This window comes from Psychrobacter sp. PL15 (assembly GCF_035984995.1).
GTDB lineage: Bacteria > Pseudomonadota > Gammaproteobacteria > Pseudomonadales > Moraxellaceae > Psychrobacter.
Window position 1 is genome coordinate 1 of record NZ_JAXCIB010000011.1, and the last position, 85,677, is coordinate 85,677.

The window sequence follows — 85,677 nt, forward strand, 5'->3', positions numbered from 1 at the left end:
AGCAGACCAAGAAAACGATTGGGATTCAAAACACCAAATCAGGTATTCTATAACATCATTTAGCGTTGCACTTGGTGTGTTAATCTAGGATTTAATTTATTTAGTAACAAGACAGAAATTTTATAGTAAATTTATTTTTAAAGATTTAATAAAAATTGGATAACGATTAATTAATTTAACAATTGTCTATTAATAACTAATTAAAAAACCTTTCAAAAGTTCAGTAAAAATAATCGATGAGATAAAGTCTGAAACAGTTAACAGTCATATTGTCAGTTAAAATGTAGCGACGTAATAATGGCTATTTTCTTTATAAATACTTTGATTGACTTGTAAACAGTGATAAGTAGATAAAAAGCAACATAGATCTCATTTATTGCTAATTATAGTTATGGTGAGTCTAACCTCGAATTTATCTCTGGTGCCAGAAACGCTAAAGTAATGATTATGGTTTTCCGTTTCTTAGTGCTTGGTATGGTATTTATCGGGGCAGTAGCCAGCCTACCGGCTATTTGGAACTTTGCAGACTTATCAATGGGATTGATGGCATTAACTAACTTAGTGGCTATTGTGCTCTTGTCACCCGTGGCGCTTAGAATATTGCGTGATTACGAGCGGCAAATCAAGGAAGGCAAGACGGGTGAGCAAATTAAATTTAACCCCGATGATTTTGTTAAGCTTAAAGATGAAGCTAATCGAGAGGCATGGAAAGATTAAAGTAAACGGCTATAAAACAGTTTAGAGAAACAAAAACCCCATTCATAGTGAATGGGGTTTTTGTTTGTTGCAGGTTAATAGTAGTGAGCAATTGTTTTATAAATGCCTAATAACTGTTTAACCATTACATATTAGGATAGTTAGGACCGCCACCACCTTCAGGTGTGACCCAGGTAATATTCTGTGACGGGTCTTTAATATCACAGGTTTTGCAATGGATACAGTTTTGCGCATTGATCACAAAACGTGCACCTTCAGCATCTTTGACTACTTCATATACCCCAACTGGACAATACAAACGTGCTGGCTCAGCATATAAGGGTAAGTTAATGGAAATAGGCACAGTAGGATCGGTTAATTTTAAATGCTTCGGTTGGTTCTCAGCATGGTTGGTATTAGAGATAAATACCGATGATGGTTTATCAAATGTCAGCTTACCATCAGGCTTCGGATATTCTGGCTGATAGGCATAGTTAGCACGTTCTAACTGATCATAATCACGTAAGTTATCATGAATAGTCAGCGGCATTTTGCCACCCAACAAGTTTTGCTCGATGAAATTAAAGGCGCCTCCCATCCATGCACCCATGCGATGCATGGCCGGAGCAAAGTTACGACCTTCATAGTTATCTTGATATAGCCATGACTCTTCATACATAGTGCTATAGGCAACCACTTCATCGTGCTGGCGCTCAGCTTGCAGTGCTTCAAAAATAGCTTCCGCTGCTAGCATGCCTGACTTCATTGAAGTATGAGTGCCTTTGATCTTAGCAGAGTTCAAGAATCCTGCATCATCCCCTACCAACACACCACCTGGGAAGGTGAACTTTGGTAACGAGTTCAAACCGCCTTTAGTAAGTGAACGCGCGCCATAAGAAACACGCTTACCTCCTTCTAAAATATTACGAATGAGCGGATGTAGTTTTAAGCGCTGCAACTCATCAAACGGCGACATGTAAGGATTAGAGTAGGACAAATCGATGACCATACCGAAGCTAACTTGATTGTTTTCGTCAAAATATAACCACCAGCCACCAGAAGAGCCAGTATCGGTTAATGGCCAGCCTGAGCCGTGCATCACCACACCTTGCTCGTGTTTTTCGGGGTCAATGTCCCACAACTCTTTTAGACCAATGCCATAATGCTGAGGATCGCAATCTTTATCAAGATTAAAGCGGCTGATTAAGCGTTTGCCCAAGTGACCACGGGAGCCTTCGGCAAAGATAGTATATTTAGCTAATAATTCATAGCCAGGCTCAAAGCTAGCTTTGGCATCACCGTTGGCCGCAATACCCATATCACCAGTCAATATACCTCTTACTGAGCCGTCATCGTTGTATAAAATATCGGCAGCAGGAAAGCCTGGGAACATCATAACTTCCAACTCTTCGGCTTGCTCTGCCAACCAGCGGACCACATTGGCCAATGAGACAATATAATTGCCTTCATTATGCAAACTGGCTGGAATAACGGAGTCGATAAGCTTAGTCGTCTTAGTGGCTGACCCTAGCATATACACGCGGTCTTCAATCGCAGGTACATTTAAAGGGGCGCCTTTTTCCTTCCAGTCAGGTATCAGCTCATCTAGAGCACGTGGTTCGATAACGGCACCAGATAAGATATGCGCACCAAATTCAGAGCCTTTTTCGACTACAGCGACCATAAACTCGTCATTGCCTGCTTCTATAGCCAGCTGACGCAGACGGATAGCCGCAGACAAACCGGAAGGACCGCCACCAACGATAATAACGTCGAATTCCATTGACTCGCGTTCAATTTCTGGTTCTGGAGCAACTTCCGGCTCTGGAACAGCTTCTGGCTCTAGGACGATAGTTTCAGGCGTTTCTTCAATAACTGCTTGCTCAGTAGATGGTTCGTCAACGGCTACCTTTTCAACACGCTCTGTATCAAGATCTGCTGCATTGACGTCAGTTCTTTCAATAGCAATATTTTCAGCTGGGACTTCTGTCGTCTGTTCTGCGGTCACTGAGTTTGCTGACTCTACCGTTTCTGTTGCGTCAGTGTTGACAATATCAGCATCAACGACTGGTGTTTTCTTGTCTTGCTCTTGCATACCTACTCCTAAACTTTTAGTGGCTTATCTCAGGGCATTATTAGCATAACAATTAAATAATAAAGCTTGCGACGCTACCTCAGATATATGGCTGCCTGATAAAAACTGTCTTTGCGGCATCAATTGACAACGTTACTATTGAAAATTAGCATATGTGAAAATTAATAAAGGGGATTGTAGAAACACATAACGTAAAGAGGATAACTAAAACAACACCTACGTGGCTATTTCAATAAAAGGTCGTTACTCATTATAAAAGAAAACTACTACAAACACGATACGCATTTGTGGGTATCAGTGTTAAGGTGAAATTAATATAATGGCTGTGCAATTAAGCTACGATTTTATCATACCCCAAACTAAAATTAATAGTAACACTCGATACGCCAAACTTTGACCAATAGCTAGGAGATTGTATGATGACTGATCATACTCATAATGTGGTTAACAGCACCATGAATAAGACGCAAGGCTCACAGGACTTGACGTCCAGCTTAGACAATGCCGATACCCTTAGCCAATATATAAAGTCTGCGGCAGGAGTAAAGCAGGGACGTGCAATACCGCCATTAGAGGATTGGCATCCTGAGCAAGTCGTTGATATGGATTTAGTGATAAAAGCCAATGGCGAATGGTGGCATGAAGGTGGGCATATGACTCGTGAGTCATTAGTCAACCTATTTGCTACTGTCTTATGGAAAGAAGAACAAGATGGTGTTATCGAGTATTTTTTAAAAACCCCAGTGCAAAAGTTACGAATTCAAGTAGAGGATGTGCCGCTACTGATTAATGATGTTGGTATCATTACCGAAGGAGATATGCGTTGGTTAGAGTTTACGACTACCACTGGTGATGTGGTACGTTTAGATGAAAAGCATCCGATTACTCTGGCGACTTACCAGCCTAAGGACAGTCGACTCCAAGATAATAAGCACGAAGAAACACCAGTACGCCCTTATATGCCCATTAGAAACGGACTAACCGCACTTATCGGCCGTAATACTTTTTATCACTTAACCGAGATCGGTGAATTAACGCAGCAAGAAGATGAGACTATATTGACTTTACAAAGTGGTGGACAGTCTTACTTGCTATCAATGCCGGCTAGTTAACGCTACTGACTTAAACCAGATGAATAGTAATTAGCTACCTTAATTAGCTACCTATTGGGTGGCAGTTAGTTGTTACAGTCGATTCAATTTAAAAGAGATACAGCGCTACTGTAACAAACGTTTCGTAGGCTCGAAGCCCGCTCGCGAACAGCCCACAAGAAAAATTTATACCAGTGGCACATTGTGAGTTGAGGTATTTAAGCTAAAATATACGAAATTTAATAAGAAAGGTCCAAATGACGCTATGTTTATGACAGTATGTCTATTACAAAATCGGTAAATTGACTATGAGCATAGCTGAAAACAAAGTAATCAATGATGTAACTATCCAACCAGCTGCGTTTAATACTATCTATACGGCAGCTTTTAGTGAAATTGTTATTAATAGAGACCGCAGCGCCCCGATTGGCTTGTTTGACTCTGGCGTTGGTGGGTTATCAGTTTATTTGCATGTGGCTCAACAACTTCCAGCCGAGCGTTATATCTATTATGCTGATACCTTGCATGTGCCATACGGTGACCGTGATAGCCAAGAGATTGAGGCATTGACCTTGATAGCAGTAGAATGGCTGTCTCAGCAAGGTTGTAAATTGATCGTTATTGCCTGTAATAGTGCTTCAGCCTATGCTTTGGATGCTGCCCGGCGCTGTTATCCGCAATTGCTTATTGTGGGCTTAGTACCCGCCTTAAAGCCTGCGGTATTGGCCAGTAAAAGTGGTCACGTAGCAGTATTAGCCACCAAAGCCACTCTAAATGGTACCTTGCTCAATCAAGTTATTGAGAATATTGCCCAGCCAAACCAAACGACGGTTACTAAGTACTTCGATCCACAGCTGGTACCGTGGGTAGAGGCAGGTATGCCAGAAAATTCTGAAACTGCCCAGCGCTTACGCCAGCAGTTAACAGAGTTTGCTCGCAATGGTGTGGACCAATTGGTGCTAGGCTGCACGCATTATCCGTTCTTTAAGCCGTTTCTGTTGCAAGAGATTAAGGAGCGACAGTTATCTATACAAGTTATCGACTCAGGGCAAGCAATCGCTGAGCGCGTAAAAGAGCTACTGATAAAGAACCAGTTAATGGCCCTACCTGTTAGTAATACGGATAGTGAGAGTTCAGATAGCAAGGGTACAGACCTTCGACCTTCTTTAATCTTTTATGCCAGTAAATACGATGACAGGCTTGGTATGCTGATTCAGCGTCTGCTGGGTAATAAAATACGCTTGCAACAGCATTTTTAGCACAGTCTGTGCAAACTAGGAATGACTCGATATTAGGATGACTCTATATAAAGTATGGTCAATAAAAATAAACAGCGCGCATCCTAATAAGACTATGCTAGGCTAGAACTTTCACAAGCAAGATACTTGTGTGTTATTGCACGTTACTACCTGAGCGTAGAGGTTATTGTGCCCAACCGTCGCTATCATATCCACGTTGTATGTGCTGCCAACGATCAACCGTTGGTTTTAGACAGGTTGGCGATATTTTTTCAAGCACGAGCGTTTTTAACTTACGACGTTTCTAATAAATTACCGCGAGCTGCACTATACGGCCGCCAATGTATTGACGCTTGTGATTACGCATTAATGGTAGTTGGTGACAGTTATGGCACTAGCCAAAGTCTGGGTGTCAGTCAAATGCATCTGAGCTATCTAAGTGCTAAAGCTAAGCTCAAACCTTTGTTGATACTGATTAAAACTCATAATGGTGGTACGGAAGTCAGTCAGCAATTAAAGGACTTTACCCGTATTGTCCAAAAGCATGCCAAGCATATTTATTACTATGATGAGGACACTAATATTGAGCAGCTGCTCAGTTACGCCTGTGATGATATAGCCGTAAATTATCAAGTAAGAGATGGATGGGTAAGGGCGAATAAGAAACTAGCAAAACCTGACTCACAGGCGATCATCGCACAGTATGCTGCTGCTTCATCTACGAGTAGTAGTACGACTATCAAACCAGACAGTCGTTCAGCTGAAAATGGTGTCACTGCGGGCAGTCTGAACAAGCCGATTAAATTAATAGACGCGTTCACTATCCAATATAGTGCTCAAGCTTATGAAGACGGTAATCTGACAGATATCACTAGGTCGCTGACTTTAACGTGGCAACAGGTCCTACAAGCTTTAGTAAAGATACCAGCGACTTTTTCAAGCTATAGTCTTCAAAGCTGTATCAATAATTTGATCGCTGCTAAAGCTGAGCAAGATATTAAACAAGAAATGCCCAATGTGCATGCCGTTTCACGCTATAAAATTGCTCAAAACGATTTAAACAAACTACAGCGTATAATGGTCGCTGCTAACTGGATTCAATTGACTACCTACGGCACTCGAGTATCACAAGAAATGTGGAAAACAACCTTTTATGCCAAAAGTTTATTTGCAAAGAGTCAGCAAACAATGTCTCATTAATAATGAGGTCTCAATTATAAGTAACCTGTGCCCATCACTACGTTTTGTAATACAAAGCCTACGTGCTGGCAGTTGTTAATCTACTGTAAACTGGTAATAATGAAGTCTATTAATAGGCTAGTAGCAGCTTAGTTGTTATGAAGATCTTGATAGAAAAGGCTGGTTGATATTGACCACACATAGCGATATCAAGCTCCGTTAGTGCGAAAAATGCACCATAAATATTGACTGATTGAGGAGAATATAATGAGCAACTCTAAAAATGACGAGTTAAAGAGTGATATAGATAAATTAGAAGAAACCATGCATGACGCCGATCAGTTTCATACGTTGGAAGAACAAATAGCCGATATGAAACGCCGTGGTATTGATCCCAGTAAGGCCTATAATGACTGGGATGATAAAGAAAAAGAGGATTGGGGCGATGACACTTGGAAAGAGAATGGCAAATGGAAACCAAAAACACCTGCAGATCTCGATGACAAAGCACGCGAGAACTGGGATGGCGATAACGGCAAGCCCAATCCACCGCCTATTGTTTAAGTGCCAAATTGCAATCTCAAGCTGACTTACTTTGACCGTTATAAATATCAGAATATTATTTATAAACCAAGAAAAGTAAATAAAAAACCACGTCTACATTGACGTGGTTTTTATTATTTATAGCTTAGGATTAAGCTGTTCAGTACGGGAGTATCTTAAATTCGGCCATAATACTAAAAAATTTCTATTAAGAACCTTCATCAATACGTACTAAGCTCACGGTACCATTAACATCAGTAACGCGGCGATAGCGTACGTTACCGGAGCTTGATGGCTGAACCGTTGCTGGCTGAGCTGACGATTGAGGTGAATAAATGCTAGGAGCGGTGGTTTGCCGCTGAATCAATTGGCCCATGCGATCGGCAGGTGCTGGAATTAAAGGTTGGCTATCAGATGGTTGGCCATATCGGTTGCCATACTGGTTAGTATACTGCGAGCGACTAGAAGCAGAATTACCAACGATTAAGCGATGAAACTTTTGACCCGCACGACCATCGGCTGGAAAGATCCCACGGCTGGATTGATATTGTTGAATAGCTGTGCGGGTATTATCGCCAATGATGCCATCAACGCCACCAATATCATAGCCAGCATCTAATAACGCTTGCTGAATGTCTCTAGCTTGCTGGCGGCTGATCCCTGGGTCATCAGTTGGCCATGCTGTTATAAAGTCAGTTTTGCTACTATCTTCTTTGGTAATTAAATCCGATAAATGAGCGATTGCCAATGCGTAATTTTCTGAGGCATTATAGGAATAAAAAGTGTCGAAGTTCTTACCGACCAAAAATGCAGGGCCACCTTTACCGGCAGGCAATAGCAGTCCGGCGCTACTGAGGTCATAGGGGAGTGGACTGCCATTAGTGAGGGTTAAACCTTGATCGCGCCAATGACTCATTGACTTCTTATCTTTACGATCGGACACTGCCCAATATCCGTTAGGGAGTGTGACCTCATAACCCCACGCCTCACCTGAACGGTAACCGCGCTTCGCCAGGAAGTTTGCGGTAGAGGCCAACGCATCGGGAACGTTATTGACTAAGTCGCGGCGGCCATCGCCATCAAAGTCTACAGCCAAGTCCAAAAAAGTCCCAGGCATAAACTGCGTTTGGCCGAACGCGCCTGCCCAAGAGCCAGTCATATCACTGGGACTAATATCGCCGTTTTGGACAATTTTTAGCGCATTGGCATACTCACCGCGGAAGTAACTTTGGCGACGATCAAAACAAGACAGCGTCGCTAATGACTCAAACAATGGTTTTTTACCTAAGGTCTGACCAAAATTTGACTCCACGCCCCATACACCCAACACGTGCTCAGCTTTTACACCATAGCGTGATTCAATTTCTCGCAGTGTATCTGCCCATTGGCGCTTGGCACGGATACCATCTTCTACCCGTTCCTTATCAACTAACGCTGACAAATAATCCCAAACGTCCTTTTGAAATTCAGGCTGATAATTTAATGATTGAATAACGCTAGGATCAGGTGCACTTGGACGATAACGCTCAAAGGTCGAATCGGATATATCGCTAAATTGACTGCTATTTTTAAGGGTGCTTAAGCATTGTTGTAGCTCAGCATTGGATAAGTTCGGCGCTTCTGGTCTGGCGGCTTGGGCAGTGCTGGCTAGACTTAAGCCAATAGCAGCGCTCAGTAAAGAGAGGGTAGATAAGTGAGTCAAACGCATGAAAATATCCTATAAACATAAGTGGTGGCAAGGCCGAAAATAATATCAAAAGTTCAATATGATGAGACTGGTTTAGAGTAACCAATATCAACAATAAAGAAAAGGTTTAGGAGTACTTAGTTACCATAAGCTGACGCAGGGTCAAGGTAAGGGAGAGAAAGGGTAAAGTATGGCTTAAGGAAATATTTTGCAGCGCTCACAACAACTATGGCGTCTATGTGACTGTAAGTGTTATATGGATTATAAACTTAGATCAATGAATTCGCCGCCATTCTTATATTAAAAAGCGAGCTCAAATATATCATTAACAAGTTGACTTAGTGAGTTATCAAGTTATGAGTAATATTATTATATTTTCTGTTTCCGCGCCAATAACCAAACATGCTCAGTTACCACCAAATCTGGCGCGGCGTTCAAAGTTGACGGCTCGCCCTCAAGCTCAGTAATCTGGTAATGATTGCCATAATATTGCGCAACTTGCTCGCTACTGATCGAAAATGGTGGGCCATTGCGTTCGCTTTGGTCATAATTGAGCGTTAATAGTAATTGTGGCGCATTGCTACTAACGTTGCCTATAACGTTGCTGCTAAGCTGCCGCACTTGTTCGCTATATCTTGGACGCATATCTGCTGGCAAGGCGATTAAGGCTGCTCTATCATAAACCGCATCAACTCGACCGATGTTATCAGGTGTTAGCGCAAAAATATTGCCAACCCATAGTTCTATTATTTGACCGGATAGCGAGCCTTGATAACATTTAATAGCTGGGCTATTAGTATGCTCGATAGCTGTGTTTTGAACAGCTATATTTTCAATGACTGTAGGCGAGATATTATGCTCAGCAAAGAATTCTTGAATGGCTGACTCAACAAGCTCAACCCCAACCACATCGTAGCCTTGGCTCGTTAGCCATACCATGTCGATTGACTTACCGCACAAGGGTACCAAGACTCGACTACCAGCCAACAAGTTTAGAGCGGTAAAGTATTTAAGCAATAATGGATGCACTTCTGGCTGATTAAAACCGATGCGCTTATTTTGCCAGCGTTCTTGCCAGAATTCAGGGTTCATTATCGCAACCTTTATTGGTGATAGTTGTTATTGACAGGCTTTGTAGATATCGATGGCTTCTACAAGTTGGCTTTGCAGATAGTTATAGTCAATGAAAAGTAGTATCGATACATAACCTACTGCTGGTATAAGTTTTTCTTGCTTGCTGTGCCTACGCAGACAGAGGCTGCAAAAAGCTTATACCAGCAGTACCACAGCGTTTTTAAGGTATTTTAACTATATCTATATTTCAAAAAACGGAAGTTATCAGCTTAATACTAACATTATAATAGCCAACAAAAAGCCAAGCATATTGACACTTGGCTTTTTTTTCATATTAAGTCTTTATATAAATACTACTCTGCTAGTACAGTGTCTAGCTCTTCCATTAAAGTATGAATGCGTGCTGCGTTTTTACCTAAATCGCTACCACCAATACGTGATTTACTGCGAATATCGACCAAACGTTCGTTACCTTGATCATTAACACGGACGATTACGTCGTCTTCGAAACCAAACCAGGTTGACGTATGTGTCGCTTCAATAATTCCGTTGCTAGCATCCGCATTTATTAGTTCCCAGCCTAAGTTTTTAGCAGCTTGTTCAACAGCACTCACTAACTCAGCTTTTGGTTGCGAATAGTTGAGGGTTTTAAGCTCCGGATAGGCTTGACGTTGTTGCTCTGCACTTGCTTCACCAGCATACTCTACCGGATTTGGGGCATTAGCGCGCAGTGGTGCAATAGCCACAAATTCAGGCGGGTTTACTAAGTCGGTTGAAATATCATGAATGGGCGGTACACTTTTGGCGGTATTCATCATACTAAGGGGCATTGCGATAGAAAATACAGAAAATACAACCACTATTGCCGAACTGCCAAGCGTCATCGTGTCACGTTTCAATAAAAATTGTAGTAAAAGCAGCACCAGCGCTGCAATACCGGCATATACCCCAAACTTAAACCCTGCAAACGCAGTACCTAAATCGACAATACCAAATTTATAAAGAGGGCCTGGTAATACGACTAGCAATAAGGCGATTAAACTTATTAGAGTAACTAAAACTTTCATCAAACTTCTCTATTATCAGTTAACTATTCGACCCATTACGGCCGAGTATAAAACACGCCTTGATGATCATTATCCGGCAGCAATAGCTATCATATAGCAACTATCACTGAATACCCGGCATCTTTATTTTTAAGAAAATACTATTTTAATCAGTCATATATTTACTAAACTCTTTACGAAGTTTAGCAAGTTTAGGTGGGATAGCAAAGTTACAATAGGCTTGACCAGGGTTTCTATTAAAGAAGTCCTGATGATCGTCTTCAGCCTTATAAAACTCTACAGCAGGATGTACTTCAGTGACGATATCAAGCCCCATGTCGCGCAGCTTATTAATAGTGCGATCAACAGTTGGTTTTTGATCTTCGTCTGTATAGAACACGACGCTGCGATATTGACTGCCGACATCGTTACCTTGACGGTCTTTGGTAGTCGGGTCATGAGTACCAAAGAATACATCAAGTAGCACTTCTAGCGGTAGAATAGACTGATCAAATTCGATTTTAATGACTTCCACGTGCCCGCTATTACCGCCACATACTGTTTGGTAGTTAGCAGTAGCAGCTTCGCCGCCCATGTAACCTGAGACCACCGACTGTACACCCTTGAGTGATAAAAATACTGATTCGGTACACCAGAAACAGCCACCGCCTAATATAATGTTTTGCATAAGATTGTCCTGTTATTATAAATACGAGGGGTTAAAAATTCATTGCTTAATACGATGCATTTAGCTTATCAGCCTACAAGCTGCTTATTAGTAACAAACAGTAATGTTATAATACGGCTTTATTAAGCTTATAGCCCCTAAGGTATACAAATAATTCGCTAAATAAATTTAATCAAAGTATTGCGCCATAAAAAAACGAGCCATTTCATGAGTCAATCTACTTCCTTGCCAGCCGCAGCCATTCAAAGCGATACCGTTAAACACGATACTATTAATAAACACGATACTATTAAAAACGATACTATTAAACACGATACCTTGTTCACCACGCCACTGGATAAAGCCGCACGTTTTTCTTTTGACGAGCAAGTGGTGGCCTGTTTTCCGGATATGATTCGCCGCAGTGTGCCAGGCTACGGTCAAGTGCTCGCCATGCTGCCGATATTTGCGAGGCGGCATGGTAAGTATCGCCAACAAAATGACAGTGGTCAACGGGTCAGCCGTATTTATGATTTGGGCTGTTCTCTTGGGGCGGCAAGTATGGCGCTTACTGGCGAGTTTGCGCCACATGACCTACAAATTAAAGCAGTGGATATTTCACCAGCCATGACCGCTGAAGCCAAAACCTTATTAAGCGAAAACTATCCCGAACATGATATTGAAGTTATCACGGCTGATATCAGAGATATTGAGCTTGAGCCTTGTGATATGGTGGTTTTGAACCTAACGTTGCAGTTTTTGCCAGCAGTGGATCGGGTGGCGGTATTAGATAAGATTTACTCAGCGTTAAGTACAGGCGGTATATTGGTACTGACCGAAAAGACCCATGCCTTTGATGAGCAATATGATGCTTGGCTGGTTGAGCGTTATTATGACTTTAAGCGTGCCAATGGTTATACCGAGATGGAGATTAGCGGTAAGCGTAATGCATTGGAAAATGTACTAATTACCGATACATTAGATGAGCATCACGTTCGTTTGGCTAACGTTGGTTTTGAGCGTCATCTAACTTGGTTTCAGTTTTTGAACTTTGTTTCTATTGTGGCTTTTAAATAACATTCATTATTTGAAAAGTAAATTTTTAATCTCTTCTTATTCTCTAAAATAACGGTAATTGCTTTGATGATTAATGACACCATTATCCACGCTGAACGCGAACTTTATTTAACCTTATTAGCACTAGCGCAGCAGCAGCCAATCGTCAACGAGTGGCTGTCGCTACTACCTGAATGGTTGAATCAAATTAAAGACAAAAACAACTATGCCCATGCGCCAGCTTATCAGGCAGCAGTCGCACGTTTGCCTAACATATTAGCTAGTAAGGTAGATCTAAATAGCGCCACCCTGATTATGGAAGCGACTCTGAGCAACTCTGAGCGTAAGCAAACTATTGCTCTATTAAAGCAATTAATGCCGTGGCGTAAAGGACCTTTTCAGATCGGTAGTGGTCGAATTGATAGCGATGCCGTCGTTTATAGTGATAATTCTAGTGAGGATACCAGCAAGTCTAACAGTGAGAATGACAGCGAGAAAAGCTGGCCAATAATCATTGACACTGAATGGCGTAGTGATTGGAAATGGCAACGAGTTGCGCCCCATTTAGCGAGTTTAAAAGGGCGGCGCGTACTAGATGTGGGCGGTGGTTCTGGCTATCATGGTTGGCGCATGGCAGGGGCAGGCGCAGAGAGTGTGATAATCGTTGACCCGTCATGTTTGTTCTATCATCAGTTTATGGCGATTCGGCATTTCATTGGTGTGGCGGATGACTATCGTACTCATTATATTCCAGTAGCACTTGAGGCCTTACCGGCACACAGTCAGCTGTTTGATACCGTATTCAGCATGGGTGTGCTGTATCATCGCCAGTCACCATTCGAGCACTTACAACAGCTGAAAGGGCAGCTGGTTAAGGGTGGGGAGCTGGTACTTGAGACTTTAGTGATAGATGGTGATGTCAATACGGTATTAGTGCCCCAAGACCGCTATGCGCAAATGAATAATGTGTACTTCTTGCCGTCAGTTGCTGCATTAATTAGCTGGCTAGAAAAAGTTGGATTTTCAGAGGTTCGCTGCGTTGATCTAGCAATGACCTCCATTGATGAGCAACGCAAAACAGATTGGATGAGCTATCATTCGCTCAAAGACTTCTTAGATCCTAATGATCCGACCAAAACTATTGAAGGTCATCCAGCGCCAAAGCGGGCGACTCTAATTGCTAAAAAGTAGAGCCATGTAAACTGTTTGAAGTTTTTAATTTGAAATGTAGTTTGTATCATGCAGTTTGAAATTGAGTCGGCATCAAAAATAGTTGTTTTTAGATAAACCATGTGGTGAAAGCAATTTCTATTAGAATCTTAAATATAAATCCTATAAAGCCGGCACCAAGGGCCAAGAACATCCAAAATGTACCAGCGCGCCCAGCGTCAGATTGTTTGGAGAGATCCCAAATAATGAAAAATAAGAAGGCAATAAATATCGGTAATAAAACATACATACCCCAGCTGGTAACAGTACTAGCAGCAATCGCAAACATGGTGTAATCCTAAATAAAGTAGTGACATAAACTATCATTTGGTAGTTGTTTATCTGATGGCTATTTATCTGATGCTCATTTTACTGTTGCATGACTATGGTCGTAGCCTATAAAGCTACTTTACAGAAAACACATTAAATAAGCGTACTAGACAGCGGCCTATTATAGTTAGAATCAACACTAAGAAAAAACGACATAGAAAAATGCCAAGCAGTATACCAAGGGCTATTATACTCTGGAACCAATGAGGGTTAAACCTGCCGCCAACTGTGAGGCAACAGGAACACTACATTCAGAGCGACTACTAAGTCACTTGACGCTTACAATAGATGTTAGCTAATAAATCTTAGCCATACACAGTTAGTATATGAATTTTAATACTATTTTTAGTACAAATAGTGCAATACAGTGCAAAGGTTGTTATATTTACAGGTTACTTATATTTTCGTATCATTTTATCTTTGTATGCCAGTAGTTTGATGCTGGTCAATCTCATAATAAAAAATGAGCAATCGCTATAAGCCGTTATTGACGACCCCAATGCGTGTTGATTCCCTTTTTCACCTCATTTTTATTGTTTATTTATCCGAGTTTATAGTCTTATGTCACAAGCCCAAATTGATACGTTAGCCTCATTATTTGATCATGCTGTTCAAGTGCTAAAAAACGAAGGCGCGCTACCGGCTGATTGGCAAAACAATAGCCAGATTACCCGTACTAAAGACGCTAGCCATGGTGATTTCGCCAGTAATATTGCCATGACCGCGGCCAAAGCGGCCAAGACCAATCCACGCGCGTTGGCAGAAAAAATCGTTCAGTCACTGCCAGACAATAAAGACATACGCCAAGTAGACATCGCTGGGCCGGGCTTTATCAACGTATTCTTGAATGCTGAAGCCAAGTTTGCGGTATTAGGTGATATCTTCGACTTACAGGACCGCTTTGGCCTCAGCCGGCAGTTCGACGGACAAAAGGTTCAAGTCGAGTTTGTTTCAGCCAACCCAACTTCTAGCTTGCATGTCGGTCACGGTCGCGGAGCGGCGTTTGGTATGAGCGTGTCCAACTTGTTAGAGGCAGTGGGCTATGACGTCACTCGTGAGTACTACGTTAACGATGCTGGTCGGCAGATGGACATTCTAGCCACCAGCACTTATTTGCGTTATCTACAGGCTAACAGTGAAACAGTAACATTCCCATCCAACGCTTACGTAGGCGACTATGTTCGCGATATAGCAGAGACACTCAAGACACAGCATGGTAATAGTTACGTGCACAGCTTTGTAGAAATCGCGAAAGACGTACCAGCTGACGCGCAATTTGAGATCAATGCTGAGGGCGAAAATGTACTGCTATCGGGTGATAAAGAAGCTCATATCGATGGTTTGATTGTCAATAGCAAGGCATTACTTGGTGACGGCTATGAGCTGTTTTTGAATGCCGCACTAAGTGGTATTTTGGCTGATATCAAAGATGATTTGAATGAGTTTGGTGTGCGTTATGAATGTTGGTTTCATGAAAAAACTATTGATGCTGATATTGAACCCGCCCTACAGATACTAGATGATAAAGGTTATCTGTACGAAAAAGAGGGTAATATTTGGTTTAAATCGACTGACTTTGGCGATGAAAAAGACAGAGTCGTACGCCGTGCCAATGGTCAAACCACTTATTTTGCCTCAGATATCGCCTATCATAAGAATAAATTCGACCGCGGTTTTGATAAAGTTGTTAACGTCTGGGGCGCCGACCATCATGGTTATGTGCCGCGCGTCCGAGCAGCGCTAATGGCGCTTGGTATTGATTCTGAGCGTCTTGATGTAGTGTTAGTACAGTTTGTGGCGTTATGGCGTGGCGATGAAAAGGTACCTATGTCATCGCGTAAAGGTGAGTTCGTGACCTTGCGTGAGTTACGTCATGAAGTCGGCAATGATGCGGCACGCTTCTATTATGTGGCGCGGAAGCCTGAAGTGCACATTGACTTTGATCTAGAGCTTGCCAAATCGCAAAGCAAGGACAATTTGGTTTATTACATTCAATATGCGCATGCTCGTGTTTGTCGGGTATTAGAAAAATTAGCAGCCAGTGGTCTAAGTGTGGATGACCTCATCGGTGCGCAGCAGCAACACTTGCTTATTGCGCCTGCCGAAGAGGAAGTAATCAAGCTACTTGCGGCGTATCCTGCTACCTTGCTGCGTTCAGCAACTGGCTATGAGCCGCACATAATGACCAACTACCTCAAAGAGTTGGCTGCGCTATTTCATGGCTGGTATGACAGCAATCGCATTCTACCCGTAAGCTTAACCTCAGGGGAGACCCCAAGCGACTCTGAGGTTGAGCTGATGCAAGCACGCCTGCGCTTATCAAAAGCGGTGCGACAGGTACTGGCCAATGGTCTAGGCTTATTAGGATTGTCAGCACCGTCCAGCATGTAGTCTTAAATATAGGCATAAAAATGCCCAAGCATTGAAATATAGAATTATAAACATATAAAGGCGCAAGTCGTCTCGCGCTTGTCAATATAACACCGGTTATAAAGACGGCACATAATATCAGCTCATAACAACTGTTAGATTCGGTAGGGAGAACGCGTTTCATGTTAGCCAAAAAACCTAAAGGTGCCACTGAAAAACGCAAAGCCAGTAGCGTGTCAGGATTATTATGGATGTTCGTTGGGGCCGTATTGACCCTTATGATTGGGGTATTTCTGTACCTTTCACCATTGTTTGACTTTAGCCCAGCTGGTTCTACTGGTACTGATCCTAATCGGCAGGTACAGCCGCGTGTTGATACTGATACTGACAATAGCGATTATGAGTTTTATGATATTTTGCCAAATCAAGAGATGGCGACTATTCCTGATGAAGATATTGGGGAGACGGATGATAGCCTAATAGGTGATATCAGCGATTTTGAACCTGATGTGGTGGTCACTCAGCCTGACGATAACTCCGCTAATCGTAATGATGACACGGGTAACTTTGGTATTTCTGAAAGTACGGTCATTGAACCTAGTCGTGGTAATAACGCTAACAATACCAGTGATAATAATGATATTGTTATCGTTGAGGAAGACGCTACTTATGACGGTGGGACACCACCTGCTGCCAGCAAAAATAACAATACTACCTCACGAGCTAACAACACCGGGTCAGGTACAGGAACGGCTAGTGTGCAAAAAGCGACACCTGTAGCGACCTATATTTTACAAATCAACAGTTTTGGTAGTGCTGATGAAGCGGATCGTCGGCGTGCGCAAGTATTAATGGCTGGGGTTGATGCTAAGGTGGTCAAAAACACGACGGGTAATGGCTCGCCGATTTATCAGGTAATCTCGCGCTCGATGAATAATCGTCAAGCGGTTGCCAATGCGCAACAACGACTACAAAACAATGGCATTGATTCTATTATCGTTGAACAGCGCCGTTAAGTGTGATGCTAGGTCGTTAGGTTTAATATTAAGTCCTAAGTCACAGTATAAAAAAAGCGTCATATCGGCGCTTTTTTTATGCTATTTTTTTAGTAAAATTAATACGTTGAACTGTTTTAATCAAAACTCTTAATTAGAACCCTTTATAGACACCTCAAACAAGAGTATCACCATGAACCCATCTAATACAGTGATAGCGCCTCCTAGTATTATTAAGTCATTTTTTCAAAAGTACTTTATTGATGCTTTTACCGGTATGGCTTTAGGATTGTTTGTGACCCTAATTGCCGGTCTCATTATCTCGCAAATAGGCGGTTGGCTACATCTGCCCGCGCTAGTTGCTGTCGGTAAGCTAGCCTCAGTATTGATGGGTGCAGGAATTGGTGTGGGCATAGCTTATTATCTCAAAGCACCGACCTTGGTTATGCTCAGCTGCTTAGTAGCAGGGATGTTGGGTGCACATTCTGAAGCACTTATGGCAGGAACGCTATTTATCCCGCAAGAGGCTGGTCCTGCAACTTTTGTCGCCTTGCCAGGTAATCCGATCGGCGCATATTTGACATCAGTATTTGCCTATCGCGCAGGGACATGGGTTGCCGGCAAGACCAAGCTTGATATTTTACTAGTGCCATTAGTAGTCTGCACGCTAGCGTTAGTCGTTTGTGCAGTGTTGAATCCGCCGGTAGTCGCTGCTGTGAATAGCATTGGTCAGGGTATCCAGGCGGCAACAACACTACAGCCATTGTTAATGGGCATTGTCATTGCGGTGGTGGTTGGTATTTTATTGACCTTGCCGACCTCTAGTGCGGCAATTTGTATCGCTATTGGGCTCGGTGGTTTGGCAGGCGGCGCTGCTGTGGTCGGCTGTGCTGCGCATATGATTGGCTTTGCGGTGGCAAGTTATAAAGACAATGGGGTCAGTGGCGTTATATCGCAGGGCCTAGGCACCAGTATGCTACAGATTCCTAATGTGCTTAAAAAGCCTCTGATTTTATTACCAGCGGTCATTGCTAGTGCCATCGTTGGACCTATTGCGACCGTAGGCTTTGGGCTGGCATGTACGGCCACAGGCGCAGGTATGGGTACCGCAGGCCTGGTAGGAGTTTTTGGGGTTATTGAAGCGTCACAAGAGCTCATGGGTAGTACCCAGCTGTGGACAGCAATTATCTTATTGATGTTTGTGCTACCCGCTGTCATTGCTTGGTTAGTGGCACACGTTATGCGTCGTATCGGCTGGTTGGTTGATGGTGATATGAAGTTGCCTTAGTTTTACAGTCACCGAATTGTAAAACTGATATAAAAAACATCGATGTAGTATAGTAAATCCAATTTAAAAACGACACAGTGCTGCTGTTATGAATTTTTCGCAGCCTCTGTCACGCGTGCGAACAGCAAGCAAGAAAAATTTATACCAGTAGTACGCTGACACAAATGTATCTATTTTATTTTGAACTGGCTATATAAGAAAAGCCCAGCTAGTAATAAATTGCTAGCTGGGTTTTTCTTATATTGATTCTTATTTGTCATGGCACTGAGATTTTATTATGCCGAAGCAGATTTTTGAGCGTTAGGTTTTGAGCGTTTCTTGCGCTTTAGCTTACGAGCCAGCTTATTGACATCGTTGAGCACGTTGCTATAGCTTGCTGGGAATACGCGCTGCACAGCATCTATCACTTTGGCGTCATTACCAATCAAGCATCGAGTTTGGTTGGTCGCTGCGGCATGAAGAATGATCCAAGCGGCGTCACTAGCATCAAATTTTAGCAGTTTATTAAAGCTACTGATGGCTTTGCGACCGCTAGGCATACCGATATCACTTATGCTTTCATTACCGCGCGCGCTATTGGCGATATTGGTCTTGATACCACCCGGATGGATACAAGTTGCTGACACGCCGCAGCGCTGGATATCCAACTCTTGACGCAAGCTTTCTGTAAAGCCGCGCACCGCAAATTTGCTGGCATTGTAAGCGGATTGCGAAGGCTGCGCGGTCAAACCAAAGAGACTTGAGATATTCACGATATGACCATGCTCATCGAACTGACGTGATTTATTACTTTTGCTGTCAGTGCTGGCATCAGACTCGCTTTGTTTGACGCTATTTTTAATCAAGGGTAAAAATGCTTTAGTCCCATAAACCACGCCCCAAAAATTAATATCCATGACCCATTCAAGCTCGCTGATGCTGCTGCCTTCCACGGTAGAATACAGCGCCACACCCGCATTATTGAAGATAAAATTAACTTTGCCGTGCGCTATCATCACGCTATCAGCCCACGCATCGACTGCCTTTTTATTTGAGACATCCAGTACAGTTATGGTCACGTTAACATCGTAGCCTACGAGCAATTCTTTTGTCTGTGCCAGCTGCTCAGCATTGATATCAGACAATGCCAAATGGCAGCCCATTTTTGCTAGATGACAGGCAAGCTCGCGCCCTATACCAGAGCCTGCACCGGTCACTGCTGCCACGTGATTATGATAGTAAGACGCAACGTCGTGATTTTGAGCAACGTTTGAAGAAAAAGGTAAGTGTTGGCGCAGCGAGTCAGCCATAGCAGTAATGTTATTTAGCATGATAAACAGTCCTTTGTATCATAGGTGATAAGTTGATAACCTCAACGGTTACTTGCAAAGCTACCTTAGCATAACTTATGAGCCGCCTTATTTATGTTTGGTAGACGCTCCTGTCATCTTATAACGCTATTTTATAAAGTATAATCAATAAAAAGTAATATCGATACATAATGTACTGCTGGCGTAAGTCTTTCTTGCTTGCTGTGCCTACGCAGACAGAGGCTGCAAAAAGTTTATACCAGCAGTACCGTCGCGTTTTTAAGGTATTTTAACTATAGCTTTGCTACCAAGAACGAGTGGTAAATAATAAGGCAATAGACATAAAAAAGACGTCTGAGCATAATTAATGCCAGACGCCATTTCTATAACAAAAGCCAATAGACGTTAATTTACTTTGATCGCAAATTAACCCAACTAACTATTGATAATAACCTAAGTGATTTCAGGTGTTTTGCCGTCATTGATTACTTGCTCATCGACGACGACTTTTTTAGCACTTTTCATTGAAGGCAGCTCATACATAGTATCTAACAGCGCGTTTTCAACAATAGAGCGTAGTCCACGAGCACCCGTTTTACGTGCCATGGCTCTTTTAGCAATGGCATCGAGCGCCTCCTTGGTAAAGGTAATGTCAGCGCCTTCCATATCGAACAGGTATTTATATTGTTTCACTAGCGCATTTTTCGGCTCGGTCAATATCTGAACCAGGGCTTCTTCATCTAGCTCTCTTAGAGCCGCAAGTACTGGCAAACGACCGATTAGCTCAGGAATAAGACCAAACTTAATCAAATCTTCCGGTTGGACTTGCTGCAGTAAGTCTGAGCTGCGGCGGCTGTCATCTTTTGAGCTGACATCGGCATTGAAGCCAATACCGGTTTTTTCAGTACGCTGCTGGATAACTTTATCGAGTCCGGAAAACGCGCCGCCGACAATGATTAGGATATTGCTGGTATCGACTTGAATCAGCTCTTGCTGTGGATGCTTACGACCACCATGGGGTGGAATAGCCGCAACCGTACCCTCAATAAGCTTTAGCAAGGCTTGTTGCACGCCTTCTCCAGATACGTCACGCGTAATAGACGGGTTCTCGCCTTTTTTGCTGATTTTATCAATCTCATCAATATAGATGATGCCTTGCTCAGCTTTGCTCACATCATAATCGGATGCTTGCAATAACTTTTGCACGATATTCTCAACGTCTTCACCCACGTAACCGGCTTCAGTCAAGGTAGTGGCATCAGCCATGGCAAAAGGCACATCTAGCAAGCGCGCTAAAGTCTGCGCCAATAATGTTTTACCAGAACCAGTCGGTCCGATAAGCAAGATGTTACTCTTGGCTAATTCAACCATGGCCTCATCAGCACCAATCTTAGATTTTTTGCTGTCATTGGCTAAGGTTTGGCTGACCTTTAGACGCTTATAATGGTTATAAACGGCAACCGATAAGGCTTTCTTAGCGCCGTCCTGTCCAATGACATACTCATCCAATTGGGCACGTAGTTCTTTGGGTGTTGGTAATTTTTTATTGACCCAAGAGGTATCAAGATCACCATCAGTATCGTCGTCACTGTCGCCACTATCAGCAATAAGGTCAGTACATAGCTCAATACATTCATTACAAATATTGGCATCATCAGCGGCAATAAGCTGTTTCACATCGCTTTTGGCTTTACCACAAAATGAGCACTGCGGTGTTTTGTCTTCTGCCATACAAAGGCACTCCTAAAATTTTAAACTTCTATAGTCTACCCACAATAAAACGACTATGTTGTTAGCGTCACTAGCTGGACTGTTGTGTAGTCTGCGCGAAGCTTTCTTATATTCTCATTATTATGGATTGACTAAAAATGGTCTGGTAATTACGATCAATATTGAGTCGTATTCTGCTTAATACTGCTCATAAGTTTAATACTACTTATAAAGAGTCAGGACGACGTTCTAATACTTCATCGATCAAACCATATTCTTTTGCTTCTTTAGCATCTAGCCAGAAGTCACGCTCGACGTCTTTTTCAATCTTTTCTACTGGTTGACTCGTACGCTCAGCCAAAATTTCATTTAAGCGAGCACGAGTTTTTAGAATTTCGCGAGCATTAATTTCGATATCGGTTGCCTGACCTTGAGCACCGCCTGAAGGCTGGTGAATCATCACGCGAGCGTTAGCTAATGCATAACGTTTGCCTCGTTCACCCGCAGCTAAAAGGAATGAACCCATGCTATAAGCACCGCCCATACAGATAGTAGAGACTTCAGGCTTAATAAAGTTCATGGTATCAAAAATAGCCAAACCGGCACTGACTGAACCGCCTGGCGAGTTGATATATAAATGAATGTCTTTATCAGGGTTTTCGGCTTCTAAGAATAGCAGCTGCGCTACGATAAGATTGGCCATATAATCTTCGACTGGACCGGTCAAAAAGATAACGCGCTCACGTAATAGGCGTGAAAAAATATCAAACGAGCGTTCACCGCGTGCAGATTGCTCAACCACCATGGGAACTAGTGCGCCTTGGGGACTCTGAGCGCTTTGAGTGTTATGCGCACTCATTAGCATATCAAAATGCGGATTGGCGGTAATGCGATCATAATCTGTCATAGAGATTTCCTATCAATAAGTGTATAAAATAAATAAATATTAACCAGTAGCCAATCGTTTATGGGCGTTTATGGGCGTTTATTGTCGTTAAAGTTGACGTCTTTTAATAGAAACGGATAATAACAACAAGCAATAACAATACCTGGATTTTGCTAAAAAGCTGTGTTAGAAATGATGGCAGTAATGGTAACTTTTTTAATGCGCTAATAGTAACGTTTTAATGTGACAAATGATAAATGACTCCCTATTAATAAGGCGTCTGCAATCATTTATCAAGGGCTAAAGCCATAAACCACCAATAAAAATGCCCCAACAACACATGTTAGGGCATTTGTAAGACAAATTTAATAAGTGACGCTACAAGATTAGCTTAAACGCCAACTCATATCGGTACCAGACCACATTGCTCATTAAATGTAACCTGTCCATTATCTGCTGATATAACACTAGGTTAAATAGAGAGGTATGCCAAAAGATGGTGCATCCATGGTGATAAGTTGTACTGTTTTGGTGCGGATAGAAGTATATTTAAGAGTCGAGTGTGGTTAATCGGTGTTTGATAAGTGTGTAAAATAAATTTGTCGCTAGGATAAGAACGCATTGATAGTTAAAAATAAAATAAAATCAATATGTTAGTCGTTTCAGATGATTTTACTCAGTATCGCACTTACATGAGTTGGTACAAGGATTGTAGCGATATACTCAATACAATCTAGAAACGACCCAGTGCTACTAGGATATTTTTTTTGCAGACTCTGTCACACCTGCGAACAGCACGCCCTATAGCAGTACCAAAGACCTTAGTTGTTATTATTTAACGGTTCGTATTGGCGTCTACCGCTTTTATTGCGGCTAGTTTTAAGTCATTCGGTGAATACCACTATATTAGATGAGGAGATCAAATGAGTTGGCCATCTTCTTTAGCCCTAAGTTTTGACACTATCAAAAATACGAGTACCGCCAAAAGTACGAGTCCAGTCGAGCCCAAAACTCGGCTGTATCATCGCAAGCATAATGGTGCGCTAATGGTACAGCGTCCCTTATATCCTGAACCTCGTGCTCAGCAAGGTATCTGTCATATATTGATGCTGTATCCTCCAGCAGGGATTGCTGGAGGTGACACACTGACCCTGGACATGCGCTTAGATCAAAATAGCCATGCGGTCATCACCACTCCAGGGGCGGGTAAATGGTATGGCAAAGACAGTATCAGCCAACAAAGAAAACCTTCAAATCGTCAATCAGACAATCAGTTAGAGATGCAATCAGGCACTCAATCAAACATCCAATCAAAGCTTGATGTCACAGCTATAAGAGAAAATAACAATGTCGTAGATGGCAAAGGTACGGATCAACCTGGCATTGCGGAATATGCAAGCCAGCACGTGCAAGCCAATCTAGAGACGCACGCGCGCTTAGAATGGCTACCGCAAGAGAGTATTATTTATAACGAGGCCAACATGCACGCGACCAGTCGCTTTGATCTACAAGCCTCATCTAGTTTGATGACGTGGGAGATTAGCGTGTTTGGGCGGCAGGCCTATGACGAGCAGTTTATGCAAGGGCGCTACCATACAGGGCTAAATATCTATCGAGAAGGACGGGTAATTGTTGCTGAACGTGTGGCGCAGTCGGCGCAAAGCCGCTGGTTTACGTCTGCTTTGGGGCTGGCTGGACAGCACGTCTATGGGTCATTTTGGGCGGTGCCAAGCTTGAGTGACGTACATGAAAAGCCCATACCGTTAGAGTCAAAAACAGTCGAGTCAACAGCGACCGCGCAAGCAATCACTAAGCAGGCGTTAACTCATTATTTAGACAGTACGGTATTACTCTTACGGCAAGCGATTGCCCAAGCTGGATTGCCTGTCTATTGCACTCACAACTACCAAGCAGTTAATATCCGTTATATCGGTTTGGATGTGCGTGCATGTTTCGAAGCGTTTTATCAGCTTAGAGAAATTTTGCGTGAACATTGGTGGCAGCTTGAATCTTGTCGTCCAAGGATTTGGGATACGTGACTTTATGTTAGGTTAAATATTAGGTTAAATGTTAGGTTAAATTAGATATTGAGCCATAGCAGATACTGCTTTGCTCGCTATAGTTAATTCAATTTAGAAACAATACAGTGCCACTGCGATGAATTTTTTACAGCCTCCGCCACGTTTGCGAGCCGCTCGCAAGAAAAATTTATACTATCGTTAAAATACCTTAAAAACGCTACGGTACTGCTGGTATAAGCTTTTTGCAGCCTCTGTCTGCGTAGGCACAGCAAGCAAGAAAAACTTATGCCAGCAGTATATTATGTATCGACATTACTTTTCATTGACTATAGTGGCACGTTGCTACAAATACCATAAGGAACGCCCATGCATCTAACTCCCACGGAAAAAGACAAACTCATGCTGTTTACTGCTGGCATGGTCGCTGAGCGGCGCAAAAATCGCGGCGTTAAACTCAACTACCCCGAAGCCATTGCTTATATCAGTATGTTACTTATGGAGGGTGCAAGAGATGGCAAACGAGTTGCTGAATTGATGAGTGAAGGGGCGACCTATCTATCCACCGATGATGTGATGACAGGCGTAGCAGAGATGGTGGAGGAAGTGCAAATCGAGGCGACGTTCCCCGATGGCACCAAACTGGTTACGGTACATAATCCTATCGTATAGCACTGTTATGGCACTTAAATGATTACTCTAAAATTAAGGCGGTCCTCATGCAAGCAGGCGAATACCATATCCAAGACGGCGAAATTATCCTAAACCAAGGACGACAAGTACAGAGCATCAGTGTCGCCAACACCGGCGATCGCCCTATCCAAATCGGCTCACACTATCATTTTTATGAAGTCAATGATGCCTTGAATTTTGAACGAGAGCGGACCCGTGGCTATCGCTTGAATATTATCCCTGGTACGGCGGTACGCTTTGAGCCCGGACAGTCACGAGAGGTTGAGCTGGTCGCTTATGCCGGTAAACAGGAAGTATATGGCTTTGCTGGGCGTGTGATGGGGCCAGTTACTCTCAAGGCTACAACAGATAAATCGATTGGCGTAGGAGCAACTAAACACGAAGATAGTTTTGATGTTAATTTCCAAAAGACATCCCAAAGCAATGTTCAAGAACCACTTCGAACTACCTCGCAAAAAAAAGTAAGCAGGCGTATCTATGCCGAGCATTTTGGCCCCACTACAGGCGACAAAGTCCACCTAGCGGATACTGATCTGTGGCTACAAGTTGAGGCAGATTTGACCAGCGTTCGAGCAGCTGCTGATCACCCAAATGACGAACTACAGAGTGATAAAAGTGCTACCAAAACAACTAAAACACCCGAAATAAAAGGCGAGGAAGTTAAATTTGGGGGCGGTAAGGTCATTCGGGACGGTATGGGGCAAGGACAGTTGCTGGGCGCTGAGGTTGCTGATACCGTTATTACCAATGCGTTGGTCATGGATTATACTGGTATTTATAAAGCGGATATCGGTATCAAGGATGGTCGAATTAGCGCCATTGGTAAAGCCGGCAATCCTGACATCCAACCTGCCATCGATATTCCTATTGGCGGCGCAACCGAGATCATATCTGGCGAAGGTAAAATCCTCACGGCAGGCGGTGTTGATAGCCATATTCACTTTATCGCACCGCAGCAGTGCGAAACGGCCCTCATGTCGGGGGTGACCACGATGCTTGGCGGCGGAACAGGGCCTGCGCAAGGGACCCTCGCTACTACATGTACGCCAGGGGCTTATCATATTGGCTCGATGCTCAAGGCTACTGACAGTATCGCCATGAATATTGGGTTACTGGGGAAAGGTAATGTGAGTGTGCCGGGCCCCATTGCTGAGCAAATCGAAGCGGGTGCCATAGGGCTTAAGCTACATGAAGACTGGGGCACGACACCGCAAGCCATCGATAATTGTTTGAGCGTCGCTGACGACTATGATGTGCAAGTCGCTATCCATACCGATACCTTAAATGAAAGTGGTTATCTTGAGAGTACCTTAGCCGCCTTCAAAAATCGTTGCATCCACACTTTTCATACCGAAGGCGCGGGCGGTGGACACGCGCCCGATATTCTCAAAGCCATCGGTGAGTCGCATGTCTTGCCATCCTCAACCAACCCAACTCGACCCTATACCGTCAATACCATTGACGAACATCTTGACATGCTTATGGTCTGTCACCACTTAAGTCCCGCTATCGCTGAAGATGTTGCCTTTGCCGAAAGTCGTATTCGCCAAGAGACCATTGCTGCTGAAGACATCCTACACGATCTAGGGGCAATCTCGATGATGAGTAGCGACTCACAAGCGATGGGGCGGGTGGGCGAAGTCGTCATTCGCACGTGGCAGACCGCGCATAAAATGAAAGCCCAACGCGGTCATCTGGCACCAGACGCGACTGCTAACATTGAACATCAAGACCAGCGCATCACTCTGACAGACTACGATCATAGTGAAGACAACGACAACTTCCGCATCAAACGCTATATCGCAAAGTACACCATCAATCCTGCGATCACCCATGGTATCAGCGACATGGTTGGCTCTATCGAAGTAGGTAAATGGGCGGATATGGTATTGTGGTCGCCCAAATTTTTTGGGGTGAAGCCTGAATGTATCATCAAAGGCGGTCTCATTGCGGCGGTACCAATGGGTGATATTAACGCCTCTATCCCCACACCTCAGCCCGTACACTATCGCCCTATGTTCGCCACTTACCCAAAATCTATTGCCCAGACCAGTATTACCTTTATGTCGCAGGCTGCTATAGATAAGCAAGTGGACAAGCAACTCGGATTAAATAAAGTGATCCGGCCGGTGCATGGTATCCGTAATATCCGTAAAAGCGACATGCGCTTCAACAGCTATTGTCCTGATATGGATATCAATCCTGAGACTTATGAGGTACGAGCTGATGGGCAGTCGCTCACCTGTGAGCCTGCCGATGTATTACCAATGGCTCAGCGCTATTTCTTATTTTAAGGTTTTAGATCCCTACACTCGAAATACTGGCCACAGCAGACTGTTTGGGCGTCGTTCTACCTTTTCCTTAAACTTTACGCAGTCAGTATTATCAACCAATAGTTTGAGCAACAGCAGCCAGAGTACAGCACCTATGAAAATATTTAATACCCGTCTACAGACACCTAATGACAAGCAGCAAATACAATTAGCAGCGCATTACCAAGCCACCAATTATTTGCTTTTAGATTTTGACACGCGCCAGCACTCTCGGTTTAGAGCCACCACTGTGTCAGGTGAGAGCGTCGGTGTTGATTTACCGCGTACAGGCACGCTTAAAGGTGACGATGTGCTTATCAATGCAGCAGGCGAGTTGATCCAAGTCATCGCCAAACCACAAGCTGTGACCAAAGTGACTGCGGATGATGATTTTACGCTGATGAAAGGGGCCTATCATTTGGGTAACCGACATGTGCCTTTGATGTTTGATAACACTGATGCCGGCTATGCCTTATATTTTGAAAACGACCACGTGCTTACGCAAATGTTAGAGCGCCTTGGGTTACAGGTCGAGCCTGCTTCTATACCGTTCGAGCCCGAAACAGGGGCTTATCAGTCGGGGCAGAGTCATAGCCATTCGCACAGCCACTCACATAACGATTCACACAACCAAGCACACAGCCATTCACATAGCTCGTCAGACAGCCATGAACATAACCGTCAAAACAACAGCCATGAGCCTGTAGGTCAGTCAAAATGAGTGATACCACTGGGCCAGACAGTCAGCACAACCAGAATAGCCAGCTTGGGCAATTGCTTATGCTGGCATCGAGCAACTTACCGATCGGCAGCTACACTTACTCACAAGGCGTAGAAGCCGCGATCGAGTCAGGGATCATCCATGATGAGAGCAGTGCGCTTACGTTTATGCAGGACTACCTACAGCTTGCCGTTATCGGTTATGAGTTGCCTGTATTAGGGCTGATAATGCAGGCACTCGATCAAGGCCATGAGGCACTGGCTGCGAACCTCGCACACGACTATCACGCCAGCTTAGAGAGTAAGGAGTTTGTGCTTGAGTCTCAGCAGTTGGCACAAGCGATGGCATCTTGGCTCAATGAGGTGCTTAGGCTTGGTATACCTGCTGAAATACCTGAAGATGGCTTTTTGCCACTGTTTGCTCATATTGCTCAATACTGGCAATTGGCATTGGCGCCATCGATGACCACTTATGGGTTTGCACAATTAGAAAACATGGTGTTGGCCGCTGTTAAGACCGTACCTTTGGGACAAATGGCCGGGCAACGTATTCTTTGGCATCTGCAAAGTGAGCTGAGTGCGCAGGTACATGAGCTGAGTGACACGGTGCAGCAATCTTTCAGCGCTCTTATAGTGTTAGACGCAACTGACGGCCTAGACCTTCAGCAGTGGTGCCAAAACCTCTACGAGAGGCTTGATTTATCTAATAATCTACCCAATCTGGCTATCCTCTCAAGCAAGCATGAGGAGCAATACAGTCGGTTGTTTCGCTCATAATTCTATATTTATCCCTATTTATATTTACCGTTATCCTAACTGTCTAAGGAGCTCAATATGTCTCTAACCCCGCTCAAACTCCAAACCTCGCAAGACCCAAATGCTGGTAGTGATAACCTAAACCAATCCTCATCTGGTTTATCGTGCTTACGTCTCGGTATTGGTGGACCTGTGGGTAGTGGCAAAACTGCGTTAACCTTGCGTCTGTGCCAAAACTTACGCGACACGGTCAATATGGCGGTGGTAACCAATGATATTTATACCAAGGAAGACTCAGAATTTCTGACTCGTAACAATGCCATGCCTGCTGAGCGCATCCGTGGCGTAGAGACAGGGGGCTGTCCACACACTGCTATCCGTGAAGATGCTTCAATCAATCTGACGACTATCGCTGAACTGCAAGCCACCTTTGAAGGCTTGGAGATGATTATTATTGAGTCGGGTGGCGACAATTTAGCGGCTACTTTTAGTCCTGAGTTATCAGATTTGACCCTATATGTCATTGATGTCTCGGCAGGCGACAAGATACCTCGGAAAGGCGGACCTGGTATCACCAAGTCTGATCTATTGATTATCAATAAAACCGATCTCGCCCCGATGGTGGGTGCCTCGCTTGAGGTTATGGCGCGAGATGCCAAAAAAATGCGCGGTGACAAACCTTTTGTGTTTAGCAATATGAAAACCGGTGATGGGGTAGATGAAATCATCGCCTTTATTAAAGAGCATGGCATGCTTGCTTAGCCTACAGTCCATTATTGTCAATCAGACCATTAATAGTAAGGAGCGACCCTATGACATCTTCCACAAAATCCTCTCGTTTTTCATCGGTTTTATCGTACCCTAGCATTAGCGCAGCTGGCTCATCTGCACTAATGGCATTGCTGCTACTGCCCTCATTGGCGCAGGCTCATTCGGGCCATATCCAATCAACGGTAGCGCACGCTCCCTCGTTCCTGAGCATCTTACAAGCGGGACTCATACATCCAATGACGGGACTGGATCATCTATTTTTGGCAGTAGGCATGGGTATGTTGTTTTATGGCTTGCAAAAGCCTCGTCTAGGGATGAGGTCATTAACAGCAGGATTGTCACTAGGCGTGGTTTTAGCCACTGTTAGCGCATTGATTGGAGGTGTTGGGCTTGCGGCTTCCTTTGGCCTGACGACTGGATTGGTTGAGGGGGTAATACTGTTATCCGTAGTGGTGTTGGCCGTTGTTTTAATGGGTCAGTGGAGTGGGCAGAAAGCGTCATCAACGTTATCATCAATGCGCATGCTAAGCACACGTCATTTACCGTTACTGGGCATTAGTTTTGGTGGTTTGGCAGCATTTCATGGTATGGCACACACGATGGAAGTGCCCGCACAGATTGGCGCCATAGGTCAGCTAGGATTTTATGCAGGCATGATGGTATCTATGCTAGGGTTATACTCAGCCGGTATGTTGATCAATCAGCAGTTGCAGCAACGTCTTGGTGGTAGTTTTTGGCTACAACGCGGGCTAGTAGTATTAGGGCTAAGCGCTGTGTTTATTCCTGTTTTAACCTAGAATGTTATCTGTATTGTGACTCAAATATTAATTGAGATATCAACTTAGATTGTTGTTTAATTTGCATAAAAAATACGGCCTCAATCAAAAGATTGAGGCCGTATTAGGGAGTCGATAACTTAAGCCATCTCTAAACACAGATAGCGTTTCGTCCAGACTACATCGCTTGCTGCTGTTGTTGCTGGGCAGCAAGAAGGTCTTGATAGCTGACTTCTTTGTCAGTTACCTTGCCTTGCTCGATCAGATAATCAACCACTTGGTCTTCTAGAACCACAGACTCAATGTTAGCGCGCTGCTGCTTATCATTGGTGTAGTACTCAATGACTTCTGCTGGATCTTCGTAGTTTTCTGAAGATTCTTTGATAAAGGTTTCAACGCGCGCTTGGTCAATTTCTATCCCTTTGGTGTCGATAACACGAGCAACGATGATACCAAGACGGGCTGCACGCAATGCTTGCTCTTCAAACAGCTCATTTGGTAGCATGTCTTTATCGAAGCTATCAGCGTTTGAGCCAAACTGTTGAGCAAAACGTTGCATCATCATGCTACGTTGACGTTCAATTTCTTGCTCTAGCATAGCGCTTGGTACGTCAAATGCATTTTTTTCTAGCAAGGCATCAAAAGTAGCTTGTTTAACCTGGCTACGGGCGGCGTTTTTGATTTCGCGTTCCATGTTTTTACGAACGTCGTCTTTTAGTTTTTCAACGCCGCCTTCGGTCACACCGAACAGCTCAAGGAACTCTTCATTGATTTCAGGAAGTTTTGATTTTTCAACTTTTTTGACATTAATTTTAAACTGAGCCGCTTTACCAGCAAGATCTTCCGCTTGATAGTCTTCTGGGAAAGTCACGTCGATAGTTTTTTCTTCGCCAGCTTTCATGCCTTTGATACCCGCTTCAAAGCCTGGGATCATCTGGTTGCTACCAATAACTAATTTGAAGTCTTCAGAGGAGCCGCCTTCAAATTTCTCGCCATCGATTGAGCCTTCAAAGTCAAAGATGACCTGATTGCCTTTATCGGCTTTGCCTTTTTTCTCGACGAACTCTTCACGCTGCTTTTGTAGATTTTCAATCATAGTGTCAACGTCTTCTTCGTTAACAGTGGCAGTATGACGTTCAACTTCGATGTCATTAATACCTTGCACGTCAACTTCTGGGAAGATTTCAACTGTCGCTTGATACACTAAGAAATCATCTTCAAGTTTAACATCATCGATGTTAGGCATGCCGACCGCGCGGATATCTTCCGCTTTAATCGCTTCAAACACAGTATCGCGAATGACGTCGTTAATTACTTCTTGTTGGATACCGGCACCATATTGGCTGCGGATATGCGACATAGGGACGTTACCTTTACGGAAACCATCGATTTTGGCAGTTTTCGCAACTTGGCGAATACGGCCTTCGACTTTGTTTTGAATTTTTTCGACCGGTACTTTAACCGTTAGCTGGGTTTCTTTTTCAGACAGCTTGTTGGTTGTGATCTGTAAATCTGTAGCCATGTTGATTACACCTTTAGGATTAAAATAACAGGCAATCGCGCCTCAAGATTGGGACTCGTTATGCCGATTGCCGTTGGAATGAATAGGGGATATCGATCGCCTCATGATAGTGCGATTGGGAATCGCCAATGACACTAGCAATGATATAGGCAATATAGTACGTCAAATATCAATAATAACTCGCTAATAGGCTCTGATAACAATGCTTTTTAATCAGCAGTAGAGATAAATGGCGATTTTCGATAAAATTTCAAAAGTAGAACAGTATAATCTATCTGCTAATTAAAGTAAAAGTTATCTGTTTTGTCTGGCACACGCTTTTATAGCCTGATGCTCAAAATGGGCCAATAGTACAGAAATTTAACCATTTAAAAAGTGATAGCGTCTATTATGACTAGAAATCCAGCTGCTGCAATAGCTGCCGAATAGCTTGTCCACGATGACTGACGCGATTTTTATCAGTGGCGCCTAAACTGGCGGCGGTCGCTTGCATATCAGACAACCAAAATAGTGGATCGTAGCCAAAACCACCATCGCCATGCGGTTGGTCTAAAATCTCACCTGACCATAAGCCTTGAGCAATAATAGGTAGTGGGTCATCAGCATGACGAACCATGGCTAGTACACAGACAAATAAACCATCAATGGGCGTATCGGGCTGCTGTGCGCGTATCGGCTGTAAGTCAGCGATAAGCTTGGCGTTATTTTTAGCATCGTTACCATGCTCGCCTGCGTAACGGGCAGAGTATATTCCAGGCGCATTACCAAGTACTGGTACACAGAGCCCTGAATCATCGGCAATGGCAGGTTTACCACTTATACGGCTGGCGTGACGGGCTTTGATAATAGCGTTCTCAATAAAGCTGAGACCGTCCTCGACAGCATCTTCAATATCTAGCTCACCTTGCGGTATGATAGTAACGTCTAAATTGGCTTCAGCGAACAGTCGTTTAAACTCAGCAAGCTTACCTTTGTTATTACTCGCAAGCACCCAACTCGTCTGAGTCAAAGCGTGGCTTGGCTGTAATTGTGTCTCAATATCGCTCATAAGGCCAGTCCGTAATTTTTGTATGTGGTGATGGTCTACTGGATCATTAATGTTGAATTATTATAATGTAAACACTAATGGCAGTGGCTATTTTATGCTTTAATTAAGTAAATTACTAATGTATGCCATTGGCAGGTAATTTAAATAGTCGAATTAAGGCAGCTATAACATTCAGTAACGGATATTAAGCGTAATTTTTGCTATAATAAATGGTAAGCTAAAGTGAATTATAGCTTGTAGGTTATGAATTTAAAATTAACAATCCGTGTGCAACAGTCATGTGGTCAATTTTTTTGTTTTATAATCATGTGCCATAGCGCATTGAGCAATAACGTTCATTCATTAACAATAAACTCAGCCAATTTAGCCTAATATTTCATGGTCATAAGTTCGAACAGTACCGCGGTTATGATCGCGTTATCTACAAGTTTTAAGGTAAGTGGGTCAGAAATAGGCACACAACTGAAGCATGACATTAACGGCTAAAAAGCAAGGATAAAATAACCATGTCAAAGATTACTTTACCAGAATTACCGTACGCAAAAAACGCACTTGAGCCGCATATCAGTGCTGAGACTCTAGAATATCATCACGATAAGCATCATGCCGCCTATGTAAACAAGCTAAACGACTTGTTACCAGGTTCTGGTCTAGAAGACAAAACGCTAGCAGAAATTATCGTAGCTGCATCTAAAGATGACAGCAAACAGGGTATGTTTAACCAAGCTGCTCAAGTATGGAACCATACCTTCTATTGGAATTGCTTGACGCCTGAGAATGGCGGCGGCGAACCTACTGGCGATCTAAAAGGCAAAATCGAAGAAGACTTCGGTAGCTATGATAAGTTTCGTGAAGAGTTCAAAAACGCAGCACTAACCCAATTTGGTTCAGGTTGGGCATGGCTCGTTGCTGATAAAGAAGGCGGCAAACTGTCAATCGCTAAAACAGGTAACGCTGACAACCCATTAGCACATGGTCAAATAGCGGTATTGACTTGTGATGTGTGGGAACACGCGTACTACGTCGATTATCGCAACCGTCGTCCTGATTATGTTGATACCTTCCTAGACAAACTAGTGAACTGGGACTACGCGAATGCAAAATATAAAGGTCAAGATGCTGGTGTTGAAGCATAAATAGTTTTTTACTTACTAAGTATTTGATTTATGAAAAAGGACACTGAGAAGTGTCCTTTTTTTGATTTTAATTAATAGTGATTCCCAATATCTAGCATCATAAATTTGATGTTTTAGAAGCGCTCTTACTATGGTGTCAACTATCTCGGTTGCTTTTAATAACAATCTTTTAATTATTTTTTGCTCCTTAGAACTTAAATAATATTTTGTGATAACGGTATCATAGTTGCCAGCCAGCGGTAAAATAGAAGAACAATGGATACAAAGTCTATTATTCTCATACGAAAGTATAAGCTCTAAATAAGTATATCTATCTGCACCACTGAGGTATAAATAATTTTCTACCTTAGATTTCCAAAGTCTATGAGCATTTTACCATTGAACCCTCAATCATTTTTAATAAAGGATAAGAGTGATTTTTTAGTCTCACAAATTTCAGAAAAGTAACTGACTAGCTTTAGACATGTACTGGCTTCAAAATAGTTTGTAAAAGCTTAATAGTCATTGTTTAATCCTCTGCTGTAAGTAAATTCTTCCAACGTATTTAATAAAAAATAGTATAGCTGATTACCTATTTTGTAATTCAATAAATGATGGGTCATTCACGTCACACCCTACGCGACGTTACAACTCTATTTCTAATCAAAGCTATTTCTCTCAACCAATTCCCAACCACCATCCGCATCCATTGCCGATTCATCAATCACCCGATGAAAGCCTTGTTTAATTAAATTAAAGCGCGAAGGCTTAGGCTTGTCATCAATAGAGACGAATGGCGTTTCTATCGGGATAATTGCTTGCCATTGTGGATTATCGCTTGGACTTGATGAGTTTTTCTTAGCTGAGATATTTTTCTGGTTTTCACTAGTCGCTAATACAAAGCTAAAAAACGAAGTATCGCCTGCGACCATACGTAAGTCATCGACGACTAGCTGCTCAGTGGAGGGTGTGTTTGATTGCTTTGGAATAGTATTTGTAGCGATTAGCGTCTGTGTTCTATATCCTGTCCAATCACCAGAGAACCAATCGAGCCTTGTAGCATAAGGTTGGCTAGACTGAGGCAAATTGGTGCTAAGTGCTTTTGAGTTCTTATACTTAGTTAAGTAACGATATTCAGGTAGTCGCTTATCTAACACACTGCCTCTCAACTCAATAATTCGATGCTGCTTATCTTCAGCGAGCGTGCGCCACAATAGAGTAGTTGGTAGCACAGGCATAGTTTTAATCCGAACGATATTTTCAATACCTGCCGCTGCTAGAGTTTGCTCAGCTTGACCTTGCGCATAATATTTTAATCCTAATGACAGTAGCAGATAACCACTACTAACCACTAGCATTCCTACGGCTAGGCGTTGGCAATTAGCAAACCAACCTTTCTTAAATATTGGCAGTTTACGACCCTTTATAAGTCCGATAATCATAGCGATAAGCAGTGGCAAAGTATAAAGGGGATCGATAATAAATACTGAAGCAATACTGATAGGGGTAATTTGCAAAGGTTCTTGCAGCGGCCAAAACAGTTGCGTGCCGTAGACCGTAAAGCTATCTAAGATCGGATGAGTCGTTAGCGCTAAGGTCATGGCTAGCGCTAAACGTTGATCCGAGTAGGGTAGCGGTATGCAGCGCCATTGATGATAGCGACTAATCAGCCAAGCACCTCCTAAGCCTAGAGCTGTCAGAACAAATAGCGAGTGACTAAAGCCACGATGATAAGTCATATTACTGACTGGATCACCGTAATTCAAAATCACGTCTAAATCGGGAATAGTGCCGAGTATCGCACCATATATGTACGCTTTGCGACCTTGGTATTTACCGAGTATCGCCCCTTGGACGCTAGCACCTAAGACGATTTGACTGAGTGAATCCATAGGGTTTTAGCTTACTTTTAATAGGATTTAAGGGTAAGTTGTCTTTTATTTAGTATTAATATTTCGCGTTTAGCACCCTACGTGACATCATTATTTAAAGTTTTGATAAATTACAAAACCTCAAAATCAAATCTACCCAAAGCCTCCCGCAACATCGCAATATTATAAAACGCATGCGCATTAACAGTATTTTGAAAGAAGATATAGAGCGTATCAAAATGTTGGTGCTGATTGGCAATCGCTTGTGCCCAATCCTGCATCTCCGCTTCGCTATAACGATAATCATGGCGGTCACTAGCACTCATCGCATCCCACCAGTTTAGATTATTGCCATGCATCCTTAGATAGCCAGTGCGTTGAGTAAATATTAGTCGTGACGGCGGTAGACCCTTAACCTTAGGGTAATCAACACTACACCAAATAAGACCTTGCTCACCAAAACTATTGACCACTTGCGGCGTGTGCCAGCTGGCATGACGGAATTCAACTGCTAATGGATAGTCTTTAAACCAGCTGACTAAATTTGCTAGATACAGCCTATTATCTCGGGTACGGTCAAAGCCATGTGGGAACTGTAATAACAGGGGTGCTAAACAGTTGGCTTCGATTAGTGGAGTCAGGGCAGTAAGAAAAGACTGTGCGTGTTCGGGACTACCTTTGCGAACATGAGTGAAATCTTGATGCAGCTTGACCGCGAACTGTAATTCACTTTCGGCTTGTACGTAGGCTTTATTAACCATACCGGCAAAGGCTTTTTGGCCAATTGGTGCATAAAAAGTACTATTAATCTCCACTGCGCCGTATTGCTTGGCACACTCACATAAAAAGTCAGTTTTCTTAGTGCCGGTCGGATACAGCGTGCCTAGGAGGTCAGTATCGCTATAGCCGCCAGTACCTAGATAAATACGTTGGGTATTGCTATTAGTCATTGCCGCCCTCTATATTTCAGCCCTTTTTTACAGGTATGTTTTTAAGCGCACATAGTTATTAACGTACCTACTTTTTTATGTAATATCAATTATAAGACTATTTCTTACGTGCCCAGAGCCATTCAATAAGCTCAAGTAACGCATAACTTTCGGTATTTTCATTAATACCCTCACCCATACTATCATTAGTGCCATCACCCAGCTCACGAGTAATTGCCGCACGTCCACCATCAAATAACGACTGCGCGTAATGTTGAGCGGCATCAACCCCCATTAGTTTGACATAGGTCGATTTATCTAGCTTTTCATCACTACCGGCAGGCTTGCCTAGGGCATCGGTACTGGTGGTCACATCTAAAATATCGTCTTGAACCTGAAAGGCGAGGCCAATATGCTGCGCACAATCTTGTAGCGCGATACGTTGCGGGGCAGTTGCTTGCGCACAAATACCGCCCATTAATACTGCAGCTTCAATCAATGCACCAGTTTTATCACGGTGTATGGATTCTAAATCAGCTTGCGATATGTTGCTGTTGGCTTCAGCGTTGATATCAAGCATTTGTCCTGCCACCATCCGCCGTGCCCGCGGTGCAAATATAGCCAATAGCTGACTGGCGATTAGTGAATCAAAAGGGGCAAAGGTAGGTATTTCTGCGGTCAATACTTCAAAGGCGAGAGTTTGCAAAACATCACCGGCCAGCAAGGCCGTCGCTTCATTAAATACAATATGAGCGGTCGGCTGACCACGGCGCAGTTCATCGTCATCCATACAGGGGAGGTCATCGTGTACTAGCGAGTAGGTATGTAGTAATTCTACCGCTAATGCCGCTCGACGGCACATATCGTATTGCACTTGGTCATGCAAAACGCTATCTAGGTTTGCTATCTCGTCGTTGTTATTAATACCGCCTGCTTCAATGGAGGAGTTATTGGTAGCATTGATACTAACGGCTCTTATACTAGCAAAAGCACTGGCTACCAGTAATGGGCGCACTCCCTTACCTTGGCCAGTCATTACATAGCGGCAAGCATCAACCAATGGATTTGGCAATTGAGCATAGTCAAATAATGCGTCAATATCTTGTGCTAATTGCGCGCGTAACGCGCTATGAAACTGCTCAAAGTTATCAAAAGGAACAAAGCGCGGCGCAGAAGAAACAGTCATAACTAAACCAATTAAAAGGTGAATAATAAAAGTATTATTAAGGTAGCATGATAGCTGATAAGGCGGACTCACACACGCTAAGCGCTATTTATTTTGGTTACGTATTACTGATTTAACTTATGGTCTGGATATGGTTTGATGAAGTGTTGGGTCTGAACAAACGAATATCTATGCGCGTAAAGCACGCTGGCTATAAGGTAAATGCTTGATAGTGACTTACGAGTCCGGTATTAGCTTGTGACAGTTAGGGGCATAATCCCCTACACTAATTGACGTAAAAACTGCCTAACGATTTAAATACTGACTATCTAAACAAATTATTTATGCGATAAAGCGCTTTATTAGGCTAAACCTAGCGCTTGTTATATATTAAATCATGACGCTTAAAACGAGATAAATTGATACTGAATATTGATGTCAGATAAAGAAGAATTTGCAGTGAATATCAATATAACGACAGCGCTTTCTTTGAAGTTTGGTTCTGATGCTTTACTAAGATTTAACCGTTTTAAGGCTATGATTTAAGGCTATAGAATGAATCAGCATGCCAAATATAGCGGTATGTTTTTAGTCGATATGAGCAAGCAATAGCATAAAAATTAAGCGTCATACTAATGTACGCCAGACAAAGCAATGAGTGCTGGATAATAAAGACCTCGTCGCTGCATAATTTTGCAGGCCATTTATAGTAATAAGTAAGCTTGCAAATTCTCAGTATTATTCTTTTTACTAACAATAACTGGCTATTTATTTCAATTTTAAAATATAGCTTTTATTAGGTAGCTTGTATTAAGTAACTTTTATCACATAGCAATTTTATCACATAGCAAGGAGTCTCAAATGGTATACCAAGGAAATCGCATCACGGTGACAATGCTAGAAGACGGCATCGCCAACATGCAGTACAACGCCGAAAATGAGAGCGTGAATAAGTTTGATACCGAAACCAACAAGCAGTTTGGTGAAGCCGTTAGCGCACTTGAAAAAGCCACTGACGTTAAAGGCCTTATCGTTACTTCAAGCAAGGGTGTGTTTATCGCTGGTGCTGATATCACAGAGTTTGTGGCCTCATTTAAACAGTCAGAAGACAGTATTAAAGACTGGGTTATTGGTATTAATAATGACTTTAACCGCTTTGAAGACTTACCATTTCCTAAAGTTGCCGCCATTAATGGTGCCGCATTGGGTGGCGGTTGTGAGATGACCTTGGTTTGCGAATATCGTGTCATGAGCGAAAAAGCAATTATCGGCTTGCCAGAAACCCAACTGGGTATTTTCCCAGGCTTTGGTGGTACGGTTCGTAGTACGCGTATCATAGGTATTGATAATGCGCTTGAGCTGATCGCTACTGGTACGCCCAAAAAAGCATTAGACGCCTTAAAGTTAGGCCTAGTTGATGCCACGGTTCCTGCTGATGACTTACAAGATGCCGCGATTGATTTGGTTAAAAAGTGCATCTCAGGTGAGCTTGATTGGCAAGCCCGTCGTGACGAAAAGCTTAATCCAGTTAAATTAAACCCGCTTGAGCAAACGATGGCCTTTAGTAGTGCCAAAGCCATGATTTTTGCCAAGGCCAACCCCAAGCAATATCCTGCGCCAGCACTTGCTATTGCTGCGATTGAAAAGCACGTTAATTTACCCCGTGATAAGGCCATTGCAGTAGAAGCTGCTGGTTTTGCCAAAGCGGCCAAAACCCCCCAAGCTGAAAGCTTGGTTGGTCTATTCTTAAATGACCAATTGGTTAAAAAGTTAGCCAAACAACATAGCAAACAAGCACATGACATCAATGAAGCCGCTGTACTGGGCGCTGGTATCATGGGTGGCGGTATCGCCTATCAAGCAGCCAGCAAAGGCTTGCCAATCATCATGAAAGACATCAAGTCTGAGCAATTAGATCTTGGTATGGGCGAAGCCAGCAAGCTCCTGGGTAAAATGGTTGATCGTGGCAAAATAACCCCAACCAAAATGGGTGAAACCTTAAGCCGCATCCGTCCAACCCTAAACTATGGCGATTTTGCTGAGACGGACATCGTTATCGAAGCCGTGGTTGAAAATCCAAACGTTAAGCGTGCGGTATTAAAAGAAGTAGAGGGTTTGGTTAAAGACGACTGTATCTTAGCTTCAAATACCTCAACCATCTCTATTACTTATTTAGCTGAAGCGCTAAAACGTCCAGAAAACTTCGTCGGTATGCATTTCTTCAACCCAGTAAGTCGTATGCCATTGGTTGAAATCATTCGTGGTGCAAAGTCTTCTGAACAAGCCGTTTCTACTACCGTTGCTTTAGCTACTAAAATGGGCAAAGTGCCGGTTGTGGTTAATGATTGCCCAGGTTTCCTTGTAAACCGCGTACTGTTCCCATACTTTGGCGCTTTTGACTTGCTACTTAAGCAAGGTGCAGATTTTGTTCATGTCGATAAAGTGATGGAAAAATTCGGCTGGCCAATGGGTCCGGCTTATCTAATCGACGTGGTTGGTCTAGATACGGGTGTACATGGTGCAGAAGTGATGGCAGAAGGCTATCCTGATCGTATGAAGGCGGATTATAAAGGTGCGATTGAGCATCTTTACGACAACGAACGTCTGGGTCAGAAAAATGGCGTTGGTTTTTATAAGTATGAGATGGACAAGCGCGGCAAGCCGAAAAAAGTGGCCGACGACGCTACCTATGAATTGCTCAAAGAAACCAGCGATAGCAATAAGCAAGAGTTTGATGAGCAAGCCATCATCGACCGTACTATGCTGGCTTTTTGTAATGAGACTGTACGTTGCCTAGAAGATAATATCGTTGATACCCCAGCTGAGGCTGACATGGCGATGATTATGGGCGTTGGTTTCCCACCTTTTCGTGGTGGACCTTGCCGTTATATCGACCAGATGGGTCTTGATAACTATTTGGCACTGTGTGAAAAATACGCAGATCTTGGCAAAGCTTACGCCGCCCCGCAAAAGATTCGTGATATGGCAGCAGCAGGCGAGACCTTTTACGCCACGGTGTAATAGGCAGTCATTACTAGGATAAAGTGCAGTACACTTGCTCGATAATGGTTAATGATAATTTATTATTGGTCAAATCATAATAGTTGGTTAAATGATGCGAGCATAGCGGTACTGCTACCGACAATAAAAATTGAAAGGAATGTATATGACAACTTTAAGTCCAAAAGATGTGGTCATCGTAGACGGCGTACGCTCAGCAATGGGGAAATCTAAGAACGGTATGTTCCGCCATGTCCGTGCCGATAGCCTATCTGCTGAATTGGTTCGCGCCTTAGTAGAACGTAACGATTTTGACCCTCGTGATGTTGAAGATATCATCTGGGGCTGTGTCAACCAGACCCTAGAACAAGGCTTGAATATAGGCCGTAACATTGGTTTATTGGCTGATATTCCAAAAACTGCTGGTGGTCAGACCGTCAACCGTCTGTGTGGTTCTTCTATGCAGGCGCTACATACTGCTGCCGCGCAAATTATGACCAATCAAGGTAATACTTTCATCATTGGTGGGGTTGAGCACATGGGCCACGTGGGTATGATGCATGGCGTCGACCTCAACCCTGCTGCCTCTAAGCATTATGCCAAAGCCTCTAATATGATGGGCTTGACTGCTGAAATGCTGGGCCGTATGAATAACGTTAGCCGTGAAGAACAAGATGCCTTTGGTCTTGAGTCCCATCGCCGCGCATGGGAAGCGACTACTGAAGGTCGTTTTAAAAATGAAATTGTCGGTATCGAAGGTCATGATGCCACTGGTCGCTTGCAACTGTGTACCGTTGATGAAGTAATTCGTCCTGATGCGACTATGGAGCAAATGCAAAAGTTACGTCCAGCCTTTGATCCTAAAGGGGGTACGGTAACGGCAGCGACCTCGTCAGCACTGTCTGACGGTGCGTCAGCGATGCTAGTGATGAGCGCGCAAAAAGCCAAAGACTTAGGTCTTAAGCCTCGCGCCCGTATTCGCAGTATGGCTATTGCTGGCTGTGATGCTGCTATCATGGGCTACGGTCCGGTACCTGCCACTCAAAAAGCGCTTAAACGTGCTGGCATGAGTATGGACGACATCCAGACTATTGAGCTCAACGAAGCCTTTGCTGCGCAAAGCTTAGCAGTACTCAAGTCATTGAACCTACAAGACAAGCAAGACATCGTCAATATCAACGGTGGTGCGATTGCTCTAGGTCATCCACTCGGTTGTTCAGGTGCGCGTATCACCGTCACGCTATTGAACGCTATGGAACAGATGGATACTGAAGTTGGTCTTGCTACCATGTGTATTGGTCTTGGCCAAGGTATCGCTACTATCATTGAGCGTGTTTAAGCCGTTTATGTCTTAATAATCTTAAAGTAATTATATGCTCTAATAAAAACCCTCGGTCGTCACGGCTGGGGGTTTTTGTGTTACTGGGTCATAGGATTAGCAGGTCATAGCGTTCACTGGTTATTAACTGGTCATATAGTATCATTATCAAATTAAAGGGCCATAAGTTGCTATTAAAGACTATCTCCATTGACGGACTAGGCAAACTATGACTAAATAAGGGTATAATTAATCATTATAATCTTGTTACTAAATATAAAGTCAAATAGCCTAAATATAAAACAGTCTGTAGCCATAAGCTATCAGCGTACAAGGAGTGTACTATGTCCACCATGATTACCAACCGCACCTACCGTATCGCCCGCGAAAATACCCAAGCAATGGTAATTGATGTCCAAGAACGTCTGACACCACATATTAACGACCACGAAAATATCGTCAAAAAGATTGTCATTCTAATAAAAGGTCTGCAAGCACTAGACATTCCCATTATGCTCAATGAACAATATAAAAAAGGCTTAGGTGAGACCTTGCCTGAAATTCGTGAGATATTAACAGGTGATAATGCCAAAGGCTTTGAAAAAGTCACCTTTAGTGCTTGTGATAACGATGACTCATGGAATTATTTGGCGCAGCAGAACCGTAGTATTGTGTTGCTATTCGGCGTCGAAACGCATGTTTGTGTCTTACAAACGGCACTTGATTTACTAGATAATGGTATGCAACCGGTCATTATTGGTGATGCGGTAGGCTCGCGCTTTCCTTACGATAAGAAGCAAGCCATTCGTCGTATTCGCCGTGCTGGCGGGGTGATTACCACAGTAGAAACCATTCTTTTTGAGCTATGCCGCAGTAGCAAAGATCCTGCATTTAAAACGATTAGTAATCTGATTAAATAGTGTTTTGATTGCAGTGCTTAAACTAGAGAGCTACTTAATCAACTAGCTACTGAATCAGACAGCTACTGACTTATGACATAAAAAAGGGTTTGCCAGCGATGACAAACCCTTTATCTCATAATTTAAAAAATGATGGTTTATATCTCTTTACCGTCATTGGTAGGGCTATCATTTCTCTCATCAGTGTTGGCGTTGACCTTCATATGAGACTTACCTAATAACTGGCCCATTTGTACGCTAGCATTAGCGGTCATGTGGTCTTGCCAGTCCGCGTTTGCAGTCTTTGGTAATATCACAATAGCGGTTGAGCCCAAATAAAAGCGTCCGAGCTCATCACCCTGTGCCAAGCTCATATCATGATCCATTTCTTGCATATCGTCTGTGCGAGTAATTTTGCCAGTAGCGACTGTTTCGATACCAGCGACAATCATAGCGCCAACCATTACTACTGCGGCTTTACCATATTCAGTATCGAACATACATACCAGGCGCTCGTTACGGGCGAATAAGTCAGGAACGTTGGCAGCAGTGGTAGTATTGACTGAAAACAAGGTGCCAGGAACATAACGAGTCTTGGTTAAGGTGCCAGAAAATGGCATATGGACGCGGTGATAGTTGCTGGGCGCTAGATAGACAGTAGCGAAGCTACCATCCGCGAAATAACTGCCATCTTCACTGTCGGCAAGCAGCTGACCCACATCGTAGTGCCGCCCTTTGGCTTGTAGCAGCTTATGATCTTGTATCTGCCCTAGCTGTGATATCACCCCATCGGCAGGGCTGACGATACCATTAATGGTGCTATCAATGGTGCGTGCATCATCCTTAAGCTCGCGAGTAAAGAAGTCATTAAAGCTCTCATACGCCTTGAAGCTCTGGCGCTCACAGTCATCTAAATGCACATTATAGGCTTTGGCAAAGCTGCGAATAAAGACGCGCTTGACGATAGGGTGACGGCTTGCGGCCAAGCGTCCAGCAACCTTGCTCAGCTGCTGCTGCGGGACAAATTGCTGTAGAGTGGTGAATAAAGTCATAACAAGGCTACCGAAATAGGGTTTAAAATAAGAATAGATAACAGGTAAATGAATGACTATATTTTACCATGAACAGCGTATTAGCGCATACTCATAATCTGCTAAGGAGTCATTCAGTGAAAGCACTTATTCAGCGCGTAAGCCGTGCCAGCGTCGCGGTTGATGGCAATTATGTTGGCAAAATTGAGCATGGAATATTAGCTTATATTGGGTTGGGACATGACGATAGTTTGCAAAGTGCACAGCGGTTAGTAGATAAAATCCTTACTTATCGTATTTTCGAAAACCATGTTGAAAGTGATAGCGACCCTGCTAAGCGTGGTAAATTAGACCTGAATGTGCAGCAAGTTGGTGGTGGATTGTTATTGGTTTCACAATTTACCCTGATGGCCAACACCAATAATGGTCGTCGGCCGGATTTTGGTGGCGCGATGAAGCCCGATGCCGCGCAATCATTATTCGCTGAGCTGATAGCTTATGCAGAAACTCAGTATCATATAACTGCCAGCGGGCAGTTCGGGGCTAATATGCAAGTCGAGAGTATTAATGATGGGCCGCTGAATTTTTTATTAGAAGTATAGAGGCTCTAGAATATATGGCTCAATAGAGCTAAAAGTAAATTTAAGGCTAAATTGTCATCAAGTCGTCATGATAATACTGTTTAATAACAGTAGTGTGGCGAGTTTTTATAGTGACGCTACCTTAAAATAGACACAGTATGGTTGTGAGAAGTTTTCGAAGCCTCTGGAGTGATGCAGTCACACAGCAAGCTAGAAAAATTTTATTGGCTATACGAAGTCATATATGAATTTAATTTCTTTAGAAGATGAGCCACTTAACATCTCCCTTCTGACTAAGGCTGTCGTATGCAAAATGAGCAAATTTTGATTGTCGAAGATGAGCCGGCAATTCGTGAAATGATTGTCATGACCTTAGAGATGGCAGGATTTGACTGTTTGCAAGCCGTTGATATACCCGAAGCGCACCAACAAGTAGTGGACCATCGTCCCGCGCTCATTTTGCTAGATTGGATGCTGCCAGGTGATAAAAGCGGCGTTGATTTTTGCCGAATGCTCAAAAAAGATGCGCTACTGTCTGAGATTCCGGTCATTATGCTCACGGCTAAAGGCGAAGAAGACCATAAGGTGCAAGGCTTAGATGCTGGGGCGGACGACTATATTACCAAGCCATTCTCAACCCGTGAGTTGGTCTCGCGTATTAAGGCGGTGCTGCGCCGGAGCAGTTTGCTAAGTACGGATAAGCCCATTGAAGTGGCAGGATTGAGCCTTGATCCCAAAAGTCAGCGGGTCAGTGCGGAGGGCAAGGTGATCGATATTGGGCCGACTGAATATCGATTGTTGGCGTTTTTTATGAGTCATCCAGAGCGCGCTTATACCCGTACTCAGCTGCTTGACCAAGTTTGGGGCGGTAATGTATATATCGAAGACCGCACCATTGATGTGCATATTCGCCGTCTACGCAAACTATTACAGCCTTACGATTGTGCCACCTTAATTCAAACCGTACGCGGCACTGGTTATCGGTTTTCTAGCTTAGTTGAACAAGAGTGATTACGCAGGAATAAGGAGTGATTTCTATAATTTTATTATTCTGATTACTGCTTATTAATAGGGTTATTCATAAATAAGAGTATATATTAATGGCTCCTAGGATATTTTTCTGACATTTCTAAAGGTAGTGCACGTTTATGATGACGCCTGCGGATAATAAGACACAGCCAGCACCGCGTTATGCGCTGTTGTGGGCCGATATATGCTGGCTACTATTTTGGCTAAGTAGTGGGGTGGCGCTGGGTTTATATACTTCATACCTGCTAGAAAGCGTGATTGTGGCGCTGTTGTTGTACAGTTTATGGCGAATGTACAGCTTACATCGCTTTAATGCTTGGATTAACAAACCAGTGAATACGCCGTCCCCAGAAATGCTTGGCGGGCTTAGTGTAATAGCCTCTCAGCTGTATCAAAAACGCAAACAAGAAAAGTTCACCCAACAAAAATTGATGGGACTGGTTAAGAAAATCAGAAGTTCTTTATTAGCCCTACAAGATGCGGTTATTTTGCTCAACGATACTGACGGCTTAGAGTGGTGGAACCAGGCAGCAGAAGACCTACTAGTACTACAGTCTAGTGACCAAGGTAATAGCATTTTTAATTTGATTACTGTGCCGGAGTTTCGACAGTATTATCAAACAACGGCCGCGCCAAATAATGGTATTCATTTGGTATCGTGGAAAAACCCCGAGCGCTATTTAAAATGTGAAGTGACCCATTTCGGTGGTGAAAAGTTGCTGATCATTTATGACGTCACGCGTTTACAACATCTAGAGCAAATGCGCCGTGATTTTGTCGCCAATGTATCGCATGAACTGCGGACGCCATTAACGGTACTAATGGGCTATCTTGAGACCTTTTCTGATCAGGCAGATATTGCGCCACAGTGGCAACGCGGTTTTAAACTTATGACCCAACAAACTGCGCGGATGAACAGCATTGTCAACGATTTATTATTATTATCCCGATTAGAAAACGAAGAAAAGCCTGCGCTCAGCATGATAGATATGAGCCGGTTGCTCACCCAGCTATTCGATGACGCTAAGGTCTATAACAAGGAATACGAGCATCAGATTAGCTTGCAGGTAAATACTGACAGCAATCTATATGGTGCGGAGTTGTATTTAAATAGCGCCTTGTCAAACTTGGTGGTTAATGCCATCAAATATACCCCAAAAGGCGGTAACATTATTATCAGTTGGACTGCGACTGCACAGGGTTGCTCGTTTGCAGTCACTGATGACGGTATCGGTATTGCACCACAGCACATCGCCCGTTTAACCGAGCGTTTTTATCGGGTCGACAGTGGACGTAGCCGCGCTACAGGGGGTACTGGCTTAGGTTTGGCGATTGTGAAGCATGTTCTTTATCAACACCAAGCTAGCTTAAATATCGAGTCCAACGAAGGACAGGGTTCGATCTTTAGCATCTTGTTTATGCCTGCCAGTATCTGTGCCCCCGATACTGACGTGGCCACCATAACAACAAAAAATTCAGATAGCGCAGACACTAGAGCTAGTACAGATAGCACAAATAATGTAGATAGCATAAATAACATAAGTAGCATAAATAATATAAGTAGCAATGACCTAAAAAATTCAGAAAAAACTTAAAGTCATTATTTATCTTTGAGTAGTAGCGGATAAGGATTGACCGCGCGGCCATTAATATAAATACCGTAATGAACATGTGGTGGTGTGCCTTTAGCATTACCACTGTTACCGACATAGCCGATAATATCACCGGCGTCTACCCAGTCTTTCGGACTGATATCCGCGAAGTCTTCTAAATGTGCGTAATAATGCCCCGCACCCCCAGGACCAACAATGACCACAACACGTCCGCCAAGTCTATCGTCTCCAACCTTGCTGACTATCCCTGCTGTTGTGGCCTTGATTGGGGTACCACGCGGTGCAAAGATATCAATGCCTTCATGCGAGCGTCCTTCGCTACGAGCACCACCCCAAGTATCAGTAAGATGCTGTTCTGGTAGTGGGCTTGGTAGACTGTTCTCTTGAGGTAATTCTTGTTGCATGAGAGTGAGCCGCTGCGAGGTCACTTGCACAATAGACCATGATCGCTCTGCAATGCTTATCATAACCAGTTGTAGTATAAATAAGAATAAAATCAAGACAGCCGCTTTGGCAATGGTTTTTATAACTGTCGCTATTATCATCAGCATGGTTAGCGCCGATACATATTTATGAGTACGTTTAGGAGTCTGGCGCTTATTTAATATTGGTGGCGGCATAATAATGATCTTAAGTATTGCGTTTTAATTACTACCGCAGCATAAAAAATGCAGCCATTGCGTGGATTATGATAGAGTAAATGCTAGTAAATAAGGAACAAATGTACAATCTGTGGATTACTTAATAATCAATTAAGCTTATTTTATTACTGGTTCCCAGATTTAAATTACAGCGAAGGTAAATAGAAATTGATAATAAGAATTAACCATTTTTATATTTATTATGCGTAATTAGTAGCGGATTGACAACTAACTTACAACGCCCAGAAATGCTCTGTGTATATCCATAGATTTGGTTAACCTAAGTTTCGAGCAGGCCTGCAAGGTGTTCGCCGCGGTACTTGCTGAGCGCGTCGTTTGCTATCAGAAACTCGGGCCAGCTATGCCACTGCCGATGATGCTAGGCTAAGACAAAGTTCTCGAGACTATTCACCCTTATCTTGCCTATAACGAAGTCGAAAAAGCGATGGCGGCTAATAAAAGTAAGCTAAGGTATTTCGGCGTATGTTGGTACAGGTGGAAAAACATATCGCTAGTGTCGCGGTTGAGACATTTCTGGCGCTAACACTGGCCACACTATTGCGCCAACGTCTGTTGAATTTTGATAAACAAGGAACTCTTATGCCAACGATTGTAGAAAAACCGCCCATCACGAAGGCCCGCAAACATATTCCATTGGTAGAAGTTCTAGAAGCCCGTGCGGCCGATAGTTGGACCCATACCCGCAACGACCAACCACGCGGTTATATTGATGCAAACAAGCTACAAGAATTGTGGATCCATACTGGTACCGCCTGCAATCTGGCCTGTCCGTTCTGCTTGGAAGGCAGTCACCCTGGTGATGGGCGCATTCCTGGGATGAAACTGAGTGATGTTAAGCCGTTTATTCATGAAGCTCTAGACATGGATGTGGAGCAGTTTTCTTTCACTGGCGGCGAGCCTTTTGTGATTCGTGATTTTGTCAATATCCTCAATTATGCCAGCCAACATCGACCCTGCTTTGTGCTTACTAACGCCACCGAGCCGCTACTGAAGCGTCGGCATCAGGTGTTACCCCTACTGAATAACCCCTATCCCATACATTTCCGCGTCAGTCTGGATTTCCCTGACCGCGCCCGCCACGATAAAGATCGAGGCGACGGTAGCTTTGATCAAGCACTAGAGGGTATACGCTGGCTAGTGGATCAGGGCTTCAAGGTATCCATAGCGCGTCAGACCGACGACGACGAAGTACCGGCTAAGGTCGAAGCTAGGTTTCGAGAGATATTCGAGGCGTGGGGTATTCCCCAGAATCTGGCGTTTACGGTATTTCCTGACTTAGGTATACCAGGCTCGGAAGATGGCAGTCCAGAAATTACTGAAAACTGTATGCAGAAATATCCTAGCGTTGAGAGTCGGGCACATTTTATGTGCACGTATACGCGGATGTTGGTGAAGAAGGGTGACTCAGTGAAGGTATATGCTTGTACGCTGGTGGATGATGACCCTCAATATGATTTAGGTGAGTCGTTGGCCGAGAGTATGAAGGAGCGAGTTATGCTGCGTCATCACCGATGTTTCTCTTGTTATCGCTATGGCGCTAGCTGTTCGGCTCCTGCTTAGTTCAGCTTTTGGTGGGTTGGCCAGGGGGATTCACCTTAGTATTATCAACTGGGAAATTCTGACTTTGTAGTTAACGGTCTGGACAGATGGGTGAGCGCAGGCTTTTAGACATTGAGTATTGGTTGTTCTAAGGTATTGAGTTGTAAGTTTAGAAAATAATCGCAAAAAATGTGATGCCTTTGGAAGTGAATTAACGGTTTATAGTAAAAAAATCAACGGCATGAAGCCCATTGGCAGCAGGTTTCCGACGTATTTCATGGGTGGTCGCGACTTATTTGATACAAATAGTGGTCTTTAATAAAAATTAATCCGATGGTTTCCATGGCAGGCATTTGCCGCGCCATATTGCAATTATAAAAAACCAAAGGGAAATAACTGCCCATGGGCATTACTGAAGCCACGCTATTTTGGGGGTTTTTGCTGGCTTACGGCGTGATCATGTACGTCTTGTCACCAAAAAGTAAAAGTTCGGAGTCATTCTATAAAGGTACGGATGATCAAGGCAAACCAGTAGGGCAATGGTCGCTGACGGCCAGTATTTTTATTAGTTGGATCTTCGCTAAGTCAGTGACCAATGCCGCTAACTTAGGCGCTTCTTATGGGGCAGTGGGTGGTTTGGCTTATGCCAGTTATTGGCTGTCGATTCCAGTGGCTGGCTATGTAATCTACCTGATTCGCAAACAGACTGGTGCCCGCAGCTTGCAGGAGTTTCTAACGTCGCGTTTTGGCCGGATGGCATCTCTGGCGTTTGCAGCAGCTATTCTGATTCGGTTGTACAACGAAATCTGGAGCAATACCGCGGTAGTAGGTGGTTATTTTGGTCTGCCTGGGCAGTGGCAGTATTATACTGCCGCCATGATATTTACCGCGTTTACCCTGGCCTATAGTCTGAAAGGTGGGCTACGCTCTTCGATCTTTACTGATGTGATTCAAACCTTTGTGTTCGTGTTCTTTTTGGGTGCGGTGCTGTTTATGATTTTACCCGCTAACGAGCCTGGCACGCTATTGCGGGAGGGTAGTTTTCAACTGGATTCAGGAATGGATTTGCTACTGGTAGCATTGCTGCAGTTGTTTAGTTATCCTTTCCACGATCCAGTATTAACCGACCGAGCATTTGTTAATAATGAAAAAAAGATGCTTAAGAGCTTTGTGGTGGCAGGATTATTAGGTTTTGTAGCGGTGTTTATCTTTAGTTTAGTGGGCGTTCATGCTCGGCTGAACGGTATCGATGCCATGGGTAATGCGCCGGTGGCAGTGGGTCGTTCGTTAGGACTGGCGGCATTGTTTTTTATGAGCGTGATCATGATGACGTCTGCTGGTTCGACACTGGACTCCACGTTCAGTTCCCTGGCCAAATCATTGGCTGTGGATCTGCCGCGCCTTGCGCACCGAGCGACCACTCGTCTTCCTAGCATGCGAGTGGGTGCTACGGTAATGGTAGTTTTTGCGTTACTGGGCAATATACCTATGTTTGCTGGTACTGACATTTTGGCCGCAACCACCATCTCTGGCACCATGGTGATGGGATTGGCGCCAGTATTTTTGTTTTATCGTCTTACCCGCTGGTCGCCGTGGAGCTTTCATCTCAGTTTTTGGACTGGTCTGACGCTAGGTATTGCATTGGCAGTAGGTGTTATCCCAGCCAGTTGGGCGATTGGCGAAGGCAAATATGGACTGTTGTTAGGAGTAAACGCTTGGGGCTTTGTACTGTGTACGTTAGGCTTTTTTATACCATTACTGGTGGCCCGCTGGCGACGCGGACCGACAGCAGTGTTACACTCTTGATGGCAGGTTTTATACCAGTCTCGATCTCAGCATCTCAGCATCTCAGCATCTCAGCATTGAGTCGTTCAGTGTTCGGAGGCTTAAGTATCTGATGTGGTAATAAGCATCTCATGCTGTAAGCTGTTTGTAGTTTCTTGCAGTAATTAATAGTTAGCTATCAGGCGGCTTTAAAAAACTCTATTATTGCCTATAACTATTGCCTATAACCAGTAGTCAAACACTGGAATAGTAATTATTTGCTCATCAGCTTTATTACCGATATCATCATTAGTAGTGTCGGTACTTATTGTAACCAGCTTACGAGTCTGGCACTTATTTGACGCTAGGGGTGGCGGGGTAGTCACTCTGAGTACTCTTGTTTAATGGTTATCGCAGCGCAAAAATGTAGTAATTGCGTATTGTTGAATCGCCGCTGCCGCGAGCCTACGCAGCTTATGGTAAGATAAATGCTGGTAGAAAAGGTATAGATATATAATTTATAGATTTTTTGATAATGGGCGATGTCCACCTTATTGCTATGTTCGCTCCTTACATTTCAGCCATTAAATATACCAGACTGCTAATAAAATTTAATCATATTTATGGCTGTTATGCTTAATCAGTATATCGTTGACCCACATCTCAAAACGCTAAAAAATGTATAGTGTGGGTATAGAAAGTTGGATAAATGGGGCAATTAAATATTCGTTTAAGCCAACAAACCATTAAAAGTAATCTGAAAAACCACACAAAAATGATCATTTAAGTAAAAATTAAGGGCATTATATGCAAATGAAAATTAACAATGACACTTATGAAGTCATAACCAGTCAAGATATCACTAATATTGAAAAAGCAGTGGATAAATCAACCCTAGCTATGCCTTTAGTCGCGGTTTATTGTGGCTCACGTTTGGGTAATAGCGATATCTATGAGCAAGCGGCCCGTGACTTGGGTCAAGCATTAGCCGAAAATGGCATGGGTTTGGTATATGGCGGTGCCAGCATTGGTCTGATGGGTGCAGTAGCAGATGGGGTGATTAAGAATGGCGCACAGGCAGTTGGTGTGATTCCAACCTTTATGCTCAAACATGAGATCGCGCATCAGAAACTAACACGCCTACATTTAACCGATACCATGCATACCCGTAAAACAGTGATGGCAGAATATGCTGATGCGTTTATCACCTTACCAGGTGGTCTAGGAACGCTAGAAGAGATTATGGAAATCGCGACATGGCGACAGTTATATCAACACGAAAAACCGATGATCATTCTGAATATTAATGGTTTCTATGATTGTCTAATTGAGCATTTGAAATATACTGCTGACCAAGGGTTTATGAAGCAGCAAGATCTTGAGCGCTTAGTCATCTGTAACACTATTGGCGAGGCTATTGAACTATTACAAGTTATCGTTAAAATTGATGATAAAGTGGATACTGATACTATGGTTGGTAACTAGGTCAGAAGTTAGGCCAGAAGTTAGGCTAGTAATCAGGAACTGAATAATATCGAGCTGTCCCTTTACTTAAGTAGTTATTAAAATGACCACGCAATAAAAAGGCGGGTGCCAAGCTAATCGTTAGCTTGGCACCCGCCTTTTTATTGTTATCTTGTTATCTTGTTATCTTGTTAATTTTATCTACTTGAAAGTACCCATTGCTCTGAAAGTATGCGCTACTGCCAAGTTTTTACAACCAAGCAGCATTAGGGTTAAATACTGGTTTGAAGCGTTACCATTAAGCTGGGGTCAAGTCACAGGTCCAACTGTCGATAGCGGCGCCGCAAATACTGTTGTTGACCTCAGCCATAGCAACTGGGAATCCACGCTCTTCAGCTAATACACGCGCCACGGCATCGATAGTGGCACTATCATTATGGGCTAAGTACTCCCATTCATGAGTGTAACGGCTGAGATTGGCTGGCAAATCATTGTCTATTAATCCAAGCTCGATTAACTGATCAACAATTTCATCTGCAGCAATCAGCGTCGATGATGCCTTAACGTTTTCAGCGCGCGCATAACGTATATTGGGGTATAAACTAACATCGGCAACCCGCAAGGTATCATCATTACCGGGAATTTGCTGACCACCATATAAGGCATTACCAACAGTATGTGCACTGTTGAATGTAGGTACAAACTCTGCCACGTATTCGATGGATTGCTGACTGCGCACTTGTAGCGGTGTTTCATCCCAGCCATCTTCAATATAATGTACATATTGCTCGGGTAATTTAGGTTGAGCACTATCTTTACTAGAGGCCACCAGACCATCATCAAATAAAGTAACTGACTTACTCATACCATGGATCTGATAGTAGCCGCCCGGATAGGGGGTAAGCTGTGCCATACCTTGAGGCGTACCGCGTTGGCCGTAAATAATAATTTCTGGTATCTGTCCACCAGCCTCGCCCCAATGAGTAATATAAGAGGATTTAAACTCAACCATACGAGTCACTTCAACGCCGACCATATCGTCAATTACGCCAGTGCGAAAGCCGCAAGCATTGACTAAGTAATCGACTTCAATAGTGCCAGCGCTCGCTTCATTATTCTGTTGATAATCAATACGCCATTTAGTGACATGATGATTAGCGTTTGAACAGTCAGTACAATCAACAGCCACCACTTGCTTCACCTGAGTATCAGTAAAGACATGGGCGTGATCATAACCTTCTAAAGCCAATTGCGCAGAAGCCGCCAAGCGGAAAATATTCCAGCCATATTCTTGCACGACAATCAGTGGAAACTTAACCTTGTTCAAATCTAAGTACTTAGCAACCGGTATCATCCACTCATCGACCGTGCTGGGCGCAGCGACTTGCTCAAACTCAGACAGCTCAATCAACCGTTCGTGACTATATAGCTGGTAATAATCTTCAGGGTCACCTAAAACTTTATTACTAGGATCTTGTGCAATAAGATCACGATAAGCGTCTGTTAAAATATCTAACCGCGGTAGCAAGTCCTCCGGTATACCGTCATCACGCGTCGGCACTGCGAATACAGTGGGGCGTACATCGATGGTATAGGGATAAAGGCGTAGAATATCGATACATTGTTCAAGTAGGGCCACGCAGTCCTCATCAGGGATTTCGCGGTATAGGTTACCCCCAGCGTGTAAATGACACATTGGTGGGCCATCAATCAGCGAGGTTTTCTTTTCAAATAAATACGTCTCAAGCCCTAATGCGGCCAGACGAATAGCAATAGTGGCACCTGCTGTACCACCACCAAGAATACCAACGCGCTTCGAGACATCACCCTGTGTTGATGGGTGCTGATTATTCACAGTCATGTCTTTGGGTATATTATTAAGCATAGTTGCCTCGTGTTTGACGGCTTGGGATTGAGCTTTTATAGAAGATTGGTTCATTATCGTGGTCATATCCTTTCTATTGTAAGCAAAGTAAGCGTTAGCGTAAGCAAAATAAGAAATAAATGTGGTTGTAAGGTTTTAGCTTAATAGTTTATGAGACAGATATTTTTATGTTTTTATATCGATAAAGCTGATATGCGTGCTCTCTTCTCTAACTTCAATAGGTAAGTTAATAATATGATGGTTTAGTAATACTAATTTTATGTTTCAAATTGTGTAGATGTTCTTATCATGCATGTGACCAGTGTACGAAACTTTATGATAGATATCTTAATAGATACGTAAGCAGATACATGAGTTTTGTCAGTAAACAGCTATAGGCGATCCCAGATAAACAAATGTTAATAAAAACGATTAATTTACAGAGCTGGCTATGTAGGGACAAGACTAATTAATTACTACTTATGTGATAAAACAAGCGTTTTAGTTTATTCAATTTGTAATTTTTACACACTTTTGTAAATCTATATAACACTAGAATCATCGGTTTTAGAGCACGTGCTATATTAAAAAAGTTTCCTGTGGCCAAACAAATAGAGGTAATGGTTACCAATCGCTATCTTTGGTTTACTCGTTTATGTTTTAGTCATAATGAATAGAGGTAGACTGGTTAATTCGAATTTATCTAAGGCTTAGGAAATCTTAACAAAAAGAAGGTTTAAGAAACAATTTAAATAAACAATATTGTTAATGATTAATTTATAAGGAAATTACTATGAAACGTATTATTATGTTGTCTGCACTAACAGGCGTTTTAGCTCTTACAGGATGTTCAACATTAAAGAACGTGGTCGGCATCGATAAATCAGGCACTCATGAGGTCCAAGCGACCAGCAATAATATAGCGCCAGTAGCCAGTAAAAATGGCATGTTAGTCGATTCGGCTAATAATATGACCTTGTATACCTTTGATAAAGATTCAATGAATAAGTCAGAATGTGTTGGCGATTGCCTGAAAGCTTGGCCTGCACTTACAGCTCCTAGCAATGTTAAAACTAGTGGTCAATTCTCAACCATTCAACGCGACGACGGTTCTTACCAGTGGGCCGCAAATGATAAACCGTTATATTTCTTTGTTAAAGACATGAAAGTCGGTGATATGAACGGCGATAAAGTGGGCGGCGTTTGGCACATAGTAAAAACCAAATAAATCCTATTATTGATGATATTCAGTTAATAACAACAGGTCAGTACCGAATACTAAGACCAAAAAAAGCAGCCATTATGGCTGCTTTTTTATTATGAGCTATCAGTAATGGTTGTCAGCAATGATGACCTAACCAGATTAGTCGTAATAGCTTAAATTTACTTCGCCTTTTTTTCTATCAGCTCGCCATCGATCTGAATAGGAACATTAGTGGTAATGCCGTCTGCAAAAGTAGTCATACCGTAAGCCGCACGATCAATGTTACCAGTCGCACGAAAGCCAATGACGGGTTTGTTGTTCATAGGACTGTTAGCGATTTTCTTTAGCGTTACGTTCAAGGTGAGTGGCATAGTCTTACCCAATAAGGTGAAGTCACCGGTTACTTTAGCTTGCTGCGGATTGATAAAGTTCACTTGGGTCGACTTAAAGGTCATAGTTGGATATTTGGCAACATCAAAAAAATCGTCCGTCTTTAAATGCTTGTCACGAGCAGCCCACGCGGTATTGATACTGTCAGTACCAATAACAAAATTCATTTGAGTCTTATTGGGAGTCTTAATGTCGTAATTGAGAGTGCCATCAACGTCGTCAAAGCGACCCATAGTGGTTGAAAACCCTAAATGCTCTACAGAAAATCCAACACGAGTGTGAGAGTTGTCCAGTTGCCACTGGGTAGGTAAGGCGGCGCCTGCAAAAGTGGTCATCGCAAGAGCTGATGTGATAAGTAAGGTCTTCGCTGTTCCTGCTAATAAAAAGTTTCTCATTATATGTTGTCCTATATAGAGTATTATTATAAGTTGCTGTATTGTAGATAGCACCTATCATTTATAACTTATAAGTGCTTGAAAGTCAGTAGCTTTATTAATAAAATCTTAACAACGCTGGTCAAGTATAAGCCATTAGACCGTGAGTTATGAGCTTGAAGCACCCTATTCAATATGATTATATAACTGCGAATGAATTCTATCACCGTCTTGACCCTGACTTGCTTGCATCAAATAGTAAAAACCGTTAAAATCGTCGTTTAATTTTCCCGCTGGGGAAAGGCTAAGTGAGCAGAAGTGTGGTGTTGGGTGCTGGAATAAGCCAGTGACGTAGCTGCCAGACTAGTAGAGGTCCTTAGTGCCTCAGTTACGTATGTTATAGTCGGACAACTAGTCCATAGGCCTGACATACATCGGACATAGAGAGTTTATTATGCGTAAAGATATCCATCCTGATTACCATGACGTTTTGTTCCATGACACTAACGCTGACGTGTTCTTTTTGACCCGTTCAACTGTTAAAACCAAAACCACTCGCGAACACGAAGGGTCAGAATACCCATACTACCCACTTGATATTTCAAGTGCGTCGCATCCCTTCTATACCGGCGAGCAACGTAAAACGTCTACCGAAGGCCGTGTGGCTAGCTTTAACAAGCGCTTTGGTGCATTTGGTGGCCGCAGTAAGAAAGTTGACACTGACTCTGCTGAATAAGATTCACGTATTATGTGACCTTACTTTGCCGATGCATTGTTATATAATAAACATTATAAAAAAACCGCTGACAATTCAGCGGTTTTTTTTGCGACATTATTTTTGGTAATTAAATTCTTAAGAGTTAACTCTATCAATAATCTTTAGAGGTTGGATTTAGTAACTGAGTAATTAATACCGCTAATTGTTGCGCCCAATAGCCGTACATTAGGCTGCTAGGATGAAAACCGTCACTGGCAAACATCACTGCGATATCAATAGGGCTACCATTAGAATGCTCCTCTAGCATCCGTGCAAAGTCAGTAGCCATGTAGGTTACGCCATCATGATCAGCACAAACTTGTTGTAATATCTCATCCAGTCTATTCGCTTTTGCCCCCATAAAACCATTTAGCGGGGCAGGTAGTGCAGGCATCTGCGCCATTTGTGGTAATCTTGAAAAAATTAATGTACGCACACCAAATTTGCGTTTCGCAATAGCAATAATATCCTCAAGCTGCTGTTGCCATTCATGCGCTGAAACATTAGCTGTGGTGTCGTTGGTGCCAACGCTTATCACCATTACATCTAGAGGCTGACTGGGTTTGGATAGTATATACAGACGACGCAGAATATCGAAACTAGTATGTCCTGTCGTTGCTTGTACCGACCAAGTAAGCGCATTAAATTGAGCACCAAATACTTTATTGACTAACGCTTGCTGCTGTAGAGCTAGTATCAGTTTACCCGCCAATGCCTGTTGCTGGGTCTGACTGCCGACACCAGCTGCTGAGGAATCACCAACAATGATAATGTTAAGTGTTTGCCGATTATCGCTGCTATTGTCGATAGATGCGTCTAATTTTACTCGACCATAGCGTACACCTTTAGGTTCAGGTAGCCGTAAAGTATTACGTCTAACCTTGCGACCTTGGTACAGATATATAGGCGCAAAAAGTAAGTCTTTTGCGTTGGCTTTTATTTTAGTAGCGGCTACCATCCAGCGCGCTCCCTAATAGTAGTGAGACTGTCTTCCACTAATAGTTTGCCATCGACATAAACGTCACGCAGCAGGTTGTCAGTACTGGCAGACAGGTCTTCTGCTTTGATGGTTTTCAACCGTCCATCACTGTCTTTTATCAACGCCAAGCGACCTTTTTTAGAGCGTTTAGCGTGGCTGGTTACCGGATCTTTGTAGATATCTTTCCATGTGCCATTGATAGAAATAGCACTGGCTTTCATTGCCCAGCTCATAGTGTCGCGATTGACCTGTTGTAACAGGCCGCCTCCCATGCCAAAAGTGATATTGTCAGCGCTAAAACCAGCCTTCATGACCACATCAAGAATTTTGCTCAAGCTGTGTGGACCGATGCCATCACCTTGGATAATACGCACATAATCAGGAAGGACTTTATAACCTTTACTATTAAGAGTGGTACCAAATTTCAACGCTAAGCGCGCTAATGCTTCACGTACTACTTTAGTCGGCTCCCCACTGTCCGGTCTAATGACTAAGGTGCCGCCCATATTCTTAACCTCTTCTTTCAAGGTGTCACCCCATATGTTATCGATGGCGTTCCATAAGTCGTAGCTATCAGAAACCACCGAAAAAGTTTTGCCTTCACCACCAAACTGTTCAATCATATTAGCAAATGCAGCAACTTCGCCCTCAGGTCCCCATGCGGTCATAGTACTGTGCTCAGCCGCAGGAATTGAGAACGCTGGCATGTCATCGCCCATTTGATACCAACGACTGGCAGCAACCAAAGCAGTCATAGAATCCGTACCCGCAAAGTTAACCAAATGTGCCAAGCTACCAATCGCTACTGATTCATGACTCGAGGCCCCACGAGAACCGAAGTCATGCAGACGAAATATCAGTGATTCTGTATTGTCGGCAGACTTATCTAACGCGCTCCGAATGATGTCTTTGCAATAACGCGACACACTAGCTACGGTGCAAGGATACCAAATCGCGCGTAGTAGGGCGGTTTCAATGTAACTGGGTAACCAATAAAACTCTGGATCGGTATTCACTATTTGGCAAACCACGTTGGATACTGGTGCAATAGTGCCCTCAGGAATTGCTTCAATGCGTAGCGGAAGGTAACCACCATGCTTATCGACTAAGCGTTCCCAATCTACACGGTTAAAAGTCAAACCATGCGCATGAATAATCTTTTCAGCCTCATCAATATCTTGATGGGTAATGGGCGTGCTTAGGTATTCCTTAATAAAGGCTTGTAGCCCAAAAAAAACCACATCATAATCGCCGCCGCGTGCTTCAACATAGCTAGACAGGTACTCGCTACCAGCAGGATATTGTACCCAATGTGAGGTCTTATAGCTGTCGCTATTAAGAATGAGGTTATTAAGATTACTGGTGTACATCTCAGAACTCCTCTGCAGTTGTCGGTCTATACTATTTATTGAAAGAGGCGTTGATATGAGTTATCGACATGAGTTATCGATATAGGCATCGACATAAAACGCTGGTAACAAGCTGTACTAAACTTTTTTGAGCGAAAGGCTAGTAAAAAAGCGCCTTACAATCCTACCATTTTAGTGATAATGGCGTAGTGATCTTCAAACATCATCTTGGCATCGAGCTCAGCCAGCGGTAACCAAAATGCCTTAGCAGCATCATCACCACCTTTCACTTTGGGCAACCCTTTGATATCGTTTTTTAGCTGAAAATAAAATGCTTGGGTAATAGTACGACCACGCGCTGAACGATAGGGATCATCGAAGGTATGTTGACTATGACATGAGCCACGCAGTGCTGGTTCAGGGACTTTCAACAGAGTTTCTTCACGTAGCTCGCGGACGCAGGCATCAAATAAGGTCTCTTTTGGATTAATAAATCCACCTGGCAACGCCCATAGCCCGCGACCTGGCATAGCGCGGCGCTCCACTAATAATATATGCCCTGACTGCACCACTAGGGCGTCGACGGTCATAAAGGTCGGAGGGTAAGGGGCAGACTCCCAGCGTTTTTTATATTTATCAATAAAGCCCGCTTCTTCATGTAGAAGCTGGTAGCTGTCTGTTTGTTTGAAGTCATTTAAGACCTTGCGTGTTGATTCAGGGGTGCGCTCGTGGGTTGGTATGGCACCCATCAAGTAGCTGTCACGAATAGGGGTAGCTGATAAGTTATGATAATTAGGTACTGAAACCGATGCCCAGCTAGGAAATAATGACAAATAATATGACGAGCTGTCTTTTGAATGCCCAATGAGGCCAATATCGGTTTGCAAGTCACCGGTGACAGATTTCACGCCAGCCTGAACGTATTTTAGCCAGCGCGTGTCATTGTATAGTGCATCATCGAGCGCCACGCAGTGAATACGAGCGGCATCAGCTGCTGAATATGCGCCCTTAATCATCGCTGAGCGCTCAGCTACTGTAAATGGGTTACGCAAGCTACGTGGTAGATTGGCTGACCCAATCAGCATAATGACGTGATCAGCGCGTTTTAGTGCTTCGTCAATAACTGCTTTGTGGCCACTATGGAACGGCTGAAAACGACCGATAAATACTAGATAATGGTAATGTTTAGGATCGTTTGGCCTTTCTGGAATAACTGAACTTTCTATTGTATCTACTATTAGATCTGGTTTTGGTAACACACTCATAAACGCCAACTCCCTGTGACAGGTTTATTAATTATTTATTTGTCTATAGTTTTTCAATGGCGCTAATACTGACACAGCACGTAACTTGATGACAAGTATAAAGATGTTTTGTAAGGTTCAATTGCTCATTAACCTTGAGGGAAATTATTTCGTAGCGCTGACCAATTGTTATTTAGCGTGCCGTTCAATCCATGCCACAACTGTGGGCCAAATTTCTGTCGCAGCGTTGCGACTGGCCATTATGCGGCTATGGGTGTAATCATCCAAATCACCGTTGCTGGTTGAGAATTCACGGAATACGTTAGTAGGGTTGTTAAAGTCATTTAAAAGTAGCTGACAGCCACTAGATGGGGCAATAAAATTATCGCCTTTGGCACTGATAGCATAAATAGGTGTGGTAATTTTGGGCAGATATTGTCGATAGTCAAAGCTGCTGTTACAACCAGTATCTTTATAGTTTATATTTTGACGGTCGCCGTCTTGCTTAGTAAAACTACTTTTAAAATTTTTGGTTAGATTCCAATCATACCACTGGCTCATGGTATGGTAACTTTCATTAACGCTACCCAAGTTAAGTTTTTTTGCGGGTAAGTGGCCTAGTAGCCGCGTCATTGATTTCAAAAATAAAATTTTAGCATAGCTCTTGCGGTTCAATACTGCGCCATAAGCTTGGCAGGCAAACATACTAATGCTATTTATTTTATCCATATATTGTGAGTCTTGGGTCAAATTGTTTTGGATCAAAAACATAGTTAAACAAAGGCCACCGCCACTATGGGTGACGCAATGCAGATTATCCAGTTTTAAGTCATCAAATAAATAACCAAAAGTGGCATCGAGATCATAAATAGCCACGGTCTCGAAGTTGAATTTATGCTTTGGTATCGGGCTATTACCGTGCCCACGCCATTCCATGATATAGCAAGTATGGCCAAGCTTAGCCAGATATTTTGCCATTCCCAAGCAGACTCTTTTGTCCGAAAATGTACCGTGGGTCAACAATATATTCTGACCTTTAACCATAGGACTATTAGCCGCAGGACTGTCTTTTATACTATCAAATACTTTCCAAATAGCAATCTGTTCATCGTCTTTAGTGTCCACCAAATTTAGGCATTCTTTAATCATAATACGGACTCAATCATAAAAGTGTTGTCGTTCAAATTAGAGTATTTGCTCGATTGCTATCGATTTAATAGAGCAGACCTTCTTATTATAAAAATGAGCAGCAGACGGCATTGACGTATTGTAATCATAGGTCAAAACTAGGGGCTAGGCTCTTGCTAGGTTCACGCTATGTCTCATTTATCTCTAATAAACCTTGCACTTGATAATTAATGCAGCAGCCTTAATATAGTCACTAGCAGACCTGTTGTTCAGGATAGCGTGTTTATACAAGGGATGCTTATATTTTGAATAGGGTCATAAAAAAAACCAAACTTATCAATAAGTAGAAGTTATATTTAAATCACAGTAGCACGGTCGGAATTATCGTCTAAGTACGGTATAATGGACGACATAACTTGTTAGTTATCTCGGCTAGACTAAGACCACAAACCGCGATAATTGACAACCTGCATAATAATTTATATATTTCCCCGAATACACGACACAGTAGCCCCTATTAGGTGTGGCATTTGTGTCATAAAGCATAGGAATGATTATGAGTGAAAATAAACCAACTGATACCGCCCCTGCGGATTATGAATCAGCACTAGATACTGAGCAAACCGAGACCAAAAATAGCATTACTATTACCGAAGCGGCACAAGGCTACTTAGCTGACCTATTATCCAAGCAAGATACTGATGGTATTGGGGTGCGTATCTTTGTTGAGCACCCTGGCACGCCGCGCGCTGAATGCTGTATGGCATACAATCAGCCGGGCGAAGAAGACAGCGCTGATCTAAAATTTAGCTACGAAGATTTTTCAGCCTTTATCGATGCCGCTTCAGTACCGTATTTAGAAGATGCGGTGATTGATTATAATAAAGACCGCTTCGGTGGACAGTTGACCTTCCGTGCCCCAAACTCTAAAGTACCCAAAGTTGGTGCAGATGCTAGTGTGGAAGAGCGGATTAACTATATTTTACAATCAGAGATTAACCCAGGTTTAGCCGCGCATGGTGGTGACGTACAACTGCTTGAGCTGATTGAAGAAGACGGCATTGGTCTCACCGCAGTCTTAAAATTCGGTGGTGGTTGCCAAGGGTGTTCAGCAGTTGATATGACGTTGCGTCAAGGTGTTGAAGTACAACTTAAGCAGCAAATACCAGAATTAACACAAGTAATTGATGAGACTGACCACACTCGTACTGAAAATGCTTATTACAAATAACCGCTAAATAAAAATAGAAGGGTTTTGAAAAAAACTGGTCACTATTACTATCTATAAGCGCTAGTTATTGAACGCATAAAAGTTTGCTATTCTTTTACCAAGAAGCTGAGTTATGATTAACTCAGCTTTTTTTTATAGCTGTAGTGAAATCACTATGATCTGGTTATGGTGTCAGATTTGCTTACAGTACTTAGGGTACTGCCTGCTCCCATCTTCCTAATATCAGTGTTATATTTGACTCACTATACCGTTTAGGCGATAGCTTTTTAGAGATAACTTTTCATTAATGCTAAGGAATATGTTATGAGTGATGGACAATCAGATACTAATACAGACAATAGCCCAAAAAATACCCACCACCTAGAAACACTGGCAATTCATGCTGGCTACACTGTTGAGCCGACCACTAAAGCGGTGGCTGTGCCGATATATCACACCAGTTCGTATGCGTTTGATGACACTCAGCATGGTGCGGATTTATTTGATCTAAAAGTCGCAGGCAATATCTATACGCGCATCATGAATCCAACCAATGCAGTCTTAGAGGAACGTGTTGCCGCGCTTGAAGGCGGAATAGGTGGATTGGCAGTGGCATCAGGAATGGCGGCCATCACCTATGCCGTACAGACTATTTGTGAAATGGGTGACAATATTGTGACCACCTCAACGTTATATGGTGGTACTTATAATTTATTTGCTCATGCCTTACCCCGTCAAGGTATCGAAGTACGCTTCTTTGACCATACCAATCCTGAGTCCATCCGCGATTTAATCGATGATAAGACTAAGATGATTTTTGCAGAAAGTATCGGTAATCCGTTGGGTAATATTGTTGATATTCAAACGCTAAGTGATATTGCTCATGAATATGGTGTGCCCGTAGTTATTGATAATACGGTTGCTACGCCAGCACTCTGCCGTCCGTTTGAATTTGGCGCTGATATTGTCGTGCATTCATTGACTAAGTATATGAGCGGTACTGGCACTTCCATTGGCGGTGCGATTGTTGACAGTGGTACCTTCCCTTGGGGTGATTATCCTGAACGCTTCCCGCTACTTAATACCCCTGATGCCAGCTATCATGGCGTAAACTTCGTCAAAGACGTGGGCGCTGCTGCATTCATTGCTCGTGCTCGCGTTGCGCCTCTGCGTAATACTGGTGCAGCGTTAAGTCCGCTAAATGCCTTTAGTATCATGCAAGGCATGGAGACCTTAAGTTTACGGATGGAGCGTCATGTCCAGAACGCGCAGGCCGTTGCTGAATATCTGCGCGACCATGATAAAGTAGCTTGGGTGAAATATGCCGGTTTACCAGATCATCCTGATCACGAGCTGGCCCAGCGTTATATGAAAGGCACGCCATCGGCTATTTTGACCTTTGGGGTAAAAGGCGGTCTCGAAGCAGGGGCGCGCTTTATCGATGCCTTGCAGCTGATTACTCGCTTGGTCAATATTGGTGATGCCAAATCATTAGCTTGTCATCCAGCAACCACCACCCATCGCCAGCTGAATGAACAAGAGTTAGAAAAGGCAGGTGTTAGTACAGATATGGTACGTTTGTCTATTGGTATTGAGCATATTGAAGATATCAAAGCAGATTTGGCACAAGCCTTAGCTTCTGCGTAATTCAAAGATTTATGTATAAATAGTTAAGCGCTTTGGTCAAAAGTTGATGGTAAAAAGCCCATATCGGTTTGATATGGGCTTTTTTTATATTCAATTGCTTGCTCAAAAATTTAAACGTCAAATTAAATATAGTTAAAATACCTTAAAAACGCGACGGTACTACTGGTATAAGCTTTTTGCAGCCTCTGTCTGCGTAGGCACAGCAAGCAAGAAAAACTTATGCCAGTAGTAGGTTGTGTATCGATATTACTGTTCATTGGCTATACTTAAGCAGACAGCACCCGCTTTGCAATTTCTTGATAATCTTGCGACTCTAAACGTGGGCCAAACTGCTGAATGACTTGGGCTGAGACTTCGCTGGCAAGTCGACCACATTCTGGCAAGCTATACTGTTGCGACAACGCATATAAGAAGGCACCCGCATAGTTATCACCTGCGCCATTGGTATCAATAACACTAGCAACCGTTGGTGTCGCAATGTCGTGAATAACAATATCGTCGGTATCATTTTCAGATTTTTGGGCGATAACGGCACCCTTTGCACCATCAGTCACTACGGCAATCTGGCAATGCTCAAGTAGGGCACGCGCTGCTGCTTTGGTTTGTTTTTTATCAGTGAACAACCGAGCTTCTTCACTATTACAAAATATCACGGCTACCTTGTTGCCTAGCATATTGAGCAGACCGTCTTTAGCAAACTTAACCACTGCTGGATCAGCAAAGCTCACTGCAATTTTAGCGCCGTGAATACCCGCTTGTTGACGCAATTGGGTCATCGCTGGCTGGATACTCTCAGACATCGCCAAATAGCCTTCTAGATAGAGCCAATCTGCCTGCGTCAACGCGTCGAAGTCGACATTGTCAGCGGTAATATCGCTTGAGGTGCCAAGGTAAGTTTGCATGGTGCGTTCGCCATCATCGGTCACCGCAACCACGCATGAGCCAGTCACACCGCCAGCATGTATAGACTGTGCTGAGGTGGCAACACCCGCTTGATGCAAGTCTTGTAAATAAAACTGCCCCTGTTTATCATCACCCACGCGGCAGGCATAAAATGGTTTACCGCCTAAGCTGGCAAAAGCAAACATAGCATTAGCCGCTGAGCCACCACCGGCTTGTTTGGAAGGCTCAATTTCTGCCAGGGTAAAAAAAGCCAACAGCTGCTGCTGTTCTTCAAGCTCTGCCAAGGTCATATTACCCTTAACCAGTCCAGTATCTTCTAGCGCTGCGTCTGTCAACACATACTCATGGTCAACCAACGCATTACCTATCGCCATTACATCGTACATTATATGTTTCTCCTACTTGAGTATTAGAGTGTGTCATCAATGAGCACATGAATTCATTTTATGGTCTTAACAGGGTTAAATTTAAGTTAAACCGCGTCAAACTTCTGATCAATGTATTTATGGCGAAGTATTTTGTATTGAGCGTCAATTTGTCTTATTTGAAATCTCATTAATACTACACCTCAAGAATAATAAAAATAGCGACGACCTAAGCTTGTAGCTCAAGTAACCGTTGGTAGAGTGCATTTTTCTTTACGCCAGTAATATCTGCGGCCAATGCAGCCGCCTTTTTGACTGACAAATCTTCTAATAAACGCTGCAATAGCTCATCATGAACACTAAGGTCGTTGTCATCCTGTGTAGCGTTATCGCCAGCTATTACCACCACCATCTCACCGCGCTGCTGATTGTCATCAGCTTTGACAAATTCAATTAGAGCGCTAAGTGTGCTTTTATGCACAGTCTCAAAAGTTTTGGTTAGCTCGCGACAAAAAGTGACGCCGCGCTCTGGCCCGAATACTGCGGCCATATCTTCTAGGCTTTTTATAATACGATGCGGCGCTTCATAAAATATTAGGGTTTCAGGGCGTGATTTTAAATCAGTCAATTGTTTTTGGCGTCCATGAGTCTTAGCTGGCAAAAAACCAATAAAGCTAAAACGGTCTGAGGGTAGGCCTGCTACTGACAGCGCTGCAATAGCCGCTGAGGCACCAACAATAGGGGAGACGGCCACCCCAGCAGCATGAGCGGCTTGTACCAGCTGATAGCCAGGATCACTGACCAAGGGCGTACCCGCATCACTAATTAAGGCGACCGAATGACCTTGTTGAATCATCTCAATAATTTTGGGTGTTTGAACCGCGCTGTTATGTTCATGGTACGCCCATAGCTTGTTATGACCTTTGGTTTTATGGTCGGTAGTGCTGTCATCTTTATCATTAGGCTTATTTTTATCAGAATTGTTTTTATCGGAACTGTTTTTATCAGAACTGTTTTTATCGGAATTGTGGCTAGCATTAGATCCATCGTTATCGCTGCTATCGCCTTTAGTATGAATGCCGAAATGCGCCAACAGCCTACCTGAGGTACGTGTGTCTTCACAAGCAATGATCGCCACCTGCTTTAAGGTATCGATGGCGCGCGGAGTCATATCGCTTAGATTACCAATGGGGGTTGCAACGATATACAGACAAGCTGGCATCGTAGTAGGGATAGCCATGAAAACCTCGAAGATGTGAAAAATAGATAATGCTGAGCCACTACCAACCAAACGCCACTCATACAAGTGGTCGCTAATAGGTAGTAAAGGCGCAAAAGTAGCTAGTTTAGCATGATATGCTATGATAACTTTGAAATGTTAATCTAGGGTAGGCAGTGCTATGGCTAATGGTAATGCTAATAACAATGCTGACAAAAACGCCAATAAAAGTACTAGTAAAAGTACTCATAAAGGCAACTCTCACCGCCCGTTGGCGTTGACGTCACCGAAGCAGCGCCAAGGTAGTTATTTTGAGCGCCAGGCATGTGAGTTTCTACAAGCGCAAGGATTGTTATTAGTTGCACAAAATTGGCAGCAGCCCAAAGTGGGTGAGCTAGATCTGGTAATGGTAGAATCAGGACCGGCCTGGTCGACTTTAGTGTTTATTGAAGTGCGTCAGCGGCTGCGTTCAGGTTACGGTGATGCGGCGCTCAGCGTTACCAAAGCCAAACAACGTAAGATCATTAAAACAGCCAAATACTTTTTAAGTCAGCATCCTAAATATGCCCATTATGACTGCCGGTTTGATGTGATTGCCTATAACGTCACACGGCTTGCTAAGAATATGGATAGTGATAAAGGTCATACCACAACAATTGATAGTCATAGAGATTATTCACTTGATATTTCAGCGGATTCTAAGCAAGCAAACGGTTTAGTAGAACAACCGCTAGTAGAAGATCAACTAATAGAGGACAGCCCAATAAATAGCCAGCCGGAATGGCTGATAGGGGCATTTATGGCCAAGGCCTGGTAGTAGATAGCGATGAACCGTCCATTCAAGTAGTCAATAAAGCAGAGTAACAAGCTGCCGTTACCAAATACCTAACCGCTGATGACAAAAATTAAGTAAAGTAGCTGAAATAAAATGACTACTATGTGACTGTTATATGACTACTATAAAGTAATTTAAATAATCGAAACAACCCTGCTTTAAACCATGCTCTATGAGGTAAATAATGACAAGGATGCATTTGTTCAACGCTACTTTCAAATGGCCGCTCCGCACCACCATAGGTATTATGCTAATGACTAGTATCGTACTCACCGGTTGTACAACCAATTATCTGACTAACAGTACCACTGGTACATATGGTGTGCCGATGACTGAACGTACCATTCCGCAGCGTCTGCTGGATCGCAGTATTGAACATACCGTCAAGATTAATATTTATAGTTTACAAGAGAATTTACAGCAAAATAGTCGTATGAGTATAGATAGCTTTAATAGTGAGGTACTACTTAGTGGTGAGGTACCTACTGAGGCGCTCAAAGTGCAAATTGAAAAGGTGGTTAGGTCTATGCCAGATGTACGGCAGGTCTATAATGAACTGGAGGTTAGTGTGGCTCGAGGCTACAGCTCTACCATTCAAGATGGCTACATCACCTCAAAGCTACTGGCGAAAGTAATCGCTAATAACAACGTAAAGGCCGCGCAAATTAGAGCGGTGACTCATAATGGTGTGGTTTACATCATGGGAAGGATGACGCCCACTCAGCAAAGTCATGTGATCGATATCGCCACCGGTACGGTGGGTATCACTGAGTTGGTCCTGCTAACCACTGTCGTTAATGATAGTGGTGCGCCGATTAGTGATGAAGATATTATGTTTGAGCAGAGTTTAGCCAGTGCCGCGGCTTCACCTGCATTTGCAACGCCAATCGTTAGAAATACTAACTCGGCAAGCGCAGCGGGAAATAGCGCACCAGCCGCTGCTGGAACAGAAGATGACGAGCTTGAAGGATCCTCCAGTCCTTATATTGATTTATATCAAAATCAGTAAAATAGCCAATACAGACATGAATATAAATATGGTGGCTACGGATATCGCTAATAATAAGTACTAAGTAGCCTATATAGGCTGCTGCTTGCTGGTCGGTACTGCATTTTTATTAGGTGTTGCGCTTTATCTCATATTCTATCTTTCTATTTAAATGACGCTGACAATTAATCTAAGCAGTCGTAACCGTAAAAATACGGTAAATGCCCAAACAGCCAGTAAAATAACAGTGATCCGTTAAAATGACAGTAATAGAGAAGCTCATATGAAAATAAATAGTGCGGTAATGAAAATAAATAGTGCGGTAATGGAAATAAATAGTGCAGTAATGGAAATAAATAGTGCAGTAATGGAAATAAATAGTGCGGTCGGTATATTATTGACTGTGGACTGAAAAACAATAAGGGTACTGGACATGAAGGACTCAAATAAGCCGCTGCAAGATACTGAAATTAACGATACTAAAATTAACGATACTGAAATTAATAATCTAACCGCACGTGAACCTGCTCCTGCAAAGTCAAAAGTATCTAAATCGCGCAGGCTTAAGCTGGCAAGCACTGGTGTGAGCGCCATAGTAGCCATGGGCGGTATCGCTCTGGCGGCACAGCAAGCTCAAGCAATATCGGTACTAGGTGTGTTAAATGGCATCTCTCCAAGTGGCGGCGTTGGGGTAAGTAAAAATATAGCATACGGTAGCGAACCGCTACAAGATTTAGACATCTATTATCCTAAGCCGTTAACACAGGCAATGAAAGCACAGAATACCGTTAGCAATAGCTATCCTATGGTAGTGTTCGTTCACGGTGGCTCATGGGAGAGTGGGACTAAAGAAGAGTATGCCTTTGTTGGACAAAGTTTTGCACAAGCGGGCTATGTTACAGCGGTGATTAATTACCGTAAAGCGCCTGAGTACGTTTATCCTGCTTATGTCAAAGATACCGCCCAAGCTATTGCTTGGAGTTATAATAATGCGGCCAGATTTTATGCCGATCCGCAGCGTTTAGCCGTAGTCGGGCACTCAGCTGGGGCGTTTAATATGATGGCAGCGGTATCTAATGAGGATTTTTTAGCCCCTTATGGTATTAGCCCTAAAGATATTAGCGCGGTAGTCGGTATCGCGGGCCCTTATAGCTATGATTTCCGCAAGTTTAGTAGCGCTACCGCCTTTCCAGCAGAGGCAACGCCCGATGAGGTCATGCCTGATAGACATATTAAAGGCTCGCAGCCTCCGTACTTATTGCTCACGGCTGAAAATGATGAAATTGTCTATGAATCCAATACCATAAAAATGACTAAAGCGTTAAAAGCGTACGGTGCGGACGTTGAAAATGGTGAAATTGAAGGTGCAAGTCACGCCACTAGCATCGGCGCGATGGCCTCGCCACTGCGCTGGGTTAATGATGTGCGCGCGCAAGTATTAACTTATTTAGATAAAGAGCTCAATTAACACCCTACCAGTATTACCAGTCACTATCAGCGACTTCAACGGGCCAAAGCTCGAACGTATATTAGTAGAGAGTACTGTAAGACAGTCAAACTCTTGTTATAATGACCCACTATTGAATTCAAAATCTATTTTAAAGACAAAACAGGATATCCTATGAGCATGAACGCTGACGATTTAATCGCATTTTTACAGCAGCATTTCCCAGAAGCTTTTATTCAAGCTGCCAACCAAGGCAATAAGTTTGATGTGCGAGTGGTTGATGCCAGCTTTGAAGGTAAACGTTCGGTTCAGCGTCAACAGGCTATTTATGCGCTAGTAAACGATAAAATTGCTAGTGGCGATATTCATGCGCTTAACATTCAGGCACTAACACCAGCTGAATGGGAAATTCAATCACAAGGCTAGCTCATTGCTTTAGTGTCATAGTTATTCATTTCCACACTCCTTATTTACATTAACAGTTAGGCAGTTACTTTTATGGATCAATTTTTAATCACTGGAAGCAGTCGTATTGCTGGGGAAGTCACTATCTCGGGCGCCAAGAATGCCGCTTTGCCTTTATTGGCAGCCATGATATTGGCGGAGACACCAACGACATTGCATAATGTCCCATCATTACTAGATGTGCGAACGTTGATCGAGTTGATCGGTGGCATGGGTATCACTATCCAGAAACAAGACGATACCGTCACTTGCGACACTAAAAATATCGATAATTTCTACGCGCCGTATGACTTGGTTAAGACTATGCGCGCCTCAATTTTGGTGCTAGGCCCGCTACTCGCACGTTTTGGTGAAGCAGAAGTGTCGCTACCTGGTGGCTGCGCTATTGGCTCCCGTCCGGTTGATCAGCATCTGAAGGCTTTTGAAGCCATGGGTGCCAACATTAGTGTCGAAAACGGCTACGTGAAAGCGCAGGCCCCTAAAGGCGGTAGACTACTTGGCTGTCATTTTACCTTTGATATGATCACGGTTGGTGGTACTGAAAACGTCATTATGGCAGCCGCTCTAGCAAAAGGTACAACGGTTTTGGGCAATTGTGCCCTTGAGCCAGAAGTGGTCGACTTAGCCAATATGCTAGTGGCTATGGGGGCCAAAATTAATGGTATTGGTACCGCAGTTATGACTATTGAAGGCGTCGAGCGTCTGCACGGGTGCGAATATTCAGTAGTGCCTGATCGTATTGAAACTGGCTCATATTTGGCCGGTGCACTAATGACTTGTGGTGATGTATTAACCAAAAACACTACCGCGAGCTTATTGCATCCCGTGTTAGAAAAATTTGAATCGATGGGTGCTATCATTACTACAGGTGACGATTGGATTCGCGCACAGATGACAGGACGACCAAAGCCGGTCGATATTCGTACCCAGCCGCATCCTGGTTTTCCGACAGATATGCAAGCGCAGCTGATGGCCATTTGTTGCCTCGCTGATGGCACGAGTACTATTACTGAAAATATATTTGAAAACCGTTATATGCACGTGCCAGAACTAAATCGCTTGGGCGCTTCTATCCAAGTAGATGGCAATACTGCTATCGTTAAAGGTGTTGAGCGCTTTACCGCTGCTCCTGTGATGGCGACCGATTTGCGCGCTTCCATGTCCCTAGTAATGGCCGCTGCCGCCGCTGAAGGTGAGAGCTTAATAGATCGCATTTATCATATCGATCGGGGCTATGAGGATGTGGAAAACAAGTTGCGCGCATTGGGTGTCAATATCGAGCGGATTAATACCAATAGGTAGCAGCTAACAACTCGCAACTAGACGATTTTTACGCTGAGCTAACGTTTTTCATAATGACAGATTAACAATCCCTATCTTATAGTAGACAGACTATAGAGGGTCCCCAACCGTACACGGACATGATGCCCCTATGACTGAAAAAACTGAGACTGAGCAAATCGAACACCTACCAACCAGTGTTTTAGTGAATGAAGTGAATGATGAGTTCACTGGATTGACGCTGGCCTTATCTAAAGGGCGTATTTTAGAAGAAACCATGCCACTATTAAAGGCAGCAGGCGTTGAGTTACTCGAAGATCCTGAAGCGTCACGCAAACTTATCTTTCCGACTTCAAACCCTAATGTCCGTGTACTGATTTTACGGGCCAGTGATGTCCCCACTTATGTGGAACATGGTGCTGCCGACTTTGGCGTTGCTGGTAAAGACGTATTGCTTGAGCATGGTGCCAATCATGTCTATGAGTTATTAGATTTGCAAATCGCTCAATGTAAGTTAATGACTGCTGGCGTCAAAGGGGCGCCGCTACCCAATCGCCGTCTGCGTATCGCGACTAAATACGTTAATGTCGCGCGTGCTTACTTTGCCAGTCAAGGTCAGCAAGTCGATGTCATTAAGCTCTACGGCTCAATGGAACTTGCGCCACTGGTAGGTTTAGGGGATTTAATCGTCGATGTGGTCGATACCGGTAATACGCTACGTGCTAACGGTCTTGAGGCACGTGACCATATTTGCGATGTGTCCTCACGCCTCATTGTCAATCAAGTCAGTTATAAGCGCAAATTTGCGCTGCTTGAGCCAATTCTTGATAGTTTTAAAGACAGCATCGCTACCGCTTCGTAACCCTAAAGCAACTGTTATGACTGGTTACGACCGCAAAAAACGCAATCATTGGTAATACAAAGCATGGTCATACGTATTTTCAAACCAGTTTAGCGCTGTAAGATAGATATTGCGTGCTAAACTGGTTTTGTGGTCTCTGCTTGCTAAAAAATAAAATATCAGCAACCTTTCAATATCATAGCAATGAATAAACAGACATGATGTGCTTTATGACTACCAATCAGCGACAGTCCCTTTATTTTTAGAACCGCATTTTAGCTCAAACATAGGATTACGTTATGCGCCAGTTAAGTACCCAAGATGTCGATTTTGAGCAGCAGTTAACAGCGCTGCTTGCTTTTGAAACGGTTAACGATGCCAACTTGTTAAAAACGGTTGATGACATCATCGCTCAGGTACGTGCTGACGGTGATGGCGTGGTATTAGCGTTAACTCAGCAATTTGATCAGCATCCAGCAACGGCTATGAGCGAGTTAGAGCTATCAAAAGAGGCGCTCGCTGAAGCTTTTGCGTCTCTTGATGATGAGGTAAGAGCGGCATTAACGACTGCTGCATCACGGGTGCAAACCTTTCACGAACGTCAAGTTCAAGAAACCTGGTATTATAATGATGAACTGGGTAATCGCTTAGGTCAGAAAGTCACCGCACTTGATCGGGTGGGTATTTATGTACCGGGCGGCTTGGCTTCTTATCCCTCTTCAGTGCTGATGAATGCTATTCCTGCTAAAGTTGCTGGGGTTACTGAAATTATCATGGTTGTGCCAGCACCAAAAGGCGTACTCAATCCACTGGTACTGGCAGCAGCGCATCTGGCTCAAGTTGATCGAGTCTTTACGATTGGTGGTGCCCAAGCGGTAGCCGCATTGGCGTACGGTACAGCAACGATACCAGCAGTGGATAAAATTACTGGCCCAGGTAATAAGTATGTTGCTGCGGCCAAACGGGCAGTGTTTGGGCAAGTGGGTATTGACATGATTGCAGGTCCCTCTGAAGTGCTGGTGTATGCTGAAGGTGAGGCAGATGACCGTGCCGATTGGCTGGCGATGGATTTATTATCCCAAGCCGAGCATGATCGTATCGCCCAAGCAATTTTTGTAACCACTAGTGCAGAGCAGCTGGCAGCAGTAGCAGCAGAGATTGAAAAAGCGTTAACGGAGCTACCAAAAGCAGATATTGCCCGTGATTCATTACAAAATCGTGGGGCGCTCATTTTGGTTAAAGACCGAGAGGAGGGTATGGCAGTCATTAATCGGATAGCACCTGAACATTTAGAGCTGTCTGTTGATGACCCTGATGCGCTGCTTGACGATATTCGTCATGCTGGCGCTATCTTTATGGGTCGTCATACGCCAGAGGCGATTGGTGATTACTGTGCAGGACCGAATCACGTGCTGCCGACTTCAGGTACTGCAAGATTTTCCTCACCGCTTGGCGTTTACGACTTTCAAAAGAAGTCATCTATTATTTATTGTAGTGAAAGTGGTAGTAAGCCACTTGCTGAGACCGCAGATATTTTAGCGCAGCATGAAGACCTAGAAGCGCATGCGCGTTCAGCTCGCTATCGTTATCAGTAATGTATTTCAGCTAATTTCAAATTTATTTTATGATCATCTATGCGGCTAATAGTAGGATAACTTATGAGCGAACAAAAGATTGATAGTAGACTTTGGTCAACCAAAGCACGTAACTTGTCACCTTATGTACCTGGCGAACAGTCTGAGCATGATAATTTATGCAAACTAAATACTAACGAAAACCCATTTCCTCCTTCGCCAAAAGTAGGTGAGGCCGTCACCACTGTTTTGGCGCATCAAGCTGACGAGTTACGCCTGTATCCTGCGCCTGAATCTGACGATTTGCGTGCTGCATTAGCACAATTACATGGTTTAGATATCAACCAAGTATTTGTGGGTAATGGCTCGGATGAGGTTTTAGCCCTAGTATTTGCCAGTTTCTTCCTCAAAGAGCGTCCAGTGTTAGCGCCGGATATTAGCTACAGTTTTTACCCTGTCTATGCCCAAACTTTTGGGGTTGAGCTATTGCAGATTGCACTTGAGGCTGATTTTAGTATCGACCCTGATGCCTATCGTCAGCCTTGTAGCGGTATTATCATCGCCAATCCAAATGCACCAACGGGGCTATTATTATCGCTAAGCGATATACGTAAGCTTGCCAGTGAGCATTCTAATTCGGTGATTGTCATTGATGAGGCTTATATTGATTTTGCGCACGCAGATGAGAGCGGTTCAGACACTGCGGTATCAGCGGTTAGTCTGATTAACGAGTTTGATAACATCTTAGTCACACAAACCTTTTCAAAATCTCGTTCGCTTGCTGGCCTACGAGTGGGAATGGCTTTTGGCAATGTATCATTAATCGAAGCCCTGACCCGTATGAAAAATAGCTTTAATAGCTATCCATTAGATAAGTTGGCACAAGCAGGCGCCACGGCTAGTGTGTTAGATACGGCGTACTTTGAGCAAACTCTTCAGCAGGTTATAGCGTTACGCGACTCATTGACCGCCCAGCTGACCGCACTGGACTATAAGGTATTGCCATCGCACGCCAATTTCATATTTGCGCGTCCTAAGGATGGTAATGCCAGTGAAATAGCCCGTGTGTTACGTGAGCAGGGTATTATGGTGCGCCACTTTGATAGACCACGTACTCAGGAGTATTTGCGTATTACTGTTGGTACCGCCGCACAACATGAGCGTCTCATTAGTGCGCTAAAAGCACTGCAAACCCAGGACGCTGCTGTTACTAATTAGCAGCTGAAAAATGTCTATCGAATACATAAAACTATCCTAGTCAATGCTGGTCAGCCGGCACGCTACAATAGTAATCATACGTATCTGGTAGACAATAGTTTGTTGACTTAAGATAGCGATAGGTTCAGGGTTGCGTCCATCTGCCCTGAACTGCTAGGTGGATTATATTTATAGGTCGTCTTATTTAGCTGTCTTTTCTTAACTATACTTTTTTGACCCAATTATCTTGAGTCAGTACGTTAAGTAAGTTACCTACTTTATCGAGACATTCTTGGTATTCAGCCTCACTATCAGAGGCAATAGTGATACCGCCACCTGCCCATAAATTGACTTGTCCTGTTAGGCTCGATGAAGTATCGGCCTGCAGCGTACGAATCAGGACATTCCATTGGCCACTACCATCAAAATTCATATAACCCATCGTGCCACAATAGGCGCCCCGCGGTGCGGCTTCTAATTCAGAGATAATCTCAACCGCGCGCTTCTTGGGTGTACCCGTAATCGAGCCGGCTGGTAAACTACCGAACAATACTGCTAGCGGATGAGTGTCTTCTTTTAACTCAGCGGTAATAGTGCTAACCATATGATGGACATTACTAAAGCTCTCAATGGTGAATAGCTGTGGTACTTTTACGCTACCCGTCTTGGCGTATTTACCCAAATCATTACGTAGTAAGTCAACAATCATGACATTCTCAGCACGATCTTTATCACTATCAGTCAGTTGCTGTTTGAGTACTAAGTCCTGTTCGGCATTGATACCACGCGGTATAGTACCCTTGATCGGCTTGGTACGAATATGATGCCTACCGGTCTTAACGTCTTTGATAAAGGTGAAGAACAGCTCGGGTGAACAGCTCAATAACTCAAAGTCTAATGACGGTCGATCTGAGTGGTTGTGAATTTTTGCATGATCAGCTGCCAAATTACTATTTTCTGCTGGGCTGTGTTTCGATAGGCTGTTCTCTAAACGATTAACTCCTAAATAACCCGCAAATGGGGCTTGGGTGTTGTGGTGGAGGGCAGGTAAGTAATCAATGAGGGAGGTCACTGTTGCGTGATTACTGCTACGCGAGTTAACAAACTGGCCACCCCATGCCTGCGTCAGGTTAATCTGATAACAGTCGCCTTGCTGTAAATAGTTTTGGGTTTGCTCAAAGGCCTGCTGATAGTCGAGCTTACTCCACTGCGCGCTCAATACTAGTGGTCTAAGTGTTGATCTGATTTTGAGTGCGGCTTGATTAGCATTATTACTATCACTGTCACTGTCACTGTCACTGTCACTGTCACTAGTAGACAGTGTGTTATCCAGAGTATCTAAATATGATATAAGCGCTGTTATAAACTTATTTTCTGCTGTATTTCTAAGGTCAGTATGGCCAGTTTCAACCTTTAAAATCCAACGGGTGGTGCTATTAGTAGGGTCGTTAATCGGTGTCAGGTAAAGGTCATAATGACCCATAGTGGCACAAGGTTGTGATGTTTGTTGGACCTGAGATGCAGGACTGAGCTCATGAGCCGCAATATCATAACCAATAAAGCCAATCAGACCGTGATGATAGCTGGGATTTTCATCCTGGTCGTTTATCAAATTTGCATCGCTGTTACCAATCTCATGAGCTTGGCTATAATTAATTAACTCATTTTGCCAGTCTAGGTAACTCATATAGGCTGTCGTTATAGCATTATCATCATCACGACAATTTTTAATAACTTTATAGTTAGGTATTTGATCGTTAGCTCTTTGGGTAGTCATAGAAGATAAGTCAGAGGTATGGTGATTGTTGCCATGAAAATAAACAGCCCAGCTTACTTTAGGTAGTAAGCCAACCACTGACTGCCCATCATTATTTAGCCATACTAGCTGCCACTGCGCGCTAGGATCTTGAGTTGCCAAATGCTGCTGCAACAACGGTAATAGTTCTGCAGCTGACAAACCACCAAAGCCCCACTGAAGCGGGCGCTTTAGCGGGGCTTGGTCAACAGGCTGGTTGCTTTTAACGTTAGCAGGATTGATGCTGTCGTGGCGGGCTATTGGGTTCGCCATACGTTAGGCGTCGAATTTTTTGATGATTAAGGTGGCATTAGTACCACCAAAGCCGAAGCTATTGCTCATAAGAGTCTTAAGCTTAGCCGGTCGCATTTCAGTGACGATATCAAAGCCTTCGGCAGCTGAATCAAGATTTTCAATATTAATACTCGGGGCGATAAATTCTTCTTGTAGCATAAGTAAACAGTAAATCAACTCTTGAGCACCGACCGCCCCTAAGCTATGACCGGTCATTGATTTGGTTGAGCTAATAGGCGGGACCGTATTTTTAGCATCGTTGTCGGAAGCGAATACTTCAACAATAGCTTTCAGTTCGGTGATATCGCCTAATGGCGTACTGGTACCGTGGCTATTAATATAATCCACACTCTCTAAGCCAGCCTGATCTAAAGCTTGCTGCATACAACGTACCGCACCCTCGCCACTGGGGGCAACCATCTCAGCACCATCAGAGCTAGCGCCATACCCGACAATTTCGGCTAAAATATTGGCGCCGCGCGCTTGGGCATGTTCCAAGCTTTCAACCACCACCATCGCCCCACCACCGGCAATCACAAAACCGTCGCGATCTTTATCATAAGCACGTGAGGATTGTTTTGGCGTGTCATTATATTGCGTGCTCATTGCGCCCATAGCATCAAACATACAAGACTGGGTCCAGTCCTCCGCTTCACTGCCACCGGCTAACACCACGTCTGCTTTGCCCAGCTGAATCAGTTCAGCGGCGTGGCCGATACAGTGAGTTGAAGTCGCGCAAGCTGAGGAAATAGAATAGGAGACCCCTTGAATTTTGAGACCGGTCGCTAGAGCCGCAGACACTGAACTGCTCATAGTCTTTGGCACTGCCATAGCACCGACTCCGCGCAGACCTTTTTCGCGCATAGCATCTACTGCGATGACCACCCCCTCTGTTGATGCGCCACCCGATCCTGCTATAACTCCCACACGTGGGTTATTATTAATGGTTTCAAGTGCTAACCCTGCTTGCTCAATAGCGGCCAATGCGCTCACATAAGCATAGAGGCTGGCATCACTAAAAAAACGCTTCAATTTGCGATCTATACCAGAAGTGTCAAGTAACCCTTTATCAATACTACCGCTGACTTGCGATTTAAAGCCGTGCTCAGCGTAAGATTCATTAAATCTAATGCCAGACTGCCCTTGTTTTAAAGCAGTGGTGACAGTGGCTAAATCATTTCCGATACAAGAGACAATCCCTGCTCCAGTAATAACAACTCGGCGCATACCGTATTCCTTATAATAGCGATTCTTTAATGATGGCTTTGATGCCTCTTTACATTTAATGCTTATCTACATTTAATGCCTTTCTATGTTTAATGCCTTTCTATATTTAATGCTTATGTATCGACGTTTGCTGTTAGGCGTTTCTCAAAGCTTAATTTCTTTACTTCAAGTATTTTTTGATTCTTTTAGTTTTATAATAATACCGAAAATTGTCTAAGCACTAGGTCAATCATACCTTAATTCACGGTATGATAACGTATCGACGATTCAAAAACGTTGCTCAATTGCAAAATAATAGTAAAAATACCATGAACTCTAAAAGGCAAGCTGACAGGCCTTGCTGAAGTAATTTTGATAAGGGCAACATTAGCGATCATAACATTCAAAAACATAAGAGACAGATCACAAGCAGATGGTATAGAGGTGGCAATTATTCAGTCTAAAGTTACGAACAAGTCATAACTTTAGATACAAATGTCGTGGTAGCAATAACATTGTTCTCACTGACATAAATATCAAAAATTAGCTACACTAATAGAATAGATATCAGTACAAAAGCGAATTAATGTTGAGCTTATTAATGGTTTGTGCTAAACCTAGCAAACCACTAATAAGTAGCAGACCCCAATAAAAGGTTAAAAATTATTCGAACCTAAGCTTTTTAGGCATATTATTTTAATCACACCAATCATCATATTAAGGATACAACGATGGCAAAGCAGAGCACTCTTTCTCAAGGTATTAAGACTATCGGTTATTTTACACGGAGTAATCTTGAGCGTATGGGTTCACTAATTGATAGTGTTAACACCAAAACAGGTAAGTCAAGTCACTATAAAGCGGTAGATTTAGGCAACGACGATTACCAACAAGATCTATTCCGTGAGCAAACCTTAAAAACCACTCAACAGCTCCTTGGTACTCGCTTTGCTACCTATGGCAAATATGCTAAAAAAGTAGTCCCTGATAAGCTATTCCAATCTACGCTGGATAGTGCTTTTGCTCAGCTGGCGAAACTGGCCTCAAGTTGGAGTCAGCTCGACTTACCAAGTGAGCATCGTTTCGCTAATGTCGCGACATTGGATGACGGACAACGTTATGCATTGGCAACTGCTATTGCCAATCAAAACCGTGCGCTTGCAACCCTGGGTGGATTGACGGGTTTAGCCGGTTTGCCAGGGTTGTTAGCGGATACCTTATGGCTATTATTAGTGTCATTACGTACGGTTTATCAATTGGCTGCTGTCTATGATAAACCACTGACTGGTAAACAAGGTATAAAAGCAGCTTACGAATTACTCGCTAACGCTGACTTGAGTAAGATGCAAGAAAAACAAGCGCTGTTGGCAGGTATTGGGGTAGGTAAGGGCCTACTTGATAATGCCCAAAGCCGTGGTCTGCATAGTGAGCTCAAAAATTTAGGCCTTAAAAATCAGAATGTGAATTTCTATGCAGAACAAGTCGATAAAATTGCTGGGCAGGTAGGTATCGATCTGGATCAAATTGACTTGTCATGGGTCCGCCGCTTCTTACCAGTAACCGCTGTCGCTGTAGGCATGCGTTACAATAGCCGCTTGATCGATCAAGTCATTGGCGTGGCACAAGCGACTTTTGCACCAGAACCCAAGCTTGCCAATCGCGCGATCACTGATGACAGCAGTAGCGAAGCTGAGGTTAGTAAAAATACAGACAGTCAGAAAAAAGACACAGGGAAGCGTGTAGAAGAAGCATCAGATAGCAACAAATCTGCCGATGAGAAGCAAACAGAAACCAGCGAGCAAAAATCAGAGGTAAAAAAATAGTTATTGGTCATTGAGAAATAAAAACAGGTGGTAGTGTCTTAAGACTTTTTTGCATGACAAAGATAATGTCAAATAATGTTAAATAGAGTCTTGAAAGTTAAGACAATACCACCACTTAGTGCCTAACAATTGACAATTTTATAAGCTTGTCTTGTCAAATGTTTATTTTCACGGGTACGGCTTAGCTGTATTGCTAGCCAATAGTAGCGTATACTTAATGCATATCTGCTGAACGTTGTAAAGTAAAACTACCTATAAGTGGTTGAAATTACAACAACATATCTTTATAATACATTGTCCTAAAAATGGGTACCCCAAAAATCCGCGTATAGCGTGAGATGGCTGGTGGATTGGCCCATTTTTTTGTTTTATACCAAACGGGAGAAGCATGCCTTATGGCAACAACTAACCAATTGATTCGTAAGGGTCGCAAAACAATCAAGGAAAAGTCAAAAGTTCCTGCGTTGCAAGCGTGCCCACAACGTCGCGGTGTATGTACTCGTGTATATACTACCACGCCTAAAAAACCTAACTCGGCCATGCGTAAAGTATGTCGTGTACGTTTGACTTCAGGCTATGAAGTATCAAGCTACATCGGCGGCGAAGGTCATAACTTACAAGAGCACAGTGTGGTTCTTATCCGTGGTGGTCGTGTAAAAGATCTACCGGGTGTACGTTATCATACCGTTCGCGGTGCACTAGATTGCGCTGGCGTAAAAGACCGTAAGCAAGGTCGCTCTAAATATGGTGCGAAGAAACCTAAAGTTTAATATTAGCGATAATATTAACGTAGTGTGTATTCGTACGACCCATTAACTGTGCATGGGATTAGTGTTATCGGTTTGAGCATTTTATTTAACTAAACTGCTGCCACAACACTCCCTCATGCAGTAAGGCTGACTGATAACTCTTCACTGCGCTCACAATATATTGCTGCCAGTATGAGATTATGAATGTCAGACTCTCCTGAAGACAAGGAAATTTATTATGCCAAGACGTCGCGTCGTAGCTACCCGTGAGATCCTACCGGATCCTAAGTTTGGTAGCCAAACCATCGCTAAATTCATCAACCACGTGATGAGCCATGGTAAAAAATCTACTGCTGAGCGTATCGTTTACGGTGCTCTTGAGACTGTAGCTCAAAAACGTAACATTGAAGATCCTGTATCTTTTTTCGAAGACGTTCTCGAAAATGTTCGCCCAATGGTAGAAGTAAAAGCTCGCCGCGTTGGTGGTGCTACCTATCAAGTACCAATGGAAGTACGCCCCTCCCGTCGTACTGCATTGGCTATGCGTTGGATAGCCGAAGCAGCTGCTAAGCGTTCTGAAAAATCAATGGCTCTACGCCTTGCAGGCGAATTGGGCGATGCATCAGAAGGCAAGGGTAATGCTATGAAAAAGCGTGACGAAGTTCACCGCATGGCAGATGCTAACAAAGCATTCTCACATTACCGCTTCTAAGTTCGCTTAAAGCTGTAAGTGCTGGTAAATCAGACGCAACCATTTGCGCTACTGATTTATCAGCGTATATGGTTATTCTATAACCTTATCGCTTATTTATTCTATTGATTGCCGCTATCACTTGTTCAGTTGTTACATAACTTATGCTACACAATTTAAGTTCTTGAACGGCTGCGATGGCGGATATCTGTTATGACAATTTTGTCCTAGATTCAATGCTTTTATATTCTTATCACTGACGCTGTCAAACCGTATTAGGTTTATCAAGTGGCCAGTAAAATAGCCAAGCTAGATTTTTTTGCTAAGAGTATAAAGTAGAGACATACAATACATTAATACATACATGACTTCCCCTAGGAAAACACTATGGCTCGTATAACTCCCCTAAAGCGCTATCGTAATATTGGTATCTCAGCGCACATTGATGCTGGTAAGACAACTACTACCGAGCGCGTTTTGTTCTATACCGGTGTCAGTCACAAAATTGGCGAAGTACATGATGGCGCAGCTACCATGGACTGGATGGAGCAAGAACAAGAGCGCGGTATTACTATTACGTCAGCGGCGACTACCTGCTTTTGGTCAGGTATGGCCAAGCAATTCCCTGAACATCGTATCAATATCATTGACACCCCAGGTCACGTTGACTTCACGATTGAAGTTGAACGTTCTATGCGGGTACTTGATGGCGCGTGCATGGTTTACTGTGCAGTAGGCGGCGTACAACCACAGTCTGAGACCGTATGGCGTCAGGCAAACAAATATAAAGTACCGCGTCTTGCATTCGTAAATAAAATGGATCGGGTTGGTGCTGATTTTTACCGCGTTATTGAGCAAGTTAAGACTCGTTTAGGTGGTAACCCAGTAGCCGTTGTTATTCCAATTGGTAAAGAAGAAGACTTTGAAGGCGTGGTTGACCTAGTGTCTATGAAAGCCATCTATTGGGACGAAGCGTCTCAAGGTATGGAATATGAAGAGCGCGAAATCCCAGCTGAACTACAAGAAAAAGCGGAAGAATTTCGTGAAATCTTAGTCGAAACTGCTGCTGAAGCGTCTGAAGAGTTAATGAATTTATACTTAGACAATGGCGAATTGTCTCAAGATCAAATTCATGCTGCCATTCGTCAACGTACTATTGATAACGAAATTATTCCATTACTTTGTGGTACTGCCTTTAAGAACAAAGGCGTACAAAAAATGTTGGATGCGGTTATTCGTTATTTACCAGCACCAATAGACGTACCGGCTATTAAAGGTATTCTCAACGATAAAGACGAAAGCGAAGGCTTCCGCGAAGCGTCAGATGACACTCCTTTCTCAGCCCTTGCTTTCAAAATCATGAATGATAAGTTCGTCGGTAACTTAACCTTTGTTCGTGTTTATTCAGGTGTCTTAAAGCAGGGCAGCAGCGTTTATAACCCAGTTAAAATGAAGCGTGAGCGCGTTGGTCGTATCGTTCAGATGATGGCGAACACGCAAGAAGAGCTTGCTGAAATTCGTACTGGTGATATCGCCGCTTTAGTGGGCATGAAAGATGTGACTACTGGTGATACTCTTTGCGACGAGAGCAACGTGATTACTCTTGAGCGTATGGAATTCCCAGATCCAGTGATCAGTTTAGCGGTCGAACCTAAGACCAAAGCTGACCAAGAAAGAATGTCGATTGCTCTAGGTCGTTTGGCGAAAGAAGACCCTTCATTCCGTGTACATACTGATGAAGAATCTGGCCAGACTATCATCAGTGGTATGGGTGAGCTGCATTTAGAAATTCTTGTCGATCGTATGAAGCGTGAGTTTGGCGTTGAAGCTAACATTGGTGCGCCGCAGGTTGCTTATCGCGAAACGATTCGTGAGACGATTGAACAAGAAGGCAAATTCGTCCGTCAAACCGGTGGCCGTGGTAAATTCGGTCATGTGTGGTTACGTCTTGAGCCACTTGATCCAGCGGGCGACGTTTTATATGAGTTTGCTGAAGAAGTGGTTGGTGGTACGGTGCCAAAAGAATTCCATGGTGCGGTTGATAAGGGTATCAGAGAACGCATGAAAAATGGCGTACTTGCTGGTTACCCAATCGTTGGCGTAAAAGCGACCTTGTATGACGGTTCTTACCATGACGTTGACTCGGATGAGTTGTCATTTAAGATGGCCGGTTCTATTGCTTTCAGAAAAGGCTTCTTAGCTGCTAATCCGGCACTACTTGAGCCAGTCATGAAAGTTGAAGTGGAAACCCCTGAAGATTACATGGGCGATATTATGGGCGATTTAAACCGTCGTCGTGGTATGGTTCAAGGTATGGAAGATCTGCCTGGTGGTACCAAGCAGATCCGTGCAGAAGTGCCATTAGCAGAAATGTTTGGTTATGCCACACAGATGCGTTCAATGTCACAGGGCCGTGCAACTTACTCGATGGAATTCCAAAAGTACGCTGAGATTCCAAAATCAGTATCCGCTGCTATTATCGCTAAGTTCAACTCTAAAGATGGCGACGAGTAATTAATAACCCTTTAATAATGGCAATATAGAGCCTAACTCTGTATTGTCAGTTTTGATTAAGCCAATAACTTGTTAAAAGACTTGTTATTGGTCGTGATTTTCTTATAATATCTGCACACTATATGTGCAACCCTTTAACAATTATCTTAATGCGGTCACAATTGCCTTAATTATTGTATCAACACTAATGAAGCATTGACCCCAAATAAAGAGGAAACACTCATGGCAAAGGCCAAGTTTGAACGCAAAAAGCCACACGTCAACGTCGGCACCATTGGACACGTTGACCATGGTAAAAC

General features: G+C 43.4%; 69 protein-coding genes and 2 pseudogenes. 45 read left to right on the top strand and 26 right to left on the bottom strand.

Translation table 11 applies throughout. The features are described 5' to 3' along the window. The first annotated feature begins 375 nt into the window (after positions 1-375). Positions 376-717 (top strand): alanine:cation symporter family protein, encoded by a 342-nt coding sequence (locus RCH20_RS09835; protein ID WP_327193523.1) that lies wholly within the window; start codon positions 376-378, stop codon positions 715-717. A 124-nt stretch (positions 718-841) separates the two neighbouring features. Here RCH20_RS09835 and RCH20_RS09840 read toward each other — a convergent pair whose 3' ends face one another. Continuing rightward, positions 842-2,479: an electron transfer flavoprotein-ubiquinone oxidoreductase gene (locus RCH20_RS09840; RefSeq protein WP_209958863.1), complete on the bottom strand. Its 1,638-nt coding sequence runs from the start codon at positions 2,477-2,479 to the stop codon at positions 842-844. A 767-nt stretch (positions 2,480-3,246) separates the two neighbouring features. On the opposite strand from RCH20_RS09840, the gene RCH20_RS09845 reads away from it, so the two are divergent. The 4 genes from RCH20_RS09845 to RCH20_RS09860 all read left to right on the top strand — a co-directional run bounded on the left by RCH20_RS09845 (position 3,247) and on the right by RCH20_RS09860 (position 6,863). After that, complete coding sequence (locus RCH20_RS09845; RefSeq protein WP_442793130.1) at positions 3,247-3,903, top strand: DUF1285 domain-containing protein; 657 nt, start codon at positions 3,247-3,249, stop codon at positions 3,901-3,903. 287 nt (positions 3,904-4,190) lie between these two features. Then, complete coding sequence (murI, locus tag RCH20_RS09850; RefSeq protein ID WP_327193474.1) at positions 4,191-5,141, top strand: glutamate racemase; 951 nt, start codon at positions 4,191-4,193, stop codon at positions 5,139-5,141. Positions 5,142-5,267: 126 nt separating this feature from the next. Then, positions 5,268-6,320 (top strand): DUF4062 domain-containing protein, encoded by a 1,053-nt coding sequence (locus RCH20_RS09855; RefSeq protein WP_327193475.1) that lies wholly within the window; start codon positions 5,268-5,270, stop codon positions 6,318-6,320. Positions 6,321-6,566: 246 nt separating this feature from the next. Beyond that, positions 6,567-6,863, top strand: coding sequence for a hypothetical protein (locus RCH20_RS09860; RefSeq protein WP_209956285.1), 297 nt, complete (start codon positions 6,567-6,569; stop codon positions 6,861-6,863). A gap of 187 nt (positions 6,864-7,050) precedes the next feature. Here RCH20_RS09860 and RCH20_RS09865 read toward each other — a convergent pair whose 3' ends face one another. The 4 genes from RCH20_RS09865 to msrA form a co-directional block, all read right to left on the bottom strand. After that, entirely contained in the window at positions 7,051-8,550 is a 1,500-nt protein-coding gene (locus RCH20_RS09865) for a lytic murein transglycosylase (protein WP_327193476.1), read from the bottom strand. Between the two features lie 348 nt (positions 8,551-8,898). After that, positions 8,899-9,621, bottom strand: a complete 723-nt coding sequence (gene tmpT, locus RCH20_RS09870) for a thiopurine S-methyltransferase (RefSeq protein WP_327193477.1) — start codon at positions 9,619-9,621, stop codon at positions 8,899-8,901. Positions 9,622-9,956: 335 nt separating this feature from the next. Continuing rightward, the gene (locus RCH20_RS09875) at positions 9,957-10,670 is read right to left on the bottom strand and encodes a DUF1499 domain-containing protein (RefSeq protein WP_327193478.1); all 714 of its coding nucleotides are present in this window, start codon (positions 10,668-10,670) and stop codon (positions 9,957-9,959) included. A gap of 145 nt (positions 10,671-10,815) precedes the next feature. Continuing rightward, positions 10,816-11,337 carry a peptide-methionine (S)-S-oxide reductase MsrA gene (gene msrA, locus RCH20_RS09880; protein ID WP_209956289.1) on the bottom strand — a complete coding sequence of 174 codons (522 nt, stop codon included), beginning with the start codon at positions 11,335-11,337 and terminating at the stop codon, positions 10,816-10,818. Positions 11,338-11,544: 207 nt separating this feature from the next. Between msrA and cmoA the strand changes: the two genes are divergently transcribed. Both cmoA and cmoB read left to right on the top strand, forming a co-directional pair. Beyond that, on the top strand, positions 11,545-12,393 hold the full coding sequence (gene cmoA, locus RCH20_RS09885) for a carboxy-S-adenosyl-L-methionine synthase CmoA (RefSeq protein WP_327193479.1): 849 nt from the start codon (positions 11,545-11,547) through the stop codon (positions 12,391-12,393). Positions 12,394-12,459: 66 nt separating this feature from the next. Continuing rightward, positions 12,460-13,563, top strand: a complete 1,104-nt coding sequence (gene cmoB, locus RCH20_RS09890) for a tRNA 5-methoxyuridine(34)/uridine 5-oxyacetic acid(34) synthase CmoB (protein WP_327193480.1) — start codon at positions 12,460-12,462, stop codon at positions 13,561-13,563. A gap of 88 nt (positions 13,564-13,651) precedes the next feature. Here the strand turns inward: cmoB and RCH20_RS09895 are convergent, their stop codons facing one another. Then, complete coding sequence (locus tag RCH20_RS09895; protein ID WP_209956291.1) at positions 13,652-13,870, bottom strand: DUF2788 domain-containing protein; 219 nt, start codon at positions 13,868-13,870, stop codon at positions 13,652-13,654. A gap of 602 nt (positions 13,871-14,472) precedes the next feature. On the opposite strand from RCH20_RS09895, the gene argS reads away from it, so the two are divergent. The 3 genes from argS to RCH20_RS09910 all read left to right on the top strand — a co-directional run bounded on the left by argS (position 14,473) and on the right by RCH20_RS09910 (position 18,564). Next, positions 14,473-16,302 (top strand): arginine--tRNA ligase, encoded by a 1,830-nt coding sequence (argS, locus tag RCH20_RS09900; protein ID WP_327193481.1) that lies wholly within the window; start codon positions 14,473-14,475, stop codon positions 16,300-16,302. 161 nt (positions 16,303-16,463) lie between these two features. Then, positions 16,464-17,297, top strand: coding sequence for an SPOR domain-containing protein (locus RCH20_RS09905; RefSeq protein WP_327193482.1), 834 nt, complete (start codon positions 16,464-16,466; stop codon positions 17,295-17,297). A 172-nt stretch (positions 17,298-17,469) separates the two neighbouring features. Further along, positions 17,470-18,564 (top strand): PTS transporter subunit IIC, encoded by a 1,095-nt coding sequence (locus RCH20_RS09910; RefSeq protein ID WP_327193483.1) that lies wholly within the window; start codon positions 17,470-17,472, stop codon positions 18,562-18,564. A gap of 275 nt (positions 18,565-18,839) precedes the next feature. On the opposite strand, the gene RCH20_RS09915 is transcribed toward RCH20_RS09910, so the two are convergent. The 3 genes from RCH20_RS09915 to clpP all read right to left on the bottom strand — a co-directional run bounded on the left by RCH20_RS09915 (position 18,840) and on the right by clpP (position 22,422). Beyond that, positions 18,840-19,874 (bottom strand): SDR family NAD(P)-dependent oxidoreductase, encoded by a 1,035-nt coding sequence (locus RCH20_RS09915; RefSeq protein WP_327193484.1) that lies wholly within the window; start codon positions 19,872-19,874, stop codon positions 18,840-18,842. A gap of 432 nt (positions 19,875-20,306) precedes the next feature. Further along, positions 20,307-21,584 carry an ATP-dependent protease ATP-binding subunit ClpX gene (clpX, locus tag RCH20_RS09920; protein WP_327193485.1) on the bottom strand — a complete coding sequence of 426 codons (1,278 nt, stop codon included), beginning with the start codon at positions 21,582-21,584 and terminating at the stop codon, positions 20,307-20,309. Between the two features lie 205 nt (positions 21,585-21,789). Next, positions 21,790-22,422 carry an ATP-dependent Clp endopeptidase proteolytic subunit ClpP gene (gene clpP, locus RCH20_RS09925; RefSeq protein ID WP_327193524.1) on the bottom strand — a complete coding sequence of 211 codons (633 nt, stop codon included), beginning with the start codon at positions 22,420-22,422 and terminating at the stop codon, positions 21,790-21,792. Between the two features lie 950 nt (positions 22,423-23,372). Between clpP and RCH20_RS09930 the strand changes: the two genes are divergently transcribed. The 8 genes and pseudogenes from RCH20_RS09930 (at position 23,373) to RCH20_RS09960 (ending at position 30,516) form a co-directional block, all read left to right on the top strand. Then, positions 23,373-24,488 carry an urease accessory protein UreD gene (locus tag RCH20_RS09930; RefSeq protein ID WP_327193486.1) on the top strand — a complete coding sequence of 372 codons (1,116 nt, stop codon included), beginning with the start codon at positions 23,373-23,375 and terminating at the stop codon, positions 24,486-24,488. A gap of 348 nt (positions 24,489-24,836) precedes the next feature. Next, on the top strand, positions 24,837-25,139 hold the full coding sequence (ureA, locus tag RCH20_RS09935) for an urease subunit gamma (protein ID WP_327193487.1): 303 nt from the start codon (positions 24,837-24,839) through the stop codon (positions 25,137-25,139). A gap of 47 nt (positions 25,140-25,186) precedes the next feature. Further along, a pseudogene (locus tag RCH20_RS12520) lies at positions 25,187-25,477 on the top strand (urease subunit beta); the annotation flags it as partial. A gap of 156 nt (positions 25,478-25,633) precedes the next feature. Next, positions 25,634-27,454 carry an urease subunit alpha gene (ureC, locus tag RCH20_RS09940; RefSeq protein WP_442793131.1) on the top strand — a complete coding sequence of 607 codons (1,821 nt, stop codon included), beginning with the start codon at positions 25,634-25,636 and terminating at the stop codon, positions 27,452-27,454. 133 nt (positions 27,455-27,587) lie between these two features. Then, positions 27,588-28,193: an urease accessory protein UreE gene (ureE, locus tag RCH20_RS09945; protein WP_327193489.1), complete on the top strand. Its 606-nt coding sequence runs from the start codon at positions 27,588-27,590 to the stop codon at positions 28,191-28,193. Then, complete coding sequence (locus tag RCH20_RS09950; protein WP_327193490.1) at positions 28,190-28,969, top strand: urease accessory protein UreF; 780 nt, start codon at positions 28,190-28,192, stop codon at positions 28,967-28,969. Before ureE ends, RCH20_RS09950 begins: the two co-directional genes overlap by 4 nt. 57 nt (positions 28,970-29,026) lie before the next feature. Further along, entirely contained in the window at positions 29,027-29,710 is a 684-nt protein-coding gene (ureG, locus tag RCH20_RS09955; protein WP_327193491.1) for an urease accessory protein UreG, read from the top strand. Positions 29,711-29,760: 50 nt separating this feature from the next. Then, on the top strand, positions 29,761-30,516 hold the full coding sequence (locus tag RCH20_RS09960; RefSeq protein WP_327193492.1) for a HupE/UreJ family protein: 756 nt from the start codon (positions 29,761-29,763) through the stop codon (positions 30,514-30,516). A 157-nt stretch (positions 30,517-30,673) separates the two neighbouring features. Here the strand turns inward: RCH20_RS09960 and tig are convergent, their stop codons facing one another. Together tig and rdgB are read right to left on the bottom strand one after the other, a co-directional pair. Next, positions 30,674-32,017 (bottom strand): trigger factor, encoded by a 1,344-nt coding sequence (gene tig / locus RCH20_RS09965; RefSeq protein ID WP_209956297.1) that lies wholly within the window; start codon positions 32,015-32,017, stop codon positions 30,674-30,676. A gap of 394 nt (positions 32,018-32,411) precedes the next feature. Beyond that, positions 32,412-33,065, bottom strand: a complete 654-nt coding sequence (gene rdgB / locus RCH20_RS09970) for an RdgB/HAM1 family non-canonical purine NTP pyrophosphatase (RefSeq protein WP_209956298.1) — start codon at positions 33,063-33,065, stop codon at positions 32,412-32,414. A gap of 506 nt (positions 33,066-33,571) precedes the next feature. Here rdgB and RCH20_RS09975 point away from each other — a divergent pair. After that, on the top strand, positions 33,572-34,201 hold the full coding sequence (locus tag RCH20_RS09975; protein WP_327193494.1) for a superoxide dismutase: 630 nt from the start codon (positions 33,572-33,574) through the stop codon (positions 34,199-34,201). Positions 34,202-34,839: 638 nt separating this feature from the next. Here the strand turns inward: RCH20_RS09975 and RCH20_RS09980 are convergent. The 3 genes from RCH20_RS09980 to RCH20_RS09990 all read right to left on the bottom strand — a co-directional run bounded on the left by RCH20_RS09980 (position 34,840) and on the right by RCH20_RS09990 (position 38,166). Beyond that, positions 34,840-36,072, bottom strand: coding sequence for a metal-dependent hydrolase (locus tag RCH20_RS09980; protein WP_327193495.1), 1,233 nt, complete (start codon positions 36,070-36,072; stop codon positions 34,840-34,842). 110 nt (positions 36,073-36,182) lie between these two features. Further along, complete coding sequence (locus RCH20_RS09985) at positions 36,183-37,001, bottom strand: DUF72 domain-containing protein (protein WP_327193496.1); 819 nt, start codon at positions 36,999-37,001, stop codon at positions 36,183-36,185. Positions 37,002-37,098: 97 nt separating this feature from the next. After that, complete coding sequence (locus RCH20_RS09990; protein ID WP_327193497.1) at positions 37,099-38,166, bottom strand: polyprenyl synthetase family protein; 1,068 nt, start codon at positions 38,164-38,166, stop codon at positions 37,099-37,101. Positions 38,167-39,006: 840 nt separating this feature from the next. On the opposite strand from RCH20_RS09990, the gene fadB reads away from it, so the two are divergent. From fadB to RCH20_RS10005, 3 genes are all read left to right on the top strand, one after another. Continuing rightward, positions 39,007-41,166 carry a fatty acid oxidation complex subunit alpha FadB gene (fadB, locus tag RCH20_RS09995; protein WP_327193498.1) on the top strand — a complete coding sequence of 720 codons (2,160 nt, stop codon included), beginning with the start codon at positions 39,007-39,009 and terminating at the stop codon, positions 41,164-41,166. A 145-nt stretch (positions 41,167-41,311) separates the two neighbouring features. Then, positions 41,312-42,484: an acetyl-CoA C-acyltransferase FadA gene (gene fadA / locus RCH20_RS10000; RefSeq protein WP_327193499.1), complete on the top strand. Its 1,173-nt coding sequence runs from the start codon at positions 41,312-41,314 to the stop codon at positions 42,482-42,484. 323 nt (positions 42,485-42,807) lie between these two features. Next, complete coding sequence (locus tag RCH20_RS10005) at positions 42,808-43,383, top strand: isochorismatase family protein (RefSeq protein WP_209956307.1); 576 nt, start codon at positions 42,808-42,810, stop codon at positions 43,381-43,383. Positions 43,384-43,520: 137 nt separating this feature from the next. Here RCH20_RS10005 and asd read toward each other — a convergent pair whose 3' ends face one another. Beyond that, entirely contained in the window at positions 43,521-44,414 is an 894-nt protein-coding gene (gene asd, locus RCH20_RS10010) for an archaetidylserine decarboxylase (RefSeq protein WP_327193500.1), read from the bottom strand. 116 nt (positions 44,415-44,530) lie between these two features. On the opposite strand from asd, the gene dtd reads away from it, so the two are divergent. From dtd to phoR, 3 genes are all read left to right on the top strand, one after another. Beyond that, positions 44,531-44,995 (top strand): D-aminoacyl-tRNA deacylase, encoded by a 465-nt coding sequence (dtd, locus tag RCH20_RS10015; RefSeq protein WP_327193501.1) that lies wholly within the window; start codon positions 44,531-44,533, stop codon positions 44,993-44,995. 285 nt (positions 44,996-45,280) lie between these two features. Further along, complete coding sequence (gene phoB, locus RCH20_RS10020; protein WP_209956310.1) at positions 45,281-45,985, top strand: phosphate regulon transcriptional regulator PhoB; 705 nt, start codon at positions 45,281-45,283, stop codon at positions 45,983-45,985. 137 nt (positions 45,986-46,122) lie between these two features. After that, positions 46,123-47,598, top strand: a complete 1,476-nt coding sequence (gene phoR / locus RCH20_RS10025; RefSeq protein WP_327193502.1) for a phosphate regulon sensor histidine kinase PhoR — start codon at positions 46,123-46,125, stop codon at positions 47,596-47,598. A gap of 5 nt (positions 47,599-47,603) precedes the next feature. On the opposite strand, the gene RCH20_RS10030 is transcribed toward phoR, so the two are convergent. Next, entirely contained in the window at positions 47,604-48,083 is a 480-nt protein-coding gene (locus tag RCH20_RS10030) for a M23 family metallopeptidase (protein ID WP_209958868.1), read from the bottom strand. A 774-nt stretch (positions 48,084-48,857) separates the two neighbouring features. Between RCH20_RS10030 and RCH20_RS10035 the strand changes: the two genes are divergently transcribed. The 3 genes from RCH20_RS10035 (at position 48,858) to RCH20_RS10045 (ending at position 53,066) form a co-directional block, all read left to right on the top strand. Next, entirely contained in the window at positions 48,858-49,838 is a 981-nt protein-coding gene (locus tag RCH20_RS10035; protein WP_327193503.1) for a radical SAM protein, read from the top strand. A 381-nt stretch (positions 49,839-50,219) separates the two neighbouring features. Continuing rightward, entirely contained in the window at positions 50,220-51,623 is a 1,404-nt protein-coding gene (locus RCH20_RS10040; RefSeq protein WP_327193504.1) for a sodium:solute symporter family transporter, read from the top strand. A 765-nt stretch (positions 51,624-52,388) separates the two neighbouring features. Further along, positions 52,389-53,066 (top strand): TIGR00730 family Rossman fold protein, encoded by a 678-nt coding sequence (locus RCH20_RS10045; RefSeq protein WP_209956313.1) that lies wholly within the window; start codon positions 52,389-52,391, stop codon positions 53,064-53,066. A gap of 277 nt (positions 53,067-53,343) precedes the next feature. On the opposite strand, the gene RCH20_RS10050 is transcribed toward RCH20_RS10045, so the two are convergent. After that, a complete protein-coding gene (locus tag RCH20_RS10050) occupies positions 53,344-54,906 on the bottom strand; it encodes an FAD-dependent oxidoreductase (RefSeq protein WP_209958869.1) in 1,563 nt (520 codons plus the stop codon). A 796-nt stretch (positions 54,907-55,702) separates the two neighbouring features. Here RCH20_RS10050 and RCH20_RS10055 point away from each other — a divergent pair. After that, positions 55,703-56,137, top strand: coding sequence for a COG4315 family predicted lipoprotein (locus RCH20_RS10055; RefSeq protein WP_327193505.1), 435 nt, complete (start codon positions 55,703-55,705; stop codon positions 56,135-56,137). Positions 56,138-56,292: 155 nt separating this feature from the next. On the opposite strand, the gene RCH20_RS10060 is transcribed toward RCH20_RS10055, so the two are convergent. Further along, positions 56,293-56,898: a YceI family protein gene (locus RCH20_RS10060; protein WP_327193506.1), complete on the bottom strand. Its 606-nt coding sequence runs from the start codon at positions 56,896-56,898 to the stop codon at positions 56,293-56,295. A gap of 433 nt (positions 56,899-57,331) precedes the next feature. Here RCH20_RS10060 and RCH20_RS10065 point away from each other — a divergent pair, with 433 nt between their 5' ends. Continuing rightward, positions 57,332-57,613 (top strand): type B 50S ribosomal protein L31, encoded by a 282-nt coding sequence (locus RCH20_RS10065; protein WP_327193507.1) that lies wholly within the window; start codon positions 57,332-57,334, stop codon positions 57,611-57,613. Between the two features lie 133 nt (positions 57,614-57,746). On the opposite strand, the gene RCH20_RS10070 is transcribed toward RCH20_RS10065, so the two are convergent. From RCH20_RS10070 to RCH20_RS10085, 4 genes are all read right to left on the bottom strand, one after another. Further along, positions 57,747-58,592 carry an SGNH/GDSL hydrolase family protein gene (locus RCH20_RS10070; RefSeq protein WP_327193508.1) on the bottom strand — a complete coding sequence of 282 codons (846 nt, stop codon included), beginning with the start codon at positions 58,590-58,592 and terminating at the stop codon, positions 57,747-57,749. Then, entirely contained in the window at positions 58,586-59,983 is a 1,398-nt protein-coding gene (locus tag RCH20_RS10075) for a nicotinate phosphoribosyltransferase (RefSeq protein ID WP_327193509.1), read from the bottom strand. Before RCH20_RS10075 ends, RCH20_RS10070 begins: the two co-directional genes overlap by 7 nt. A gap of 155 nt (positions 59,984-60,138) precedes the next feature. Then, the gene (locus RCH20_RS10080; RefSeq protein ID WP_327193510.1) at positions 60,139-61,227 is read right to left on the bottom strand and encodes a bifunctional nicotinamide-nucleotide adenylyltransferase/Nudix hydroxylase; all 1,089 of its coding nucleotides are present in this window, start codon (positions 61,225-61,227) and stop codon (positions 60,139-60,141) included. A 168-nt stretch (positions 61,228-61,395) separates the two neighbouring features. Further along, a complete protein-coding gene (locus tag RCH20_RS10085; protein WP_209956320.1) occupies positions 61,396-62,355 on the bottom strand; it encodes an alpha/beta fold hydrolase in 960 nt (319 codons plus the stop codon). A 535-nt stretch (positions 62,356-62,890) separates the two neighbouring features. Here RCH20_RS10085 and nfuA point away from each other — a divergent pair. Continuing rightward, positions 62,891-63,565: a Fe-S biogenesis protein NfuA gene (gene nfuA, locus RCH20_RS10090; RefSeq protein WP_209956321.1), complete on the top strand. Its 675-nt coding sequence runs from the start codon at positions 62,891-62,893 to the stop codon at positions 63,563-63,565. 303 nt (positions 63,566-63,868) lie between these two features. Next, entirely contained in the window at positions 63,869-65,191 is a 1,323-nt protein-coding gene (locus RCH20_RS10095) for an O-acetylhomoserine aminocarboxypropyltransferase/cysteine synthase family protein (RefSeq protein WP_209956322.1), read from the top strand. Positions 65,192-65,457: 266 nt separating this feature from the next. On the opposite strand, the gene RCH20_RS10100 is transcribed toward RCH20_RS10095, so the two are convergent. Both RCH20_RS10100 and rsmI read right to left on the bottom strand, forming a co-directional pair. After that, entirely contained in the window at positions 65,458-66,480 is a 1,023-nt protein-coding gene (locus RCH20_RS10100) for an adenosine kinase (protein WP_327193511.1), read from the bottom strand. Between the two features lie 208 nt (positions 66,481-66,688). Beyond that, positions 66,689-67,699 carry a 16S rRNA (cytidine(1402)-2'-O)-methyltransferase gene (gene rsmI, locus RCH20_RS10105; RefSeq protein ID WP_327193512.1) on the bottom strand — a complete coding sequence of 337 codons (1,011 nt, stop codon included), beginning with the start codon at positions 67,697-67,699 and terminating at the stop codon, positions 66,689-66,691. Between the two features lie 160 nt (positions 67,700-67,859). On the opposite strand from rsmI, the gene RCH20_RS10110 reads away from it, so the two are divergent. From RCH20_RS10110 to hisC, 8 genes are all read left to right on the top strand, one after another. After that, positions 67,860-68,495, top strand: a complete 636-nt coding sequence (locus tag RCH20_RS10110; protein ID WP_327193513.1) for a YraN family protein — start codon at positions 67,860-67,862, stop codon at positions 68,493-68,495. Between the two features lie 271 nt (positions 68,496-68,766). After that, complete coding sequence (locus tag RCH20_RS10115; RefSeq protein WP_327193514.1) at positions 68,767-69,522, top strand: BON domain-containing protein; 756 nt, start codon at positions 68,767-68,769, stop codon at positions 69,520-69,522. 412 nt (positions 69,523-69,934) lie between these two features. Continuing rightward, positions 69,935-70,969 (top strand): alpha/beta hydrolase, encoded by a 1,035-nt coding sequence (locus RCH20_RS10120; RefSeq protein WP_327193515.1) that lies wholly within the window; start codon positions 69,935-69,937, stop codon positions 70,967-70,969. A 153-nt stretch (positions 70,970-71,122) separates the two neighbouring features. After that, positions 71,123-71,374 (top strand): BolA family protein, encoded by a 252-nt coding sequence (locus tag RCH20_RS10125; RefSeq protein ID WP_327193516.1) that lies wholly within the window; start codon positions 71,123-71,125, stop codon positions 71,372-71,374. Between the two features lie 72 nt (positions 71,375-71,446). Beyond that, positions 71,447-72,715, top strand: a complete 1,269-nt coding sequence (gene murA, locus RCH20_RS10130) for a UDP-N-acetylglucosamine 1-carboxyvinyltransferase (RefSeq protein ID WP_327193517.1) — start codon at positions 71,447-71,449, stop codon at positions 72,713-72,715. Between the two features lie 130 nt (positions 72,716-72,845). Then, a complete protein-coding gene (gene hisG / locus RCH20_RS10135; RefSeq protein WP_327193518.1) occupies positions 72,846-73,556 on the top strand; it encodes an ATP phosphoribosyltransferase in 711 nt (236 codons plus the stop codon). Positions 73,557-73,834: 278 nt separating this feature from the next. After that, positions 73,835-75,130 carry a histidinol dehydrogenase gene (gene hisD, locus RCH20_RS10140; protein WP_327193519.1) on the top strand — a complete coding sequence of 432 codons (1,296 nt, stop codon included), beginning with the start codon at positions 73,835-73,837 and terminating at the stop codon, positions 75,128-75,130. Positions 75,131-75,193: 63 nt separating this feature from the next. Next, complete coding sequence (gene hisC / locus RCH20_RS10145) at positions 75,194-76,327, top strand: histidinol-phosphate transaminase (protein WP_327193520.1); 1,134 nt, start codon at positions 75,194-75,196, stop codon at positions 76,325-76,327. Positions 76,328-76,529: 202 nt separating this feature from the next. On the opposite strand, the gene RCH20_RS10150 is transcribed toward hisC, so the two are convergent. Further along, a complete protein-coding gene (locus RCH20_RS10150; protein WP_327193521.1) occupies positions 76,530-78,374 on the bottom strand; it encodes an anthranilate synthase component I family protein in 1,845 nt (614 codons plus the stop codon). A gap of 3 nt (positions 78,375-78,377) precedes the next feature. Then, positions 78,378-79,622, bottom strand: a complete 1,245-nt coding sequence (locus RCH20_RS10155; protein WP_327193522.1) for a beta-ketoacyl synthase N-terminal-like domain-containing protein — start codon at positions 79,620-79,622, stop codon at positions 78,378-78,380. A 710-nt stretch (positions 79,623-80,332) separates the two neighbouring features. Here RCH20_RS10155 and RCH20_RS10160 point away from each other — a divergent pair. The 5 genes and pseudogenes from RCH20_RS10160 to RCH20_RS10180 all read left to right on the top strand — a co-directional run. Next, entirely contained in the window at positions 80,333-81,424 is a 1,092-nt protein-coding gene (locus tag RCH20_RS10160; RefSeq protein ID WP_209956334.1) for an EcsC family protein, read from the top strand. Between the two features lie 395 nt (positions 81,425-81,819). Then, on the top strand, positions 81,820-82,194 hold the full coding sequence (rpsL, locus tag RCH20_RS10165) for a 30S ribosomal protein S12 (RefSeq protein WP_201557636.1): 375 nt from the start codon (positions 81,820-81,822) through the stop codon (positions 82,192-82,194). Between the two features lie 217 nt (positions 82,195-82,411). Then, positions 82,412-82,885, top strand: a complete 474-nt coding sequence (rpsG, locus tag RCH20_RS10170) for a 30S ribosomal protein S7 (protein WP_209956335.1) — start codon at positions 82,412-82,414, stop codon at positions 82,883-82,885. A 366-nt stretch (positions 82,886-83,251) separates the two neighbouring features. Continuing rightward, positions 83,252-85,378, top strand: a complete 2,127-nt coding sequence (gene fusA / locus RCH20_RS10175) for an elongation factor G (protein ID WP_209956336.1) — start codon at positions 83,252-83,254, stop codon at positions 85,376-85,378. A gap of 222 nt (positions 85,379-85,600) precedes the next feature. Continuing rightward, positions 85,601-85,677, top strand: a pseudogene (locus RCH20_RS10180) (hypothetical protein); the annotation flags it as partial.

Coding starts and splice junctions, on each gene's coding strand:
- RCH20_RS10120 (WP_327193515.1), top strand. CDS start 69,935: ATGAAGGACTCAAATAAGCCGCTGCAAGATACTGAAATTAACGATACT.
- RCH20_RS10160 (WP_209956334.1), top strand. CDS start 80,333: ATGGCAAAGCAGAGCACTCTTTCTCAAGGTATTAAGACTATCGGTTAT.
- RCH20_RS09915 (WP_327193484.1), bottom strand. CDS start 19,874: ATGCTAAATAACATTACTGCTATGGCTGACTCGCTGCGCCAACACTTA.
- nfuA (WP_209956321.1), top strand. CDS start 62,891: ATGAGTGAAAATAAACCAACTGATACCGCCCCTGCGGATTATGAATCA.
- RCH20_RS10110 (WP_327193513.1), top strand. CDS start 67,860: ATGGCTAATGGTAATGCTAATAACAATGCTGACAAAAACGCCAATAAA.
- RCH20_RS09895 (WP_209956291.1), bottom strand. CDS start 13,870: ATGTTTGCGATTGCTGCTAGTACTGTTACCAGCTGGGGTATGTATGTT.
- fadB (WP_327193498.1), top strand. CDS start 39,007: ATGGTATACCAAGGAAATCGCATCACGGTGACAATGCTAGAAGACGGC.
- rdgB (WP_209956298.1), bottom strand. CDS start 33,065: ATGAGCGATATTGAGACACAATTACAGCCAAGCCACGCTTTGACTCAG.
- hisG (WP_327193518.1), top strand. CDS start 72,846: ATGACTGAAAAAACTGAGACTGAGCAAATCGAACACCTACCAACCAGT.
- RCH20_RS10045 (WP_209956313.1), top strand. CDS start 52,389: ATGCAAATGAAAATTAACAATGACACTTATGAAGTCATAACCAGTCAA.
- RCH20_RS09865 (WP_327193476.1), bottom strand. CDS start 8,550: ATGCGTTTGACTCACTTATCTACCCTCTCTTTACTGAGCGCTGCTATT.
- RCH20_RS09990 (WP_327193497.1), bottom strand. CDS start 38,166: ATGACTGTTTCTTCTGCGCCGCGCTTTGTTCCTTTTGATAACTTTGAG.
- ureE (WP_327193489.1), top strand. CDS start 27,588: ATGAAAATATTTAATACCCGTCTACAGACACCTAATGACAAGCAGCAA.
- RCH20_RS09930 (WP_327193486.1), top strand. CDS start 23,373: ATGAGTTGGCCATCTTCTTTAGCCCTAAGTTTTGACACTATCAAAAAT.
- RCH20_RS10065 (WP_327193507.1), top strand. CDS start 57,332: ATGCGTAAAGATATCCATCCTGATTACCATGACGTTTTGTTCCATGAC.
- phoR (WP_327193502.1), top strand. CDS start 46,123: ATGATGACGCCTGCGGATAATAAGACACAGCCAGCACCGCGTTATGCG.
- RCH20_RS09875 (WP_327193478.1), bottom strand. CDS start 10,670: ATGAAAGTTTTAGTTACTCTAATAAGTTTAATCGCCTTATTGCTAGTC.
- RCH20_RS10050 (WP_209958869.1), bottom strand. CDS start 54,906: ATGACTGTGAATAATCAGCACCCATCAACACAGGGTGATGTCTCGAAG.
- RCH20_RS09975 (WP_327193494.1), top strand. CDS start 33,572: ATGTCAAAGATTACTTTACCAGAATTACCGTACGCAAAAAACGCACTT.
- hisC (WP_327193520.1), top strand. CDS start 75,194: ATGAGCGAACAAAAGATTGATAGTAGACTTTGGTCAACCAAAGCACGT.
- rpsL (WP_201557636.1), top strand. CDS start 81,820: ATGGCAACAACTAACCAATTGATTCGTAAGGGTCGCAAAACAATCAAG.
- murI (WP_327193474.1), top strand. CDS start 4,191: ATGAGCATAGCTGAAAACAAAGTAATCAATGATGTAACTATCCAACCA.
- RCH20_RS10095 (WP_209956322.1), top strand. CDS start 63,869: ATGAGTGATGGACAATCAGATACTAATACAGACAATAGCCCAAAAAAT.
- RCH20_RS10085 (WP_209956320.1), bottom strand. CDS start 62,355: ATGATTAAAGAATGCCTAAATTTGGTGGACACTAAAGACGATGAACAG.
- cmoA (WP_327193479.1), top strand. CDS start 11,545: ATGAGTCAATCTACTTCCTTGCCAGCCGCAGCCATTCAAAGCGATACC.
- tig (WP_209956297.1), bottom strand. CDS start 32,017: ATGGCTACAGATTTACAGATCACAACCAACAAGCTGTCTGAAAAAGAA.
- tmpT (WP_327193477.1), bottom strand. CDS start 9,621: ATGAACCCTGAATTCTGGCAAGAACGCTGGCAAAATAAGCGCATCGGT.
- fadA (WP_327193499.1), top strand. CDS start 41,312: ATGACAACTTTAAGTCCAAAAGATGTGGTCATCGTAGACGGCGTACGC.
- RCH20_RS09905 (WP_327193482.1), top strand. CDS start 16,464: ATGTTAGCCAAAAAACCTAAAGGTGCCACTGAAAAACGCAAAGCCAGT.
- murA (WP_327193517.1), top strand. CDS start 71,447: ATGGATCAATTTTTAATCACTGGAAGCAGTCGTATTGCTGGGGAAGTC.
- clpX (WP_327193485.1), bottom strand. CDS start 21,584: ATGGCAGAAGACAAAACACCGCAGTGCTCATTTTGTGGTAAAGCCAAA.
- RCH20_RS10070 (WP_327193508.1), bottom strand. CDS start 58,592: ATGGTAGCCGCTACTAAAATAAAAGCCAACGCAAAAGACTTACTTTTT.
- rsmI (WP_327193512.1), bottom strand. CDS start 67,699: ATGGCTATCCCTACTACGATGCCAGCTTGTCTGTATATCGTTGCAACC.
- RCH20_RS10030 (WP_209958868.1), bottom strand. CDS start 48,083: ATGATAAGCATTGCAGAGCGATCATGGTCTATTGTGCAAGTGACCTCG.
- hisD (WP_327193519.1), top strand. CDS start 73,835: ATGCGCCAGTTAAGTACCCAAGATGTCGATTTTGAGCAGCAGTTAACA.
- clpP (WP_327193524.1), bottom strand. CDS start 22,422: ATGAGTGCGCATAACACTCAAAGCGCTCAGAGTCCCCAAGGCGCACTA.
- RCH20_RS09860 (WP_209956285.1), top strand. CDS start 6,567: ATGAGCAACTCTAAAAATGACGAGTTAAAGAGTGATATAGATAAATTA.
- RCH20_RS09910 (WP_327193483.1), top strand. CDS start 17,470: ATGAACCCATCTAATACAGTGATAGCGCCTCCTAGTATTATTAAGTCA.
- asd (WP_327193500.1), bottom strand. CDS start 44,414: ATGACTTTATTCACCACTCTACAGCAATTTGTCCCGCAGCAGCAGCTG.
- RCH20_RS10005 (WP_209956307.1), top strand. CDS start 42,808: ATGTCCACCATGATTACCAACCGCACCTACCGTATCGCCCGCGAAAAT.
- RCH20_RS09845 (WP_442793130.1), top strand. CDS start 3,247: ATGAATAAGACGCAAGGCTCACAGGACTTGACGTCCAGCTTAGACAAT.
- phoB (WP_209956310.1), top strand. CDS start 45,281: ATGCAAAATGAGCAAATTTTGATTGTCGAAGATGAGCCGGCAATTCGT.
- argS (WP_327193481.1), top strand. CDS start 14,473: ATGTCACAAGCCCAAATTGATACGTTAGCCTCATTATTTGATCATGCT.
- RCH20_RS09960 (WP_327193492.1), top strand. CDS start 29,761: ATGACATCTTCCACAAAATCCTCTCGTTTTTCATCGGTTTTATCGTAC.
- RCH20_RS09985 (WP_327193496.1), bottom strand. CDS start 37,001: ATGACTAATAGCAATACCCAACGTATTTATCTAGGTACTGGCGGCTAT.
- RCH20_RS10055 (WP_327193505.1), top strand. CDS start 55,703: ATGAAACGTATTATTATGTTGTCTGCACTAACAGGCGTTTTAGCTCTT.
- cmoB (WP_327193480.1), top strand. CDS start 12,460: ATGATTAATGACACCATTATCCACGCTGAACGCGAACTTTATTTAACC.
- ureG (WP_327193491.1), top strand. CDS start 29,027: ATGTCTCTAACCCCGCTCAAACTCCAAACCTCGCAAGACCCAAATGCT.
- RCH20_RS09840 (WP_209958863.1), bottom strand. CDS start 2,479: ATGGAATTCGACGTTATTATCGTTGGTGGCGGTCCTTCCGGTTTGTCT.
- RCH20_RS10100 (WP_327193511.1), bottom strand. CDS start 66,480: ATGTACGATGTAATGGCGATAGGTAATGCGTTGGTTGACCATGAGTAT.
- RCH20_RS10060 (WP_327193506.1), bottom strand. CDS start 56,898: ATGAGAAACTTTTTATTAGCAGGAACAGCGAAGACCTTACTTATCACA.
- RCH20_RS10035 (WP_327193503.1), top strand. CDS start 48,858: ATGCCAACGATTGTAGAAAAACCGCCCATCACGAAGGCCCGCAAACAT.
- RCH20_RS10080 (WP_327193510.1), bottom strand. CDS start 61,227: ATGAGTGTGTTACCAAAACCAGATCTAATAGTAGATACAATAGAAAGT.
- rpsG (WP_209956335.1), top strand. CDS start 82,412: ATGCCAAGACGTCGCGTCGTAGCTACCCGTGAGATCCTACCGGATCCT.
- RCH20_RS10125 (WP_327193516.1), top strand. CDS start 71,123: ATGAGCATGAACGCTGACGATTTAATCGCATTTTTACAGCAGCATTTC.
- fusA (WP_209956336.1), top strand. CDS start 83,252: ATGGCTCGTATAACTCCCCTAAAGCGCTATCGTAATATTGGTATCTCA.
- RCH20_RS10040 (WP_327193504.1), top strand. CDS start 50,220: ATGGGCATTACTGAAGCCACGCTATTTTGGGGGTTTTTGCTGGCTTAC.
- RCH20_RS10075 (WP_327193509.1), bottom strand. CDS start 59,983: ATGTACACCAGTAATCTTAATAACCTCATTCTTAATAGCGACAGCTAT.
- RCH20_RS09950 (WP_327193490.1), top strand. CDS start 28,190: ATGAGTGATACCACTGGGCCAGACAGTCAGCACAACCAGAATAGCCAG.
- ureA (WP_327193487.1), top strand. CDS start 24,837: ATGCATCTAACTCCCACGGAAAAAGACAAACTCATGCTGTTTACTGCT.
- RCH20_RS10155 (WP_327193522.1), bottom strand. CDS start 79,622: ATGCGCCGAGTTGTTATTACTGGAGCAGGGATTGTCTCTTGTATCGGA.
- RCH20_RS10150 (WP_327193521.1), bottom strand. CDS start 78,374: ATGGCGAACCCAATAGCCCGCCACGACAGCATCAATCCTGCTAACGTT.
- RCH20_RS09980 (WP_327193495.1), bottom strand. CDS start 36,072: ATGGATTCACTCAGTCAAATCGTCTTAGGTGCTAGCGTCCAAGGGGCG.
- RCH20_RS10115 (WP_327193514.1), top strand. CDS start 68,767: ATGACTAGTATCGTACTCACCGGTTGTACAACCAATTATCTGACTAAC.
- msrA (WP_209956289.1), bottom strand. CDS start 11,337: ATGCAAAACATTATATTAGGCGGTGGCTGTTTCTGGTGTACCGAATCA.